We start from the raw sequence: 115343 nt of genomic DNA on the forward strand, positions 1-115343 counted from the left end.
CTGTATTTTGAAGATAGATACGACAAAAGCGGCGGCATTACAAGGGGTAAAATCAATTTTAACCGGTATGGATTTAAAAGAGTTGTATGGCCCACTGATTTTAGATCGCCCTGCTTTGGCACGTGATGTGGTGCGGTATGCCGGCGAACCGGTAGCTCTTGTGGTTGCACAAGAGGAATCCATCGCGGTGCGTGCGGTTGGGTTGATCGAAGTGGAATATGAACCTCTTCCGGTTCTGTTAACGCCTTCTGAATCCCTATCGTATGGTGCGGTTCGCATTCACGAAAAAGTAACCGCCTATAAAAAAATGATGACAGATATTTATCCTGAGGAAAAAAGCAACATTGTTAGCCGTTATCAGATTCGAAAGGGAAACACACAAGAGGCTTTAAAGAAATGTGATTTTTTTATTGAAAAACATTTTTATTTGCCTCCTTCCGATCACCTTGCAATGGAAGTGCGTACAGCGCGTGCCGAAATCAGCTCAGACGGCAGAGTACAAATCATAACGTCTTCTCAATCACCTTATGCAGTGCGTCAGCAAATATCAGATGTATTTATGATACCGGCTGGCCAAATACAGGTGAATGTTCCGTTTATAGGAGGCGGTTTTGGAGGGAAGTCTGCCGTTATGCTGGAAATACTAGCATTTTTGGCGTCGAGAAGTGTGGGTGGAAAAGCGGTTCGCCTGATCCTGACACGAGAACAGGATATGAAATCTGCCCCCAGCAGAATCGGGTTAGAGGCAGATATTAAATTGGGTGCGGACAAAAATGGAATGCTCCAGGCAGCTCAAATGATTTTCCGGCTGGACTGCGGCGCATATGCCGATATCTCACCGTATATGACAAAAGCAATCGCAGCAGACTGCACAGGCCCTTATCAGATTGAAAATGTGTTATGTGATTCACTGTGTGTGTATACCAATCATACCTATGCAACTGCTTACCGAAGTTTTGCGCACGAATCCTGCACCTTTTGTATAGAGCGGGCCATTGATCTGTTGGCAAAGCAGTGCAAAAAGGATCCGCTTGAATTTCGGCTTCTCAATGCTATTCATGCAGGCAATTTTACCCCTACTCAGGTACGATGCAATGAAAGTTTAATCGGGGATTTAAAGAAATGTTTGGAGCGAGCCAAACAACTCTCTTCATGGGATTCTGCCAATAACACTCTAATCAAGCAAAACGTTGTGAAAGCAAAGGGGATCGCCTGTTTTTGGAAGACTGAAAATCCCCCCACCGATGCGGTTTCTGGAGTTACTATCACGTTTAATTCAGATGGAAGTGTCAATTTGGTTACCGGGGTTGTTGAAATGGGGTCTAATTCTCAGACCCATTTGGCTCAGATTCTTGCAGAAAAGCTATGTATTCCCTGCGAACAGGTACATGTGGTGCTGCCGGTTGACACCCGTGTTGCCCCGGAACACTGGAAAACAGTAGCAAGCCTGACGGAATATATGGCTGGGAAAGCAGTTTTGCGAGCTGCCGAGGATTTATTGCAGCAACTTCGAAGCAATGGGTCACAGGCATTTGGCTGCCCGGTCTCAGATGTTGGGGTCTCTAACGGGCGTGTTTATGTCATTCAGAATCCGGAACGCTTTATTGAGTTTAAAGATATTGCGCAAGGGTATCAGGCACCCGACGGAACGTCGATTGGGGAGCCGGTACTGGCGAGCAAAGGGACGATGCTTAAGGGCCTTAGCATGCTTGACCCCAAAACAGGGAAAGGAAAAACCGGGCCTGCGTGGACACTTGGTGCTCAGGTGGTTGAAGTGGAAGCAGATATCAAGAACTTTAGCTATCGTATTTTATCTGCGTTAACCGTAATGGATGTTGGAAAGGTGATCAATCCGGAATCGATGCGTTCTATGGTGGCAGGCGGAATGGCAATGGGAATGAGCATGGCAAGCCGGGAATCCGTTTCTTATGACAACCAAGGGGTGCCGCAGGCGCCGAATCTGCGCACTTATAAGCTGATGCATATTGGGCAGGAGCCGGATTATCGGGTGGACTTTGTAGAAACACCTCAGATTGATTCTCCCTATGGAATGCGCAGCTATTCAGAACATGGAATCATTGGTATTCCGGCCGCACTTGGAAACGCACTGTCCAATGCTTTTGGGATAGAAAATATAACTTTGCCGCTGACCCCGGAAACGATATGGCAAGCGTCACTGGAGGAAAAATTGTGATTCCCTTTGATTTTATCTATTGTTGCCCCAATACGATTCGTGAGGCTGCAGATGCAGTTCAGCGATATCAGCAAGAAAAGAAGCAGGCCATTTACTATTCCGGTGGATCCGAAATTATTACGATGTGCAGAGCAGGGAGCATTCATCCTGATGTTATTATAGATATCAAAAAAATTCCCGAGTGTACGGTCTTAGAAAAAAGCGATCGCTTTTTGAATATCGGGGCGGCCTGTACTTTGAATCAAATCAAAGAATCAAAGCTTTTTCCTTTGCTGGGGCTTGCCTGCGGCCGTATTGCAGATCACACCAACCAATGCCGAATCACATTGGGAGGAAACTTGTGTGGAACGATAATCTATCGTGAAACTAGCCTGCCGCTGTTGCTGTCTGACGCTGAGGTTACTGTGAACGGACCCAAAGGAGTGCGAAGGGTTCTTTTTCAAAACATTTTTGACGGCAGAGTACGGCTAAAGGAAGGGGAATGGGTGGTGCAAATCCATATTCCTCTATGGGCCTTACAGGCACGTCACGCTCATATTAAAAAGACTACTCAGGAAAAAATTGATTATCCTTTGATTAATGTTACTGCGATTTGGAAGGATGACGTTCTTCGCACTGCGTTCTCGGGAGTTTGCTCTCGGCCTTTTCGCAGCAGCCAGATAGAAAAGGTGCTAAATGATCACAGGCTCATACCCGAAATGCGAGCGGAAAAAGCAGTCGGATTTTTGCCGGAGCCCGCTTATTCTGATGTAGAAGGTTCGGGCGGGTACCGGGCTTTTGTGCTAAGGAACACATTATGTGAGTTGTTGGAGGCATGGCAGAATGACAGAGTTTAAAGGAAAAACAATTATATCCCTCAATGTAAACGGCGACGTCTATGATGTAATGGTAAGGCCTTCCGATGTTTTGCTGGATGTATTAAGAGAACAGCTGGGGCTCACCAGCGCAAAGGCCGGGTGCAAAAACGGTGACTGTGGTGCCTGCACCGTAATGATTGACGGCTGGCCCGCGAAGTCCTGCCTTGTGTTGGCGGTAGAAGCGCAGAATCGAAAAATACTAACTGTGGAAGGGCTTGGGGGCAAAGCAGCCGTACAAAAAGCCTTTGTGGAAGCAAATGCATTTCAGTGTGGATATTGTACCTCTGGTTTTTTAATGGTATGCCATGCGTTGATTACTCAGCACCCCGTCATACCAGATGAAATTGTAATAGAAGAATGGCTGCAGTCCAACCTGTGCCGCTGTACCAGCTATCAGGAGATCAGAAAAGCAGTGCATTTCATTTATGATTCTTTGTAGCTTGCTGACTGTAGAACAGAAAAGAATATGATAGCTGTTTTATTCATCGCAGCAAGAGAAGTAAGCAACAGCAAAACACGATTTTCACTTACTACACTATCTTAATACAAGTTTGGGGATGTTTTAAGTATGGCAGTTCATGAGACCTTATTGAGTGTAACATATGCCTGGGCTATCGGGCTGGGTGTTGTAATAGGAACCATTGCGCGCGCGATTACCCTTGTAGTCGATTATCGACAGACTCCCACTTATCCCGATGGGCAGTTTATCCATCTGTTTGCCGGGTTTATCGCAGCGGCTCTGGGGGCTGTTGCTATCCCTGCACTGCTGGAAAAAGACTATGCGGCCTTTACCTTTCTGGCGTTGGCGGTACAACATTTTCGCGATATTCGTAAAATGGAGCAAGAGAGTTTAAATAACCTGGAAATTTCGGGATATGCACGCCGTGGAAATGCTTATATAGACGGAATTTCAAAAACTTATGAGGCGAGAAACTATATTTCTATGGTTTCCTCCATGATAACCTCGTCTATTATTTTATTGATGAACGGTATGCCGCGCATACTTTCTGTGATAACAGCTGTTGTGTTAGGAATGTTGTCGGTATTTTTACTCAAACGGTTTACCCGTGGAAAACGGGTAGGGGATATTTGTGTTGTTCAGCAAGGAAAAATTCAAATTGAGGGCTCTAACTTATTTGTGGATGATGTGTATGTGACCGGTGCGGCAGGCTCGCCTGTCGCGCGGGAACTACTGCTGAATCAAGGGCTGGCCGTTGTGCTCACACCCAAAAAAGAGCAATTTCGTGCAACATTGGAAAACGCCGGGCAGCGGCAGGCTATTTTGTATGAAGCAGCCAGTACTTTGGGGGTTAAATCGTATCAATATATCAAGCGAAGCGTGGAGCAGGACAAGATGGTGATCGCTTTGGTGCCTGTTGACCGGGATATTGGGCGTATGATTGCCGCCATACAAAATACGCCTGTATTAGAAAACAGCCGTAAAGTGCGCAGAATTATGTCGCGTTAGCAATTGGGAAAGGAATGTTGAAAATGACAAACGAACCGCAGATTCTGATGTATTTTACAAATCAGCCGAATCAAATTGTGGGTGGAGATCCTTTGTGTCTGCATATTGAGGATCCTGTTCAAAGAGAACAAATGATAATAGAAATTTCAAAATTGTTTGAGGCCGGTGTAGTTCATCTGTCAAATGGAGACGCAATGATAGTTACCGGTTTGTAAATCACAAATAAAACAGTAAGGCTACTATATCAGTCGTTATGATAATCATTTTAAAGGGCTCTATTTCACTTACAGTTTGCCGTTTGCAGATTACTTTTCGCAAAGGGTTGCGATGGCGAATATAGAATATATTTTTTGTTTGCAGGGAAACTATGATTGAGGTGAGTTAAAATGCCGAAACAAGATCACAAGAAAAATAGTTCTTCGGTCAATACACAAGAAAAACTAAAAAATGCCGTAAATTCTGTGCCCGGTGATAATCAAAATCAAAATCATAATGTGAAAAAAGAAGCGCTAGGCCCGAATACCAAAAGATAGGGGATTTTTATGAGTCATGATAACCAGCCGAAAAGCTCAAAAAACAAAAAGAAGGCAGACGGAAAATTCCATTCCAAGAATGTAAAACATGACCCGAGTGCCGAAAGTGCCCGGGCTGTTTTTGGCTTAAATAATTCAAATGCGGAAAACAAACAATGACCCCAAAGGAACTTTATTCAGAAATCCATGTTCATCTGATGCAGGACATCAAACCGTCATTGTATTTAAACCGGATATCTGCTGAACCGCTCTTTCAGAAATATCCGTTTGATATGCTTTATAAATTGAAAAGCACAGAACAGTCCCCTGAGCATCATCCCGAAGGGAATGTCTGGAACCACACGATGCTGGTCGTGGATGAGGCTGCACAGGTGAAATTAAAAAGTCGTAACCCGGCGGTGTTTTTGTGGGCGGCTTTTTTGCATGATATAGGCAAGCCTGTTACCACCCGGCACAGAAAAGGCAGAATTACAGCCTATGATCACGATAAGGTTGGCGCAGAACTGTCGAAACAGTTTTTACAGGAGTTTACACCGGATAGTCTTTTTATCCGTGAAGTATCGGAACTCATCCGCTACCATATGCAGATTCTGTTTGTGGTGAAAAATTTGCCGTTTGCCGATATAGAAGGAATGGCGCGCAATACCGAGATTCGCGAGGTTGCCCTGCTTGGCATTTGTGACCGATTAGGAAGAGGAAGTCCGGATCGCAACAGGGAACAGGATAATATCGAATTATTTCTTCAAAAATGCAATTCCGTTTTATCAGAAAACCATCCCTAATCGATACCGCGAAAAAAGGACAGGAAAAAAAGCCCCCAGCTATCAGCTATGGCTGGAGGCTTTTTCATGAGAATTACTTTTTGTTTTCACATTTCTGGTTTTAAAATTAAGGATAAAGAGAAATGGTGTAATATGGGGAAGTTCGCAGAGCAGTGTGAGGGCTATTATCATTTGAATATTAAAAAACAATAGGCAAATACTAGATGTTACTGCAAAAAAGAACAAGATTTGATAAGTCTATATGGTAAAATTTTTAGATAGGATGTGATGATATGACAACCAAAGAAATGGGGCAGCTCTTAAATTTATTTGAAGTTGGCGAAGCAACCGGGCACAATTTCCTTTTGTCTAAAAAAAGCCGTGTTGTTCACGAAGTCAGCGAAGAAAATATTCAGGAACTTCTCACGAAAAATTTGATTTCTACCATTCGAGAAGGAGAAGGGGCAGGACAAAACCAATATATGATTACCGAATTAGGTTTAAGAGTAAGAAATGGGCAGGCAGAGGTTTAACCCTCTGCCTGCTTTTTTATCGGAATATTCTAAAAAGAATTGTGCTCTGGGAAAAGCGAATAGCGATTAGCAATCGCGTAAAAACTCTGTTTTCTTGCCGCAGCAGGTTAAATCCAATTGATGCATCGCTCTGGTGCAGGCAATATATAAAAGACTTCGATCCAGCTGTGTCTGATAAAAATCATCAGAAACCCCCGGCACAATTACCTGATCGAATTCCAGGCCCTTCGACATGTGTACCGAAGTAATGATAATGCCTTCCTGAAATTCATTACTCGTGAAATCCAGTCGGTTCAGATCGGGATTTGCAGAATGAAGCTGCCCCCACAGCTGATTGGTTTGTTCCTGTGATTTACAGATAATCCCTAATGACGTGTGCTCGGATTTTCGGAACTGCTCGATTAAGTTCTGTATAAGCTCTGTTTCTTCGTGTGTGGTTTGGCATTCGGTTATCGTTGGCATTGTGCCATGGCGTTCAATGGGGATGATCTTTTTGTTTTCCAGAATCTTTTGTGCGAATTGCGAAATTTCAATGGTGGAACGATAGCTTTTACACAACTCCACGCAGTGACAGCCCTCAAAGTACGGTTCGATTTTCTCTGTAGAAGAGGAACTATAGGGATTAACACTTTGATAGCTATCCCCTAAAATGGTCATTTTGCAGGAGAACAGTTTAGATAATACCGCATATTGAATCGGGGTATAATCCTGCATTTCATCCACCAGCAAATGCTGAATGTCCTTATAATCCTCTTCTGTCCCTTCTAAATACAGTTTTACATAGAGAAAAGGGTAAACATCGCAAAACTCAAAGGTGTTTTTACCGGCCAAGCAGAAGAGATCTTCCCGGCCAATGTGACGGTAAAAATCCTGATACAGCAAAAGGGGGTTGGAAAATTGGAACATCTTCGCTACACCGCTTCGGATTTGGCGAGCCATAGTCGGCTCCATCTTTTTTATCGTGTTTCTTTTGTATGCGGAAATTAAATCATCTGCTATCTTTCGCAGCCGCTTTTGAATGGGCATTTTTTTGAGCCGGTGATAATGAAGAAGTAAGGTTCCTTTGGAAACAGAGAAGTTTTCGATGACCAAATCAGTCGGGACAAAAAAGTGACTGTCTGCATATTTCAAATAATCTTGCAGCTGTTCCACAAAGCTGTTGGTGGCCTTATATTGAATTCTGTGAATCTTTTCGGCATTGCTGTCATTTAATAAATCTTCAACCTGTTGCGCAAATGTTTGGCAGTGATATTTTTTCCCCAGCAAAGTGGCAGCAATCTCTTCAAAACTGGCCTCTGAAATGTTTTCTTCGCCCAATTCAGGCAAGACATTTGAAATATAATTGCTGAATACTTTGTTGGGGGAAAGAATCAGGATATTTCTGGAATTTAGGATTTTTTTATAACGATATAGTAAAAAGGCCACGCGGTGCAGTGCAATCGATGTTTTTCCGGAGCCCGCCGCCCCTTGGATAATCAGCACCTTTGCCGCTTCGTTCCGAATGATTTCGTTTTGCTCCCTTTGAATGGTGGCCACGATATTTTTCATTTTATCATCAGACGTTCGGCTTAACTCTTTTTGCAGAATATCGTCCCCGATATTCAGGGAACTTTCCAGCATATATTCCATTTCGCTGTTGCGAATTCGGTATTGCCGCTTTAAATGCAATGTGCCCTCAATTTTCCCGATGGGGGCGATATAAAAAGCAGATCCTGTTTCAAAGTCATAAAACATGCTGGAAATAGGCGCCCGCCAGTCAAAAATAATATTGCGTGAAGAAAGGGGATCTACGAAAGAGTGTACCCCAATATAAAAAACTTTTTGTTCTGTTTCTTGTGTTTTTTCAAAATCAATTCTGCCGAAATAAGGGGACTGAATCAATTTGTGAAGCTTTTCTCGTTCTCTGACCGCATCTTCGCCGAAAGAGACACTTTCATACACTGCGGTTCGATTGGCTGCTTTTTCCGCAGAATCCAGCTCGGCCAAATTCTCATGAATATACCGTTTGGTTTCTAATATCTCTTTTGAGTAATGGTCTATTTTCTGTTGGATTTGATCCAGAGCCAGACCAAGCTTTGTTTGTACTTCGCCTAAATATTCTCTTTCATCCGCTTCTTTTGGATTTAACATGATTCATCTCCTTGAGTTCTTTTAGAATACTATATAAGTATAAAGCAAATAAAAAAAATTACTAGACTTTTTCTTTTCCATATGTTATTATATTGCTCAAGTATTCCCCTAAAAAATTGCATATTTTTGACATTATTTGCCATTCTGATTTTTGGCTTTCTTACAGCGTTGTTCCAATGATTTTTCTTGGAAAAGCGTTGTTTTTTTATGTGGTTTTTTGGTGACAGACATGCAGATGCTCGTCGAATTTAAAATGCCCCCTGCTTTTTAAAGTAGGGGGCATTTTAAATAAAGCGCTCCCATGTGGAAAAACAGGAGAAAAGAAACTATTTTTTGCAAAATAGTTGAAATGCAGGGATCTGCCTTGCTATGTAACAAAAAGAATGTCTTCACAAAGGATTCGCGATTTTCCTATTTACAGTCGTTTGGAATACAGGAATGCAAAGGGGGATAAGCATCTGGTGCGGTTTGCTGCAAAACTTGCTTTGCTTTTATTGTTTTTATCAAACAGTTTATTCTTTATATTGAGTGAGCAGTTTTCTTTTACTTTGTCATACAACACAGGGTTTTACAATAATTATAAAAAAATAAAACAAATATAAATTAATTTATGAAATAAAACGATTTTCTAGCTTGTGTTTTAAAAACAATTGGTATATACTTAATGTGATTAAATGTTAATTGCTACATAAGCGGAGAAAGTTTGCAACAAAGGTGATTCAAGGGGATAAAATCGGTGAATTGACCTATCCGCATCACCTTGCAGGTTATGTGCAAAACGGTTGCCGGTTTTCTGCGGGAAAGGCGGGTGGTACATGGCAACAGTAAAGAATTCAGTCCTTCCAGCCAGAAAAGAGGTTTCCCAAAGCTAAGGACAGGGAACCGTTCTGCGGTGCAGCTGCCAATTGCCGCAGAGAGTAAAGTTGGAGTTTTAAAAAGCGGATGCGATATCGGGCCATACGGGCTAACTTCGAAAATACAGCGATTGAAAAAGGTGGTTCCAGGCAACAGCGCAGGCTTTCAAGAGAGAATGTGAAAGAAGATTACCTGCAATCGCACCAATTTAGGCTAAGCCGGTTCGTCAGATAGCCTGTGTTTATATGATTGCCACAGCCTCCTGCATGGGGGTTCTTTTTTTATGGCATTTTTTGTCCTATGCTGTCGAGCTGCCGCAGTGCCAGGGTTATGGTGTTCGGTGAAAAAACCGGATGCTTTGCCCAGAAGTATGCCGGTATGGTAATAAAATGTGAGAAGAGGATTGTTATGAAAAAAAGATGGCTTTCCCTGTTGATGATGTGTCTTTTGGTTTTTATGACAGCATGTTCCGGTTCTGGCCCCAACACGGAAAACGCCCAAAATTCTTCTGCAGCCAATGGTGGCTCTTCCCAAGACGGAATTGCCGTTTATGTGGGAACAAATCTGTTCAGCAGCAGTCTGGATCCGGTGAAAGGCGCCATGAGCTATGGATATTCCTTTACCAACTGCGCTTTGCTTCGAGTCAATCAAAATTCAGAATATGAAGGGGATATGGCAGAAAAATGGGGCATAAGCAGCGACTCTTTGATTTATACCTTTTCGCTGAAAAAGGGCGTTTTGTTTAGTGATGGATCAGAGTTGACTGCCAAAGACGTGGTTTTTACCTATGAAACCGTAAAGAAAAATCAGGCCGAAAACGAGAATGTGGATTTGACGAGGCTGAAATCGGTTCGGGCAGCGGATGAATATACCGTTGAATTTACATTGTCAGAGCCTTATTCTCCATTTTTAGATGCCGTGGCTTCTCTTGGAATTGTGCCCACCCATAGTTATGACAGCCAGGCCTTTGACCGGTATCCCGTGGGAACCGGCCCCTGGAAAGTGGTTCAGTATGACCCGAACCAACAGATTATTGTGGAACCCAATGAACATTATTATGAAGGTGTTCCATCTATTTCTAAGGTAACACTGGTCTATATGGATGACGAAGCGGCATTTGCCGCGGCGCGTTCCGGCCAGCTGGATGTGGTTATGGTGGGGGCAAATCATGCGTCTGAGTCGGTGAAAGGAATGCACGCTCAGTTGTTTGACACGATGGATATTCGGATGATTAGTCTGCCGGTTTTGACAGAACAGCAGAAAAAAGATGCGCAGGGCAAAGCGTGTCAGGTGGGCAATCATATAACAGCAGATGAGAGCGTGAGAAAAGCGCTGGCCATCGGCATTGACCGAAAACAAATCATTGAGAATGCCTTTAATGGAGTGGGAAAACCAGCCTATGGATTTACGGATAATTTAATTTGGGCCGAAACCAATGCTTATAAGGACAATCAGAAAGAAGAGGCAAAAGCCCTGTTGGAAAAAGCGGGCTGGAAGGCTACGAACGGCAACGGTGTTCGTGAAAAGAACGGAATAAAGTGTGAGTTTGACGTGTATGCCACAGGGGGGGATCAAGAGCGGTATCTTCTGGCGGCTGCGGTGGCCGAAGATGCGGCTCAGCTGGGCATTCAAATCAATGTAAAAACCGCCACATGGGATGAAGCGGCCAATCTTCAGAATTCCTCTGGAATTGTCTGGGGATGGGGGCAATACAGCCCGACAGTTCTTCAATCTATGTTTTCTTCCCGGCTATTCCTCAGCGGAGGATATGACAATGTGGTTGGCTATCAAAACAGCCAAGTGGATTCTTTGATTGACCAGGCGTTGTCTGCCAATAGCCAAGAAAAGGCCATCAAGGCATGGAAGCAGGCGCAGACCTTGGCAAACGAAGAGAATCCGTATCTTTATATTGCCAATATTGAACACTGTTATTTTGTCAGCGATTCTTTGGATGTATCGGTGAATACCCAGATTGCACACCCTCACGGGCACGGTGCGCCTGTCATCTGCAATATGAAGGATTGGACTTTAAAGGCTTAATAAATAACAATGACTCCAGAGGTAAAAAATGGTACGAGCAAAATACATTACCGAGGTAATCGGGCGAATGTTTTTGGTTTTATTTGCCGTAAGCATTCTGTCGTTTCTTTTGGTGACCCAATCCCCCATAGATCCTCTTGTTTCTTATGTGGGGGTGGAATCCACTTTGTCAGAAGCGGCAAAAGCGCAGATTGCCGAGTATTGGGGGCTCAATGCACCCTTGCCGCAGCGATATCTGACTTGGCTGACCAATGTGTTTCACGGCGACTTTGGTATGTCGATTACATACAAGCGGCCGGTGATTGAGGTCATTGGGGAGCGGTTTTCTTATTCCATTGTACTGATGGCTCTGGCTTGGTTTCTGTCCGGAATTTTGGGGTTTGTTCTTGGAATTCTTTCCGGAATCAAACAGGGGTCTTTGTTTGATAAGGTCACCAAAGTTCTCTGCCTGGGCTTGCAGTCTGCACCAAGCTTTTGGCTGGGGCTTTTGATTCTCAGCTTCTTTTCTGTTACTTTGGGGTGGTTTCCCATTGGGATGGCGGCTCCCGTTGGAAAGCTGGCTTCGCAGGTTACACTGGCAGATCGGGCTTATCATCTGGTTCTTCCCGTTTTCACATTGACCATTGTGAGCATCAGCAAAGTAACGCTTTATACCAGGCAAAAGCTGATTGAAATTATGGCAAGTGATTTTATTTTGTTTGCCCGAGCTAGGGGAGAAAGCACAAAACAGCTGGTTTTCCGCCATGCCATACGGAATATTGCACTGCCTGCCATTACCGTACAGTTTACTTCTTTCAGTGAATTATTTGGCGGCATGGCTTTGGCCGAAACGGTTTTTTCCTATCCGGGCATCGGCACAGCCACCACCGCCGCAGCGCTGAAAGGGGATGTGCCTTTGCTGTTGGGCATTGCACTGTTTAGCGCGCTGTTTGTGTTTGCGGGTAATCTGACCGCCAATCTTCTTTATGGAATATTGGATCCCAGAATAAAGGAGGGCGGTTATGTTGCGTGAAGCGTTTCCGGCAATCACTTTGGTTCCCCGGCGTTCTGGCTGGAATGTCAGGACAAAAGTGTTGGTATTCCTTTGTGTTGCGGCGGTTTATCTGCTGGGGGTTTTTCTTTGGGGGCTCATGCTGAACCCTGAGTTATATGCGGTGCGCTACGCCGATAAATTGATTGCGCCCAGCCTTGCCCATCCCTTCGGAACCGATTTTATGGGCCGTGACATGTTTTTTCGAACGATAAAGGGGCTGTCGAACAGTTTAATCATCGGTCTTTCTGCCGCGGCAGTCAGTTCGGTGATAGGGCTTGTGTTTGGTGTGGCCTCGGCTTTAATTGGCGGTAAACTGGATAAATTTATTTTGTGGTGTGTAGATTGCTGTATGGGTCTGCCGCATCTGGTATTGCTGATTTTTATTTCCTTTTTAATGGGGCGTGGGGCAAAGGGGGTTCTGGTGGGCATCGCTTTGACTCATTGGCCCGAGCTTACCCGGATGATTCGGGCAGAGGTGTTGCAGCTTCGCTCTTCCCAATTTGTACAGGCGGCTTATAAAATGGGGAAAACCAGATTCGAGGTGGCATGGGAGCATATGATTCCCCATGTGATGCCGGTCTATTTGGTTGGATTGGTGCTTTTGTTTCCCCATGCTATCATGCATGAAGCTTCCATTACCTTTTTGGGGTTCGGGTTGCCTGCGGAATCCCCGGCCATCGGTGTAATCCTTTCAGAAGCCATGCAGCATATTGCAACGGGAAAATGGTGGCTGGCTTTGTTCCCGGGGTTGATGCTTCTGTTGGCAGTGATTCTGTTTGATGTGATTGGGGAAAACCTGAAAAAGCTGATGAATCCCCAAAGCTGCAATGAATAAGGGGGCTGAAATGAAAAATAAAATAAATTCTGCCGTCTTACAGGTTAAGGGACTGCATATTTCCTTTGAAAGATATGGCAAGGGGCTTCGTAAAGTGAATTTGGATGTGATTCACTCCCTGAGTTTAGAGGTATTTTCAGGGGAAATACTGGCCGTGGTGGGTTCCAGCGGATCGGGAAAAAGCCTTTTGGCCCACGCGATTCTTGGAATTCTTCCTCGAAATGCACAGGTGGCGGGAACGATTTGCTATCAAGGACAAAAACTTACCCCGGAACTGCAAAAAAAATACCGGGGGACAGAAATGATGCTGATTCCGCAGTCGGTGGATTATCTGGATCCGCTGATGCGTGTAGGAAAGCAAGTTGTCGGTACCCGAGGGACCAAACAAAAACAGGAACAGGCTTTTTTGCGGTATGGGCTAAATGAGGAAACTGCAAAGAAGTATCCTTTTCAGCTTTCGGGAGGAATGGCACGCAGGGTGCTGATATCCACCGCAGTGGTTGGCAAGCCAAAGCTGATTGTGGCAGATGAGCCAACACCGGGATTAAACCCTGAAATAGCGGAGGAAACTTTTAAACATTTTCGGGAATTTGCTAATGCGGGTGCCGGTGTTTTGCTGATTACCCACGACATCGGTCTGGCTTTGCAGGCGGCTGACCGCATTGCCGTTCTTTATGCGGGAACTGTGGTAGAAACTGCACCGGCCAAAGACTTTCAGGCGGGCAAACACGCTCTGCGGCATCCTTACAGCAAGGCTTTTTTGGATGCACTGCCGCAAAATGCATTTGCTCCCATTGCCGGAACCCAGCCCTATGCAGGGGATTTGCCCCCGGGCTGTCCGTTTGCCCCGCGCTGCCGGCTGCGCACACCAGACTGTGCAAGGCATATCCCCATGCGGAAAATAAGGGGCGGAGAGGTCAGGTGTATCCATGCAACTTGAGGCCCGCAATATTGGATTTCGTTATTCCGACCGATCCGGATGGGTTTTAAAAGATGTCAGTTTAAAAGTGAAGTCCGGCGAAAAATTGGCTTTGGTGGGGCCGTCCGGCTATGGAAAAAGTACGCTTTCTAAAATTTTAAGCGGATATCTTTTGCCGGATTTCGGGCAAGTGCTTTTGGATGGAAAACCGCTGCCTTCCAAAGGATATTGTCCGGTACAGCTGATTTATCAACATCCCGAACAGGCGGTGAATCCCCGGTGGAAGATGTCTAACATTTTAAAGGAATCCTGGCAGCCGGATGAAGCATTATTAAAGCAGATGGGCATTGAGCCGGAATGGATGCAGCGTCGGCCGTCAGAACTTTCCGGCGGGGAGCTTCAGCGGTTTTGTATCGCGCGTGTGCTTGGCCCTCAAACGAAATTCTTGATTTGTGACGAAATCAGCACCATGCTGGATGTGATTACACAGGCGCAGATTTGGCAGCTGCTTCTTCGGGTGGCAACAGAAAATCATCTCGGCCTGATTGTGGTCACCCATAACCGCGCTTTGGCGGATAAAGTCTGTGACAGAATCGTAGAATTGCCTGCCATCAATGGCGGGGATACTTTTAACAATCGTTCTGAGTTTGATAGGGCCGATAGAAAGAAGGTGCTTTGGTGAGTGTCGGGTAGTACATAAAAACACACTGCACCATCAAGCGGTGGGAACCGCTTTCTTCCATTGACAATACGGCGGGGCTCAAAAGGGAACCGTCGGGTAAGTTTTATTAAAAGGGGGTAATATTGTGGAAAAGTTCAAGGTGCTGGAAATCAAAGAGAGCGTTTTTGCGGACAACAACCGTCAGGCGGATTTACTTCGAGAGGAACTAAAACAAAAACAGATTTTTTTGCTGAATCTGATGTCTTCCCCCGGGGCGGGAAAAACCACCACGCTGACCAAAACCATTGCAAAGCTGCAAGAGGAGCTGCGTATCGGCATTATGGAAGCCGATATTGATTCTGATGTGGACGCCAGAACAATTTCAGAAACCGGCGCAAAAGTCATTCAATTACATACCGGCGGCATGTGCCATTTGGATGCCGAAATGACCCGGCAAGGGCTGGAGGGGCTGGAAGCAGACGAACTGGATCTGGTGATTTTAGAAAATGTGGGGAATTTGGTTTGCCCTGCAGAATTCGATACCGGTGCCGCTAAAAACGCCATGATTTTAAGTGTGCCGGAAGGCGATGACAAACCCCTGAAATATCCGTTGATGTTTTCTGTGGCAGATGTGCTGCTGATTAATAAAATTGACACGCTAGAGTTGTTTGATTTTGATATTAAGGCATGCACCGAAAGAGCCAGAAAAATCAACCCGAAGATTAAGGTTATTCCCATTTCGGCCAAAACCGGAGAGGGAATGGAGGAATGGGTCGACTGGCTGCGTTCGGCTGTGAGGGATGCTGTTCACTGATCATTTGCGGAAAGGAAGGGGTTTTGATGGCAGTCAAGCAAAAAGTGCTCGAATTTGCAAACAAGGTAAGCAATAAAAAGCCCGGCACCAAGGGTGCTTTTACAGAGAAGGATCCGGAATATAAGATTCTGGAACCCGTCATGACGGATGAAATGGCAGAGGTGGCTCTTTGCCTGGATTTTCGTGTTCCGAAAAGTGCGCGTGAGGTGGCTTCCCTCAGCAAAAAGCCGCTGGAACGCACCACAGAGCTTTTAATGGAATTGGCCGATGCAGGGGTCTGCTTTATCAATCACAAGGATGGCGAAGACAAGTTTTGGTATGACACTTGGGTTCCCGGTATCATGGAAATGATGGCCAACAATCTGGAAAATGTGCGAAAACATCCGCAGATTGCCGAAGCGTTTGAAGAGTATGGCCGGGTGCGCGGTGCCAAAACTGCCGGGATGCTGCCGGTGGGGGTGGGGCTGATGCGTGTCATTCCCATCGAGAGCGCTATCGATGGGGAATCGCGCAAGGCCTCTTATGAAGAGGTTTCGAAATACCTGAATGAGAACACGGTGTTTTCCGTGTCCGATTGTGCCTGCCGCACGGTAAGAGAGAGTATGGGCGAGGGCTGCGGACATTTAAAGGAAGATATGTGCATCCAAATGGGGCATGCCGCCGAATATTATATTCGCACCGGGCGGGGGCGTCAGATTTCCCGGGAAGAAGCCTTTGAAATTATTCACAGGGCCGAAGAAAACGGCCTGATGCATCAAATCCCCAATCTGGATGGTTCTGGGAAAACCCATGCCATCTGTAACTGCTGCGGCTGTTCCTGCCTGTCGCTGCGAACTGCCGAGATGTTTTTAAATGCAGACATGGTGCGCTCTAACTACGTGTCCGTAGTAGATAAAGACAAATGTGTGGCCTGCGGCGAGTGCGTGGAAAACTGCCCGGTAAACGCTTTGCGGCTGGGCCAGAAATTGTGTTCCACAAAGTCGGTGGTGGAGGATATCACCACAACCGTTACCCCCCGCGATACCGAATGGACTGAGGATAAATGGAATCCGGATTATCGTATTAACCGCAAAAACGTGGTCGATACCGGAACCAGCCCTTGCAAGACCCAGTGCCCGGCTCATATTGGCATTCAGGGTTATATTAAACTGGCATCCCAAGGGCGGTATACCGATGCGCTGGAACTGATTAAGAAAAACAATCCCTTCCCGGCTGTATGCGGTCGCATTTGCCCCCGAAGCTGTGAATCGGCCTGTACCAGGGGTGATATTGACGAGCCTATTGCCATTGATGAAATCAAAAAGTTTATTGCCGAGCAGGATCTGAAGACAGAACACCGCTATATTCCAAAACGCCGCCATGAATACGGGAAGAAAATCGCTGTGGTGGGGGCTGGGCCTTCCGGTCTTTCCTGTGCGTATTACCTTGCGATTGACGGCTATCGGGTAACGGTCTTTGAAAAAGAAAAGGTGCCCGGGGGCATGCTATCGTTGGGAATCCCTGCTTTCCGTTTGGAAAAGGATGTCATTCGTGCCGAGATTGATATTCTGCGGGAAATGGGGGGTGAAATCCAAACCGGTATAGAGGTGGGAAAAGATGTGACTCTTGATGACCTGAGGGCACAGGGCTTTGAAGCCTTTTATTTGGCCATTGGCGCACAGGCCGGGCGAAAGCTGGGCATAGAGGGGGAAGAAGCCTCTGATGTGCTGGTGGGTGTAGACTTTTTGCGCCGCATTAATTTGGGAGAAACTCTTCAGCTGAAAGGCAATGTGGTGGTAATCGGGGGCGGCAATGTGGCCATTGATGTGGCGCGCGCCGCTACCCGCGTAAACAACGGCGGGCAAGTGAATATGTATTGTTTGGAAAGCCGTGCCGAAATGCCCGCGCTGGAGGAAGAAGTAGAAGAAGCGGAAGAGGAAGGAATCGTGATTCATAACTCTTGGGGACCAAAACGGATTGTGGTGGAAAACGGAAAAGTTACCGGGGTGGAATTCCAAAAATGCCTTTCCGTATTTGATGAAAATCGGCGGTTTGCCCCCCAATATGATGAGGCGAATACGATTGTTGTTCCGGCCGATTCTATTTTACTGAGCATTGGGCAAAGTATTGATTGGGGTACGATTTTAAAAGGCAGCAAATTGGAGCTGAATCCCAACCGCACCGCAAAGGCAAATGCGGTTACCCTGCAAACCGATGAACCTGATCTGTTTGTGGGCGGCGACGCTTATACCGGCCCCAGATTCGCCATTGACGCCATTGCCCACGGCAAGGAAGCGGCGATTTCTATTCATCGCTTTGTACATCCCGGTCAGGATATGCTGATTGGGCGGGATCGCCGGGAATACCGCGCCTTGGACAAAGCCAGCCTGATCATTGACGGATACGACACCATGCCGCGGCAAAGACCAGCGCATTTAAAAGCAGCGGATGGAAGAAAACAGTTTCGGGATTTGCGTTCTACCTTTACCGAAGAACAGATGCAGCGCGAAACAGAACGCTGTTTGGGCTGTGGCGCCACTATTGTGGATCAGTATCTTTGTGTGGGATGCGGCCAGTGTACCACGAAATGCAAGTTTGATGCCATTCATTTGGAACGCCGGTATGACGGGCAAGGAGTTTCTTATGAAAACATGAAGCCCGTGGTTATTAAACATGTATTAAAGAGAAAAGTGCGTATTACGGCCAAAAAAATTAAAGGGACGTTTTCTTCAAAAGCAGCTCGTTAAAGCGGGGGTATATGGTGTACGGCATGCCCTTGGGGACGAAAGAAGGTGTTGGTTTGCATGAACTGGGGATTATGTATCATGTGGTCAATCAGGTAGAAAAAATAGCCCGGCAGAACCGACTGACGGAAATTGAGGCACTGGTGCTGCAAATCGGGGAACTTTCGTCGGTTGTGCCGCAATTTATCCGTGCCTGTTATCCGGCAGCAGCGGACGGAACTTTATTGCAAAAAGCCTTGCTGGAAATTGAAATTCTTCCTGCAAACGCGCTGTGCCGCGGCTGCGGAAAGATTTATCATCTTCCCCTTGGCAACAGAAAATGTCCGCATTGCGAGAACCCGGATTATGAGCTGCTTTGCGGAAGAGAATTTAATATCAAAGAAATCCGTGCCCGTTGAATTGAGCAAAGTCTCTGTGTTTCGCTGGCCCGGCTCTTATCCACACTGGATAAGAGCCGGTTTTTTGTGGTGAAAAGCGGCACAATAATAGTATTATGGTGATAGATTGTTCTTACAAATGGCAAAGACTTGCTTGAGTTTTTCCAGATATTTGATTATAATAAAATCAAAGGGAAAAGCATTTTGTGAAGGCAGGGGAACGTTCACGCCGAAGCATGGAAATTCTCTGTGTTTCATGATTCCCTGAAGAATTCCGAAAGTGGCAGAATAGTTACATTGCAATAAGATGGGGGAATTTTATGGATGAGAAATTTATTACGTTTACCATTGGCAAACAAAAGAACATTGCATTAATCGCCCACGACGGAAAAAAGCAGGAATTAATTCAGTGGTGTGCTCAAAATCAAGAGATTCTGCAAGGTCACTTTTTATGTGGAACCGGAACAACGGCCAGACTGGTAGCAGAAAAAACCGGACTTCCGGTAAAAGGCTACAACAGCGGCCCGTTGGGCGGCGATCAGCAGATCGGTGCGAAAATTGTAGAAGGCAATATCAATTTTGTGATTTTTTTCTCGGATCCTTTAGAAGCTCAGCCGCATGATCCGGATGTTAAAGCTTTGCTGCGCATTGCCCAGGTTTATGATATTCCAATCGCCAACAACAAAGCCACTGCTGACTTTCTGATCCATTCCACTTTGATGAATCAGGAGTATAACCACAAGGTAATTAATTTTAAGCAGAAAATCATTGATCGCGCCAATGACAAAAGTGAACTGATTCAATAGGAAGCAGGTGAATCGTTATGATTACAATAAAAATTTTGATTGACAGTGTGGAAAAAGTGAAAAAACTGACTTCGATTCTTTCCAAAGAAGATGTGGACTGTGAAGTGGTGGAAGGGGTTCATATTATTGATGCCAAATCGATTATGGGGCTTTTCAGCATTGATTTAGCAGGCCCGGTTCAATTAAACATTCATTCTGACGACCAATCGATTTTGGACAACCTGAAAGAATTTATTGTAGAATAAGTCTGTTGTGTGAGTCTTTCTAAGATGAAGGTGTCCATTCATTGTGGAATAAAAAGGCGAGCAAACGCATTGCAAAAACCCTGTGTTGAATTTCAACACAGGGTTTTTGCAGGGCAGACGCACCCAATTGCCCTTTTCTTTATAATAATAAAAGGATAAACATGTAAAAACAGACAGTTGAAACAAGACTATGAAGCGAAAAGAAAACTCCTTGGGGCAAAGCCCGGGGCGTTTGTGCGGTTCCATTCGAATAAAGTCTCTTTTTTATCGTGGGTATCCTTTTGTTTTTATTGACAGGCGATCTGGAATAGCCTATGATTAAATACAGCTTTTTCTTTTTTAAAATGCAGTAAAAAAATAAATTTGCTGCGTAATAATGGCCAATTTGAATCAATACTATACAGTAGGGCGAAAGCTCTGCTTTTTTCAACCATATTCCGGAGAAACCGGCGTTTGTAAGTGGTGAAAACAGGGGGTTATATCATGCAGTTAAAAGAGTTATTGCAAGGCCTGGAATATTCCTGTTCCGGTGATCTGCAGGTGACAGTGGCGGATTTAATTTATGATTCCAGAAAAATAAAACCCGGCTGTGCCTTTGTTTGTCTGCGCGGAGCACAGGCGGATGGGCACCGGTATGCCCGGCAGGCGGTGCAGGACGGAGCCTGCGCCATCATCGCAGAAGAATCGATAGAGCTTTCAGAGCAAATCCCCGTGGTGATTGTGCCGGATACCCGGTACGCTTTGGCAGTGATGTCCGCCGCATATTTTGGACACCCGGCTCAGCGGATGAAAATCATCGGGGTAACCGGAACAAAAGGGAAAACCACCACTTCTTATATGATTCGTGCGATTTTGGAGAAGGCCGGGCTGAAAACCGGGCTGATCGGAACCATCGGCGCGGTGATTGGGGATCAGGTGGTTCCAACTGAAAACACAACGCCGGAATCTTATGAAGTTCAGTATTTTATGAAAAAGATGGCGGAGGAAGGGTGCCGCTGCGTTGTTATGGAAGCCTCTTCCATCGGCCTGAAAGGATGCCGAACAGCCGGATTCACTTTTGATATTGGCTTGTTTACGAACTTTTCACCAGATCATATCGGCGGGGATGAGCATGCCTCTTTAGAAGAATACATGGAGTGCAAAAGCATGTTGTTCCGCCAGTGTCGCCTTGGAATTGTAAATATTGACGATGAGAATTGGGAAGGCGTTTTAAAAGGGCACACCTGTGAGTTAGAAACCTTTGGCTTTTCCGACACGGCTCAGCTGCGGGCAGAAAACGAAAACCTTGTGTCTCGTCCGGGCTATTTGGGTGCCCGCTTTGATGTGCGCGGCCTGATGGATTTTTCGGCCACTGTGGATATTCCCGGTAAGTTCAGCGCATATAACGCTTTGGCTGCCATTGCGGTGTGCCGTCATTTCCCGGTCAGTAAGGAGCAAATTCAGCAAGGGCTTAGTTCTGTTACGGTAAAAGGCCGTGTGGAACCGGTTCCCGTTCCGGGTGAATATACGCTGCTGATTGATTATGCTCACAATGCAGTTAGCATGGAAAATATTCTGGAAACCCTTCAGGAATATCAGCCGACGCGCCTGATTTGTATGTTTGGGGCGGGTGGCAACCGCGCCAAATCCCGCCGGTATGAGATGGGCGAGGTGTGCGGCCGCTTGGCGGATCTTTCGGTCATTACGGCTGATAACTCCCGCTTTGAAGATGTGATGGATATCATTGAAGATATTAAAGTCGGCATGGCCAAGACCGATGGCGAATATGTGGTGATTCCCGATCGCCGGGAAGCCATTCGTTATTGTCTTGTGAATGCTCAAAAGGGCGATATTGTGGTGTTGGCTGGAAAAGGACACGAGGATTATCAAGAAATTAAGGGAGTGAAATACCCCTTTGATGAGCGTGTTGTGATAGCGGAACTGCTGGAAGAAATCAAGAAAGCGTGATAACATGAAAATGCTGGTCAGGGAAATCGCACAGGCATGCGGGGGCACGCTTTTGTGTGGGGATGAAAATCAGGAAATTACCTTTGTGACCACAGACAGCCGCCAGGCGGGGCCCGGTGCACTGTTTGTTCCCATCGTCGGCGAAAACGTAAATGCTCACCGCTTTCTGGATGCTGTTTCTGCCGCCGGAGCAACGGCTGTTTTGACTCAGGAGCATGCAAAGAAAGAGGACTCTTGCGCGTGGATTGCTGTTTCGGATACCCGGGCAGCGCTTCAGGCAATCGCTTCTGCTTACCGCAGCCGGTTTTCCATTCCCCTTGTGGGGGTAACCGGGAGCGTCGGCAAGACCACCACCAAAGAAATGTTGGCCTTGGCTTTGTCCGCAGAGCGCAATGTGATGAAAACCGAAGGGAATTTTAACAGCCAGCTGGGCGTGCCGCTGACTTTGTTTCGGCTGGAGCCAGAGCATCAGGCGGCAATCATCGAAATGGGTATGAGTGAATTCGGTGAAATGGCCCGCTTGGCCAAAACAGCCCGTCCCACCTGTGCGGTGATGACCAATATTGGCATTTCTCATATTGAAAATCTGGGAACCCAGGAAAATATCTGTTCTGAAAAGCTTCATATTACCGATTCGTTCACAAAGGATTCGGTTCTTTTTCTGAATGGGGACGATCCGATTCTGGCCGGTCTGCGGGGAAAGCTGCCTTATTCCGTGATTTATTTTGGAACCGGTGACTGGTGTGATTTTCGGGCGGAGCACATCAGTTTTGAAGACGGTTCCACCTGTTTTACAGCGGTGTTTGGGCAGTCTCGGCTTTCGGTGTCGCTTCCGGTTCCGGGAACACATAATGTTCTCAATGCGCTGGCTTCGCTGGCGGTGGCTCAGCATTTGGGTGTATCACCCCAAAAGGCAGCCGAGGCACTGCAAACCTATCAGCCTCCGGCGATGCGGCAGCAGATTCATACATCCCATGGCATTACGATTATTGATGACTCTTATAATGCCAGCCCGGATTCCATGCGCAGCAGTATCAATATTTTAATGGATTTAAAGGGGAAAGGTTCCGGTCGTGCGGTGGCGGTATTGGCCGATATGCTGGAACTGGGGGAGCATTCCCGTCAGGCTCATTTTGAAACCGGTGTGTATGCGGCAGCCCATGGGGTGGATGCCCTGTTTGTCATTGGACAACAGGCGCGAGAAATCCGCTGGGGTGCGTTGTCTGCAGAAAGCCACCTGCCTGTTTTTTCCTTTTGCAATAATCAAAAAGCGTTGGAAACGCTGCTGGAGTATTTAAAACCGGACGATGTTGTGGTAATTAAAGGCTCTCGGGGAATGAAAACGGATGAAATTGTTCGTGGCCTGTTGGAACGGTAAGTTTGTTTCCCGAAAAGAAAAAAGAACGCAAAGCATTGCTTTGCGTTCTTTTTTACGAAAATTTAACATTTTAAAGGTCTGAAATATTTATTGCACAAATCGTATTCCTCGTTTCTACAAGGATTACAAAATATACTTGGTATATTTATAAATAATAGATAGAAATAAAATAAAAAACTTTTTTCTGTTTTCTGCCCTTTGACGAAATACTGGGCAAACTAAATAAAAAGTTCGAGAATTGATCTGGGTTCTATTTGACAATTATTTCTAGGTTTACTATAATTACAGTAACAACTTTGCGGTAGAATGAAAGTTGTTACTGGCGTTTTGGATTGTTTTTTTCAGAAAATACTCAAAATTTGATAGAAAAGAGGGATGAGGAGAGATGCCAAAGGTTGAAATTAAAAATCTATATAAAATATTTGGTGCTACCCCCAAAAAGATGATTCCGCTCTTGCAGCAGGGTGAAAACAAGGAATCTGTTTTAAAAAAAAGCAAGCATCATGTTGGTGTAAATAATGCTTCTTTTTCAGTAGAGGAAGGCGAGATCTTTGTCGTCATGGGCCTTTCTGGAAGCGGAAAATCCACTTTGATTCGTTGCTTGAACCGGCTGATCGAGCCAACAGACGGGCAGGTATTAATTGATGGACAAGATATCGCGGCATATGATGCAGAACGCTTAAGAGAAGTTCGCAGAAAGAAAATTGCCATGGTGTTTCAAAATTTTGCTCTTCTGCCTCATCGCACCGTGGCTGACAATGTGGCTTTCGGTTTAGAGATTCAAAAGGTGGACGAACAAGAGCGCCGGGCAAAAGCGCTTGAAATGCTTGAAGTTGTGGGTCTGAAAGGCTATGAGAATGCATATCCTTCTCAGCTTTCTGGCGGTATGCAGCAAAGAGTAGGGTTGGCGCGGGCTTTGGCAACATCTCCTGACGTTTTGCTGATGGACGAGGCCTTCAGTGCGCTGGATCCCCTGATTCGCAAGGGAATGCAGAATGAGCTGATCAGTCTGCAAAGAAAATTAAAGAAAACTATTATTTTTATTACCCATGATTTGGATGAGGCTTTGAAGCTGGGGGATCGCATTGCGATTATGAAAGACGGCGTCATTGTGCAAATCGGCACGCCGGAAGAAATTTTAAGCAAGCCGGCTGACGATTATGTGAAGGAATTTGTGCAGGGCGTGAATCGCAGCAAGGTAATGACGGCCAGCTCTATTATGAGCGACGCAGACACGGTTACCACAGTAACCGGCGGCGCCAGAGTTGCGGTGCGTCAGATGAAAGAAGCGGCAATTTCCAGCCTTTTTGTCACGAATAAGCAGGGGGAACTTTTGGGCATTGTTACTATTGATGATGCGACCCGGCTGATTCGCGAAGGAAAAGAGGATTTGGCCGAGATTTTGGATCGGGGCATCTGCACCGTTAATCCAGATACTTTAATTGAAGAAATAGCTCCCCTGTTTTTGAACACCCGGTACCCTGTGGCAGTTACCGATGAGGATAACAAACTTTTGGGTATTATATTTAAGGTGTCGGTTCTGGCGGGCATTGTAGGGGAGGGCAACGCGGATGTATAGATTACCGATTGGCGATTATGTGGAACGTGCGATTGACTGGCTTACCGTCAATTTAGCTCCCTTCTTTAATGGGATTAAAGAAGGACTTTCCGGGATTATCGGCGGATTTGAATTTGTATTTAATGGAATTCCTTTTTACATTATGATTGCGCTGTTTGCGCTTTTGGCCTGGCGTGTTGCCGGCCGGGGAACAGGAATCTTTACCATAGTGGGACTTTTGCTGATTGTTTCTATGAATTTGTGGACACAGACAATGGAAACTTTGGCTTTGGTGGTCACTTCCACTTTCATTGCATTGTTATTGGGGCTTCCCCTTGGCATTTGGATGTCGCGCAGCGACAAGGCCAACAATGCTATCCGGCCTGTTTTAGACTTTATGCAGACCATGCCGGCTTTTGTTTATTTGATTCCTGCGGTATACTTTTTTGATTTGGGAGAAGTTCCGGGAGCGGTGGCAACCGTTATCTTTGCGATGCCTCCTGTGGTGCGCCTGACCAGCCTGGGAATTCGTCAGGTTCCCTTGGATGTGGTCGAAGCATCCAGAGCCTTCGGTTCCACTTCTGGCCAGCTGCTGTGGAAAGTGCAGATTCCCATGGCAATGCCCACTATTTTAGCCGGGCTGAACCAAACGATTCTGCTTTCCTTGTCTATGGTGGTTATCTCAGCCATGATCGGTGCCGGCGGGCTGGGCAATGTGGTTCTGCAAGGGATTACGCAGATGAAGATGGGCCAGGGATTTGAAGGCGGCCTTGCCGTTGTCATTTTGGCTATGGTGATTGACCGTATCACTCAAAGTTTGGGGAAAGGAAATCGGAAGAGTTTATTCTCTATTCTTTTTAAGAAGGGAAGGACCGAATAATGATACGATTTCAAGGGAAAGTCAAAAAAGCATTGGCTCTCGGCCTTAGCTTGGTGATGATAACCGGGGCGATGGGCGGCTGTGGCCAGCCGCAAAACGAAAAGGTTAAAACTGTAAAACTGGGGTATGTGAACTGGGCAGAAGGAATTGCCATGACAAATCTGGCGGCCGCAGTGCTGCAAGATGACATGGGTTACCGTGTGGAAACCGCCATGGTAGATGTTGCCCCGCTGTTCACCTCGCTGGTTGCTGGGAACACAGATGCATTTATGGACGTGTGGCTTCCGGTAACTCATGAGGACTATATGAATAAATATGGCGATCAGTTAGAAGATTTGGGCGTCAATTATGAAAATGCGATGATTGGCCTTACCGTTCCCGCTTATGTACCTATTAACAGCGTAGAAGAACTGAAAGATAACAAAGAAATGTTCAACGGTGAAATTGTCGGCATTGATTCCGGAGCAGTGGTCATGAGGGAGACAGAACGGTTGATTTCGGAATACGATCTGGATTATAAGCTTCTGTCAGGCAGCGGCCCCACCATGACGGCGGCATTGAAAAAAGCCATTGATGCAAAGGAACCGATTGTGGTGCTGGGTTGGAAGCCCCATTGGAAATTTTCTCGTTGGGATTTAAAAGTGTTAGAAGATCCAAAGAATATTTATGGAACCTCAGAGAATATTCACACCATGGCAAGAAAAGGGTTTTCAAACGATATGCCGGATGTAGCGGCATTTTTGACAAACTTTAAACTGGATGAGCAGCAGTTGGGGAGTTTGATGGACGCCATTGAAAATGGCAGCGATCCCTTGGAAGCAGCCCGAAAGTGGAGCAAAGACAATGCAGAGCTGGTGAAAAGCTGGCTTCCAAATGCAGAAATAGAAAACACGAAGAAAACGGAGGACAAACCATGAAGAGAATATTAGCGCTGGGACTAAGTGTGTTGCTCTTGGCAGGGGCAATGGCTGGCTGCGGCCAGACCGGAAAAGGCTCAAAAACCGTAAAACTGGGGTATGTGAACTGGGCAGAGGGAATTGCCATGACGAATCTGGCAGCCGCTGTGATGGAAGATGAAATGGGTTACAAAGTGGAATTGACCATGGCAGACGTAGCCCCGGTGTTCACCTCGGTAGCCAGCGGGAATACCGATGCATTTATGGATGCCTGGCTTCCCATTACTCATGAAGATTATATGAATAAATATGGAGATAAACTGGACGATTTGGGAATCAATTATGATAACGCACGGCTTGGGCTGGCGGTTCCCAGTTATGTTCCGGTAAACAGTGTTGAAGAACTTAACGCGAACAAAAACTTGTTCAACGGTGAAATCATCGGCATTGATTCCGGAGCGGGACTGATGCGGGTAACAGAACAGGCTATTTCGGAATACGGTTTGGATTATAAGCTTTTGCCGGGTAGCGGCCCCACCATGACAGCTGCCTTGCAGAAAGCCATTAACGCCAACGAGCCGATTGTGGTAACCGCTTGGAAACCCCACTGGAAATTCTCCCGTTGGGATTTAAAGATGCTGGAAGATCCGAAAGAAATCTTCGGTGCAGCAGAGGACATTCATACCGTGGCCAGAAAAGGTCTTGCTGAGGATATGCCGGACGTGGCGGAATTCCTGACCAATTTTAGAATGGATGAGCAGGAGCTTGGCAGCCTGATGGATGCCATTGAAAATGATGGCGGCGAGCCGTTGGATGTGGCCAGAAAATGGGCCAAAGACAACGCAGAGCTGGTGCAGAACTGGCTGCCGGAAAAAGCGGAATCATAAAATCGAAACATGTATTAAAAAAGGCTCTTCGCATTGGCGAAGGGCCTTTTTAATAGAATAATATTCATCAATAAAAGGATATAACGGCATCTGCCGAAAAATTGCTCTTACAGGAATAAGTCCCGTTCTCCGGCTTCCATGCGGGCGATATTGGTGCGCACCACACGCTGTACCCGGGGGTTTTCAATTTTCTCAATCTCAGATTCCAGCAGCTTGCGGCCCATTTCCAAAAGCTCTGGATCTCCATAATCCAGCATGTATTCCAAAAGAGTCATCAAAGCATTGGGGGTGCACACATATTGAATGGCGCCGCTTTTTGCCAGCTGCATAAAACGGTCGCCGGTGCGCCCCTGACGGTAACAGGCGGTGCAGTAGCTGGGGATATAGCCGTTTCCAATCAGCGTCTTAATCACTTCCAGCGGCCGGCGTTCGTCCGAAAGCTGGAACTGGCCCGATACCGCAGCCTGGGGTGCTTCGTCCTCTTCTTTATAGCCGCCGATTTCGGTGTTGGAGCCGGCACTGATTTGAGAGACACCGTAACGGAGCACCTCATCCCGCATTTGTGCGGATTCGCGGGTGGACATAATGATGCCGGTATAGGGAACCGCAATCCTTAGAATTGCCACCAGATGTTTAAAGGTGTCGTCGTCCACCAAATGAGGGAAATCCTTCAGGGTCATGCCTTCTGCCTGCTTTAAGCGGGGCATCGAGATGGTGTGGAAGCCCACGCCGAATTTTTCTTCCAGATGAGCATTGTGCATCATCAGACCCAGCACTTCATATTTGGCGTCATACAGACCAAACAGAACGCCGGCGCCCACATCCTCAATCCCGGCCTCCATGGCACGGTCAAAGGAACCCAAGTGATATTGGTAATCGCCTTTGCGACAGTTGGGGTGCATCCGGTCATAAGTGGGTTTATGATAGGTTTCTTGAAACAGAATGTAAGTGCCGATGCCCTTTTCGTGCAGCATACGGTATTCTTCCACTGTGGTGGCCGCTATGTTTACATTGACCCGGCGAATACTGCCGTTGTCCAGCTTGGTTTCATAGATGGCATCCAGTGCTTCTAAAATATAGTTGATATCGCAGTTGACGGGATCTTCCCCGGCTTCCAGTGCCAGACGCTTGTGCCCCATACGCTCTAATACCCGGACTTCCTGCTGAATTTCTTCTCGGGTCAGGCGGCGGCGCTTCATTTGGTTGCACCGCTGAAAGCCGCAGTATACGCAGCTGTTTACGCAGTAGTTGGACACATAAAGAGGCGCAAACAAGACAATTCGGTTTCCGTAAATTTTTCGTTTGATTTCACCGGCTACACGATAAATACGATCCAGCAGTTCCGGTTCCGTTACATGCAGCAGCAAAGCAATGTCCAGATAGCTCAGCTGTTTGCCCTCTTCGGCACGGCGTACGGCTTCTTCTTTTTCAGCAGTGCTGCTGGCAGATGCCTGCGCCAACAGGTCCTCAATCAGCTTGTGATCAATTTGCATAAGACACTCTCCTATCCTTATGGTCCCCCCGGTCCACCGTTAAGGTGTATCCGGTCCGTTCAACACGGCCCTGGATGCAGAAACGGCATTCTGCCGCTTCGTCGCCGGTACAGATCTTATTGTCATAAAGCAAGTATTTTTTTCTTACATCCACCGGGGAAAGGTTTGGCATTACCACGTTTGCCCCGGCTTTCAGTACTTTTTCGCGGCCCAGAGGATCCAGTGTTCCCACTGCGGTGGTGGCGGGCAGCAAAACCGCCGGCAGCATAACCCGCAGCATTGCCACCATCAAAATCGTTTGCTCCAGCGTGCCGGCAGAGTAGCTGCCAAAAGGCGTATCCTTTTGGGGGATAAAAGGGCCGATGCCCACCATGTGGGGTTGCAGTTCTTTTAAGAACAACAGATCATCCGCAAGACATTCCGGGGTCTGAAAAGGGGAACCCACCATAAAGCCCGCCCCAACTTGATAGCCGATTTCCCGCAGATCCCAAAGACATCGCCGGCGATTGTCCCAGAGCATCTCTTTTGGGTGCAGCTGGCGGTAATGAATGTCGTTAGCGGTTTCGTGGCGCAGCAAATAACGCTCTGCCCCGGCATCATACAGCCGCTGATACGATTCCCGGCTTCGTTCCCCCAAAGACAGCGTAATGGCGCAGTCCGGGAAAGCGGTGCGAATGGAATGGACAATGCGCTCTAATCGGTCATCGGTAAAATAGGGATCCTCTCCGCCTTGAAGCACAAAGGTGCGGTATCCCAGCTGCCACCCCAACTGACAGCATTCCAGAATCTGCTCTTGGATCAGGCGGTAGCGCTCCGCATTGTGATTATCTTTGCGGATGCCGCAGTAATAACAGTTGTTTTTGCAGTAGTTGGTGAATTCAATCAGGCCCCGGGTGTACACATCGCGGCCGTAACTGAGAAGGCGCAGGCGGTTGGATTCTTCAATCAATTCCTGCCGCTCTGTGCCGCCGTTTTTCCGGATGAAGTCTGCCAGTTCCTCTCGGGTCATTCGATTTAGATCACGCATGGCAAAATTCCTCCTGTTTTTGGATTTCCGGTATCGGCTGCAACACTCGATCTAAAATTCCGGTGACATAGGCGATCAGCACGCCATAATTGACAATGGGCACCTGACAGTTTTGCGCCTGCTCAATGCGGTGCAGCATTTCGGTTCGGTTGATCATACAGGCACCGCAATGCACCACCAGTGCATATTCGCGCAGATCTTTGGTATAGGTCAGGCCGGAACAGAATTCAAATTCCAACTGTTTGCCGGTTTTTTCCCGAAGCCACCGGGGAATTTTCACCTTCCCGATGTCGTCCTCTTGCCGGTGGTGGGTGCAGGCTTCCGCAATTAAAATGCGGTCATTGTCCTTGAGGCGGGCAATGGCACGGGCTCCTGCTGCCAGTTCCTGCAAATCTCCTTTGGCCCGGGCAAACAGAATGGAAAAAGAGGTAAGCGGAATGGCCGAGGGCAGCAGATTTGCCACTTCTTTAAATACCTGAGAATCCGTAATGACCAAAGCGGGTGGGTGAGCCAAAGCTGCCAATGCTTGGGGAATTTCTTTTGGCTGCACCACCAGCGCGGGGGCTCCCAATTCCAATAAAGCGCGCAAAACCTGTTGCTGGGGCAAAATCAAACGCCCTTTGGGTGCAGAAGCATCAATGGGGGTAACCAGCAGTACCACGTCACCGGGCATCACCAGACCGTCCAGAAGTCCCGGAGCCTTTGCTCCCGGTTTTGCATGGGACAAGTTTTCGATGAGCTGTAACATTCCCTGCCCGATTTGGGCAGAAACCGCCACGGCGTTTTGCGGGGGCGGTGCGCTGCCGGGCAAATCGGTTTTGTTCCAGACCAAAATGACCGGAAGCCCGCGTTGGCGCAATTGCTCTAAAAAGGATTCTTCCGATTTGTCCAGTCCGGTTCCGGCGTCTGCCACATAAAGGACGATATCGGTTCGGCCCAGAACTTCTAAGGATTTTTCCTTTCGCAAATCGCCCAAATCCCCGGTGTCATCTAGGCCGGCCGTGTCAATCAGCACACAAGGGCCAAGGGGAAACAGTTCCATGCTTTTGTAAACGGGATCTGTGGTTGTTCCCTTTTGATCGGACACAATCGCTGTGTTTTGCCCGGTCAAAGCGTTAATCAGGCTGGATTTCCCGGCGTTGCGCTTTCCAAACAGGGCGATGTGGGTGCGAACTCCTCTGGGGCTAAGCTCCATTCAGGAAACCTCCTTTTTGGAAATAGAAGTTTTGACGGTCACATAATTTAACCTGCCCAGCTTTCCGGTCAGGCTGTTGATTTCATCGGTGGTGCTGACAACCACTAAGGACACAACGGCCATGTTTTCTTCTGGCATCGGAATTCCCATGCGGCCTTTGACGATTCCCTGAAAGGAGGAAATCACCTGATTGAATTCCTTCTGACACAAGTTGGGCTGTTCTAAAATGGCGCTGATAACGGCAACTCGGTTCATTTAAAAATCCTCCTGTAAATAAAAAAAGCCTTTCCAAATTCGGAAAGGCTCTGATTGCAGAAAAAGGCATAATACAACCGGCGGCAAACCGAAGAATCGGGTGAGCCGCATGTTTCCTTTCAGATCAGCAATGCTTTTCCGTCAGATAAAAATAGAATGCTTGCAGACGCACTTTCGCAAAGAATAATCTCTGTGAAAATGAAAGTCTGTGGCTTCATTATAAAGGGAAACAGAAACCTTGTCAACCGCTTCACAATCCCGGTTTCGCATGAAAAATGGCGCTGATTCCGGCAAATGATTTTTACTGGCTCGTTTGTTGCAAAGCACCTTCATTTTATCTTTAAACTTTAAAAAATGTTTTTCAAAAACACTTGTGATTTTCGATTAAAAGGGATCAAAACAGCACGAAATTGATATACTGAATGTATTTTTATAGTTAAGGATACTGTTTGTTTATTTATTTTTGATCAATTGCAATGGTTTGTTTGCGTATTCTTTGATACCGTGTTTGATGAAGTGTCTGCCAAATTCTTGAAATGCTGAGAAAGCACTGAAAACACCCGGCACAAATGTTGCAAAATTCCTCTAGAAAAAGAACGGAAAAGTTTACCCGAGTATGATTTCTTAAAAGCCCAAAGTGGTGAGAAACGGAATTGGGGGTATAAGAAAAAACGGGTAAATAGAACTCGAAACAAAATTAGTCTGAAAAGATAGCGCGCGTTTTGCTTACTGTTTTGTGAAAAGGTTAATTGCATGCAATTTTCACGAATCTATCTTTCATATTATTTTTAGGAATTCCAGTGAAAACATTGACAGTTACGAAATGAACAAATAAAATAAATGAAAAAGGAGGAATACTCATGGAAAAGATAAGGATTGCAATTGTAGGGTACGGCAATATTGGAAAATATGCACTGGAAGCTGTTTTGGCGGCTGAAGATATGGAACTTGCAGGTGTTGTTCGCAGAAATGCCAGCAACGAAATGCCCAAAGAACTCGGCGGAATCACGGTCACAGAAGATATTACAAAGCTGGGAAAGGTGGATGTTGCCTTGCTTTGCACACCCACACGCAGCGTACAGGAATATGCAGAAAAATACCTGGCATTGGGTATCAATACAGTTGACAGCTTTGATATTCATACATCCATTGTAGATTTAAGAAAAACTCTGGATCAAAAAGCAAAAGAAGCTGGACGAGTTTCGGTTCTTTCTGCCGGGTGGGACCCGGGAAGTGACTCGGTAGTGCGCACCTTGATGCAGGCTTGCGCCCCCAAAGGGATTACCTACACCAATTTTGGCCCCGGCATGAGCATGGGCCACACTGTGGCAGCCAAGGCGGTTAAGGGGGTAAAAGGCGCTTTGTCCATGACTATCCCGCTGGGAACCGGTGTTCACAGAAGAATGGTGTATGTGGAATTGGAAGAGGGAGCCAGCATTGACACGGTGAGCAAGGCAATCAAAAGTGATGATTATTTTGCCCACGATGAAACTCATGTGATTCAGGTTCCGGATATCAAAGCCGTAATTGACCGCGGCCATGGCGTTCATATGATTCGCAAGGGTGTTTCCGGCACAACAGATAATCAGATTTTTGAGTACAATATGACCATTAACAATCCGGCGCTGACTTCTCAGGTGATGGTGGCATGTGCCAGAGCATCCATGAAGCAGCAGCCCGGCGCTTATACCATGATCGAGATTCCGGTGATCGACTTGCTGCCCGGCAGCCGTGAATCCCTGATTGCTGCGTTGGTATAATTTGATTTTTTGCCAAGTTTAAAATTTAGACGGATGCCTTTTTGTATGGAGAAAGAAAGGAGATTGCCTGTGGGTAATGTCCTTTCTTTTTTTTATTCAAAAAATCTTGTGCCATAAAACTGGTAACAAATCTTGCTAGCAGTCTTTCTTTTCTTTGCAAAATGCACATCTCTTTTTGCTAAAATAAAAAAAGAACAGCAAAGATTCCCATAATTATGCAAAAGAAGCCTTGATGGAAGGAAAGATGTTATGTTATACTAACAAAAACACAAAGTTAGTTATAACTAACTTTTGCGGCGTGTTTATGAAACAAAACGAAATCTGAGGGAAATGGGTTGAGAGGAATTAAAAAATATGTGGGTATTGAATGAGGAGAATAAAACCCCGCTTTATGCCCAATTGTATCGGCAGATTAAAGCGGATATTTTAAGCGGGAAGCTGAAACCCGGAACAAAACTGAAATCCAGCCGGGCGGTATCGGCGGAATTTCGCATCAGCAGAAATACGGTGGAGCTGGCCTATAACCAGCTGTTTGCAGAGGGCTTTATTATCAGCCAGCCGCGAAAAGGTTATTATGTGGATGCACAGAATATTCACCCGTTTTTACAGTGTGAAGCGGTAAGTCCTCAGCAGGAATTAAAGGTGTCTGAACCTGAAATTCTTTATGATTTTCAGCGAGGCAGACTTCTTTTGTCTGATCTTCCCTGCAGCCGGTGGCAAAGGCTGCTGAATCGGTGTTTTCAGGATAATAAAGAAGCTCTTGCTTTGAAAAAATCAGTTTTTGGCGAACTGGGGCTTCGGACAGAAATTCAAAAACAGCTTCATAATTACCGGAATGTAACGTGCAAGGTAGAGCAGATTGTTGTGACCACGGGAACACAGTTTTGCCTGGATTTGATCTGCCGGCTTTTACATTCCATTCATACAGGGGCAGAGATTGCCATGGAAGAACCGGGCGACGATCAGTCTCGAATTACACTGCAAAACCATGGTTTTTTCCCTTATCCGATGGGGGTGGATTCTCAGGGGGCGATGGCCAAATCTTTGACGGGAACCAATGTAACGGCGGCTTATGTAACCCCGTCGCATCAATTCCCCACCGGGACTGTGATGTCGTTGTCCCGGCGAAATGAATTCGCCCAATGGGCTGTTCGCAAAAATACATTTTTAATTGAAGACGATCACAACTGCCACTTTCAACATGGCCACAAGCCGCTGCCGTCCATTCAGTCCCTTTGCCCGGATCGGGTTTTTTACATCGGCGGATTTTCTGATATCTTGTTTCCTTGTGTGAATGTTTCTTATCTGGTAGTGCCCGAGCCTTTGCTGGACACACTGCACCAGTGGATCGATCACCATGCACCCTTTGTGCCTTTTCTCACGCAAAAACCATTGGAGCTGTTTTTAAAAGAAGGGTACTGGGAAAGTCATTTGAGAAAAATGCGGAAAATTCAAACAGCCAAATGTGAAAGTCTGTTGAGCGCGTTAAAAAATAAATTTGGGGACAGTATCTCCATTTCCGGTTTTCAGTCCGGGTTGCATCTGCTGATTCAGGCCAGGTGGCCGGCTTCTGAAGAGGAACTGATTCATCAGGCCCGGCTAGCCGGTGTGGGGGTGTATCCCACTTCACAATATTGGTTTTATCCCGTGAAATATGAGTATGGAACAGTGCTTTTAAATTATGGGGGAATTCCGCTGGAAGAGATTTCTGTTGCGGTGGATTTGCTTTATCAGGCTTGGCGCGGGGACAAAAGCAGATAGAGAAAAAACTGGCTCTATAAAACCGTTTCAGGCTGGTTCTTGTGCCCTTGGCTTCGGCTCCTTAAAATGTTTTTATGGGCGGGTGCGTTTCTTTGCCCAAATACATTCTAAGGGATTGGTCGTGATGCGATTATCATTGGCGCCAATGGGCGAATTGTTGCAAGTGAAAGCAATTTGGCTGGATGAATCTGCACAAGAGGGGCTGGAACAAGCCGGCATTACAGTGGATAGTAAGGTTTATATTGTACACAAAACTTACGGTGACGCCCTGATTCTAGGGGTGGGGGAACGCCGAGTTGCCGTTGGTGAGGAACTGGCCCGAAAAATTATTGTGGAATCCGATTCTTCGACGCAGGACTGCTGCCAAATGTCTTTTGGAATTACTTTGAGAAAGCGGTTTGGCCTTTTTTAGAATTTTTAGGGGCAGGAAGGAAGAAACTGGAACCATAGAGAATTTTGAAACTGGCTCTTGCGCTTGAAGTTAGAAATGACTAACATAAATGTGTTGTACAGTAGTGCCCAAAGGGCAAATGACTTTGGGCTTGGTTATCTATGGAGAAAGGAGGGAATGAAGGTGCGTAAAATATTTGCTGCCCTTGCGCTGACGCTGGCTTTGTTCAGTACGATCTCTATTCCTGCATTTGCCGCCTCTTATGAAACATGGAATCAGATTGTGGATGAGATGGAAGTGATTGCGGACGAGTCCTACGAAATTTATTTGTCAGGGGATGCACAAGCCGCAAAAAATAAAGTGGACGAGGCATACTTCGGCTACTATGAAAAGCTGGGATTTGAAAAAACGGTAATGGCATACATCTCCGGAAACCGTGCGGCTACGGTGGAATACCAGTTTAGCTATGTGAAGAAGGCGATGACGTCCCAAAGCCCCAAAGAAGAAGTTCGTGCCTCTTTGGATGAGCTTGTAAAGCTGCTCAGGGAGGATGCAAACCAGCTTGATGGCAAAGAAGAAAGCGCCGTTGGCGTATTTCTGGCTTCGCTCCTTATCATAACCAGAGAAGGCTTTGAGGCGATTATCATTGTGGGTGCGATTATTGCCTATCTGGTGAAAAGCGGGAATCAGGATAAAACCCGTGCGGTTTATTGGGGGTCTCTGATAGCTCTTGGCGCCAGCGTTATCATGGCGTTTATTCTGAACAGCCTTACGGCTGCCAGTGGCGCAAACCAAGAGATTATTGAAGGTGTCACTATGCTGATTGCTGTGGTAGTTCTGTTTTATGTCAGCAACTGGATGGTATCAAAAGCGGAGGTGGAAGCCTGGACGGGCTACATAGAGGGAAAAGTGCAGAGCTCTTTAACAAAGGGCAGTGTGTTTTCTTTGGCCTTTGCGGCGTTTTTGGCAGTATTCCGTGAAGGTGCTGAAACAATTTTGTTCTATCAGGCACTTTTGGCGGGCACCCAAACCTATTTCAATATGGTTTGGCTGGGCCTTGGAATCGGCTGCGCCTTGTTGGTTGTCATCTATTTGGTCATTCGCTTCATGAGCATTAAACTGCCGCTGAAGCCGTTCTTCCTTGGCACCAGCATTTTGCTGTTTGTCATGTCCATTTCCTTTGTGGGTTCCGGTATCAAAGAGCTTCAGGAAGGCAACATGATTGGCGTTACGCCGGTATCGGGAATTGCCTCAATTGATATTCTGGGGATTTATCCCACCATGGAAACACTGATTCCGCAGGCTATTTTGCTTCTGCTGACCATCGCCACATTTGTGATTCAGATTCGCAAGTGGCGCTTGGCGCGGGCTGTGGCCGCTGCAAACGGATCCGACCATCTGCCAAAAGCGGATTAAGAATCCGAATGATTGGGGTTAACCGCCGTAATTGTGGTTTTTATTTACGGTGTAAAACAATGATTTATATTACAGGAGGTTTTTATCAATGAAACTCAAAAGAACATCTGTCTTTCTTCTTGCCATGGCAATGGCGCTGTCGGTAGGCTTTACCGGCTGCTCTTCCAATACCACCGAAACCGCTTCTGACAAGCCCGCTGAAACCAGCGAAAGCGCAGATGGCGGTGCAGTAGGCCCCGGCGGCGTGGCCGGCTTTGAAGAGTTCCCCATCGGTGACGATATCGAGCTCGGGCCGCTGAACGTAGCCGGTGTGTACTTCCAGCCTGTAGACATGGAGCCTGCCGGCGGCAGCTTGCCTGCAGCTGAGTCGGACATGCATCTGGAAGCAGACATTTCTGCTCTGCAGAATGACTTGGGCTATGGCGTGGGTAACTTTGTTCCTTATTTGACTGTAAAGTATCAGTTGGTAAAAGAGGACGGCTCCATTATTGAAGGAAACTTCATGCCCATGAGTGCCAGCGACGGCCCTCACTACGGCGCTAACGTCAAGTTTGGCGAGGCTGGTACTTACAAGGTGCGTTTCATCATTGAAAACCCCGAAGCACAGGGCTACCTGCTGCACGTGGATCAGGAAACAGGCGTTCCCGGCAAGTTCTGGAGCGAGCCTCTGGTAGCAGAGTGGGACTTTGATTATGTTCCCAGAGTATGGTAATTCGATAATACATTAATCTTTTACTGGTAAGATACGCGTCATGACCGAATCGCGCGCAGGCGCGGTTATGGTTCATGACGCGATCTGTCCGTTTTTGGGGAGGTGTTAACACAGTGCTGAAATACCTCGTACAGGTAATACAAAATTCCCTTACCACCGGTATTCTTGTGGCGTTGCTGTTTGCTCTGGCACGCTTGGATGGCAGACAAAGGGTTCAGAAATGGCTCTTGGGGGGATTTGCGGCAGGAATTGTTTCCGCTTTGATTTTATCGGCTTTCAAGCATATGACGGTGCTGATTAATCGGGAATATTGGAACATTGGCATTTTATCTGTGGCAGTGGTATCCGGAATCTTGTTTTTTGTGTTTTCTTGGGGGATGCTGCAAAAAAAGCAGCCCCGGCTTCAGGAAAAAATCTCAGCCGGTGTTTATGCGGTTCTGGCAGCTTCGCTTTTGCTTTACTGCCTGCCGGATCTTTTTTTGTATCCCACAGAGTTTGCAGGGGTAGGGGAAAGTGCGCTCAGCACCGATTTTTTATTTAAGATGATAGGATACCTGGGCGGCCTTCTGGTTGTGGTGCTGTCCGGGCTGGCGCTTTATCAGGCGGGAAGCGGATTAACTCTTCGTCTGGTGCGCATATTGGTAACCGCCGGTCTGGCGCTGAATATGCTCAATCAAATTGCAGCTATTGTGCAGCCCCTTTTGGCGCGGCGGATCATTCCCATGAAAAAATGGCTTTTTGAACTGATTAAGCCGATTATCAACTATAACCGGTACTTTTTGTATGCTCTGATGATTTTGACGCTTTTGATCCCGGTGATTTTGTGGGTGAAAAGCCTGCGCCCGAAAGAGACCTTTTCCAACCCGGCACAGCACCGGAAAATCCGATCTGCGGCACGCAGGCAGCGGCGCTGGTGTGCGGTGGTATTGACAGGATATCTTCTTTCGGTGCTCAGTTTAACCGTGGTCAAAGCCTATTCTGAAAAAGAAGTAATTTTGTCCCCGGCAGAGCCAATGAATATTGTGGGGAGCGATATTGTCATTCCCTTGGGAAATATCAACGACGGCCATTTGCACCGTTTTGAATACACGGCTTCTGACGGGACAGAGGTTCGATTTATTGTCATTAAAAAAAGTTCCGCCGCTTACGGCGTGGGGCTGGATGCCTGTGATATCTGCGGGCCCACGGGGTACTATGAGCGGGACGACGAGGTAATCTGCAAGCTTTGCGATGTTGTCATGAATGTTTCCACCATTGGGTTTAAGGGCGGCTGCAATCCGGTTCCCTTGGCTTATACCATCAGCGACGGCAACATGGTAATAAAGGTGCAGAGTCTGGAAGACGAAAAAAAAAGGTTCGCGTGAGGAGGTGACCCTGTGTTCTGGAGAATGGTAAAAGGTGCGCTGTTTCGTCAAAAAGGAAAAATGATGATGATAGCGTTTACAATTGCTTTGGGCGCTTCCCTAGCCACAGCTATGCTGAATGTAATGCTAGATGTGGGGGATAAGGTGAATCAGGAACTGAAAACCTATGGCGCGAATATTAACGTGATGCCAAAGGGCGCTTCTTTGCTGGACGATTTGTACGGTGTGGAAGAAGGCTCCGGCGTGTCGGATCAATACCTTCAGGAATCGGAGCTTGGCAATATCAAAACCATCTTTTGGGCGTTTAATATTGTGGATTTTACTCCGTATCTGGATACGAAAGTAAAACTGGATTCCCACAGCAGCGAAGTGAAGCTGGTGGGCACCTGGTTTGATCATCATATGGATCTTCCCACGGGGGAATCCCTGAATACGGGCATGAAAAATATGAAAAGCTGGTGGGATGTTTCCGGCCAGTGGCTGACCGATCAGGAAGAGGATTCTGCCATGGTGGGCAGCTTGGTGGCAGGAAGAAACCAGATTCAGGTAGGGGACACCATAACCATCGCATCCGGCGGGCAGTCAAAACAGCTGAAAGTCAAAGGCGTTTTTGATGCCGGCAGCGATGAGGACGAACGAATTTATGTGCCTTTGCATGTGGCGCAGAAATTAGCAGGAAGAACCGGGCTTGTCAGCAGTGTGGAGGTCAGCGCCCTGACAACACCGGATAACGAACTTTCCCGCCGGGCAGCGCAGAACCCCAAAAGCCTTTCCATTAAGGAATGGGAAACCTGGTACTGCACCGCTTATGTGAGTGCAATTTGCTATCAAATCGGGGAAGTAATTACGGATTCGGTGGCAAAGCCCATCCGTCAGGTGGCGGAATCGGAAGGTGCCATTCTGGAAAAAACACAGCTTTTAATGCTGCTTATCACTATTTTAAGCCTGATCGGTTCGGCTTTGGGAATTTCCAACTTGGTAACGGCCAGCGTAATGGAACGAAGCTGTGAAATCGGTTTGCTCAAAGCGGTGGGGGCCCATAATTCCCCGGTATCCCGGCTGGTGCTCACCGAAATTTTGATTACCGCCATCATTGGCGGTGTGGCCGGGTATTTTGCCGGACTTGGATTTGCCCAGATTATTGGGCATTCGGTGTTTGGTTCGGCCATTGAAATCAAACCGATGGTGATTCCACTGGTGGCCCTTTTGGTGGCCCTTGTAACATTGGCAGGAAGTATTCCGTCTATCCGGCTGCTTTTATCGCTGCGCCCGGCGGAAGTCCTGCATGGCAGGTGATTCCATGAAAAAACAATCGATGTATTTTAAGATGATAGTCAGCTCGCTTATTCGCCGGCGCTCCAGAATGCTGGTGGCGCTTTTGGCGGTGGCGATCGGTGCCACGATTCTTTCGGGCCTTGTCACCATTTATTACGACATTCCCCGGCAGATGGGACAGGAATTCCGTTCCTATGGCGCCAACCTGATTTTGGTGCCTTCCGGTGAGGAAGGGAATTTCGGAGAAGCCTCGGTTCAAAAGGCACTGGAATTTATCCCAAAAGAGGATGCAGTGGGAATTGCCCCTTACCGTTATGAAACGGTGAAGATCAACGAGCAGCCCTTTTTGGCAGCCGGCACGGATATTGCACAGGTGCAAAAGACAAGCCCCTACTGGTTTGTTTCCGGCCAATGGCCCGAAAGCAAAGGCACGGTGCTGATTGGCCAGCAGGTGGCCGATTTAATTCGCTTGTCCCCGGGGGACGCCTTTACCATTGCAGGAACAGATTCCACCGGAAAAATATTCAAACAGGACTTTACCGTGTCCGGCATTGTGCAAACCGGGGGTTCGGAAGAAGAATTCCTTTTTATGGATCTTTCGGATCTGGAAGGGATGATGGGCAACAGCGGTAAGCTGGACGTGGTGGAATGCAGCATTTCTGCGCCGCAGCAATCCCTTCAAAACATTGTCAGTCAGATCAGTGACAATGTGGATGAGGTAACCCCCCGTTTGGTAAAACGTGTTACAGAGTCTGAGGGAACGGTTCTGACAAAGCTTCAGGCTTTGGTCTATCTGGTTACGGCGGTGGTGCTTCTGCTGACCATGATTTGTGTTGCGACCACCATGATGGCGGTTGTGGCAGAACGGCGCAAAGAGATCGGGCTGAAAAAGGCGCTGGGTGCTCCCAACAAAAGTATTATACTGGAGTTTTTAGGAGAAGGACTGTTTTTGGGCGGATTGGGTGGAATTTTGGGTGCTGTGCTGGGCTTTGCGTTTGCACAGACGGTTAGTATGAATGTGTTCAGCCGTTCCATTTCGTTCCAGCCCCTTTTGGTGCCGGCTACGCTGGCGGTTTCTATTGTGATTACCGGCCTGGCGTGCCTGATTCCCGTCCGAAGCGCAACCGAAGTGGATCCAGCCATTGTGCTGCGCGGCGAATAAAGGAGGAAGAGCATCTTGAATTTATTAGAGCTTCAGGATATTTCAAAAATCTATGGTAATGTAAAGGCTTTGCAGAATGTAAATTTAACGGTTTCTCAGGGGGAATGGCTGGCCATTATGGGGCCTTCCGGCTCCGGAAAAACCACCATGATGAATATTATCGGGTGCATGGATAAGCCCTCCAACGGATCCGTGATTCTGGACGGCGTGAATATTTCCAAAGAAAGCGCGAAAAGCCTGACCAATATCCGGCGCGATAAAATCGGCCTGATTTTTCAGCAGTTTCACCTGATCAATTATCTGACTGCGCTTGAGAATGTTATGGTGGCTCAGTACTATCACAGCATGCCCGATGAAAAAGAAGCCATGCAGGCTTTGGAACGGGTGGGGCTGGGCGGCCGGGCAAAACATTTGCCCAGCCAGCTTTCGGGTGGTGAGCAGCAAAGGGTGTGCATTGCCCGGGCGCTTATTAATTACCCGATGCTGATTTTGGCGGACGAGCCCACCGGAAATTTGGATGAAACCAACGAGAAAATCGTAATGGATATTTTTCAGCAGCTTCATAAAGAAGGCAGTACCATTGTTGTGGTAACCCATGATGCCGAAGTGGCCGAAGAGGCACAGCGCACCGTGGTGCTAGAACATGGGAAAATTGCCCGAATTATTGAAAATGAGAAATGGAACGAGAGGAATGCCTTATGAACAGAAAGATTGCGACGGTAGCTTTTTCTTTGGCATTCGCGTCTATGCTGTTGTCGGCGTGCGGGGAAGGCACCGGTGCAGCCGCATATAAGGACGGAACCTATATTGGAAAAAGCTCTGAAGATGACCGGGGAGCATACGGAGAGGCTACCATCACCATTCAAAACAGTCAGATTACCGATTGCCAGTTTGTCACATGGCAAAAGGACGGTTCCAAAAAGGATGAGAATTACGGAAAAGTAAACGGAGCCATTTCCAATCCGGACTATTATGAGATGGCCCAGCTGGCCGTAAAAGCCATGGAAGAATATGCGCAAAAGCTGGTCGAAGTTCAGAATCTGGAGGGCGTAGATGTGATATCCGGCGCGACGATTTCTCACGATCAGTTTCAGGAAGCGGTGAGAAACGCTTTGGAAGAAGCGCAGAAGTAGGCGATTTTCAAGGGTATGGGGAACCGCTATGAAACAGAAAAAGCCACAGGATCAGACCAAAAGTCTTTTACAGGATGCTCAAAATCCTTCCATGGAGGAACAAGAAGAAAAAATCTTTTTTTCCATGGGAACCATTATGGGGTTCCTTTTGCATGGCCCCCATGCCCGAGAGACCCTAAAAGCCGCCGAAGCCATTACGGTGAAGCTGGATTCTCTTTTATCCCGGAAAAAGGCAGACAGTGAAATTTCTTTGCTGAACCGCTCCCCGGGTCAATGGATTCGGGTGCAGAAGGATACCGATATGGTGCTGCGGGAAGCGCTGCGGTATGCAGAGCAAACCGGCGGCCGGTATGAGCCCTGTGTCGGCTCGCTGGTAGATTTGTGGGAGTCTGCCCGGCAGGGGAAAAAACTTCCCGGCAAAGAGGCGATTACCCAAGCTTTGGCCTGCTGTGATTATCGCAGCCTTCAAAGGGACAGAAGGGGCCGTTACCGGCTGCAAAAAGGAGCCGGCATTGATTTGGGTGGAATCGGGAAGGGCTATGCTGCCGATCGAGTGGCGGCATTGTGCCGAAAACAGGGTGTTTCTTCTGCTTTGTTTTCATTCGGAAGCTCTTCCATTGCGGCGGTGGGAACCAAGCCCGACGGTTCCCCTTGGCGGGTGGGCTTAAAAACAGCTGATTCGGAACAGATTCGGTTATTTGGAGTCGTCCGTTTAAAAAATCAATTCTTGTCCACTTCGGGGGATTATGAGAAAAGTTTTCAAATAGACGGGCACAGATATCATCATATTTTAGAAACGTCCACCGGGTATCCGACGGATAATGGATTGCGCTCGGTGACCGTGATTGCGGAAAGCGGAGCAATGAGCGAAGCATATTCCACCGCGTTATTTGTCATGGGTCTGGAAAAAGCCCTGAACTTTTACAAATGCCAAGGCGGATTTGAAGCAATTTTTTTTACATCGGATCAAAGAATCGTTTGCACGCCGGGGGCGCGTGAACTATTTGAACGAAAAGAAGGCTCTTTTTCTTCTCAGGATACGCAAAGAGAAGGGTTCAGGAGGTAATGAATATGAAAAACAGAAAAATAGCCGGCCTTGCAGTGGCCCTTTTGGGACTGCTGATTTTCCTTGTGCCGGTTGCGATATTCCCGCCTTGCACGGCGCTGATTGAAACAGCATCGGGCGGCACAACACCGATGAAATGCCATTGGACGGGGCAGGCAGAAATCGGAATCGGAATTTTAATTCTTTGCGGCGGTGTATTGCTTACCGTATTTCAGTCGCAGCTGATTCAAATCGGGATTAGCATGATGACCGCTTTGACCGGTGTTTTAAGCCTTTTGGTTCCCACCGTGTTGATCGGCGGCTGCAAAATGGAAACCATGCCTTGCCGGGCAGCTACTTTCCCTGCATTGATTGTGTTAAGCCTGCTGGTAATTGCCGTTTGTGCAGCAAATGTTGTTGCGCTGTGGCGGAGCAACCTGAAATCAAAGGAGTAAAGACATGAACAGGAAACCGTTAACCACTGTAAATATTTCGCTTCATACCCTGAAGCGAAAGCCTTTTCGGACAGCCGGGCTGATTTTGCTTGTGGCTATGTTTTCCTTTACGCTTTTTGGTGGGACAGTGCTGTCCAAAAGCCTGGAAAAAGGAATGAACAGTTTGTCCCAAAGAATGGGAGCCGATATTTTGTCGGTGCCTTATGGATATGAAGCGGATCTGCAAAGCGCATTGCTGCGGGGAGAACCCAGCACCTTTTACTTTGACGCCGGGGTAACCCAAAAGGTGGCCGGTGTGGAAGGCGTGGAAAAGGTATCCCCCCAGCTGTACATTGCAACGCTCAGTGCTTCTTGCTGCTCTTATCCCATTCAGCTCATCGGTTTTGATCCGGAAACGGATTTTGTGATTCAGCCGTGGGTGGCCGGATCTTTGGATCATTTGCTGGCGGATGGAGAGATTGTGGTGGGTAACAGTCTGGAAGGGGAAGTCGGGCAAAAGCTGAAATTCTTTGACAATTCCTTTCGGGTTGTGGGCCGTCTGGAAAAAACCGGTATGGGGTTTGATACTTCCGTATTCATGAATCTGAATACCGCCAAACAGGTGGCAAAGGATTCTGAACGGCTTCAGGCACATCCGGTGGCGGAAAATGCTGACTTGATTTCTTCTGTTATGGTAAAAGTGAAGAATGGATATGACGGGAAAACCGTTGCTAACAATATCCTTCAAACCTATGCCAAAGACGGGGTACATGTAGTAGTAGCCAAAAACATGATCAGTGAGATTTCTGGCAGCCTGAGCGGCCTGACGGCTTATCTCTATATTTTGGCGGGCATCTTGTGGATTTTGGCAGTAGGCGTGCTTCTCATTGTGTTTTCTGTCACCTTGAACGCACGGAAAAAGGAATTCAGTATTTTTCGGGTTTTGGGTGCACCCAGAAGCAAACTGGTGGGCCTGATCCTTTGGGAATCTTCGTTTATCAGCCTGTTTGGTGCGTTGGCCGGAATCATAGCGGCTTCCCTTGTGGTGTTCCCTTTCCACACCTATATCGGTTCGCTGACCGGCTTGCCCTATCTACAGCTGTCCTTTGGGTCAATCCTGTTCACCGCAGCAGTCAGCTTCCTAATCTCCTTTGTGGTTGGCCCGATCGCTTCAGCGTATTTTGCAATCAAAGTCAGCCGGAGTGAGATTTATACTGCGATAAAGGAGAATGAATGATGCTGTTGGAAATAAAAGGGCTAACGAAACAGTATAAGCTCGGGGAAGCGCTGTTTTCTGCGGTGGAACAAGTGGATTTGTCCATCGACAAGGGTGACTTTATCAGTATCATCGGGCGTTCCGGCAGCGGAAAAAGCACGTTTCTGAATATGCTTGCCGGACTGCTGAATCCGACTGCCGGCAGTGTAGAACTGGACGGCATGGATATTTACTCTTTAAAAGAACAGGAGATTTCACGGCTGCGCAATACCCGGCTGGGGTATATTCCCCAAGGCTCTTGCGCTCTTTCCAGCCTGACAGTGTTTGATAACGTAAGGCTGCCGTTTTTTCTTTCCAAACGGCAGGGGGATTCTGCGGGCAGGGCGGCATATCTTCTGGAGCAGGTGGGCATCTCTCATTTAGCCGAGCAGTTTCCCTCTCAGCTTTCAGGTGGAGAGCTGCGCCGTGTTTTAATCGCCAGGGCACTGATGAATGAACCGGATCTGCTCATTGCGGATGAACCCACTTCGGATTTGGATGTGGAAACCACCCGGGAAATCATGGAGCTTTTTGGGCGGATTCATCAGAGCGGCACAGCAATTTTGCTGGTGACCCATGAACTGGATACGTTGGAATTCGGCAATCGAGTGCTGACCATGGCGTCCGGGCGGTTGACGCAGGGGGTGCACATTTCTTCCGTAAACACTTCGCAAATAAATTCTGTTCCCAAAAATCAATAGAACCTAAAGCTTTCGGTGCTGTATTGGTACAGCGCCGAAAGTTTTTTAAAATAACGAGAAAGATAAGGTTCCAAATGATTGGATACAGTAAAGATTAAATAAAATATAAAAATGATTGCTGCAGATAAATGGATAAAAAGCAAAGTCATCATGAAACAGAAAGCGGCTGTGCCTTCCGGCAGCGGACTTGCCCAACGGAAATATACTCTGAACCGGAATCTGCGGCTTCTTTAGCGAAAAATAATCAGATATGGGACACCACACCAGCCGTACAGAGCAACCATAAAATTGTATTTATAACTGCGAAATATAACAATAAGTCGCTGTATGGGATGAATCAACTGCTTAATTATTATCCTGAACAATTCATGCAGTCCGCAGAATGATAAGGCGGTTGCCCTTTGATGAAAGGGAAGCATATACAGACCGGTGTTACTATGATATAATCTAAGTTAGCTAAATCTAACCACGCTGTCTTCATAGAGGTGCCGTATGTACATACAGAACAATTCATCAAACTTTACACAAAGGGAAATCGCTGCCGCGCTTCAAATATGGAACCGGGCGGCTGTTTCCCTTTTGGATATTCGACACAATTTAATTTCCCCAGAAGAAGCATTGCACGGCTATCGACTGCCTGCCAGTGCTTTTGTTTATACCAGCGGCGGCAAAGCAGAGGTTCTTTTAAACGATACTGCATACAATGCGGAACGTTTTGGCCTGTTCCACAGCGCCAAGGGAACAGAATTAAGCATTGAGCCCCGTTGCGACTGGCTGGAATATTACATGGTTCTGTACAAAGCCGTAGAACCACCTTTTCGCAGGGGCGAGTATCTTCGATGGATGGAGCAGGTCAATCCATTCCGACAACAATACGGCTTTGCGCCAAAGAATCCAATCTTTTTTTCAGAAGAACTGCGAAAAATGTACGAGAAATGGAAAGGCCCCACACCTCTTACTATTTTTTATGGCAAAGCAGTATTTTACCGCTTTGTGTATGAGATTTATGAGGAACTGGAGCAGGGCCATATCCACGTTTTTGAGCCGGATGTGATTGCTATGGCTCAAAAGTATTTCAATGAGCATTATAGCGAAGCCGTTTCTATTCAGAATATGTGTGACGTTTTGGGAATCAGCTACAGTCACTTTCATCGGAGCTTTAAACAGCAAACGGGGAAAAGTCCACAAGAATATTTAATACAAACTCGCTTAGCTGCAGCGCAGGAATTGTTAAAAAACAAAGGGTCTACCATTCGAGAGGTGGCCGGATACTGTGGTTTTCAAGACGAGCGGAATTTTCAGCGCCTGTTTTTGAAACACACCGGACTATCCCCCCATGCCTACAGAGAGAATACACCGCTTTGTGTGAGAGGTGAAACCGTGGGCAAGTTGATTCCTTTTCTTTATAATGAGGAGAGTCGAGTTAGTCCTGACGAACTCAAAGAAAAAGGAGCAACTTTTATGTTTAAACCAACACGAAGCAAAGCGGTGGTTGCGGCGGCACTGTCGCTTATGCTGCTGATGTCCGCTTGCGGAACACCCCCCGCAAGCAGTACGGATTCTGCAACAGCAGTAACTGGCCAAGTAACAGAATCGGCAGAAGAAGGAACGAGGACAATCAGCACGGTTATGGGTGATGTAGAGGTTCCGGTCAATCCAAAACGGATTGCGGTTTGGGTATATGAACAGGAACTGTATTCTCTGGGGGTAACTCCGGTGTCGGTTTCTCCCGGCCATTATGAGGATATGTGGCCCGACATCAAAACTTTCAGCTATGCACCCGAAAAAGAGGAACTATTAGCTCTGGAGCCGGATTTGCTTATTACCTATGATGACGCATCTTTCTTTGAAAATTACCAGAGCATTGCGCCGGTTATTTGCATACCGCTATCTACACCCGCGGAAGAAACGCTGAGTTTTATCGGGGATCTGCTCAATATGTCCGACCAGGCAAATGCGTTGATTCAAACGTTTAACAAACAGGTGGATCAATCGAAAGCCACGATTGATGCACTGGGTGCATCCGGTAAGACGGCTGTCCTGATTGAACCGCTTGGAGGAGATATCTGGATCTATGACAACGCATATGGCAGGGGCGGTGCTATCCTTTATGATTATTTGGGATTCAAAATCCCGAAGATCATCAGCGATCGCTTGGGAGATCAGCATTTTCTGAAAATATCATTAGAAGTGCTCCCGCAATATTGTGACGCAGACTATGTTGTTGTAGTAACAGGAGATTCCTATCATGACCTGAAAGAACGGGAAATATGGAAATCGATGCCTGCTGTTAAAAACAACCATGTCATTGAATATGACCCGTCGCAATACGACGGCAGAGGGTTGGACAAAAAAACACTGAACTTTTTTACAGACTGGCTGGTAAACAACTCGGAATCACATTGACCAGATCATTTTAATGGTTGTGCGTATGTAAGGCAAGAAAAGAAGCTGCACATCGTCATATATACAATGCCCTTTTGTGTGTGATATAATTAAAGTTAGCTAAAGTTAACTGCTGTATTTACCATAGAGGTGCCTGTATGTATATCGATAAAAACAAATCTTATTTTACACAAAGGGAAATCGCCGCCGCGCTCCAAATATGGAACCGGGCGGCTGTTTCCCTTTTGGATATTCGCCACAATTTAATCTCGCCAGAAGAAGCGTTGCACGGTTACCGACTGCCCGCCAGTGCTTTTCTTTATACCAGCGGCGGCAAAGCAGAGGTTCTTTTAAACGATACCGCATACAATGCGGAACGTTTTGGTCTGTTTCATGGCGGCAAGGGAACGGAATTAAGCATTCAGCCCCGTTGCGATTGGCTGGAATACTATATGGTTCTGTATAAGGCTGTGGAGCCATCGACACACAAAAAGGCGTATGCCAACCTGCTTGAAGTCACCAATCCATTCAGGCAGCAATACGGTTTTATGCCGGATAACCCGGTTTTTTTGTCCGAGCTTCTTCGGAAAATGCACGAAAAATGGATAGGGCCTACACCCTTAAATTTATTTTATGGGAAAACTGCATTTTATCAGCTGGTCTATGAAATTTATGAAGAACTGGATAAGGGGCACATCCCCGTTTTTCAACCGGATATTGTAGCAATGGTACAGCGCTTTATGGATGATTCTTATGCGCAGAATATCAGCATTCAGGAAGTGGCAAACGTTTTCAGCGTGAGTTACAGCCATTTGCACCGGATTTTTTCCCGCAAAGTGGGCAAATCTCCGCAGGAGTATCTGATGGAAACACGTTTGAATGCCTGCAAATCTCATCTGGCGAAAGGCAAGCTGTCGATGCGTGAGATTGCCAAAGGCACGGGCTTTTCCGATGAATATCATTTTAACCGTATGTTTGTGCGTCATGTAGGAATCACACCAGGCGAATACAGAAAGAAAATGACAATGGATATGAGAGATTCTGCTATTGGTAACCTGGTTCCTTTTCCGTATAATGAAGAGAGTCAAGTTAGTCTTGGCGAACTCAAAGGAAAAGGAGCAACTTACATGTTGAAAGAGATACGAAGCAAAGCGGTGGCGGCCGCGGCGCTTTCTCTGATGCTGCTGATGAGCGCATGCAGCACGGCACCCGCCAATACTGGCGGTGTGGATTCTGCGCCGACTTCAGCGGTAGCATCACAAATATCAGAGACGGAACAAGGCACAAGGATTGTACATACCGTTATGGGCGATGTAGCAGTGCCCGTAAAGCCTGAAAGTATTGCATCGTTCGGTATGCCGGGCGATCTGGTCGCAATTGGGGTGATACCCGTATGTGGTGACAGTGAAGCCCGGTTATTTGACGGACTTTTGTCTTCGGATCAATATGTTTATACGGCAATGAAAGATTATGAAGCAATCATGGAGTGCGAGCCCGACTTAATCATTTTGGCCAATGCGCCAGAGAAGGAAATATACGATAAGCTTTCAGCAATCGCACCCACGGTTGTTGTAAATTCAAATTCCCTCAGCACAAGGGAGCGCATTGAGTTTACCGGCGATCTTGTTGGGCAGACCGTGGCAGCCAAAGATGCCATGAATCAATTTGAAAAGAAGGCAGAAGCTTGCCGCAAAAAATTAGAAGATGCAGGGATCCGTGGCAAAACCGTGACAGTAATGGAAGGAAACTATTTGTTTGGGGACAAATATGGCCGCGGTGCGGATATTGTATATAACTATCTTGGTCTTTCTGCCCCTGAAAAGCTGCAAGCGGTATTTTCCAGCGGTAAGCTGGCTTTCGAAGTATCGATGGAGGTAATGGAACAATATTGCGGGGACTATATCATTCGCTCTGTTTGGGATGGTTCTGAAAATCTTGATGAAAATGCTGTCTGGAACAGCATTCCGGCTGTCAAGCAAGGTTACGTAATCGAAGTTGACTTTACCGATTATTTTGCAAGAGACCTTTATACTTCCACGAAACAGCTGGAGGATCTAACTCAGGCTTTTCTTGCTTTGAAGTAGCTGTACTTGCAGTCAAAGTGATTTAGAATTTGGTGAAACATTTTTCGCTTTCCTTTTCTGTACAAGCCATATAAAATATGTTATTATACGATTAGAAAAGACTAACACGCGAAGCTTGGCATAAAGGGGTGCACAGTATGCATACATTAAGCGGAGAAAAAAATGTTTTTCACCGCGAGACTATCGCCGACGCCATCCGTATCTGGAATGACGCGGCGATTTCTCTTTTTGATATCCGCCACAATTTAATCTCACCTGAAAAAGCTTTGCACAGTTACCGTCTTCCTGCCAGTGCTTTTCTTTATACCAGCGGCGGCAAAGCAGAAATTATGCTGAATGACACTTCCTTTGCTGTGGATCGCTTCGGTCTGTTCCATGGTGGAAAAGGCAAGCTGTTTCCGTATAATAAGCGATGATAGTTAGCAAAGACAAACCAAAAGAGGAACCATCCAAAAGAATGAATTTATCATGGAAAGGATCTATACATATGCAAAACCCTCCCGCAAAGCAGCCAAAGCGCGGCGTTGCCCGCTTTACGCTGTACATGCTGGCAGGGGTTGGGCTTCGGGTTCTGATGTCGGCGGCATCGATCAGCTTTGGCGCCGCCGTTTCATATTGGGAGCGAAGTTGGTTCCACTACTAAGCAAAAAAGCCGCGTCAAGCTGTGCCTGCACTATCATAAAAACACCTACTCCAAAAAGCAAAAAAGACGATTCTTTTCGGCATGAGAAACCAAAAAGAATCGTCTTATTTTTATCGCTTTCTTTAGAACCGCTCTACGCCGTCACGGGTTACACGAGCATAGATTAAAGGAATGTTGTCGGGAGTTTCCTCTCGAATGGTTACAGCGCTGTTAAACAGACTTTCGGCCTGTGCACAGCGTACAGCATCCGAAGTATAGAACGTGGCGAGACTCTCGCCTTTTTTCACCCGATCGCCCACCTTTTTCTGAAGGATGATTCCGGCGCTGTAATCAATTGGATCTTCTTTCTTTTCACGTCCGGCGCCAAGCTCAACAGAAGCAATTCCGCACTTTTCTGTGTCAATGGCGTAAAAATAACCGTCCTGCTGGGCATATACTTCATGGCACACCTTGGCCTGCTGGAACTTCGTGTGGTCTTCCAGAACCGAGATATCGCCTTCCTGTGCTGCAACCATCTCTTTCAGCTTTTCAAAGCCCTGGCCATTTTCAATTTGCTCCATTGCCGTCTTCTTGCATTCGTCAATGCTTCCTTTGCCCGCCAGATACAGCATATTCGCTGACAGCTCGATGCAGATTTCGGTCAGGTCGGCCGGGCCATGCCCTTTTAGTGTATCGCACACTTCACAAATTTCCAGTGTATTGCCGATGGCATTGCCAAGCGGGCGATTCATATCGGTAATCAGCGCAACCGTCCGGCGGCCCACATGCTCCCCGATTGAAACCATAGCCTCGGCAAGGCGAATGGAATCATCCACTGTTTTCATAAATGCGCCGCTGCCTGCCTTCACGTCCAACAGAATACAATCGGAACCGGCCGCGATTTTTTTACTCATCACGCTGGAGGCAATCAGCGGAATGCTGTCTACCGTAGCGGTCACATCACGCAAAGCATACAGCTTTTTGTCTGCGGGCACAAGGTTGCCCGACTGCCCAATGACACTGACGCCAACTTTGCGGACAATGTCAAAGAACTTTTCCCGGCTGAAGGAAGTCTGAATTCCGGGAATAGACTCCATTTTATCGATGGTTCCCCCGGTATGCCCCAGGCCGCGCCCGCTCATCTTTGCCACCGGAACGCCAAGCGACGCCACAATGGAAGAAATAATCAGCGTGGTTTTATCCCCAACGCCGCCGGTGCTGTGCTTATCCACCTTAATTCCGGGAATGGAAGAAAGATCGACCATATCGCCCGAATTTGCCATACCCATGGTAAGCGTGGCGGTTTCTTTTTCGCTCATGCCTTTAAAATAAATCGCCATCAAAAGTGCAGATGCCTGATAATCCGGAATCTGGCCTTCCACATAATTTCGAATAAAAAACTCAATTTCTTCTTTGGTCAGTTCTCCGCCGTCACGTTTCTTTTCAATAATATCATACATTCTCACTCTGGGTCACCCTTTTCCAATTGTGTCATTTATCAAGATCTTTGCCGCTAAATCCCAGCGGAAGCAACTCTTTCAGCGTATAAACTTTCCATTCTTCCGAATTCTTAGCTAACAGAATCCGAAATGTTTCCGGATCGCAAAATTCCATCATCACCTGCCGGCACACCCCGCAGGGCGCGCAGTAATCGCTGATGGACTTTTCGTGTTTCCCGCCCACAATCGCAATGGCGGCAAAATTCTTTTCCCCTTCGCTGACTGCTTTAAAAAAGGCCGTGCGCTCCGCACAGTTGCTGGGGGTATAGGCCGCATTTTCAATATTGCCGCCTTTATAGATCTTTCCGTCAGATGTCAGAAGAGCTGCCCCCACACTAAAACCGGAATAGGGCACATAAGCTGTTTCACGCGCCTCAATTGCCGCACAAACTAGCTCTTGATCACTGACTGCCATTTCTTTCGCCATGACAGAGCACTCCTTTCCTGATGAGAGAAAGGACGAACCGCAACCCGCCCTTTCCTCTTTACTGATTATTTCCCGCTTTTTTCCTGATCTTTCAAAATCTGAATAATCCGGCTTGTTCCCAATCGGGAGGCACCAAGAGAAAGGAATTTTTCTGCATCATCCAGGCTGGTGATTCCGCCGGAAGCTTTGATTTTCACATGGGGTCCCACATGCTTTGCAAACAGCGCAATATCCTCAAAGGTTGCGCCTCCCGTAGAAAATCCGGTGGAAGTTTTGATAAAATCCGCACCGGAACGTGTGACAGACTCACACATCCGGATTTTTTCCTCTTCGGTCAAAAGGCAGGTTTCAACGATTACTTTTAGGATGTGCCCATCGCAGGCCTTTTTGATCTGCTCGATTTCATCGGTCACCTTGTCATAAAGCCCATCTTTTACCCAGCCAATGTTGATCACCATATCAATTTCATCGGCGCCGTTGTTCACGGCATCCTGCGTTTCAAATACCTTAACCGCTGTGGTGGAATATCCGTTTGGGAAACCGATGACTGTGCAAACACGCATGGCGTCGCCCACATATTCCTTAGCCTGTTTTACATAAGAAGCCGGAATACAAACAGATGCTGTGCCATACTGCATGGCATCGTCGCAAATTTCTTTGATCTGTGCCCAGGTAGCCGGCTGTTTGAGTAAAGTATGGTCTACCGCACCAACAATTTTATCCAGTTCCATGATTTTTCCTCCCATCAACGTTGTCCTTTTTCATAGGGTAATCCGTCTGCCTTGGGGGCAACGGAACGTCCGACAAACAGGATCAGCACAATAATCGTTAATACATAGGGCAGCATGGCAAGAATCTGACTCGGAATGGTCACGCCGCTGTCGCTGCCGCCCAATACAACCGTAAGGGCTTGTGCAAGGCCGAACAGCATGCAGGCTCCGTATGCGCCAAAGGGAGTCCATTTGCCAAAGATCACCGCCGCCAGTGCAATAAAGCCCTGACCGCTGATTGCTGTTTGATTAAATTGAGAAATAATGGCCAGCGTCATGGATGCACCGCCGAAACCTGCCAGCATTCCGGAAATCAGAACGCAGGTATAGCGCGTGCGGCTGACGTTAATTCCAAGTGTATCCGCCGCCGCCGGATATTCCCCGACTGAACGGATGCGAAGGCCCCATTTGGTTTTATACAGCACGAACCAGATGATCACGGTAGCAATGAAAGCAAGAAGAACCGTGATATCTACATTCAGACTTTCTGCCGGTGTTCCATGCAGTCCGTCTTTGCCAAACAGCTTGGGTAAAGTGGCCACAGGCGGGGTCATTGCCGCATTGTCAAACAACAGGCGGCAGAAGAACAGCGCAAAGCCGGGCCCCAAAAGATTGATGGCAATACCCGAAATGGTCTGATCCGCATTGAAGGTGACAGAAGCAATGGCATGCAGCAAGGCAATGGCTGCACCGGCAGCACCGGCAGCCAAAAATCCCAGCCAGGGGTTCCCGGTAAAGTAGCTTACCGCTGCCGCCGAAAGAGCACCGATGGTCATCATGCCTTCAATTCCGATGTTGATGACGCCGGCGCGTTCTGAAATGACACCGCCCAAGGCACCGAAAACCAAAGGGGTAGAGTACATCATTGTAATTCCAACTAAAAGTAAAAAATCATTTAGCATGTTCGGTACCCCTCTTTCCCAATCTGTCCGCCAAAACCGGAACGATCCGGGTCAAGGCCACAAAGAATACAATCGTACCGATCATGATGTTAATAATTTCGGTCGGTGCACCAACTTCCTGCTGAACGCTTTGCCCGCCATATAGCAGCCCGCCGAACAGAAGCCCGGCAAACACGCAGCCCACTGGGGAAGAACCGGCAATCAGTGCCACAGAAAGACCGTTAAAACCGTTGTTTTCGAAAGCAGCCAGCGTTGAAATGCTGTGCGGTGACATTCCCGTAATGGTAAGCGCGCCGGCCAAACCGGAAAGCGCGCCGGCAATCAGCATGGAATGCATAATGTTCCCGCTGACATCGATGCCGGAAAATTCTGCGGCATCACGGTTAAACCCTACCGCACGCAGCTGATAGCCCTTTTGGGAACGATAGAGCAGAATCCAAATAATAGCCACCATGGCAATCGCCACAAGGATGCCAAAATTTACGTCGGTACGCACCAACATATCATACAGCCACTTGTGGGATTTTAAAGTCTCTATTCCTTCCGGAGAGGTCTTCCACTGGGGCAGCAGCATGGTATAGCTGGACGGGTTTACCGGCAAAGTGCTGGTGGAATTTGGCTGATGGTATGACGGTGTGTTTACAATAAAATTGCAAAGGTACAGGCCAATCCAGTTCAGCATAATACTGGTGATAACCTCGTGAATTCCATACTTGGCCTTCAAAAAACCTACGGCCCAGCCGAAAATGGCACCGCCCAGTACGCCGGCCAGCACAACAATCGGAACTTGAAGAACCGGCGGAAAATCCAATTTCACGCCCACAAGAACCGAAAACACTGTGCCCGCAATATACTGGCCTTCAGCACCGATATTAAACAGGCCGGTCTTATAGGCAAACGCCACAGAAAGACCTGTCAGGATAATCGGCGTTGCTTTAATGATGACATTTGAAATGTATTTTGGCTTGGAAAAAATTCCGTTAAACAGCGCACCAAACGCCTCAATGGGATTATAACCTGCCAAAACAAGGATAATCGCCGCTACCAAAAAGCCAAACAGCACGGCAATCAGCGTGGAGGTGATTGGTTTTTTCAGTATTTTAACCAGCGTTTTCATTCCGCTTTCCTCCCGCCATTAATAGTCCGATTTGATTTTCGTCTGCTTCATCCTGTGTGAACGTGCCGGAAATTGCTCCGTCATAAATCACATTGATGGTGTCGGCCACATTCATAATTTCATCGAGCTCCAAAGAAATCAGCAGAATTGCCTTGTTCTTGTCACGTTCCTGAACCAGCATTTTGTGTACATATTCAATTGCACCCACATCAAGGCCGCGTGTGGGCTGCACTGCTATCAGCAGATCCGGATCGTGAGAAATCTCTCTGGCGATAATTACCTTTTGCTGGTTGCCGCCCGAAAGACCGCGCGCCGCCTGTGTTTCACACCCGGCAGGCCGGATATCGTAATCTTCCACCAACTTCTTAGCGAAGGACTTCATTTTATCCAGATCCAGCATACCGCGCCGGCTGAATTCGCTGCTGCGATGCTTGACCAAAATTGAGTTTTCTGCCACTGTAAACGGAAGCACCAAACCGCGGCGCTGCCGATCTTCGTGAATGGTAGAAATTTTATGTTCAATAACGTTACGCGGCGTCGTATTCTGAATTTCGATTCCATTGATTTTGATGGTGCCGCTTTCCACGCGGGTCAGGCAGGTGATGGCCTCCACCAATTCTTTCTGGCCGTTTCCGTCAACGCCGGCAATTCCGACAATCTCCCCTTTGCGTACGCACAGCGAAAGGTTCTTCACCGCTTCCAGTCCACGGTCGTCTTTCACAGTCAGATTCTCAATTTCAAAAACCACCTCGCCGGGCTGTGCGAGGTTCTTGTCAACCACAAGCTTTACTTTGTGGCCCACCATTTTGGTGGCAAGTTCTTCTTCGCTGACATCCGAAACCGGAAAGGTGTCGATGTACTGGCCCCGGCGAATAATGGTACAGACGTCGGATGACGATTTAATTTCTTTCAATTTATGTGTGATGATGATAATGGTTTTGCCGCTGGCGGCCAGGCCGCGCATAATTTCAATCAGCTCTGTGATTTCCTGCGGGGTCAGCACGGCGGTGGGTTCATCCAAAATCAGAATATCCGCGCCGCGGTACAGCGCCTTTAATATTTCAACGCGCTGCTGCATGCCAACAGAAATATCTTCAATTTTTGCATCAGGATCCACCTCAAGGCCATATTCCTTTACGATCTTGACGACGTCCTCACGCGCTTTTTTCATATCTAGAACGCCGAATTTTCCCGTTACTTCTTTGCCGAGAATGATATTCTGCGTTACTGTAAAATTGTCAACCAGCATAAAGTGCTGGTGAACCATACCGATGCCGTGTGCAATTGCATCGTTGGGGGTTTTAATCGCGCACTTTTCTCCGTTTAAATAAATCTCACCGCTATCTGCCTGATACAGGCCATAAAGCACATTCATCAAGGTGCTTTTTCCGGCGCCGTTCTCGCCTAAAATGGCGTGAATTGATCCCTTTTTGACTTCCAGTTTCACCTGATCCAGGGCACAAAAGGAGCCAAATGTTTTGGTAATCTCATGCATCTGTACCGCGTATTCCGGACTGATTTCCATAGCAAATCTCTCCTAATCTTCCGTTTCTTTTTTACAGAAAGGGGCGCCCCGAAGGACGCCCCCTCCGCAAAAAAGTGTCAGATACAAAAAATTACTTCAGGGCTTTCACAAACTCATCGTACTGCTCCTGGCTGGCAGGAGGAACAATTTTGTTGTCTTTGATCTGCTGCTGCAAATCGATGGCTGCTTTATAGGTTTCTTCACCCATCAGCTTGTGCTCTGCAGGGATGCCGGCAGCATCTTCCGAAACACCAAGGCTGATTGTGGTTCCGCCGGTCTTTTTGCCATCCATAATCTCTTTGGAAACTTCTTCTGTTGCCTTGTTCACCAGCTTGAGAGCAGAGGTCAGAACATATTCAGGTGCAAGGTAAGCCTGATCTCTATCCACGCCGATTGCAAATTTCTTTGCTTCTTTTGCCGCTTCAATTACGCCGGTTCCAACGTTGCCCGCTGCGTGGAATACGATATCGCATCCGCCAGAGAACATTTTGGAAGCAATGGCCTTGCCCTTAGCGGAATCGCCGAAGCTTTCGGCATACTGAGCAACCACTTCAATGTTTTTGTTCAGCTCTTTTGCGCCGTAAGCAACGCCTGCTTTGTACCCGAATTCAAACTGATCGATAACGCCGCTCTTGATGCCGCCCACATAACCAACCTTGTCGGTTTTGGTGGTTTTCGCAGCAATATAGCCCACCAAGAAAGAGGGCTCTTGTGCACGGAAAACAACCGCAGTCACGTTAGCCGGGGTTTCGTTCTCATAAGCATTGTCAACAATGGCAAACTGAACGTCGGGATTCGCCTTCGCAGCGTTTTCAATGGCATTGCCCATGGCAAATCCAATCCCCCAAACCAAGTCGCTTCCGCTGTCTACCGCTTTATCCAGGTTCGTGGCATAGTCGGATTCCTGCTTGGATTCAGAATAGCTGACATCTGCACCGGTGTCTTCTTTGAGTTTCTGCAGGCCTTCCCAAGACGACTGGTTAAAGGACTGATCGTTTACGCCGCCGGTATCTGTAACCATAGATACCTTAAAGGATGTTTGGGCGGCAGCAGACGATTCCCCGGCTGCGGCGGCGCTGGATGTGTCCTTTCCTCCGCCAGAGCATGCCGTGGCAGAAACTGCCATGGCGGCTGCAAGTAAAAGTGCAACGATCTTTTTCATACATTTTCCTCCTAAAAATAATGTTGATATGTGATATCACCGTGAGTGATATTCTTAAATTGGCAAAGTAAATCATGCAGCGCCCTGCATCACCCTTTGCTGATTCTGCTTTCATCGTGTTTCCCCCAAAAACTATGAAAGCGGTTTCAAATGCCGCCTTTCACTCAAGCGAGTGAAAGGGCAATCTCCATCATTTGTGTAAAACCGATTTGGCGTTCTTCTGCCGAAAGCGATTCCCCTGCAAGCGGACGGTCAGAGATCGTCAGCAGGCAAAGCGCATTCTTTCCTGCCCGTGCAGCGTTCATATAAAGGGCCGCGGCTTCCATTTCAACTGCCATAACCCCCATCTTTTTCCAAGCGGGAAGCGAATCTTCACGTTCGTCATAAAAAGTATCGCTGGAAAGAATGTTTCCCACCTTCATGGGGATTCCCAATTCTTCGGCAGCCTTTACGGCGCGGCTCAAAAGGCCGTAATCTGCAATCGGTGCAAATGTACCGGGCAAATTGTACTGCTCCACATAACTGGAATTGGTGCAGGCACCCATTCCGGCCACCACGTCACGCAGATTCACGTTGTCGGTAATTCCGCCGGCCGAGCCGATGCGGATAATGTTATCCACACCGTAAAAGTGGAACAGCTCGTATGTATAAATTCCAACAGAGGGCATTCCCATGCCCCCGCCCATCACCGAAACAGGCTTACCCCGGTAAGTGCCGGTAAAACCGAGCATATTGCGAACGGTGTTAAAACAGGTGACATTCTCAAGATACGTTTCCGCAATGAATTTAGCGCGGAGAGGATCGCCCGGCATTAAAACCGTTTTGGCGATCTCTCCTGCCTTCGCGGCATTATGGGGCGTTGGTATGTTTGACATATTCTTTTACCTCCCGTTATTATCGTAAAATTTCTTTCAGGCGAGAAGTGCCTGTAATGCGCTTTTCTACTCCGAAATAGTCCAGAATCGTGGCTCCAATATCAGCAAAGGTGGGTTTCGTTCCCAAATTTGCGCCCGCCTTCACTTGTTTGCCGGTAATGACCCACGGAACATATTCTCTGGAATGGTCAGTGGACGGTGTGGCCGGGTCACAGCCATGATCCGCGGTAATCATCAGCAGATCTTCATCGCGCAGGCCGTTCATAATTTCCGGCAGCTTTTCATCAAAATAAGCCAGTGCTTTTGCGTAACCATCCACGTCATTGCGGTGGCCGTACAGCATATCAAAATCCACCAGATTGATAAAGCACAGGCCGTTAAAGTCCTTTTGAAGATACTCGAGAGTGCGCTCGATTCCATCGGCATTGTTTTTGGTGCTGACGGTTTCGGTGACTCCCTTGCCCACAAAAATATCGTTAATCTTGCCCACGGCAAGGACATCCAGATTCTGTTCTTTGAGCTGATCCAGCATGGTGACATGCGGTGGTACCAGAGAAAAATCGTGGCGGTTCGAGGTACGGGTGAAATTCGGATCCTCCCCGATAAACGGGCGAGCGATGACCCGGCCGACGCCGTGTTCTCCCTGCAGCATTTCCCGGGCGATTTTGCAGTAACGGTACAATTCCTCCAGCGGAACCACCGATTCGTGCGCGGCAATCTGGAACACGCTGTCTGCGGAAGTATAAACAATCAGCGCACCGGTTTCCACATGCTCTTTTCCATAATCACGAATCACATCAGTTCCGGAATAAGGCCTGTTGCAAAGCACACGGCGGCCTGTCTTTTCTTCAAACTCCCGAATCACTTCGGCAGGAAAACCGTTGGGATAGGTGGGGAGGGGCTTCGGAGAATAAATTCCCGAAATTTCCCAATGGCCGATTGTGGTATCTTTGCCTTTAGACGCTTCCTGAAGACGGGCAAAAGCGCCCTGCGGAGCTTCTTCTTTCGGCCAGCAGTCCACTCCGTCAATATTAAAAAGACCCAGTTTTTTCATATTGGGCATATTAAAATATTCGCTGGTTGCGCAAGCGGCCAGTGTATTGCTGCCTTCGTCGCCGTATTCCGCCGCATCCGGCTCTTCACCGATGCCGCAGCTGTCCAAAACAATCAAAAAGACTCGTTTATTCATAATTAGACTCCTTCTTTCCGTTTTGTTGTCTCCCGGATTTTCACAGAAACCGGCAGAACGTTGTCCCGTTGTTGAATCGTGCCATACTCTGTCTGTTCCAAAATCAGCTGAACACACAGCCGGCCGATCTCTTCAATTGGCTGAGCCACTGTTGTCAGCGTGGGAATCATCAAACGGCTCAGGCCAACATCGTCGTAGCCCACAATCATCACATCATCCGGAACCCTGCGCTTTTGCTCATAAATTACTTTATACAGGGCAAATGCCACCAGATCGGTGGAAGCAAGCACCCCATCAGCATCGGGATACCGCCGAAATAACTCCCGTGCGCTTTCCACACCTTCGTCATAGCTATATCTGCTGTTTACAAAACGCGGCTCAATCTGATGCCGACGGCAGGCATCCACATAACCCAAATATCGCTGCTTGCTGCTGCAATACTGCTGCGGCCCGCGCATCAGAACAATCTTTTTGCAGCCGCATTCAATCAGATGTTCTGTCGCAATCCGGCCGCCGGTGTAATTATCGGACTGAACAGAAGCTGTGCAGTGGGTTCCCGCGTTTTTATCCATCACCACAACCGGAATGGGACAATGGCGGATTTCTTCATCCAAATTTTCATTGTTTGCCGTGATAATGATGCCGTCTGCATTCATTCCCATCAGCATTTTAATATAGGCCGCCTCTTTTTCCGGATTTTCATCGGAATTACACAAAATCATTTTATAGCCATTGCGAAAGGCTTCGTCTTCAATGGCCCGCCCGACTTCGCTGAGGAAAATATTTAAAATACTTGGCACGATATAACCAATTAGACGCGAAGATTTTTTGTAAAGAGAGCGTGCAATTTCATTTGGATTAAATCCTGTTTTGTGGATTGCTTCTTCCACCCGCCTTGTTTTTTCTTCGCTCACTTTAGCCGTACCATTAATCACGCGTGAAACCGTTGCACTGGAAACGCCGGCCATGCGCGCAATGTCACTGATATGAACCAAAATGATCACCAAAACCTTCCATCGTTGTTAAAGCAAATTGGCTTTACTGGGTGTCATCAAACTTGAAACCGGTTTCATCCAAAGTTCATTTTGCTATCATTATAAACGAATAAAACCAGTTCGTAAATTATTTTATGAAATTATGATAAAATTTTTAATTGCAAAAAGTGTATTTTGTCAAAATGTGCACTTCTTCGCGCTTTTTCTACCATTCTATTTCGTTTAAAAGAATGTAGTTTGGCCGGTAATTTAGAAAAACAGCTTCCGGCACAGGACAAAACTGTGCCGGAACGCGTTATTTTATTTTACCACAATATTGCAAAACCCAACGGAATAGGCTAAGTCCGCCAACTGCTTCATCCTCTCTGCAGAAGGGGAAGAAAACGATGCGAAAGGACCTTTCACCCCAAACGCACGAAACGAAATCAGAACCAGCCGGGTGCTTGCAGCCAAAGGGCCAAGCAGCTGTGCAACACCGCGTATCGCATCTTCGGCATCCACGTGGCCCTCCACATTCACGATGCGCACTTCCTCCAATTTTCCGCAAGAGGAAAGGAATATCAAATTATCACGGACAGCGGCGTTGTTTCCTCCTGTCAGCGCATGAAACACCTGCGGTGACCAGGCTTTTACATCCAGCATCACACCGTCACAAACGTTCATCAGCTCGGGATATTTGGAAAACCGGATGGTGCCATTGCTGTCACACAGGCAAGTAAGGCCTTTTTCTTTGACCAGCGTGAACAGTTCCGTTAGAAACTGCGGATACAATCCGCACTCACCACCGGAAACGGTAATTCCGCGAATAAACGGGATGTTCTTTTCCACTTCTTTCATCACAGCGGGAGCATCCATCCAATGAATTTTCGGTGAAGCGTAATAGGGACACACCTGAATGCAGGTATTGCAGGAAACACACTTGGTTTCGTCCCACACCACTGTTTCGCCTTGTTTGGAAAGAGCCCCCTCTGGACAGTGCTCCACACAGATGCCGCATCCGTTGCACAGATTCTGTGTTTCGGGATTATGGCAATAGCCGCACGCAATGTTGCATTTTTGCAAAAAAACAGAGGTGCGGCTGCCGGGTCCATCCACTGTGCTGATGGGAATAATTTGGTTCACCGGCACCGTGGTCATGCCATTCGAACCTTTCTTTCTGCCAGATGGTTTTTGTCATAATTGGGGGCGCCCAGCTGGGTTGTATTCTGTAAAACAGCTTCATGTTTGCGGTATTTTTCCATTTCGCTGCGCTTAACCAAAAATCCGGTGATTCGGATCAAATCGGTGTCGGCGGAATAAAAACTCATATACTGCACCCCAACAGAGAATGCACCTTTTACCACATCCAGCAGCGCCGCCGGGTTCTGATTCACATTGCTGGCAATGGGGAAAATATCGCCCACACCCGTGGGGAAATAGTGGTGGAAACGAGAGCTGTGCCTTAAATGTTCGGCAAAGGATACCGGTTCGTCACCGATGGGAATCCGCACACCAGAGGTAATTCCCTGGTCGCTGTCCAGTCCCACCTGAGCATGCAGCAAGAACTTATCACCGGCAATGGGGGAGTAAAGAGCCTTATACCCAGGGGTAAGCTCTGCAACTTTATCCATGATTCGAACGCCCAAGTCATCGGCTTCGGAATCTTGCCCATACTTTTTGCCGGATTCTTTCATCAGTGTATTTACACACTCTGCAAGGCCGGTCACGCCGAACATTCCCACAAAGCGATCTTTAGAAATCAGTCCTTCCTTAACCAGGAAGTTAGACTCAAAGAAACCTGATTTTTCCACAATAAAACGGATGCGCTCATTCATATAATCCGCAATCAGGCCAAGACATTCGGGCAGCAGTTCATTGAGGAACTGCTCTTCGCTGGCGGCTTCCTTTACCAGCTCAGTCAGCGTCACACGGGTAAGGGTAAATGCACCGCCGCCAATCGGAAGAATATTATAGCAGCTTGCCACGCCGTAGCGATCGCCAAAAGGCGCACAGTTGGCCTTTGCATTGCAGATGGCCGGGTTAGAAGATTCCAACGAACACTGAATTGCCTGCTCCATAAAGGAATCGGGGGTAATGTCCGGGTCATATTTCATCGTCAAGTTGGGAACGGTATTTTTCAGTTCCTTTACCACCTTTAAAATCAGGCGGCCCGCACGGGTTTCTTCCGGCCCGATATTGGCATGACAAAACGAGTCGGTAATGGTGCGATCCAAATAAGTCAGGAACAAACGCAGTTTTTCGCAAATTTCCTCATCCGTAAGGCCATCTACAAACGGCTCCATCATTTTATCAAGGCTGCCCAAATATACCGGGAAATTGGTGATGGACGGAACATGACGATACAAAATCATCAAAGAGAAAATCAGTTCATCCAGCGTTTTGGGAGGGGTCAGCTTGAGGAATTCACTGCCCTGCTGCACAAATTTTTCATAATCGGGCAAAATATAGCGCGGGCGATAAGGTGCGCCCCCTTCAAACAAATCGTTAATAGCATTGGTTTCAAAAAAATGCTTTGTGCGCGGTGGAATGTTCAGTACGTCCAAAGAATTCTCTGCACATTTTGCCAGACCCATCACCTTCTGTTCGTGGGTCAGTTCACGGGATGTTAGGGTTTTATAGGTGTTATCCAGATCGATCATGACAAATTCTCCTTTCCGATCCTCTAAGGCTGTTCTGCAAAGAGGGTACTAGGCAGCTTTTCCAGACTGCCCGATTCCAAAATTCATTTTAATAAAAAAGATTCCATCTCTTTTTTCAAGGCTTCATATTGAGCGGCCGTAATTTGTAACTTTCCGTTTTTGACACTCACGAGCCGTTTTTCAGCCAGTCGTGTCACAGCCCGGTTTATGGTGCGCACACTGTTGCCGGTTGTTTCGGCAATTTCCAGCCTTGTGCAAGAAAGCCGAATCGCTTCGGGCTGTTCCCCGCCCTTTTCATAAGCGCGGATTAAAAATTGAACCACTTTTCCGTTTGCATCCAAAAAGTGCAGGCTGCGTTCATTTGCCGTCTGACTCAACAGACTGTTTAGAATCCAGCGCACATGCAGAAAAAACAGTTCCGGATCGCAATGCATCCAAAGAAGATATGCGTCGGCAGAAAAAGAGATCAAACGGCATGGTGTAACCGCGCGGACTTCGGCAATATAATGCGGCATTCCGCCCAGCGCTTCATATTCCCCGAAAAATTCCGGCGCTTCGGCTTCTGTGAGGGTGTGGCGTGCAATGCGGGTTTGATTTGTGACAACGGACACACGGCCCTTTATCAGGTAGTAAACCATGTGGCTCGGGTCGTCCTCGTGTATCAAACTTTCGCCTGCCGAAAGGGTAATGGGATACACCGGGACATCCGCAGGAAATTTCGCCATCATTTTCCGCAGCTCCTTGCGAAATGGTTCGGTTTCCGTTTCTAAATATTCACCGATTTTCACCGTTTACCCTCCCTTCTGATTTTATTTTATATCAATTAAAGCGAAAAGGAAAAGGACATATGTCCTTTTTTCTGAAATATAGCATGTTTTCCATGCAAAATCTAAAAAATTGTGGAAAACAACGAATATTATGTTTGTTTTTTCCGCTTTTCTATTTTCCTCTTGACAGATTTCAAGTTGGTTGCTAAACTATGGGTGTAAATTGATAAGCACAAGATTACTGTTATAAACATTTGATTAGATGTGAGGTGAGAAAATGATTACAGAGCGAGAACGCCAGATTCTTCGGTGGATTGAAGAAAACCCCACCATTTCACAACAAGAGCTGGCAGACAAGGCAGGAATCTCACGTTCTTCCGTGGCGGTGCACATCTCGAACCTGATGAAAAAGGGAAGAATTCTGGGGAAAAGTTATATTTTGCAAAAAGCCCCCTATGTGGTTGTTATCGGCGGCGCCAACATTGACATTGCAGGAAAACCTTTTGCCCCTTTGGTGGGGCGGGACTCAAATCCAGGCCTGGTAACCCTTTCACCCGGTGGAGTAGGGCGAAACATTGCCCAAAACCTTGCCATGCTGGAGGAAGAGGTCAAATTCATTACCGCGCTGGGGGAAGACGCCTATGCGTCGGAACTGGTCAGCAGCTGCCGGAGTGCGGGAATTGATATTACCGAAACGCTGACTGTGCCGGGCGGTTCCACTTCTACCTATGTTTTCATCACCAACGAACATGGAGACATGGAGCTTGCTATTTCTGACATGCAGATCTATGACAAAATCACACCGCAATATCTGGAAAAGCGTGCAGACCTCATCAGCAATGCGGCTGTGTGTGTGATTGACACGAATCTGACCGCAGAAACCATCCGCTATCTGGCCGAAACATTTCACGTTCCGCTGTTCTGTGACCCGGTGTCCACAGCAAAAGCAGGGAAGCTTTCCGGTCTTTTGGGAAGATTTCACACCCTAAAGCCGAATCTTTTAGAAGCTGAATTGCTAAGCGGAATTAAAATTAAGGATCAAAACTCACTGGAACAAGCGGCTCAGGCTCTGCTGGATGCCGGTTTAACACAGGTTTTTCTTTCCATGGGAAAGAACGGCGTTTACTGCGTCAATCAACAAGAAAGAGCAACGGTTCCCCCTTATGCCAGTGAACTGGTCAACACAACAGGCGCCGGAGACAGCATGATGGCTGCGATTGTGTGGGGCTGGCTTCAGAAATTCTCACTGGAAGACTGTGCCCGCGCCGGAATGGCGGCCGCATCTATTTGTATCGAAAGCCCTGGCACCATCAGTCCGCAAATGAGCTGTGAAAACGTGCTCCAGAAAATGAATGCAGAAACAAACTGCTTGCGCAAAGGATAAGCCGAAGCAAAAGCAACCGTCGAAAGGAGTTTCACAATGAATCAGCTGAAACAATATCTCGAAATTTCTCCCGCAGTACAAGAAGCACTGGCGGCAAACAAACCGGTAGTGGCGCTGGAATCCACCATCATCTCTCACGGTATGCCGTATCCCAAAAATGTGGAGACCGCCCTGAAAGTGGAGCAGATTATCCGTGATAACGGCGCTGTTCCGGCAACCATCGCCATCATCGGCGGAAAGCTGCGCGCCGGACTGTCGAAAGACGAAATAGACTATCTTGGACAAAAGGGTCTGAGCGTCACAAAAGCAAGCCGCAGAGATCTGCCGGTCCTTGCCGCCCGCGGTGAGGATGGCGCCACCACAGTTGCTGCCACGATGATTATTGCTAATCTAGCCGGAATTTCCGTATTTGCAACCGGAGGCATCGGCGGAGTTCACCGCGGTGCAGAAACAACCATGGATATTTCCGCGGATTTGGAAGAGCTTTCCGTAACCCCGGTTATGGTGGTCTGCGCCGGCGCAAAATCCATTCTGGACCTTGGCCTTACATTGGAATATCTGGAGACAAAGGGTGTTTCGGTTCTGGGTTATCAGACCGAGGAACTTCCCGCTTTCTATACCCGCAAGAGCGGATTTAAAGTGGACTACCGCGTGGACACTCCGGCAGAACTGGCCGGCATTTTCCATGCAAAAGAAAACCTGAACCTAAAGGGCGGGCTGCTTGTCACCAATCCCATCCCCGAAGAATTCGCAATGGATTCGGATTACATTTCCAAATCCATTGAAGAAGCCTGCAAAGAAGCAGAAAAACTGGGAGTCAAGGGCAAAGATACCACCCCGTTCCTTCTGGATAAAATTCAGAAAATTACCGATGGCAAAAGTCTTGACGCCAACATCCATCTGGTGTACAACAATGCCGTGCTGGGGGCAAAGGTTGCCGGTGAACTGAGCAAATTAAAGTAGTCTTCTTTACTATGCCCGCAAAAAGGTCACAGAATGTCTGTGATTTACAGGAATCTTGAATCATAAAACAGTCGCCAAAATCAGTCTTTGGTCAAACAAAATTGAATCCGTGATTGTCTTGCAACACCCCCGCCCAACGTTTTGTATTCCGTTGGGCGGGGGTGTTATCTTTTTCTATATAAAGCCGTTTCTTTCTGTTATCATTAAAAAGGCCATAAAAAACATATTTTTTAAATTACAGCATGGAATCATCACAAAGGGTGGTATCCTTTCTTTTTTCAGGTATAATAAATAGCATGATATTTAAGAAGGAAGGGATCAAGTGACGAATTCAAACAGAGTCCCCAATGGTTTGGAAAAAGAAAAAAGTCCGTATCTTTTGCAGCATGCATATAATCCGGTGAATTGGTATCCCTGGGGCAAAGAAGCTTTTGAAAAAGCACAGAAAGAGCAAAAACCGGTCTTTTTGTCGATCGGTTATTCCACTTGTCATTGGTGCCATGTGATGGCTCATGAATCCTTTGAGGATCCAGAAGTGGCTGCGCTTTTAAATGAATATTTCATCAGTATTAAGGTAGACCGGGAAGAACGCCCGGATGTGGATGCGGTGTATATGGCGGTGTGCCAGGCTATGACCGGTTCGGGCGGCTGGCCTATGACAATTTTGATGACGGCCGATCAAAAACCCTTTTGGGCGGGAACCTATTTGCCCAAAACTGGAACAATGCAGATGATTGGGCTGATGGATCTGCTGGGGGCAATCATCCAGCAATGGAAGACAGACCGAGAAAAGCTTTTGTCAGCGGGGGATCAGGTGGCCGGATTTTTAAAGGAATCCCGTGAACCGGAAGCGTATGAAGGCAGCGGAAAGGATTTGCTGCAAAGAGGAGTAGAGCAATTTCGCCGCATCTATGATATTCGGTGGGGCGGGTTTGGAAGAGCACCGAAGTTCCCATCAGCACATAATTTATTGTTCCTGCTGCGTTATTCTATTTTGGAAAAAGATTCTGACCTTCAGGAAATGGTGGAGCACACGCTCACTCAAATGTACCGCGGCGGTATGTTTGATCATGTGGGGGGCGGTTTTTCCCGGTATTCTACCGATGAAAAATGGTTGGTGCCCCATTTTGAAAAGATGCTTTATGATAATGCCCTCTTGGCCGACGCCTATTTAGAGGCGTTTCGCATTACCCAAAAGCCGCTGTATCGGCGTGTGGCAGAGCAGGTATTGGATTATGTTCTGCGTGAACTGACCGATGAAAAGGGTGGGTTTTACTGTGGTCAGGATGCTGACAGTGACGGTGTAGAAGGAAAGTTTTATGTGTTCACTCCCCAGGAATTAGAAACAGTATTGGGAGCGAAGGACAGCGAAGAATTTTGCCGGTGGTTTGGAATTACAGAAGCGGGCAACTTTGAAGGGAAGAACATTCCGAATCTCATCCAAAATCAGCAATATGGGGAAGAAAATCAACACATATTACGGTTGTGTGAAAAACTTCGCGATTATCGAATCGAGCGCACCCATCTGCACAAGGACGATAAGGTGCTGGCTTCTTGGAATTCCCTGATGATTGCTTCTTTTGCAAAAGCGGCACGAATTTTGAACCGGCCGGATTATGGACAGGCAGCAAGAAAAGCGCAAAGATTTATTGCGGACAGCATGACAAATTCTGATGGCCGCCTTTTGCTTCGCTGGCGGGAAGAGGAAGCTGCCCATGCCGGACAGCTGGATGATTATGCTTTTTACGCACTGGCTTTGCTGGAACTGTACCAAACAAATTATGAGGAAAAAGATCTGGCACTGGCTTTGCAGACAGCGCGGCATATGATGGATTGGTTTTGGGATGACGAAAACAATGGTTTCTATTTATATGCCAAAGACAGCGAACAGCTGATCAGCCGCCCAAAAGAGGTGTTTGACGGTGCAATGCCCTCCGGCAATGCGGTTGCTGCCTTGGTTTTGCAGCGGTTATTTCATCTGACCGGAGAAATTGTTTGGAAACAGGCTGCCGAAAAACAGCTGCAGTTTTTAAGTGCGGCAATGCAGGAGTATCCGGCTGGACACAGCGTTTCTCTTCGCGCTTTAATGGAGGAAGTATATCCATCTCGTCAGTTGGTTTGTGTCACAGGGGACAAGCAAATCCCAAGTGAAATAAGGGGAATTGATGCCTTTCATTTCAGCATATTGGTAAAAACCAAGTCCAATCAGCAGGAACTGGGGCGTCTGGCTCCCTTTGTTCAGGAATATCCGATTCCGGAAACCAATCAGGTGCGTTACTATCTGTGCCAAAACGGCGCGTGCCTGCCCCCGGTGGACAGTATAGATGAATTAAAAAAGCTGCTGCAATCATAGGGGTTTCTATTATTTTGAAGTTTCCGTTAAATTTTCATTTGAATGTATGCAGAAAAAAGGAGGGCATGGTATGCTTCGGTTTTCTAAAAAAATGCTTTTGGTTTATACGGCCATTTGCTTTCTAGTGCTGTTAAACGGTTGTCATATGAAAGAAAGTCAATCTTCCTCTCAGCCAAAGAATTCAGTTTTTTCTGCAAGTGAAGTCAGGGTGTTCCGATACAGCGAAACGCCTTCCGTTCAGCTTGAGGGGAACAGCGAAGATGCAAAGGAAATTACAGGATTGGTAGAGCAGCTGTTAGAAACCAACACCAAAGCACCCGGGTTTGTTTCTTTGGCCGTATCAGAAGAAACCATAAAATCCTATCAACAGTCCGATGTTTGTGTGGAACTGATTCTGGACAGGGAGTATGAATATGCGATTTATGGTGCTAACGATTCCAGAAGTGTTAACCTGAAAAAGTGCATGATTGCTATCAACCAAAAGATGCTGTTTTACAGCGAAGGAAGCGATTATTTGAGTGGCCCGCTGGTTTTGTCCGATACAACCGATTTATCGAATAAAATTAAACAGCTTTCCTAACCCAAAGGAAAAGCATTCGTCTGTAATTTTTAATGGATGAAGTCAAAAAGCTTGCCGCTAATCAGCGGCAAGCTTTTTGTTTTCTATGATAAGAATACCCGTAGTTTTGGAAAGCTTCGATGAGTTACTCCATGTTCTTATATCTTATTGTTTTTCAACCAATAAAAAAGACAAAAGCCGATTTTTGCGGAAAGAAAGGTGAATGTTCCGGGGGAACAAGCACTCAGATTATTCTAACAGCATATTCTAGATATGGGATAAGCTTAGATTAAGAGAAAGGGGAACATGAGAAGCATGGCAGCAAATCAGAATATGCAAAATATGCCCAACATGTCAAGCATGCCTAATATGCCGAGCATGTCGAACACGTCAAACATGCCAAGCATGTCGAATACGTCAAACACGCCAAGCATGTCGAACACGTCAAACACGCCAAGCATGTCGAACACGTCAAATATGCCAAGTATGTCCAACACGTCAAACATGCCAAACATGTCGAACACGTCAAGCATGTCGAACACGTCAAACATGCCAAGCATGTCGAATACGTCAAACACGCCAAGCATGCCAAACACGTCAAACATGCCAAGTATGTCGAACACGTCAAATACGTCAAACATGCCGAGCATGTCGAACACGCAGAACATGCCAAGCATGTCGAACATGTCAAGCATGTCGAACACGTCAAACACGCAAAACATGCCAAGCATGTCGAACATGTCGAACGTGTCAAATATGCAAAACATGCAAAACTGCGAAATGACAATCGCGGTTCCGCCGTTACCCGCACAAACGGTGGTCGCTATGGCGTATGTACCATTTCAACAATTCGGCACCACTTATTCAGCGGAAAAAGGATTTAATCAGGGGACCATTTTCCCAGATTTAGATAAGCCCTTTACCGGGAAACGAGGTGTGCTGAAATGAGCGAACAGGAAAAATTACTGCGTCAGATCAACTCTTACCGATTTATGGCTTGGGAACTGCATATTTTTTTAGATACTCACCCCAATGACTGTGAAGCCGCGAAAAAAATTGCCGAAACCCGAACCAAGATAGACGAACTGGTAAGGAAATATGAAGACGCTTATGGACCTATGGGAGAAACCAGCAATCAAACCAGCCGCTGGGCATGGGTTAGCGGCCCCTGGCCATGGGAAATCGAAGAGGAGGCTGACAACTGATGTGGGTCTATGAAAAACGACTGCAATACCCAGTGAAGATCAAAAACCCTAATCCGGCATTGGCCAAAATCATTATCACTCAATACGGAGGGCCTGACGGAGAATTGGGAGCCTCTTTGCGTTACTTGAGCCAACGGTTTACCATGCCCTATCCCGAGCTAAAAGCGATATTGACAGATATAGGAACCGAGGAGCTGGGCCATTTAGAGATGGTTGGAACCATTGTGTACCAACTGACGCGGAACCTGACGCCGGAACAGCTGAAAGAGGCTGGGTTCGATGCGTATTTTGTGGATCATACCACGGGCATTTATCCGGTTGACGCCAGCGGCGTCCCGTTTTCCGCTTCCACTTTTGCGGTTAAGGGAGATCCGATTACCGATTTGCACGAAGATTTAGCAGCAGAACAAAAAGCACGCACTACCTATGATAATATTCTCAGATTCTGCGATGATCCGGATGTGATTGATCCCATCCGTTTTCTTCGGCAGCGCGAAGTGGTTCACTATCAGCGTTTCGGCGAAACAAACCATACAAAAGGAAACATACCTTTGAGCGGACGAAAAATCTGGCGGAAGCTCCTGCTATTATTCGCCAGATGTGCTATAATATAAAATAGAAATGCAAACGAAAAGGAGCAATTCATGCTATTATCCGCAGAAAAAATTTCAAAAAATTATGGGATGAAGCAACTGTTGCAGGATGTTTCGCTGTATCTAAATGAAGGAAATCGAGTTGGCATCATCGGAATCAACGGTACGGGCAAAAGCACTCTGCTGAAAATTCTTGCTGGTGTGGAGCCGCCGGATCAAGGCTCTATTGCAACCAACCCCAATATACAGTTGTCTTATCTTCCGCAAAACCCGCCCATCCAAGATGACTATACCGTTTTGGAACAGGTTTTTGCAGAGTTCCCCGCGCAGTTTCGCGATTTGAAAGAATACGAAGCAAAGTCGATGCTGACACGCCTGGGAATTACCGATTATGAAGCAAAAATGGGGACGCTGTCAGGCGGGCAGCGCAAACGGGTGGCCCTTGCTACCGCACTGATTCACCCGGCTGATATTCTGATTTTGGATGAGCCCACCAACCATCTGGACAGTGACATGGTTTCTTGGCTGGAGCAGCACTTGCGCCGGTTTAGCGGCGGCCTTATCATGGTGACCCATGACCGGTATTTTCTGGAGCGGGTGGTAACCCATATCGTTGAGTTATCTCACAGCAAGCTCTATACTTATGAGGCAAATTACTCTAAATATCTGGAACTCAAGAGTCAGCGAGAAGAGATGATGGTGGCCAGCGAACGCAAGCGTCAGGCCGTTCTGCGCAGGGAATACCAGTGGATCATACGGGGCGCCAAAGCGCGCAGCACGAAGAGCCGCAGCCGGATTGACCGCTATGAGGCGCTCAAGGCTCAAACCACGCAGGAAGAAGACGACACAGTTCAAATCTCTAATTTATCCAGCCGTTTGGGGAAAAAGATCATCGAGCTTTCCGGGGTTACGAAATCCTTTGATGACCGCACACTCATTCGGGATTTTTCTTATCTTTTGGAACGGGAGGACCGCATTGGAATCGTTGGCAGAAATGGTGTGGGAAAGTCCACTTTGCTCAATTTGATTGCAGGCAAGTTTTTGCCGGATGCCGGAACAATTGAGGTGGGCGCTACTGTTCAAATCGGCTATTTTTCACAGGAATCCCGGGAATTGGATCCGAATCAAAGGGTATTTGATTTTATCTGTGACATTTCGAATGAAGTCAAAACGTCTGAAGGAACTTTTTCTGCCTCTCAGATGCTGGAGCGGTTTTTGTTTTCTTCTGATTTGCAGTATTCTTTAATTGGAAGGTTAAGCGGCGGCGAACGCCGGCGCCTTTATCTGCTAAGCATTTTGATGCAGGCCCCCAATGTTTTGTTGTTGGACGAACCCACCAACGATTTGGATATTGAAACGCTGACGATTTTAGAGGAATATCTCGAATCTTTTGCCGGCCCGGTAATAGCGGTATCTCATGACCGTTATTTTCTGGACAAGGTGGCCAGCGATATTTTTGAGATCAATGAAAACGGCACGATTCTAAGATATTCAGGGAACTACAGTGACTATGAAGAAAATCGAAAAATAGAACAGCAGCAGGCTGCCCCAAAAAAGGAAGCCTCTGCGCAAAAGGGAGCACCGAAAAAGCCACAGAAGCTAAAGTTCTCTTTTAAAGAGCAGCGAGAGTATGAAACCATAGACGATGATATTGCCGCACTGGAAGAAAAAATTGCAGAGTGCGGGAGCGAAATCGTCAAAGCCGCCAGCGATTATGTTCAGCTGCAAACACTGATGGAACAAAAGGCAGATTTGGAAGTGGAACTGGATGACAAAACAGAGCGATGGGTTTATCTGAATGAGTTAGCAGAAAAAATCCGTTTGCAGAAATAATCAGAATCCGGTTCGAACTGTTTGGGTGGGGGATTTTAGTGAAAGCGGAGAATACCACACAATATTATGCCTATATGCTGCGCTGTGCCGACGGCACCATCTACAGCGGCTACACCACGGATCCAAACCGCCGCACGGCTCTGCACAACAAAGGGAAGGGCGCAAAATATACGCGCTCCCGCCTGCCGGTGGAACTGGTTTTTGTAGAACGCTGCGCAACAAAAAGGGAAGCGCTTCAGCGGGAAGCAGCCCTAAAAAGATTGAGCCGCGGCGAGAAATTATCTCTTATTGAGCAGGGCAATGGTTCCTTTTAGCGTTTGAAAGAGCTTCTTGCAGAATGAATAAAATTCACTTTTCACCTTGATACGTTTTAAAAACAAAGAAAAAAGCACCCCGATTGTAACGTAACATTTACAATCGGGGTGCTTTTTCATATGACAATGCATTTTGTACCGGATAGGAGGTAACATGATGCAAATTTGGAATGTAGTTTTTTTGATTCTTGCTTAGAGCGGGAGCACCGTTTTGCCAAATTCATTGTTGACCACATTGGCCATTGCGGTGTAAATGGCGCTCAGTCCGCAGAAAATTCCCACCCAGCCGGCCATCAATTTAATTGGGGCACTGCCGGTAAAGTCACCGATGGACAACAGGAAAAACAAAATGGCAAGAGATAAAAAGACAACCCGTGATGCAACATTGTGCTTTAATGTGCCGATAAACATAAAGGTTGTGAAAATACCCCACAGCAGCAGATAGAACCCCATAGAAATTTCGTCGGCAGCGGTGCTGTGAAATGGGTTGATCCAAATGAAAATAAGCGACCACCAAAACAAGCCATAAGCTGTGAATGCGGTAGCGCCAAAGGTGTTTTTGCATTGGAACTCCATAATGCCGGCGATAATCTGTGCCAATCCGCCCAGTGCGAATCCCATTGCGATGACTACAACGGAAAGCGGAATAATTTCTGCATTATGCAAATTGAGCAATACAGTCGTCATTCCAAATCCCAGCAGTCCCAAAGGCCCCGGATTCGCGTGTTTGATTTCTTTTTTTGTTGTTTCTAGTTCCACAATGATTCCCCTTCAACATGATTTGTCTGTATCACCATAAAGAATCGGAGCACTTTTCCCTGAGCAGGTTCCGTGTGCTGATTCATTATGCTTTATAAAAAGAGCAAGAGCACGATTTAACACCTTCATAAAAACGCATCGCGCAGATGTTCCCAATCACTTGTGGAACACAATAGGGTGTTTTTGTATTGCCGCAGGCTATCGACAAAAAAGCTGTTTTTCCTGGCTTTTCCGGCAAACGTCCTTCCATTATATCGTCCGAAAATGTTCTTGTAAAGGGATTATGATACTTTTCTTGCTTTGTCTGTTTTTTCCAATGGTTTCCCCGTAATAGTTAAAAAAATAGCAATTGTGGAAGATGAAGACTAAGAGAATCATGGCTTCAACCACAGGCGATAAAAACTGGTTCTTGTGAAAGATCTTTGGTACTTTGCAAGTGTTTGAGGAACATGAAACAAGCGAAAAATGATGGGAGCATTTGTTTCCGGGTGAGTGTGGAGCTTCCCCAAATTAAAATCGGGTGATTTAGAAACGGTTTCTTTTCAAAAGAAAGTGAAAGGAACGGGGCATTGCTGACCGGCGAAAGGGAACAGGTTGTTTGTGGCAGACAGCGATTCCGAACAGCTTATTTGGAATTAAAAACAAAAAAAGAGAGCATAATACTCTCTTTTGACTGCAAATATTAATCCAACGGGGCATAAAAGAATGTGGTGTTATCCACGATTTGACACCATTTTTGATGTTCCAATACATGAATAATATCGCTTCGCTTTACGCCTTTTCCCATTGCCTTGGTGATATCGGTAATGCGGATCAGTTGATTTGCATTCTGTTGAAAAACAACCAATAGCCGATCCCTAAGATCATCTGTATTTGGGGTTGTTTTTGCTTTGGCCGGTTTGGTGCCGCTCAAACATTCCGGGTGTTTTTTAAGATAGAGAACATAAAGTGCTTTGATACGGCTCAGCAGTGCGGGAGAAATACCGGTAAGCTCCGGCAGTTCTTCAAATCGGCAGTTTACCAGGTCTTTCATCTGTTTATAGCTATGAAGCTCGCAATAGCGAAGAAACGGGGAATAGCTATCGCTGTAATAAATTTGTGTAATTTCGTCCATGGAGTCAGCCCTTTCCTGTTTTATGACACGAGAAATAATTATACTCGGAATTTCAGGCAGATACAAGGCTTAATATTTCAAATGAGGCAATCACAAAGGAATTGTTTTTTATATGAATTCCGAATAGAACAGGACTTTAGCCTGAATCAGGCGGTTTTAAAGCGTTAGTCGGCGTCGGATATCATGGTGAATAGAAAAAATATGTATCAAGATATAAAATAAAAAGTTTAGTAAGATAAAACAAAATCAGCGCTTATTGGTTTATCTTCAAGAAAAATCGCACGGCGCGGATTTTTGCCCTTGTCTTTTTCTTTTCGCCTTTATCTTCTTTTACAGTGCTGCAACTTTGTGGTAAAATGAATTTAACATTCAGCTTTAATGAAGGAGTTTCAGATGGAAAGCATTGTAAGCATACTCGCAAGAGAACTGAACAAGCGAGAAGAGCACGTTAAAAATGTGATAGACCTGATCGATGAAGGAAATACCATTCCCTTTATCGCACGTTACCGGAAAGAAATGCATGGAACGATGGACGACACCGTGCTTCGTGACTTGGCGGACAGGCTTACCTATCTGCGAAATCTGGAAGCTCGCCGTGAAGAGGTAAAAAAAGCGATTGAAGCACAGGAAAAGCTGACCGAAGAGCTTACAGCCCAAATCGATGCTGCCCAAACACTGGCAGAAGTCGAAGACCTTTATCGTCCCTATAAGCAAAAACGCCGCACCCGCGCGACCATTGCCAAAGAAAAAGGGCTGGAGCCGCTGGCGATGACGCTTTTGGAGCAGCGCAGGGATTTGCCCGATATCAAAAAGCTGGCCGAAGATTATGTGGATGCTGAAAAAGGAGTCGAGAATGCCGAGGATGCACTTGCTGGTGCATCGGACATTGTGGCAGAAATTGTGGCGGATAGCGCCGAGATCCGCCGCCTTTTGCGAGATCTGATTCTGAAAAAGGGAATTTTAACAGCCAGTGCCGAAAAAGAAGAAGATTCGGTATACAGTCTGTATTACCAGTTTCAGCAGCCGATTTCCCGGCTTCAAGGGCACCAGATTCTGGCCATAAACCGGGGCGAGAAGGAAGGATACCTGAAGGTTTCAGTCGAGATAGAACGGCAATTGGCTTTGGGATTGATTTGGAATAGAACGAGAAAACCTGGCTCCAGCGCATCAGAGTTCATTCAGAATGCGGCGGAAGACGGATATGACCGCCTGTTGTTCCCGTCTATGGAACGGGAGGTGCGCACTGCCTTGACAGAAACGGCGTCTGATGGAGCCATACACAATTTTGCTATTAACTTAAAGCCTCTTTTGATGCAGCCGCCGGTTAAGGGCCACGTGACGATGGGTCTTGACCCGGGGTATCGAAATGGATGCAAGGTTGCTGTGGTGGACGGCACAGGTAAGGCATTGGATACCGCTGTGGTGTATCCCACCTATGGGGAACGCCAGAAAAATGAGGCCATCGCCGCTTTGGAAAAGCTGATTCACAAACACAAAGTCGAGCACATTGCCATTGGAAACGGTACGGCTTCGCGGGAGACAGAGCAAATGACCTGTGAGCTAATTGCCCGCACGCCGGGCGTTAGCTATATGATTGTCAACGAGGCGGGGGCGTCGGTCTATTCCGCATCTAAGCTGGCAGCAGAGGAATTTCCGCAGTACGATGTTAATTTGCGGTCTGCCATATCCATTGCGCGCAGGATGCAAGATCCGCTGGCGGAGCTTGTTAAGATTGACCCGAAGGCCATCGGTGTAGGGCAGTACCAGCATGATATGCCGCAAAAAAGGCTGGATGAAACACTGTCTGGTGTGGTTGAGGACTGTGTTAACGCGGTGGGGGTCGATTTAAACACCGCTTCGCCTTCTTTGCTGCAGCAGGTTTCCGGATTAAGCAGCAGAACGGCAAAAAACATTGTGGTTTATCGGGAAGAAAACGGAACATTCACGTCGCGCAGGCAACTGTTAAAAGTGCCCAAGCTGGGCCCCAAGGCATATGAGCAATGTGCCGGATTTTTGCGTGTGTCTGAAAGCAAGTCTGTGCTGGATAATACGGGTGTGCATCCTGAAAGCTATGCGGCCGCAGAAAAACTGATTTCACTGTGCAGATATACACTGCGGGATGTGGCCGACGGAACGCTTCAGGAGCTGCCGGAGCGAGTGAAAAACTATGGCGAAGCCAAAATAGCAGAAGAGTGTGCAGTGGGCGTCCCGACACTCCGGGACATTGTAAAAGAGCTTTTGAAGCCCGGCCGTGATCCGCGTGACGAGCTGCCGCCTGCTTTGCTGCGCACAGATATTCTGGATATGAAAGATTTGGCAGCGGGGATGGTGTTGACCGGAACCGTGCGAAATGTGATTGACTTTGGTGCATTTGTCGATATCGGCGTGCATCAGGACGGATTGGTGCATATTTCAGAGATTGCAGACAAATTTATCCGCCACCCCTCTGAAATGGTATCTGTGGGGGACATCGTTCAGGTGGTTGTTTTGGATGTGGACACGAAGAAAAAACGCATCTCTCTTTCTATGAAGCAGGTCAAAGACGCTCAAAAATAATGGTAAACTTTGTTTGCGGAGCGATTCTCTAACCAGAACTCATGTGGTGTTTTTTCAGCGAATGAATGGAAAGGAAAAATACCACGCCGGAGCTAAAAATGGAAATAGTATTTTGCAAGGCTTTGCTCAATTTTGGAATCAAAATATTGATGTTGTATCGCCTTGGAATATGAGAATCGCCATCAAAGAGCACAAATCATTGGAATCCGTTTGTGTGGGGAAGGCAAAGAACCTTCCCTGTGAAAGCCAGCGCTTATTAGGCGCTGGCTTTTTTGTCTTTTGGGGGCTTATGCGAACCACTGGCTTTCAGGGTGGTTTCGGATTGATAGCCTGATTGGTTATTTTACGTCATCCTTTTTTGGGCGGCAGTTGAGAAAACTTTTTTATCTAAGCCATTTTACCGTGCTTTGTTTGTCCAAAATGGATTTTTGGATGCTGTCATTGTCATAGTGAAATTTGCCCCATTAGGGATAGCCGAAAAAATCCTGCCAAAGCGTTTCAGATGCCCATATCCGGACATACATTTTCGGACAGCCATTTGTCATAGAGTGGTAGTAACAAGGGGGGCTGGTACTCCATGACAAACGGACCAACGTATGAAGAGACTGTGCAGCAGGTGACCTGCGGAGAAAAAATTGTTACTATTCGAAATTGGACACCGGTTTTCACAGCCCAGGAGCGTGAAAAAGTAAAATCAGATATTAACCGAACCCTTTATGAAGTCTTTTCAAAAATAGAGTGACATTGACGGAATACACAAAAACCGCAGAACCATTTATGGGCAACTGCCGATTTTGATTTTTCAGAGAGGGGAGGGAAGGTGTTATGATTGCGATTTATGCCCGACAATCGGTTGACCGGGACGATAGTATCTCCGTAGAAAGTCAAATTGAGGCATGCCGCTATGAAGCGAGGGGAGAAGTCTTTGTTGCGTATATTGACAAAGGCTACAGCGGGAAAAATACCCTTAGGCCGCGCTTTCAAGAACTGATTGCAGACATTAAACGAGGAGAAATCGCAAAGGTGATTGTTTATCGGCTGGATCGTATCAGCCGTTCCATTCTGGATTTTTCGTCCATGATGGCCTTGTTTGATGAATATAAAGTGGAGTTTGTTTCTTCCACCGAAAAGTTTGACACTTCCACTTCCATGGGGCGTGCCATGCTCAATATCTGTATGGTGTTTGCCCAGTTGGAGCGCGAAACCATTCAGCAGCGTGTGACGGATGCTTACTATTCCCGCAGCGAAAAAGGCTTTTATATGGGGGGCCGTGTTCCCTATGGATTCCGCTTGGCAGAATGCACTCTTCACGAGAAGAAAACAAAAGCTTATGTCATTTGGGAAGAAGAAGCAGAGCAGATTCGGCTAATGTATCAACTTTATTCCGAGCCGAACACCTCTTACGGCGATATTGTGACTTACTTTCAGGAACATGGGATTACCTATCGCGGGAAGCCGTGGCAAAGAACCAGAATGGCTGATTATTTAAAAAATCCGATTTATGTTCAGGCCGATTTGGATGTGTATGAATTTTTTCAGCAGCAGGGCGCGGTGATTGAATCCCCGCCAGAAGACTTCATCGGGGTGAATGGGTGTTACTATTATAAAGGAAAAGATGCCGATAACCGCAAGCAGTCTGATTTTCGGGAGAACCGACTGGTGCTTGCGCCCCACAAAGGAATTATTCCCGCCGATTTGTGGCTGAAATGCCGCATGAAATGCCGCAAAAACAAACAGGTTCAGCCCGGGCGCAAAGTGGTGAACACTTGGCTGGCGGGCTTGATAAAGTGCGGAAATTGTCACTATGCCCTGACAGTGAAAAAGTACAGCACAAGGCGTTCCCGCTATCTGCTTTGCAGTCAGAAAATGAACGCCAAGGCATGCAAAGGGGCCGGAACCATTTATGCAGACGAGTTTGAAACTATGATTTTCGATCAAATGGTTCAAAAACTGCGGGAGTTTCCGGTGCTGGTCAAAGAAAAAGAAGCGGTTTCCGAAAATCCGGAAGCTGCGGCGCTGCGGATTGAACGGAATCAAATCAAACAGGAAATGGAGTCTTTGCTGGATAAAGTCGCTATGGCCAACGATATATTGATGGCTCTTTTAAATCAGCGCATTGAGAAACTGGTGGCCAGACAGGCTCAGATCGACAGGGAGCTAACTCGCTGTTTGGTTCACCGGGTCAATCAGGAAGGATTAAAAAAGATTACGAACTATTTGAATCGATGGGAAACCATATCTCTGGATGAAAAACGAAAGGTTGCCAGAAGCCTGATTGCGGTGATTTATGCAACCAGCGATCAGGTAGAAATCTATTGGAACATATAATGTTTTTTTATTTCGGCTGAAAAAGGTTGCCCCTTTGTACGTTTTGGGGAAGGTCTGCGTATTACCACCGATCATTTGGATAGCAGAAACTTTTATGCATTTAACCCTTCATTTGATAAAAAGCCCCAATAACTTGAATCACCGAAAAAATTTCATAGCGGATTTTAAAAGCCCGTCGCAAAGCAGGATTTTGCAACGGGCCTTGTTTATGAGGTAATCGTCAATTGCTTTTAGAAACTAAGAGCCGGAAGGACCTGTGTTTTTGGTGATAGAATATCCACTGCAGAGAATGCAATTAGGGGATAAGGCGCTCGCTGGGCAGTATTTATAAAACATCAAAAAAGGGTCTGCTGCTTGTGTGAATCAAGCAGCAGACCCTTTTAGCTGTTTTTTCGGTTTTTCTGGGAGCATTGCGATTTGGAAAAATAATAACCAAACCAATCATTCATTGTGGTTATTGGTTTTCTTGAGAATGGGGTTCTGCCGGTGGCTGTGCTTCCGGCTGCGGGGGTTCCGGTTCAGCAACCGGCTGCTGCTGCCCATAAGGCCGATAGGAAACGGGCACAGATGGCTGCGTGACCGACTGCAAGTTACCATATCCGTATGCGGCAGGCGCTTTACCATAAAAAGTGGGTTTGCATTTGCAGGTGTAAATCACCTGAGTATTGCACAGCAGATCGTGCAAAGCCCTTTTGGTGTCGCTGCCCCCAATCATCAGATATCCGATGAACAAAAGGGAAGAAAGATACCGGCCGATGGTTTCTCGATAGAGAACGTTAAAAAGGGTTAACTTGTCGCCATCAGTGGAAATTACCCGCAGATTCATCAGGCGTTTGCCCACCGTGGCCCCTGTGGTATAAGTCATGAAAATAAAATAGGTTGACATGGCCAGATACAAGAAAATATGGTATGGGCTGAATTGGAACAGAACAGGCCTTAAAAACCAATTGTCTGGGTTTTGCATCTGCATAAACCAGAATGGCAGGCGCACTGCCAAGCACAGTATGGTTCCAATCAGCAGCAAATCGATGAGATACGCCGCCAAGCGGACAAAAAAGCCGCCCGGTGTGGGGGTGTTATTCTCCAATGGCTGCATAATACATCGGCACCCCGCTCTCTTTAATTTCCATTAGATCGGCCAGCTTTTCGGCATCGCTGCGGTTATATTGCTTTGCCAGTGAGAAAAGGGAGGCAAAGGGAGAAGCGGAAGAAGAGGGGGTATAGAATTCCACGGACTCTTCCAGAGTTTCTTCCAATTGATTTTGTGCTTCTTCATAACCGGAAATTCCGTCTATCAGGTTATTTTGCAATGCCTGCTTTGCGGTGTAAATGCGTCCGTCTGCCAAAGGCCGAACCTTTTCTGCACTCATCTTGCGGCCTTTCGCCACGATATTCACGAAGTTTTCATAAGGTTCATCCACAAGAGATTGAAAAATCTTTGCCTGTTCCTCTGTCATGTCAACACCGCCGTTGCCCATGGATTTGTTTTTTCCGCTGGTGAAAAGAACACTCTTTACGCCAACTTTATCCATTAATTCTTTATAGTTGGTCAGGGAAATGATGACACCGATAGAGCCGGTCCAGGTTTGGCTGTTGGCAATCACTTTATCTGAAGCCATCGAGATGTAATACCCTCCGGATGCTGCCATGTTTGCCATATAGGTCCAAACCGGGCGCTGGGTGTTTTCTTTGTATTTCAGCAAGCGCTGATACAGCTCTTCGCTTTCATAAACACCGCCGCCGGGAGAATTTACATACAGAAGAATTCCTTTGTTGTTGGAATCGTCTTCCAGGCTGTCTATCAATTTTAAGGTTTTGCTGTGGTTATATCCTTCTTCCGGCAAAAGGGAGGAGGAAGAAGAGGAAGCCTGAATGGTGCCTTCGACCGGAATCACGCCCACAAACGGATCTGTGGGAAAGTTCACCGAAGGGTCTTCCATGGAACTGAGCAGCTTATTAAAATAGCCGCCTTGCTGTGACTGGCCGGCAAAGCTTTGAATCAGCATGCTGGAACCATACACAAAAACGAATACGACTGCTGCCGCTATCAATCCTACAATTTGTTTTTTATTCATGTAATGTCCACCTTTTTGAAAGAGATATTTCTTTCCTTTTCTAGTTTAACCGAATAAATCAATCATATCGATGTTACCCCTTGTTTGTCAAGCAAAGAACCTTTGTATGCTTTTTCACATGGGATACTTGGTAATATTATACCGGAAGAAAACGGAAACCGGGTCTGCTTTGCGGAATAAAGCAGGAATATTGTCCCGGGTAATATTTTTTCTTTTCTCTCAATGGTACAACCGCTGCGCACTCCGGACAGAATCAGCGCCTTTTCGGTGCTGTAATTGGCCGTTTGGCAAGAAAATCAGATAGGGTCTGGGTTATTTTCACTTTTTCCTGTGAATTACGACAATTCTCCGTATCAGGTTATATTTCGTCCCACTTGATTAATATATATGACTAATGCTTCGGCAGGTGAAGGCGAAAGCCTTAAAATCAGAGCGGGAGTTGATTAGTTTTGGAATGGCAAAGCCTTTCTAGAGAAGAGTGTATCCGGCAGTTAAAGACAGACCCCAAACGGGGCCTTACCACACAGCAGGTAATGGAACGACAGGAACGGCACGGAAAGAATGAACTGGAGGAAGGGCGGCATCCAAGCCTTGCGTCCAAGTTTCTGGCGCAATTCAAAGATTTTATGGTTATCATCCTGCTGATCGCGGCAGCTGTTTCGTTTATGACCTCTATGTTTCAGAATGACAGCGATTACATAGATTCTATTATTATTCTGATGATCGTGATTGTCAACGCCGTGATTGGGGTTGCGCAGGAGAGTCGCGCCGAAAAGGCCATAGACGCTTTGAAAAAGCTGTCTTCGCCTGAAACAGTGGTAATGCGTGACGGCAAACGGGTGAAGGTTGCTTCGGCCGATATTGTGCCCGGCGATCTGGTCTTTTTATCCGAAGGCGATTTTGTCCCGGCAGATCTGCGTATTTTAGAAGCGCATAATTTAAGGGCAGAAGAATCTGCGCTGACCGGAGAATCCCTTCCGGTAGAAAAAGCGGCGGATATGGTCTGTGGCGAGAGAACCGCCCTGGGTGACAGAAAGAATATGCTGTATTCCGGCAGCAGTGTCGCAGCCGGCCGTGGCGTGGGAGTTGTTGTGGCCACCGCAATGGAAACACAGGTGGGGAAAATCGCCCACATGATTCATTCGGAAGAAGCGCCTCAAACCCCCTTGCAAAAAAGGCTGGCCCACACAGGCAAAGTGTTGGGCATCGGCGCACTGGCCATTTGTGCAATTATCTTTTGCATGGGCTTGATTCAGCGCGTGGCACCGCTGGATATGTTTATGATCTCGATCAGTCTGGCAGTAGCGGCCATTCCGGAGGGACTTCCGGCAGTGGTCACCATTGTGCTGGCTATGGGAGTTCGCCGTATGGCCAATTGCCGGGCAATTGTGCGCCGGATGCCTGCCGTGGAAACACTGGGCAGCGCCAGCGTTATTTGCTCTGACAAAACAGGCACTTTGACACAGAATAAAATGACAGTGGTAGAAGTGGCCGGCTATGACGGCGTTCTGCCCAAAGAGAATCCCCAGGCAAAACGAATTCTGGAACTGGCAGCTTTGTGCAACAACTGTGTGATGTCCGGCGGCAAGGTGCAGGGGGATCCCACAGAAGCAGCGCTTTTGACCGCATCCCCCACCCCGAAAGATCAGCTGGAGCGACGGATGCCCCGTGTTCGGGAAATCCCCTTCCAGTCCACTCGAAAGATGATGACCACGGTGCACCGGATTGGCAACCAGCAATACCGTATTATTACCAAAGGTGCGCCTGATATCTTGATGGAGCGGTGCAGCACCTGCCAGGGCGGGGACTTCAGTGCACCCATGAACCAGAACATCCGGCGGGAACTGCAGCGGCGCAATGAGAAAATGGCGTCACGTGCTCTGCGGGTTTTGGGTGTGGCATACCGAGATGTAACCGAGCTTCCGCCCGAAAGCGAATGGGAAAAAGATTTGGTGTTCTGCGGCTTTATCGGCATGATCGACCCGCCTCGCCCCGAAGCGGAACGGGCCGTCGGCCTGTGCAAAAAGGCCGGCATCCGTGCCGTTATGATTACCGGGGATCACGTGGCTACGGCGGTTGCCATTGCCAAAAAGCTGGGAATTATGGGCGCAGAGGACAAAGCACTGACCGGTCAGGAGCTGGATCAGCTGGATCAGCGCGACTTAGAGCGCAATATTTATCAGTATTCCGTGTTTGCCCGCGTTTCACCGGAGCATAAGGTTCGAATCGTGAAAGCATATCAAAAGCGGGGCGAGGTTGTCGCCATGACAGGTGACGGTGTAAACGATGCTCCGGCTCTGAAAGCAGCGGATATCGGCTGCGCCATGGGAATTTCCGGCACAGATGTGGCCAAGGGAGCAGCCGACATGGTGCTGACCGATGACAATTTTGCCACGATTGTGGAGGCGGTTCGGGAAGGCCGTGGCATCTATGCCAATATCCGCAAAACAATCCATTTCCTGATTTCTTGCAATATCGGCGAAATTTTGACAGTATTCTTGTCTTTTCTGCTTCATTTACCATTGCCGCTTGTGGCCATTCAGCTGCTGTGGATCAACCTTGTAACTGACTCTTTGCCCGCATTGGCGCTGGGTGTAGAGCCAATTGAGGACGACGTGATGGAACAACCCCCTCATCGGCAAAATGAGAGTATTTTCGCGGGGGGAATGGGATACAATATTTTAGTAGAAGGGTGTTTAATTGGCGCTTTGGCACTGTTAGCCTACAGTATCGGCAGGGCATTTTTCGACATCGATCCCTCTTATCCGATCATCGGCCGCACCATGGCGTTTGCCACCCTTAGCCTTTCTCAAATTGTACATAGTCACAACATGCGCTCCTCACATTCGTTATTCAAAATTGGGATTTTCAGCAATCCCCAGCTTATCCTTGCCTCTGTTATCTGCGTCATTATGCAGGTATCAGTAATTGCAGTGGAGCCAATTGCCCAAGTTTTCAAAACGTCTGTTCTAAATTTAGGCCAATGGCTGGCGGTCGCTCTGATTTCCATGGTTCCTTTTGTCATTGTGGAGGTGGAGAAAGCCTTTTTTAGTTCTACATCTAGGAAAAGTGGAGAGAAAAGGCGAAATATCTTGCGGAAAAACTAAGTTCTCGTTACGACTAAGGAAAGTGATATTGAAAAATTGCCCAAAATCTCGTATGATAAATTTAACATTTCAGTGAATTAAATTCACAGAGAGGAGGGAGGCCGTTCATGGTTGAAAACGTAGGAACAATTATTTTATCCCGGCAGCAACGAATTTTGGAGTATTACGTTTTTGGAAGTGAAGCAGAAGGGTTTGGCATCAAAATAGTCCAGCGCGGTTCCATCTGTTTGCAGGCAGAATGTGAGAACGTGGCCCAAAGCAGAGATCAGGCGGTGGCTTTGGCGAAAAAATTGGCCAGAGGCACGGTTTGTCCGGGTCATTTATGTAATATTTTAGATGATGGTGACATTTGCTGTTGAACGGTTCCTTTGATTGACAATCCGGTGAAAGATGGGGTATACTGTAGTTAATTACAAATAATGACAATGATTGTCAATTATCAAAGGAGTGTTAAAGTATGGCAAAATATGTATGTGACGCTTGCGGATATGTGTATGACCCTGCGGTGGGGGATCCCGATAATGGAATCGCGCCCGGCACCGCCTTTGCAGACCTTCCCGAGGATTGGACTTGTCCAGAATGTGGGGCAGGAAAGGATCTTTTCAGTCCCCAATAAGGGCAAATTTACGCCCAGTTAGCGGGAAAGAAGGTTTAGTCTATGGCAACCAAAAAATTGTCGGAAAATATTTATTCGGTCGGGGTGTTGAACCCGGGCTTGCGTGTGTTTGATATCATTATGGAGTCTCCTTATGGTACCAGCTATAACGCATATCTAATTACCGGCAAGAAAAATGTGTTGATCGACACGGTTCATTTGGAGTTTTTTGAGGAGTATCTTGAAAATATTCAAGCTATTGTCAACATCTCTGAAATTGACTATTTAATCATGAACCACACCGAACCGGATCATTCCGGAAGTATTGCAAAATTGCTGGAGCTGAATCCCAAAATCGAGATTTTCTGCACAATGGCGGCGAAAAAGTATATTACTGCCATTGCGAATCAGGAGTTTCGGTTCCATGTGGTAAAATCGGGAGAAATCTTGGATTTGGGCGACCGGTCGCTGCAATTTATTGTGGCGCCCCTTTTGCACTGGCCGGATTCTATGTTTACCTGGGACGAAACCAGCGGTTGTGTTTTTACCTGTGACTTTTTGGGAACGCATTTTTGCGAGCCCACTTTGCTTGATACCAATTTACATTACCGGGATAAGTACCTTGAACAGGTGCGCCATTACTATGAATGCATTTTTGGTCCTTTTAAGCCCTATGTGCTCAGCGGGCTGGATAAAATAAAGGATCTGCCGATAAAAATGGTGTGCCCCAGCCACGGCCCTTGCCTGGTTAGCGGTATTCAGGAACTTCAGAATCTATACCGGGAATGGAGTACGCCTGAGGAGTGCAAACGCAAAAAAATTGCGATTCTATATGCTTCGGCTTACGGATGCACCACACAGCTGGCGCAAGCCGCTTATGAGGAGCTTTCTGCTGACTCCGATGTGGATGTCAGCATGATAGACATTGTGTTTGCCCCCTTTGACGAGACTGTGGCAGCAGCCAATGAGGCAGATGCTTTGCTGATTGGGTCCTGCACCATCAATCGTGACGCACCCAAAATTGTGTGGGATGTGCTTTCCAGCATCGATGCTATCAATGCCCGTTCCAAGCCGGCGGGTGCTTTTGGCGCCTATGGCTGGAGTGGTGAGGCCGTGCCGATGATGCGCTCTCGTTTAGAGCATTTGAAGTACAGCTTTGTTGGGGAAGGAATTCGATCCAACTTTACGCCTACTCAGGAAGACTTGGCGAAGATGAAGGAATATGCACGCAGCATGGCAGAGCAGATTTCTAAATAACACAGAGTAAAGTAATAAAAACCTCTTGTTCTTTTCAGCCTTACAGGGGAAAGGAACAAGGGGTTTTTCTGGTTTTCTTAGATAGATGGCCAACCGATGGCAGTGCTTTTTTAATACACAAAGAATTTCTTTCCATAAGATAAGTTCTGCTGTCTTTACGGAACATTTGGCGCCTTTGAAACACCCGACGCCAAGGGCAAAGCAGGGTTGTATTGGCCTTTTTTCAGTAAAATTCAAAGAAACAGGAAGCAGAATGCTCTGCTTCCTGTTTCTTTTTATTGTCCGTATTTTCAATGAAACGACTGCTTAATAAGCCAATGCGATTTGCAGGTTGTTGTCCGATGTAGCTGCCACTGTTGACGCTGAGGGAACTGTTTCGGTGGAAGAAACGAATTTTTTGGTCCATCCGTTTTCTTCTATTAGTTTTCGGGTGTTAGTATACCTTTTATCCAGTGAAAAACCGTTGGCAAAAAAGGTTACTTTGCCGGAATAGTTGCCAATTGCTTTTTGCAAGGGGCTTCCCTCGGGAACCACAGCAGGGCGAGTTCGGAATGTCAGCCAAACAATATCATTGGGCTCGTCATTTTCTTCTGAGGGCTGTGCCTGAATTGCGCTGTGCATCGCATAAGAAATCTGTTCCTCATCTTTTTTTAATGTATCAATCAGTTCCTGCATTTTCTGGCGATCCGGAACCAATATTTGTTCTTCCTGCTCGGGCAGGGAAATCGCAATCGATTCCACGAATTCCGGAGTTAAATAATAAAGGGGATTGCCAGAAATACGGTATTCCGCAGTAGACATAATGGTATTCACTGTCTGCTGAAACTTTTTGTTTTCTGCTTCATTCAAATGATTCATCAAAAAGTTAGAGGAGTAAACGCGCTTTATCGTTGTTCCGTTTTTCAAGTGATAAATCAGCGTCATATCCGTATATTCATCCTGAATTTCATAGGGATACTTAGCCGAGCGAATAACATTTATGATTTCTGAATGACAATTGAGAACTTTTTTAATGTTTTCAGGTTCCTCTAATTTCTGGGGAATCTGTGCGATTTCTTTACGGCCTTGTTCATCCATAACCGCGAATCCGTTGACTTGATGTCCATAGGTGTAACCCAGATTTGCTTCCACATAGCTGACGTCTTCTTCTTTGGGTATCCGGGTGTCATAACCAAAGGCTCCGGTTACGCATATGCCGTAAAAAGCCACAAAAGCAAGAAGGAAAATGCCGTAATAAGCAAAGCTCTTTTTAAGGCCTTTAAATCCACGTCCATATACGGCTTCGGCCACAATGTGGGCAATGAGGGAACCGGCAGCCAACCCCACAAAGAAACTGGAATTGGTAGAAAGAGCAGAGAGGAAGATCTGTGCGCAAACCAGCCCGGCGGCCGTTGTTGCGACAAAGCGAATTAGAATTTTGGGGATGGGGAAGGCCGCATTGCTTTCTGCACATTCGCTTTTTCGATTGCGATATAAATACAAAGAAGCAACAACCATAATTACACAGAAAATTAGCCACCAGGCCAGAAATACGGGGGATGTCTCCGGTGTGCCGATGCTCATTTGTGCAATGGGGATATAGGCGGCGCAGAAAGGCGCCAGAGCGCTGATATAGAAGGCTGTGAAATTGGGCTCAAAGGTCATGCCGGGGATAATCATGCCGGCGGTTACCATCACAAGAATGATCATCAAAGGATAAGTGATGTTGAGCACCACAGTGGAAATCACCATGTCAAAGGTGGTTCCGCTGCATACTGCCAGCACGGTGCAGAACAGGAAGGCTGCCAGTGACATGAGCACAATCCACCCCAGGGAATAGATCATGTAAGGCAAATAATGAGCTATATTTATTTGATAAAAGACACCGATTAATCCGGTTATTGCAAAATTCAGAACCAGCGGAATAACGATTACGGTCAGTCCGGCCAGCATCCGGGCAGACAGTAAAGCAGTGCGGCTGACAGGCAGCGCGTGAAACAAATCGACACTGCGTTTTTGATGCATATAGCTATACATTAAAACAGGCAGTATGAGTGCCAAAAGTAAGGATAAAGATACGGTTAAAAAGGGAAGCGCCACTTGCAGCACATTGAAAAAGCGGTCGTTTAAATCCACAATATAATCGTTCTGCAAGCTCATGCGCTGGCCGTGATTCAGCGCCAGAATTTCAATCAGGGGAAGCGCCACAAAATGGAGGCCGCAGAATAATACAATCAGGCTCCAGCGGTTTTTGAGTTCCCAAAGAAAAGTCTGTTTAAATTCTTTACGGAAATTATTTGAGGATGTTTTCGATGTCATAACCCGCCACCTCCATTTCACTGATAAATACTTCTTCCAATGTCAAAGGAAGAAGCTCGATAAATACCGGATTTAATGCGTTCAACCGGTTTAAAATTTCTTCTTTGCCGCCGCGAATGACCAGATTCATCAGCGAACCGCGGGTTTCGGTTTTAATGATGTCCAAACCCGCAAAGGCTTCTGGCTCAGGAAGGGGCTTAAAGATCGCTTGCACCCGGTGGATTCCCAGTTTCAGGGCATCCAGCTCCTGCTCAAATACCACGCCGCCTTTGTGCATCAAGCCCACGTGATCGCACAGGTCTTCCAGTTCGCGCAAGTTATGACTGGCAATTACCACACTCATTCCGCGCTCAGACACGTCACTGGACAAAAGCTTTTTCAAAAGCTGGCGCATCACCGGATCCAGACCGTCGAAAATTTCGTCCAGCAGCAGGTAATCCGGCTGTGCGGCCAATGCGTTGATCAGTGCTGCCTGACGCTGCATTCCCTTACTCATATTAATGATTTTTGCTTTTCGATCCAGCGGGAACAAAGAGCAAAGTTCCTGATATCGCTGTTGGCTCCAATTGGAATACGTTTTCGAATAAAAATCAGCCATATCTTCCATAGTAGCCTGAGGAAAAAAATAAGGGTAATCAGGAATAAAGAAAATCTTGCTTTTAACAGCGCTGTTTTCAAAGGGCGTCTGCCCGTCTACCAAAACATCGCCTCCATCCGCTTTGTAGATGCCGGCCAGGCTGCGAAGAAGCGTGGATTTCCCCGCGCCGTTGCTGCCCACCAGTCCAAATACAGATCCGCCGCCGATGGTAAAGGTGATTCCGTCCAGGGCTACCTTGTTCCCGAACTTTTTCACCAATGATGTTACGTCAATCATTGTGCCGCACTCCTCCCGCTAAAATAATTTTCTACCTGCTCCATCATTTCCGGTTTGGTTACTCCACTGTCGGCCGCATGGCCGATTGCCTCCGCTAATTTTTCCAGCGAGATTATTTTTTGCTGGGATAAAGCGGAAATATCTGGTGAGATATAAGAACCTTTCCCCGGAACAGAATAAATAATTCCATTTAGCTCCAATAATTGATACGCTTTTTGCACGGTGTTTGGATTTATTCCCAAATCCTGCGCCAAAGCGCGAACGGATGGGAGCTGTTCGTTGGGTTCCAGACCGCCGAGTGCAGCCATTTTGGTAATGGATTTGTAAAGCTGCTCATAAATGGGAAGCCTGCTTTTGTAATCCAGAGAGAACATCCGGTTCACCTCACTGTTCCTAGTGTATTATTTTGTTTAGTACAGTTTGAATATAACACTCGCGCTTACAGATGTCAATAAGCGCGAGTGTATTTTCTAATTACAATATTGTAAATTTTGGATATAATTACGGTTGTTTTTCGGTGTGTGGCTGATTATTTGGTGTTTCAGCAGGTTCGGGGGGCACCGGAGCAATCGGCTTTTTCGTGGGCTTTGCCACCGCCGGTTCCGGTTCAAATAACGTGGGCAAGCTACCGGAACGAGACAGAACCTGATACAGCACAAACAGTAAAGTCATATAAATCAGCGTGCTGATTTTGCCGGCGATGAGTGCAAAATAAATGGCTGCCAACATGCATAGGGGATGAATGTTAATAGAAGCCGAAACAATTTTGGGTTCGATGACCTGCCGGATGGTCGAGATTAACAGCCAGCTGATAATTAAAGCGGCCGCAGTGAAATAATCCCCATGAACCAGATAGACCACAGCCATCGGCACATAAACCGTACCGGGGCCCAAAACGGGCAGAATATCAGCAAAGCCTGCGATAATACTGAGAACCAGCGGATAGGGGACGTCCAAAATAAAGAACACCACCAGTGTTTCTAAAAAGGTAATCAGATAAATCAGCATATAAGAGCAGAACAGTTTGCCGCTCATGGCCAGGCTGTGGCGAGATGCGGAACGAATGTTAATTACCGTGTTCTGAGACAGAAACGATGCTACATGGCGTTTGATAACCGGCATATCCTTTGAAAAAAAGTAAGTGGAAAACACCATGACAATGAACATAGTAAAGATTGCAGGAAGAGAAGTCAGAATTTTTAAAACGGTGTTCAAAACAGAGGTAACGACTCCTGCACCTGTTTGCACGAATTTAATCAGCTGTTCCTGATTCTGGCGGATAAACTCAGAATCAATATTGATGCGGTTGATGTAGCCACCCATCTGATTCAACAGGTCATTAAGCGGCTCGGCGATTTTGGCCGTGTCGAAAGAAGACAGCTTGACCACCAAAGTGGTAATCTCGGTAATCAGCCAGTAGCCCAACAGGAACACAATGCCGAATAAGAGGAAAAAGGACAAAAGGGTGACGCAAACAGAAGCCAGCCCCGGACGAAATTTCAGCTTGTTCCTTAGCAGACGAATTACAGGCTGCACCAGCAGCGCTAACAGGAACCCTGCCACAAAGGGAAAGGTAAACCGCAAGGTAAACGTAAACAGATAAAAGCAGATGGTGTACCCGATAAAAAATAGAAACAGTGGTTTTAATCGGGTCATTTGCAGCTTGTCAAACAGGAGAAGCCCCCCTTTTTTTGATATTTTTTCGCCGCGCAAAAGCAAAATTTTTTGCCTTTGCGGCAGATAAATCTCATAGTATTTCGCATATCAGTTAAAAATAACAGAATAAAAATAGAATGTGTTTTGCAGTGCCGCCGCTCTCTTGTGGCAGCACGAGCTATGGTTTACTGTTCTTTCAGCCACCCAAAGCTTAGTTTTTCCTGTGGCGTTATTATACCTTAAAAAAAGACATGCGTCAAAACGGATCTTGTCAAATCCAGTAAATAAACCGTAAATTTTTTATTACTATTTTAAGAATGTATTTGGTTCAAAATAGGAATGTCCTGTTGAAAGGAAACACTTTTGTTTCTATACCGGCAAGAAAGAGAAAAAATTTGGTGCAAGGTGGGGCGAGAGGCCGCTAAAAGGTTCTGATTTGTGACATAAGTGGAAACGAAATTCTTTAAATAAGTACAGAATGTAAATACTGCGGCTTTAATCTTGACAAAGATTTTGCCGCTCTATATTATTGTATACAGAGAAGAAAACGCTTTTTGTGTTATCGCGATAGAAAAGAGGAGATCGGGATTGTTGGAAAGAATCAGAAGAGCGATGTATGGGAGGTATGGCGGAGATCAACTGATGATCGGCAGCTTGGTTGTTTACATGCTGTTGGCGGCGATTGCCCGGATGACTCAGTTTTTTCCGTTGATGATACTGGCCTATGCGGTGTTTGTGTGGAGTATGTTTCGAATCTTTTCTCGGGATATTTCGCGCAGGTATCAGGAAAATCAATTGTTCCTGAAGTATTGGAACCGGGTTCCCGCGTGGTTTCGTACCAAGAAGAAATCTTTGCAGGATCATAAAATTTACCGCTATTACAAATGTCCTAATTGCACCACGCGTTTGCGTGTGCCGAAAGGACGCGGGAAAATTGAAATCACTTGCCCAATATGTAAGGTACCATTTATTCGAAAGTCATAAAAATATATCAAAAAAGAGCGGCAGGATGATCCTGCCGCTCTTTTCTATCGAAATTTTAATCAATGATTTTATTGTAATACTCTTCTACCTTATCCCAATCTACCACATGGAAGAATGCTTCCACATAATCGGGGCGCAGGTTTTTGTATTTGAGGTAATACGCATGCTCCCATACGTCAATTCCCAGAATCGGCCGCCATTCGCCTTTGGTTTCCATAATGGGGTTATCCTGATTGGCGCTGGAAGAAACCATTACATCGCCGTTGGCATTGGCAGAAAGCCACGCCCAGCCGGAACCGAACTGCCCTAATGCAGCAGCAGACAGTTTTTCTTTTAAAACTTCAAAGCTGCCAAAGGTGCGGTCAATCGCTGCAGCCAGTTTGCCTTCGGGAGCATTTTTTCCTTTGGGAGAAAGGGTATCGAAATACAGGTTATGGTTATAGAACCCGCCGCCATTGTTACGAAGCGCATTGCGCTGTGCATTGTCTTCAATCTTGTCCAGCTGTGCAAAAATCTCTTCTGCAGATTTGCCGGAAAGCTCTGGCAGCTTCTCCACTGCGGCATTGAAATTTTTGGTATAGGTTGCGTGGTGTTTGCTGTAATGAGTCACCATAGTCACTTCATCAATATAAGGCTCCAGTGCATTGAATTCATAAGAAAGTTTTACTTGCTCGAACATAAAAACACTCCCTTTCAGATTTTGTTAGTCTATTATAACTTTGTTTTAACAAAAATGCAGCAACTAATTGTGATGTTTTTGTCCTTTTCAGGTTATGTTACATTCAAAAGTGCCGCTGCAGTCTATAAAATGGCCAAAACCATTTTACGGGTTGATTGAGTTTGATACGATTGCAACAGACAGATGCTTTTTGCGGGGTTTTCGTAGTATAAGGTTGATACCACATAACAGCAAAGCCGTGTTTGCGGTGTAGCCCTTTCGTGCAAAAAGCACGAGTTATGGCTTTCGGTTCACTCAGGCATCAAAAACTTTTCGTTTCATTATGCCGTGAGGTTATTATACCATGTTTGTGAAATACTACACCTTTCTTGTGAAAAAGCAGCGATCCCTATTGTAATCTTTGGATTTTTACGGATTGTCAGCATGATTCGTTTCTATGCTGTAAATAAATAATAGCATATTTTTTCCAAGAAATCAAGAGTTAAAAGATAATGATTATTATTTTTATGTTTAAAATTTACGATTTTCAGTTATCTTGCAGATTTTACTTTGCCATGATACAATACTCATCATTAAATCAGGAAGGTTGGTCTTTGCGGTATGGAAAAGAAGAATATGCTGGTGTTGTTCGGTTCCCCGCACCCAAAGGGAGCTACAGCTCAAGTTCTGGAAGCGTTTTTGCAGGAAGTTGACCGGCAGGCCGTTCGGGTTGTAAGCTTTGACGCCTATCGGGGGAATTACCATCCCTGCATTGCCTGTGGCTACTGTCAGACCAAAGAGGCCTGTGTTTTTTCGGATTTGGACGAGTTTGACCAGGAGCTTCGGGCAGCGGATTACCTGGTAATGGCGGCGCCGGTGTATCATTTGAGTTTTCCTGCACCATTTAAAGCGGTGATGGATCGCTGGCAAAGGTATTTTGAGGCCCGGTTTGCCATGGGAATCCGCCCCCCCATTGAAAAGCCGAAAACAGCGGTATTCCTGACGGCTTATGGTTCCCGGGATGCGCAGGGGGTGCAGGTGATGACCCGTCAGCTGGAATTGGCCTTTACCATTATGAACACCCGGTTGCAGCATGTGGTTGCCTGGCCGGACACAGATCATGCCCCGAATGGCAAGGCCCCGGCAGAGATCCTTAGTCAGGCACGCCAGGCAGCGCTTGCTATGACTGGTGAAATATGATAGAATAAGCTATCTAATAGCTTATTTTATGGGAGGCTAATTCATATGTCAGGCCATTCAAAATGGAGTACCATTAAACGTAAGAAAGAAAAAATAGATGGTGCCAGAGCCAAGATCTTTACTAAAATCGGGCGAGAGCTGGCGGTTGCGGTGAAAGAAGGCGGAGGGCCGGACCCCAAGTCCAACGCCAAGCTGAAAGACTGCATTGCCAAGGCAAAAGCGGCTAATGTTCCTAACGATAACATTGAGCGCATTATTAAAAAAGCGGCAGGAGAAGGCGACGGCTCCAAATACGAAAGCATTGTTTATGAAGGCTATGGCCCCAACGGAGTGGCGGTTATTGTGGAAGCGTTGACCGACAACCGGAATCGTACGGCAGGGGATGTGCGCCATTATTTTGACAAATTTGGCGGAAACTTAGGGACTTCCGGGTGTGTTTCTTTCCTGTTTTCTGAAAAGGGTGTTCTGGTGATTGAGCGGGAAGGCTTGTCTGAAGATACGGTAATGGGCGATTGCCTGGAAGCCGGGGCGTCTGATTTTCAGGCGGACGAAGATGTATTTGAAATCTATACCGAACCGGACGATTTCAGTGCTGTTTTGTCTGATTTAGAAGCAAAAGGCTATGAGTTCGTTTCAGCGGAAGTAGAGATGGTTCCCACCACCTATACCGCACTCAATGACCCGGACTCCGTCTTAAAGATGCAGCGCCTGCTGGATCATCTGGAAGATAACGACGACATTCAGAACGTATGGCATAACTGGGAAAATGCAGAGGATGCTGAATAAATTCAGTGTTTATGCGGGTTACAGGTGTTTTACAGTAAGGGGTTTTAGATGAGTGGTGTAAAACATCATTGAGTTGTGATATACAACGGAACTGTATTGCTACATACAAACATTGCGGTTCATCTGTATTTAAATGAAATCCTCAATGGTGCTAAGCTCCCCAACAAGCATTTTCACGGCTCTCCCGGGGCTGTGAAAATATGCTTTTTGCTTGCCGTTTAACCGCTTGCATCGTTTCCTGAAACATTCATCTTGAAAGACAAATTTCTTTATGCTATAATAATATTTGGGAAAGAAGTTCTCCCACGGCTATGCCGAAACCGCTTACAAAGCTGATGACTTCTGCTATGAGCAGAAGCATCGGCTTTTTTATTTTTTGGAGGGATGTATTATGAACATTTGGCATGAGATGAATCCGGCGCGGGTTTCCGCCTCGCACTTTGACGCAGTGGTGGAAATACCACGCGGCAGTAAGTCGAAATATGAGCTTGATAAGGAAACGGGATTTTTAAGGCTAGACCGTGTTTTATACACGTCTACACATTATCCCGCCAACTATGGCTTTATTCCCCGAACATTGGCGGAAGACAATGATCCGCTGGATGTTCTCGTTTTGAGCGATGAAACTTTTACGCCTTTGTCGATTATCCCCTGTTACCCCATCGGTGTTATCAGAATGATCGATGGAAATCAACGGGACGAAAAAATCATAGCTGTTGCGCAGGGGGACCCAAACTATAACGGCTATCAATCGATTCAGGATTTGCCGCAGCACATCTTCAACGAGATGTCGCACTTCTTTTCCGTTTACAAACAGCTTGAAGGGAAGCAGAGCATCGTGGAAAGCCTTGGAGACGCGGAGGAAGCCCGTACTGTCATCGAGGCTGCCATAACACTATACAGAAAAACTTTTGATAAGGAGTGAGCGCATGATTTATTCAGCAGAAGTAGAAAATATGTGTCCGGTTGCCCAGGGTGCATATCATGGCCCGGCCCCGATACCCCAAGAGGGCAAATGGGTGCAGGCCAAGGAAATCAAGGACATATCTGGTTTGACGCATGGTGTCGGCTGGTGTGCACCGCAACAGGGTGCCTGTAAACTGACCCTGAATGTTAAGGATGGCATGATTGAAGAAACTTTGATAGAAACAATCGGCTGTACCGGCATGACCCATTCCGCTGCAATGGCCTCTGAGATTCTGCCGGGCAAAACAATTCTGGAGGCCCTAAACACCGATTTGGTTTGTGATGCCATCAACGTTGCTATGCGTGAACTGTTTTTGCAGATTGTTTACGGACGCAGCCAAACAGCTTTTTCAGAGGAAGGATTGCCCATCGGCGCAAGCCTTGAGGACTTGGGAAAAGGAATGAGAAGCCAAATCGGTACAATGTTCAGCACAAAGGCCAAGGGAGCCCGCTATCTTGAGTTGACCGAGGGCTATATTAACCGGATCGCTTTGGATGAAGAGGATGAGATCATCGGGTATGAGTTTATCGGTTTAGGAAAGATGATGGACTTTATTAAAAAAGGCGAAGACGCAAACACTGCGCTGGAAAAGGCAAAGGGCACATATGGCCGCTTCTCTGAAGCCGCAAAATACATTGACCCGCGCCACGAATAAGGAGGGATAGATATGGCATTGTTTGAAAGCTATGAGCGCCGCATCAATAAAATCAACGGCGTATTGAACGAATATGGTATTGCTACCATCGAGGAGGCCAAAGACATCTGTAATCAAGCCGGTGTTTCTCCTTACGACATTGTGAAATCTGTCCAACCGATTGCTTTTGAAAACGCTGGCTGGGCTTATACTGCGGGAGCAGCTATCGCTATTAAAAAGGGTGTCAATTCGGCGGCGGATGCAGCGGAGGCTATCGGCATCGGGCTCCAGAGCTTTTGCATCCCCGGCAGCGTAGCCGATGACCGCAAGGTTGGGATAGGACATGGAAATCTGGGAGCAATGCTGCTGCGTGATGAAACAAAGTGTTTTGCCTTTCTTGCCGGGCACGAAAGTTTTGCAGCCGCCGAAGGTGCTATCGGTATCGTGAAAAATGCAAACAAGGCCCGCAAAGAGCCGCTTCGTGTTATCCTCAACGGGCTTGGTAAAGATGCGGCGCAGATTATTTCCCGCATCAATGGCTTTACTTATGTACAGACGCAATTCGATTATGCCACCGGCAAGATCGATATTTTGCGTGAGCATGCCTATTCAAAGGGGGAACGGGCGCTGGTGCGCTGCTACGGTGCGGACGATGTACGCGAGGGTGTAGCCATTATGCATCTGGAAGGTGTGGACGTATCGATTACCGGCAATTCTACAAACCCCACCCGCTTTCAACACCCCGTAGCCGGAACCTATAAAAAAGAGTGTATCGAGCAGGGTAAGAAATATTTTTCCGTGGCCTCTGGCGGCGGCACGGGCCGCACGCTGCACCCGGACAACATGGCGGCAGGCCCTGCATCTTACGGTATGACCGACACTATGGGGCGCATGCATTCAGACGCGCAGTTTGCAGGTTCCAGTTCCGTTCCGGCACACGTTGAAATGATGGGCTTTCTTGGCATGGGCAACAATCCCATGGTCGGGGCAACCGTCGCCGTGGCAGTAGCCGTTGCAGAAGCGCTAAAGAATGGAACATCTTTGTAAACGGTTGATTGGTTGACACGGGTGGAATGCTTAAAACGGTTTGTCGCTCTCGGTTCGGCTTGTCCAAGATGGTTTATGACCTTGGACAATAAGGAATACAATACGCTGGATTTTTATTGAATTGTGATATTCAAACAGAAAAAGCTGTATTATCTGATAACGCATCAGATAATACAGCTTTTTTGATTTTTGGCTACAGATTGAAAGGATGAAAACAGCAGCCGAGCATTCCGTATGTGAGCAGTCCCATAAATTGTGAATGGGCATGAGCTGTTTTTTACCACATATGAAATCTGAATATCAGAAAGAATTTCGATGCTGGATAATCTCTTCTGTAAGAGCAGGAACCACTTCAAACAGATCGCCCACAATGCAATAATCGGAATATTGAAAAATACTGGCATTGGGATCCGTATTAATGGCCACAATGGTGCCGGAGCCCAACATCCCGGTTAGATGCTGAATGGCTCCTGAGATGCCGCAGGCAATATAAAGTTTTGGGGAAACAATATGGCCGGTTTGCCCCACCTGATGAATGCCGGAGATCCATCCCCGGTCAACAGCAGTGCGGGAAGCCCCCACTGCTCCGCCCAAAGCGGCGGCTAATTCTTTTAGCGGGGCGAACCCATCCGGCCCGCCAACGCCTTTGCCGCCGGATACAATAATATCCGCATTTTCTAAATCGATTCCATCCTCAGTCAGTTTTTGCATCAGCTCCAGTACGCGAACGCGGGCAGAGCCGCTTTGAGTGGGAGTGAAACGGCTGATTGAAGCGGGAAAAGTATTTTCTAAGCGTTGTTTCTTCTTCCATATACCGGGTCGAATTGTCCCGATTTGCGGGCGAAGAACCGGGCAGGTGATGTCACACATGCAGTTTTCACCCGGAATCGGGCGGGTCCAAACCAGGCAGTCAGTCTTCTCATCTAAGACAAAGCCGGAACAGTTGGAAACAAAACCGGTGTTGAGCCGGGCGGCGGATTGAGAAAGCCATTCCTGAACATCATCGCAGGCCGCGGCCAGAATCGCCCAGGGACGTTCCTGTTCTGCCAGATCTGCCAAAGCTTTGGACGGATCAGGGGGATTAAAATCCGCCAACAACAGCCGATCTGCACCATAGGCCCCCGCCGTGTTAGCCGCTTGTTCCGCATCACCGGAAAAAGCCACGGCAGTTAAAGTGGCTTTCAGCGAATCTGCTATGGTTCGGCAAGGATTGAGCAAAGCAAGAGAAGCTTCACTGAATCCTTCGGTTTTTCCCGGTTCCATTAAAACCCAAATCTCTTTTTTCATTTGATCATATCCTCATATCACACCGGCCGTGCTCAAAAGCTGGTATAGTTTTTGAGCAGATGCTTTCCCTTCTTTTTCTCGAATCATCAATCCGCCTGCCTTTTGAGCTTCAAAGCATTTGGTTTGCATCGTCAGAGCGGGAACGGGAAGAATCGGCATTTCGAGGGTGGGAATGATAGCTTGGCTGGCCGTGATACTGCTTTTTACAGTAGGGAGCCTGGGGCTCCAAACCGGCTTGGTAAAGGCGGCAACACAGGGCAGCTCTGCTTCTACGATTCGAATGCCTTGCCATGTTTTCTGTTTGATCCGCAAAGTTTTGTCGGCAGATTCTGCTTCCAGGCTATGGCACACCACGGGCAGATGTAACAACTGGGCCAATTGGGGGGCCACTTGGGCAGACTGGCTGTCAGTGGATTGCTGCCCGCAAAAAATCAGATCGACTGTTCCCAATTTTGCCTCCAGCATTTGAATCGCCTGAGCCAACAGGCGGCTCACCGACAAAGGATCTAAAAAATCCGGATTCGGCACCACAGCAAGAAAAGCCTCGTCAGCGGCAATGGCCAAAGCTTGGCGCAAAGCCTCGTCTTCTTGAGTTCGGCCTAAAGACAAGGCGGTAATGTGTATGTCTGGATTTTTGTCTCGCAGGCGTGCGGCTGCTTCCAGAGCATAGCTGTCAAAAGAGTTAAGGTGAACCGAAGGGGCGTCGGCGGAAGAACTGGAAAATTCCGGCCGCTTTGCGCCCAAATCAGTTACTTGTTTTACACAGACGAGAATATTTAGGGTTCGTCCGTCGTGTCGCATAAGGCAGACTCCTCATCTTCTATCCGACCAATTCGGCACAGAGCCTTCATTAAAATCTCTTTTTCTTCCGGTGTGAAGTCTTGCAAAATTTCAATATTTAGTTCTTCTACTGTTTTCAGCACGTTGTCTTTGATGGCTTGTGCCTCTGGCAAAGCTACCACCTGAATGCTTCGGCGATTATTGGGATCCACCACCCGGTCAATAAGTCCCCGGCGCTGCATTCGATCCAGAACACCGGAAACCGTAGAGTTTTCTAACCGAAGATAGCGGGCAATTTCTTTGGGGGTGGTCGGGCCGTTTTCCCACAAACAGTTCAGAACTCCATACTGTCCCGGCGTAATCCCATAAGGAGACAGGCGGGTAAAAAAGTTTTGAAATACTTCGTGCTGCGATATGGTCAATAAATAATTAATACAGTTGCTAAACTTCATGGTAACTACATGTCCTCCTGTTTTCAGGCGGTTTCTCTAAAAATACCACATCGGAACATGTCCGAAAAGGATTCAAAGTCCGCTCAAAATAAAAAACAAAGCTGTCCAAAAAGACGGTTTCATTGAAACCAGTATACCGTTTTACAGGCACTATTTCAACTTGTTTTGTCATAATATTCCGGAATCCAAAAAAATAGTAAGAAAGGGAGAAAAACGGTTTTTTAGACAGCTAAAAAACAATATTTCCGGCATTTTTCAATGCCGGAAATAAAAGACGATGATAACAGGAGATACCGAAATGGAAATATGGACAGTTCTGATGTTAGCGGAAAATCTGGCCGCTGATCACCAAACGCTGAATCTCGTTGGTACCTTCATAAATCTGAGTGATTTTTGCGTCGCGCATCATGCGCTCCACTTCATATTCACGCATATAGCCGTTACCGCCCAGCATCTGAACTGCTTCGGTGGTAACTTCCATGGCAACATCGGTGGCGGTCATTTTTGCCATCGCAGCATCCACAGAGAAGCGTCCGCCTTCATCGTGAACCAAAGCAGCCCGATAAACCAGCAGTCTTGCGGCTTCAATTTTGGTGTAAAGCTCCGCCATCTTAAAGGCCAAATACTGTTGTTTGTTCAGGCTCTTGCCAAACTGCTCGCGCTCCATCATGTATTTGCGTGCGATTTCAAAAGCGCCTTCGGCAATTCCCAAACCTTGAGCTGCGACACCAATACGTCCGCAATCCAGAGTTTTCATGGCCAGTTTAAAGCCTTCGCCGGGTTGTGCCAGCATATATTCGGCCGGTACACGGACATTGTCCAGCACAATATCAGAAACCTGTGCAGAGCGAATGCCCATCTTGTTTTCAATATGTCCAATAGAAACACCGGGGGTGCTGCGCGGTACTGCAAAACAGGTCATGCTTTTGGTTCCGATTGAGGGATCGGTCAAGCAGTAAATAACATAGTAGTCAGCCAGCGGGCCGTTGGTGTTAAAGCATTTGGCGCCGTTAATAATGTAGCTGTCGCCGTCTTTTGTGGCGATGGTTGTTTGCCCCGCGGCATCAGAGCCTGCGCTGTGTTCGGTCAGGCCGAACCCGCCTAAGTGCTTCCCGGAAAGAACCGGCTCCATAAACTTTTTCTTAATGTTTTCCGGTGCGGAGGAATTAAAAATGGTGCCGCAATAGAGCGAGGTGGCTACCGAGAAGGAAATACCCAAAGAAGCGTCTATCTTAGAAATTTCTTCCACAGCAAGGGCATATTCCAAATAGCCCATGCCCTGGCCGCCAAGTGCTTCGGGATAGGGCAAGCCAATGAATCCCAAACTGCCCATTTTATTGAACAGGCTTACATCGTATGTCGATGTTTCATCCCGTTCAATCGCACCCGGTTTTACATTTTTCTCTGCAAATTCTCGGGCAAGAGTTTGAATGCGCTTTTGTTGATCGTTAAGTGTAAGGTTCATAATCTTACTTCCTTTCTATCCTTTCTGGATCGACCAAATAGTTCCTCATGCAAATACTTCGGGATAAGAACTGTTTACACTGCAAACTTAACATAAATATTGCCCGGTGTCAATGGATTTTTTGAAAAATCAAACAAAATCAAAATTGAAAAACTTGAAATTTTGTGGCTGCTATGGTTTCAATGGCAGTCACAAATTTTTTAAATTCAATCTGTGCTTGTGTTTTCAGCGACAGACTTCGTGTTTTTCTTGATTTTTATTTGCATTACGAAATATTCTACATAAAAATTGTTCTTGACACAAGTAAATAAATAAGCCATAATAAATCCGAAAGAGAAATGTGTTGTGCATATCATCTACAATTATTTTTTATTTAAGGAGGTTTTTGTTGTGAGTAACCTGAGTTTGGAAATCGAAAAGGGGATTGCGTTGTTAACCATTAATCGTCCAAAGGCACTGAATGCACTTAACAGTGAGACTTTGGGTGAGTTAAACGCTTGCTTGGCTGAAATCGAAAAACGTGAAGATGTCAGAGTTGTGATTCTCACAGGTTCTGGTGAGAAGTCTTTTGTTGCCGGTGCCGATATTTCTGAAATGGTTAACGCGACGCCCTTAGAGGGAAGTGCTATGGGGCTTTTGGCAAAAGAAGCATTCAGCCGTTTGGAAGAAATGCCCCAGGTTACCATTGCTGCTGTGAACGGCTATGCTTTGGGCGGAGGCTGCGAAATCGCAATGGCTTGTGACATTCGCATTGCTGCCGAAAACGCCAAGTTTGCCCAACCTGAATGCGGACTGGGTATTTTGCCCGGCTTTGGCGGCACTCAGCGTCTTGCTCGTTTGGTGGGAAAAGGCCGCGCCAAAGAACTTATTTTTACATGCGATATGATTGATGCGCAGGAAGCTTATCGCATTGGCCTTGCCAATAAGGTAGTTCCTCAGGCTGAGCTGATGGATTACTGCAAAGCAATGGCCGGCCGCATCCTAAATAATGCTCCTTTGGGAATCTCCCTAGCAAAACAGGCAATCAACACCGGCTATGATACCGATTTAAACAGCGGACTGAAACTCGAAGCCAATCTTTTTGGTTTGTCTTTCTCCACCGCTGATAAAAAGGAAGGCATGACCGCATTTTTGGAAAAAAGAAAAGAAAAACACTTTATCGGAAAATAAACAGCAAACACACATAGCAACTTGACAAGTAAATATTGGGACATTCCGAAACAACTGGTTTCGGAATGTCTGTTTCTTATCGGAGTATGAACAGGGAGGGAACATATCATGAAGCCTATTATCACTGCGGCTTGTGCCGCCGGCTGGGTACAGGATGGGGACACGATTACCACCAGCGGCTTTGTTGCCAGCGTCATGCCTGAAGCGTTGACCCGTGCTCTGGAAAAAAGATTTTTAGAGACCGGTTCACCCAAAAATCTTACTCTTTTTTATGCTGCCGCTCAAGGAAACCGAGACGGAAGCGGAGCCGACCACTTTGCCCATGAGGGAATGATAAAGCGGGTGATTGGCGGGCACTGGAACATGGTGCCGCGGCTGGGGGAAATGGTTTTGGCAAACAAAATCGAAGGGTATAACTTCCCGCAGGGCACTCTGTCTCAGTTATACCGCGATATTGCCGGCCACCGCATTGGCACCATTACCCATGTGGGACTCAATACTTTTGTGGATCCCCGCCTGGAGGGCGGAAAGCTAAATGACAAAACCAAAGAAGACTTGGTTCAGGTGGTAGAAATTTTAGGGCAAGAAAAGCTTCTGTACAAGGCCATGCCGCTGCAAATTGGGTTTATCCGCGGAACCTATGCGGATGAAAACGGTAACGTAACAATGGATCATGAAGTGGCAACCATTGAGGCCACTTCAATTGCACAGGCCGTTCACAACAGCGGCGGTAAAGTGATTGTTCAGGTGAAACGAGTCATAGAAAATGGAACTTTAGACCCTAAGATGGTTAAGATCCCTGGAATTTATGTGGATGCTCTTGTAGTTTCTGAGGATCCCACCGATCACGAACAGTGCGTGGGCTGCGATTACGACGGTTCCATGTGTGGCGAATACCGGGTGCCTTTGAACAGCCTGAATTACCCTTCTATGAGCGCCAAGAAAATCATTGGCCGCCGGGCCGCAATGGAGCTGGTTCCCAACTCTGTGGTGAATTTGGGGATCGGTATTCCGGAATATATTTCTATGGTGGCAAGTGAAGAAGGAATCGGCGACTATATGACTTTGACTGTAGAATCGGGCCCTGTAGGCGGCATACCGCAGGGAGGGGCCAGGTTTGGCGGCTCCGTAAACCCCGAAGCAATTTTAGATCAGCCCTATCAGTTCGATTTTTATGATGGGGGAGGCGTGGATTGTGCTTTTCTGGGGTTGGCGCAAGCAGACCGCTGCGGCAATATCAATGTTTCAAAATTTGGCCCCCGAATTGCCGGCTGCGGTGGTTTTATCAACATTACTCAAAATGCTAAAAAGGTATTTTTCTGCGGCACCTTCACCGCTGATGGGCTGAAAACCCATGTGGAAAACGGCAAGCTGATTATCGATCAGGAAGGCCGGTCAAAGAAATTTATCGATCAGGTAGAACAAATTACTTTTTCTGGAACATACGCACAGCGGGTGAATCAGCCCGTTATGTACATTACGGAACGCGCTGTGTTTGAACTTCGCTCGGATGGCGTTTATCTGACAGAGGTTGCCCCTGGAATTGATCTGCATACCCAAATCATTGACCTAATGGGCTTTGAGCCCAAAATAGACCATAGATTAATGGATACCCGTATTTTTTCAGACAGTCTTATGGGGTTGAAATAACCTTTGTTTAAGGCCGCCATCTTCCATTTTTCAGCCCCGCGGCCTTTTTCCCTTTTGGTCGTTTCAGCTCTCGCAAAAATCTGCCTGAAAGAGAATTTGCGAGGAGGGTGAATATGTTCTTAAAATTCATTTTAGCGTTGATGCCGATTTTGTGGCTTGTGGTTTCTTTATGTTACATAAAAATGCCTGCTTATAAGGCTTGCCCTGTTGCTTTGCTTATTGCGATTGTGTTGGCGCTTTTGTATTGGAAAACGCCGGGAATGGAAGTGTTTACTGCCGGACTTGAGGGCGCTGTTATGGCTCTTTGGCCCATTGCTCTTGTGATTATTGCCGCTATTTTTACTTATAATTTGACGGTGAAAACCGGGGCGATGAACAAAATTCAAAACATGCTGACGTCGGTTTCAAATGACAAGCGGGTTTTGGTGCTGATTATTGCTTGGGCTTTTGGCGGATTTATGGAAGGCATGGCCGGTTTTGGCACCGCAGTTGCCATCCCTGCCAGCATTCTGTGCGGCTTGGGGTTTAACCCCATTTTTGCAACGGTTATCTGTTTAATTTCAAATGCTACTCCCACCGCGTTTGGCTCCATCGGAATTCCCACTGTTACCATCGCCTCGGTTACGGGATTCGACCCCATTTCTGTGGCCACAACTGTTTCTTTGCAGCTGTTTTTGATGGTGATTTTTACCCCGATGTTGTTGGTGACGATTGCGGGCGGCGGGTTGAAAAGCCTGAAAAGCAGCTGGCATATCGCACTGGTTTCCGGTCTTGGTTTTGCGGTGGTTCAACTAATAACCTCTCGTTTTATCGGGGCGGAATTACCGGCGGTGACCGGTTCTGTAGCCAGCATGCTGCTGACCATTTTAGCGGCAAAAATTTTCTGTAAGAATACACCGGAAGAATATAAGATTGCTCCCCAAAGTGATTCAGAGCTTTCGGCTCAAGAGCATATTGGCTTTCGGGAAGCGGCCGTCGCCTGGTCTCCGTTTCTCTTAATCTTTGTCTTTCTGATTACCGTTTCCAAGCTGGTGCCGCCCATCTATAATCTGTTGGCTTCGGTAAAAACCAGCGTGGTAATTTATTCCGGCGAAGGAGCTGCCCCTTACACATTCTCTTGGCTGACGACACCCGGTGTGTTGATTCTAATTGCCGCAGTGCTTGGCGGTTTGCTGCAAAAAGCCAGTGTGTCTGAAATGCTTGAGGTGATGGGGCAGACCCTAAAGCAGATGCTGAAAACCATCATTACTTTGGTAACCATTTTGGCAGCGGCAAAAATTATGGGTTATAGCGGCATGACCCGTGACATTGCAGCCTTTTTGGTGGCGGTTACCGGCACAGCGTATCCGTTTTTTGCACCTCTTATCGGTTCGATTGGAACCTTTGTCACCGGAAGTGCTACTTCTTCCAGTGTGCTGTTCGGCAAATTGCAGGCAGAGGCTGCCAGCGTCATTGGGATTGAGGAAATCTGGCTGGTCGCAGCCAATATTATGGGTGCTACTGCCGGAAAGATTATTTCTCCCCAAAATATCTCTGTTGCGCTTGCTGCTACCGGAAACAGCGGCAAGGAAAGCGAGATTCTTCGTATTACCTTAAAATATTATGTGCTTTACATTGTTCTGTTTGGGCTCATTGCTTATTTTGGACGCGGGTTACTGATGTTCCTATAAGTAAAAAAGCACGGTAATTGGGCCGGCGCCTTTGTTCATTCAGACTTGATTTTATAAAAACAAGCTGGGAATTTGCTCCCGATGAAATCATAGCAGTAGGAAAGGAATGTAACGTATGAACCAATTTAGCAAAGTCACCCCTGAGTTAATCGAACAGTTCAGGCAAATCGCTCCAGGGCGTGTTTCCGTGAACGGAGATATCAACGATGACTTTACCCACGACGAAATGCCCATTTACGGAAAGGCTGCTCCGGAAGTGGTCATTGAAGCAACAACGACCGAAGAAGTGGCAGCCGTTATGAAGCTGTGTTTTGAAAACAGTATTCCCGTCACTCCCCGGGGCGCCGGAACCGGCCTGGCCGGCGGTTCGGTTCCCATCTGCGGCGGCGTGGTGCTCTCCACCACCAAGATGAATCAAATTTTGGGCTATGACAAAGAAAACCTGAATGTGCGCGTACAGTCGGGTGTGCTGCTCAATGATTTGGCCGAAGATGTCGCAAAGCAAGGGCTGCTTTATCCGCCGGATCCGGGTGAGAAGTTTGCCACGTTGGGCGGCAATGTGGCAACCAATGCCGGGGGAATGCGCGCAGTTAAATACGGAACCACCCGTGATTATGTTCGCGCTATGACCGTAGTTTTGCCCACCGGTGAAATTGTTCATCTGGGCGCCAGTGTATCGAAGAGCAGCAGCGGTTACAGTTTGCTGCACCTGATGATCGGTTCCGAAGGAACACTGGGGATCATTACCGAGCTGACCCTGAAACTGATTCCTCAGCCCAAAGAGGTGGTCAGCCTGATTGTTCTGTTTGAGAATCTGGAAGAATGCATTGCTGCCGTTCCCAAAATGATGCTGGCACATTTGCAGCCCCAGGCTTTGGAATTTATGGAGCGGGAAATCGTGATTTCGTCTGAAGAGTATTTGGGCAAAAGCGTGTTCCCACAAGAGTTTGAGGGCAGTCAGGTCAACGCTTACCTGTTGATTACCTTTGACGGGGAAAATGCAGACCAGCTGGATGAAATCATTGAAAAAGCGTCAGAGGTAGTTTTGGAAGCCGGAGCACTGGATGTGCTGGTAGCAGATACCCCCGCCTTGAAAAAAGACGCATGGGCTGCCCGCAGCTCATTTTTGGAAGCCATTGAGTCCCAGACTGATTTGCTGGATGAATGCGATGTGGTTGTTCCGACCAGCAAAATTGCCGAGTATTTGACCTATATCAAATCCATTACCCCAGATTATAACTTCCAGGTGAAAAGCTTTGGCCATGCCGGTGACGGCAACCTTCATATTTACACTTGCTCAAATGATATGAAGATAGAGGAATTTAAGGCACAGGTAGCCGACTTTATGAATAAAGCATATGCCAAGGCGACCGAATTTGGCGGACTTATTTCTGGTGAACACGGAATTGGTCACGGAAAGCAAGCTTATTTGGAAGAAATGGCCGGCCCGGTTAACATGAGGCTGATGAAACAGATGAAGACTGTTTTTGATCCCAAAAATATTTTAAACCCGGGCAAGGTTTGTTACAGACTGTAATCCAAACAAAAGAAAAGAGTGGAGGAGTCAATTATGGCATACATCATTTCAGATGAAGGAAGAGAATTACTGGACGCAGTTAAGGAATTCTGCGACAACGAAGTGAAAGAACAATGTAAGGAATTTGATAAAAGCGGCGAATGGCCCAAAGAAATGTATGACAAAGCCATTGAAATGCAGCTGCACATGCTTGAGGTACCGGAAGAATACGGCGGCATCGGATTGGACCGTGTGTCGGTGGCTGCTTTAATCGAACAGATGGCCATTGCTGACGCAGGCTTTGCTACCACTATCTCTGCCAGCGGATTGGGAATGAAACCGGTTTTGATCGGCGGAACCGAAGAACAGAAAAAACGTGCCTGTCAGTTGATTGTAGACGGCGGTTTTGCCGCATTCTGCCTGACAGAGCCCGGCGCCGGATCTGACGCATCTGCCGGAAAAACCACAGCCGTTCGTGACGGTGACAGCTACATTTTAAACGGACGCAAATGCTTTATCACCAACGGCGCTGTTTCTTCGTTTTATTGTGTTACCGCAATGACCGATAAATCTGCCGGCACTAAGGGAATCTCTATGTTCCTGGTTGAGAAAGATACGCCCGGTCTTTCCACCGGACATGAAGAAGACAAAATGGGAATCCGTACCTCAAACACTTGCGACGTTGTTTTGGAAGATTGCCGCATCCCCGCATCCAACTTAATTGGTGCCGAAGGCAAGGGCTTTTCCATCGCTATGAAAACGCTGGATCAGGCTCGCGCGTGGATGGGCTGCATTGCCACCGGTATTGCACAGCGCGGTATGGAAGAAGCCATTGCATATGGAAAAGAGCGTATTCAGTTCGGCAAACCGGTTTTGAAAAACCAGGCGCTGCAATTTAAAATTGCCGATATGGCCATCAAGATTGAAACTGCCCGCCAGATGGTGGCCCACGCCCTTATCCTGATGGATTTGAACCAGCCCTACAGCAAAGAATCGGCAATTGCAAAATGTTATGCCTCTGATATTGCGATGGAGGTGGCTTCGGAAGCTATTCAAGTGTTTGGCGGCTATGGTTACAGCCGTGAATATCCGGTGGAGAAACTGCTGCGGGATGCAAAAATCTTCCAGATCTTTGAAGGAACCAATGAAATTCAGCGTATAGTGGTTGCCAACAATACAATCGGACGCATTTGATTGTGTTTGGCAAACCCACTGATTCTAATTTGTGCAAGGAGAAGCAAAACTCATGGAAATTTTGGTATGTATCAAACAAGTGCCGGACGATTCTGCGGAAATCCGCCTGGCTCCCGACGGAACCCCAAAACTGGATGGAGTAGCTCAGGTGGTCAATGCCTTTGATACTTATGCCCTTGAAATGGCCACCCGTCTAAAAGAAGCGGTGGGCGGTGAAATCACCGTGGTCAGCATCGGAAAAGAAAGTGCCCGGGATGCGCTGAAAAACTGTCTGGCAGTTGGTGCGTCGCATGCTTATCTTTTAACCGATCCCGCATTTGAAGGTTCTGACAGTCTGGGAAAAGCCAGAATTATAGCCGGTGCAAAAGCAAAGCTGGAAGAAACATCCGGAAAACCGTTCGATGTGATTTTCTGCGGGCTTGAGGCCACTGACAAAGCAACCGGACAGACCGGTGTGCAGCTTGCCGAAATGCTTTGTCTGCCTTTGATTACCAACCTGACGGATATTTCTTATGCAGATGGCGTTGTGACTGCCAAGCAGGAAACAGATTTTGGCTACAACCTGATTGATGCTGCCGCACCTTGCGTTGTGACGGTGAACACCCCGGCCTATACTCCACGCTATCCCACCATCAAAAGCAAGCTGGCCGCCAAAAAAATGCCGATTGATCCTCTTTCTTTGGAAGAGATTGCTCTGGCAAAAGACAGTGTTGGCGCAGAGGCTGCCCGTACCCGTACGGTGCGCTTTGTGGAACCAGCCCAAAAGGTAGCCGGTATCAAAATTCAGGAAGAGACCTGTGAGGATTCTGCCCGAAAGGCAGTTGCCATGATGGTCGAAGCAAAAGCACTATAAGGGAGTTCTGTGACATGGAATATAATCAAACCAAAACTGTATTGGCATATGTAGAAACAGCCGGGGGAAAACCGGTAAACGTTGGGCTGGAGCTGTTAAGTCCGGCCAAAGCCATTGCTGGGCAGCTGGGCGGAACCGTAACCGCCGTGCTCATTGGCAGCGGACTGGATGCCGCAGCACAGCGGGTCGCGGTATCTGGCGCAGATCGGGTAATTGCAGTCGACAGCCCGGAATATTCTTCTTTTGCGATGGATGAATACACCTTCGTGCTTCAGCAGCTGCTGCAAGAAGAACAGCCTGCCGTTTTTCTGGCGGGAAATACGCCGCAGGGCAAAAGTCTGGCTCCGCGCCTTGCGGCCCGGTTTAACAGCGGCTGCATTTCAGATGCGGTTACCGTTCACACCGAATCCGGCAGTCTTACCTGGGTAACCCCCCGGTTTGGCGGTACGGTGCTGGCGGAAGAGTGCATAGAAAATTCCCCGCTGCAAATTTGCACCATCCGCACCGGTGCGTTTCAAAAGCAGGAACCGGCTCAGAATGCCTGTTCGATTGAAACGAAAAAGATATCCGTTCCCAAAGAATCCGTAAAAACACAGATTCGTCAGGCCGTTCAGGAATTAAGCGAAGCGGTGAATCTGGAGGATGCCGAGGTCATTGTCGCCGGGGGACGCGGCATGGGCAATGCCGAAAACTTTAAGCTGGTGGAAGAACTGGCTGAGTTGTTGGGCGGTGTGGTCGGTGCGACCCGCCCGGCAATTGAAGAAGGGTGGATCTCCAGAGCACACCAGGTGGGGCAGTCCGGCAAGATTGTTGCGCCCCGGCTTTATATTGCCTGCGGTGTTTCGGGAGCCACACAGCATGTTTCGGGCATGACTGGCTCGGATTTTGTAGTTGCCATTAATAAGGACGAAGATGCCGCCATTTTTGATGTGGCCAATGTGGGCATCATTGGGGATGCGGTCAAGGTGATTCCTGCTATGATGGAAGAAATCCGTAAAATCAAAGCCGAAGGCTAATTGTTTTGCAAATACCGTTTGTTGTTCATAAATCGCTCCATTCTCCATAATTAAAACAGGCACGGGAAGCAAATATAGTTTGCTTCCCGTGCCTGTTTTAGTTAATGTTTTTTTTCGAAAAAATCAAAATTTCATGCGCTTTGTTAAGTTAAGAGCAGAAAATTCATTGGAATTCAAGAAATTCAAGGTGTTTTAATACAAAAATACCTTTTGCAATCAGGCGAATTTTTAAACACTTCTGACAAGTAAAATACGAAACTGTTCCCAGAAATATCTTAAAAACTAGCCAAACTGAGATTGGATTGTCCACAGAAAAGGCAGAACCGCACCTTGTGTTTTTCTGGTTTTGTCAAAGCACTTTTGCGGAAGGTACCCCAAGGCCCTGTTCTAATCTGTTTTGGATTACAGCGTCAGCATGCGGTACAACATGCCGCCATAGCGATGTTCCAGCTCTGCCAAATCTTTTTGATCATAAATTTTACAGATGGGGTTGCTTTGCAAAGCTTTTAGATAATGGCCGGAGGCCTGAATCAAAGATTCATGCAGCACAGTATAAAAAAGTGGGCCTTTTCCGGTCTGATAGGCCGTTGGATTTTTTAAAAAAAGCTTTTTGGGGTTCATGTATACTGAAAAATTAGCACAAAAATCAGCAGGAAGAGAATCATCATCCAAAACAATGAAGCGGATTCCCGGATTATTTTGGACTTGCTCTTTCACATGATTGATATGTTCCAGCCGTTCAGAGGGGGACATTTGATAGGGAATATCGGCAAACAATAATTCACCGGATTCCAGATAACGTAGGACAGAGGATTTTAACAGAATAAAATCGATGTGACTTTTTTGAAAAACTTCCTCCCAGGTAATAAAAAGCCTGCGAATGATTTTAGAAAGTGAGTTGTTTGGCTGGTCTTGCGGCGTAGCCTGCAGCAGGCTTTCACAGGCACACTCTGGAAGAAGAAATTCAAATCCATAGGGACAGAAAAACTGATACTGATCCCGGCTGTAAAAATCAGTTCGATATCCGTCGCGGTTCATATCTTCTGACTGAGCAGGCGCAAGCAGCAATGGACACTCTTTTAAGCGAATTTTCGCCGTTTCACACAAATATGTAGCATTGGGGCCAACCTCTAATACCAAAAGGGCGTCCAGTTCATTTCGTTTATTCAGGGATGCCATAAGCGCCCCGCCGCCTTGCGCCGCCAAAATTCCTTCCCGTTCCAGCCCGGTTCCGTCATACAAGGTGACAAACAAGGTGGGGTAGCGGTTTAAAAAATCATAAAGGGCGCGCAAGTTGCCCTGTGGATCCCGCTGGAATCGTTCCATATTCAGTGCGGTGTGAAAATGGAGTTCCCCTTCTGCGGTCAGCTGATCCAACACAGAGAAATCCCGGCTTTCCAATAAGGTAAGCAGGTCTATGGTACAGAACACCTCGCCGCCTGTTGCCAATCGCTGGGTAGCCAGGTTCCTAAGACATCGCAGTATCTCGTGGCGCTGGGTCAAAAGGTCTAATTTCGAAGATGAGGCAGGTGTCTTGGGGCGGACAGAAGACTCGTATGCTTTTGACAGAAGGGTACAGAGATGCTGTTCCACAGTAAGTCCGGAAACATCGGTGGGGAAAGCGGCGAAAAAGTCGCTTTCGCGTTTATCCTGCCGAATACTGGTTGAAAAATAGCGAACCAAAGCTTTGTTCACTACACTGGCTGTTTTCGGTGCAGGAAGAAGATCCTTATTGCACCACTTGCTTACATAAGAGACGTCATACCCAACTTCATCGGCAACTGCGTACAGTTTACTTCCCGTAAAATCAATGAATTGTCGAAGCAGTGTTCCATAGGTGGTCATTGTCATACCTCCCAATTTAATCCTTGATAAGCATACCATAAATATGCAACATTTTCAAATAGTGAACGAGATAGACTTTATTTGAATCAAAAAATTCCAATTTCAATGCAATATCATTCCAAAAAGGTCTATTGCATTTCATTTCTTCTCACAGAAATTGATGCTACAATATACACAAATTTATTAAACAATTACCAGAAAGGGTGAGCATTTTGAAACCAATGCGCATGCACCATGTTGGGGTTGTACTGCCCACAGTTGAGCAAGCGGAGCATTTGATTGATTTATTTGGGCTGGAAGTGGATTATCGGGGATACGTCAAAAGCTATCATGCCGATTTGATTTTTACCAAGTATGGCCCGATGCTGGAAAGCCCCATCGAATTCATTATTCCCCATGAAGGTGTTCTGACCAAATTTAATAACGGCAAGGGGGGCATTGCTCACATCGCTTTTGAAGTAGAAGATGTGGAAGCCTGCAGCCGAGAACTCGTTGAAAAGGGCATGGAAATGCTGGAGCCGGAAGCAGTGGAAGGCACTTCAGACATTATGGTGAATTTTCTGCGTCCCCGGTATTCGGAAGGGATTCTCTTTGAATTGGTGCAGACGGTAGCACCCGTTGACCGAAGCAGCAATAAATAAGGTTTTTTATTCTGGAAAAGGAGGTACGCCGCAATGATGTATACCATGGGAATCGACATTGGTTCCTCTTCTTCCAAGGCGGTTATTCTGAAGGATGGCACGGATATTGTCGCTGCCACAACAGTTCAGGCCGGCACCGGAAGCAGCGGCCCCAAACGGCTTCTGGAACAGATTCAAACAATCAGCGGGCTGGATTCGGATGATATGTCTTTTATTCTTTCCACCGGATATGGCCGCGCTGCGCTGGCAATTGCGGATAAGCAAATGAGCGAAATTTCCTGCCATGCCAAGGGGGTCTTTTTCCAGAATCCCAAGGCACGGACTATCATCGATATCGGCGGTCAGGATGTTAAGGCAATTTCTTTGGATCACCAAGGGAACATTCGTCAGTTTTACATGAACGACAAGTGTGCGGCGGGAACCGGCCGTTTTTTAGAAGTCATGTCCCGTGTGCTTGAAGTGGAACTGGATCAAATGTCAGATTACCATTTCCGCTCCCAAAATCCGGCCTCGGTGAGCAGTACCTGTACGGTGTTTGCCGAATCGGAGGTTATTTCTCTTTTGGCACAAGGCACACCAAAAGAAGAGATCATCGCCGGCGTTCACATCAGCGTGGCAGCCAAAGCCTGTGCCTTGGCCCAGCGCGTGGGCGTTCACAGCGAGGTAGTCATGTGCGGTGGGGTGGCGCTGAACAGCGGCGTTGCCGACGCGATTCAAAAGGAACTGGGTGAGCGGCTGATTGTAGCACGGGAGCCGCAGCTTACCGGTGCGCTGGGAGCCGCCCGGCTGGCCTATGAAGAAGCAAAACGAAAGGGGAAAACAGCATGAGTGAAAAAGCAATCAGCCAAATGGCTGCAAAAGAAATGCTGGCCTATTATCAGGCTAAGCTGGATGAGGAGGCCCGAGAGGCCAAAGCCAAAGGCAAATTGGTCTGTTGGTCCGCCTCAGTGGCTCCGCCGGAAATGTGCGTAGCCATGGATGTTGCTATGGTATATCCAGAGACACACGCCGCCGGAATCGGTGCGCGCAAAGGCTCTT

The 115343-nt window shown here is 47.0% G+C and carries 109 protein-coding genes, 1 pseudogene and 1 riboswitch (1 of these 111 running past the window's edge); of the genes and pseudogenes, 77 read left to right on the forward strand and 33 right to left on the reverse strand.

What is annotated here, in order from left to right; genetic code table 11:
* The 9 genes from C1A02_RS11290 to C1A02_RS11320 form a co-directional block, all read left to right on the forward strand.
* A partial coding sequence (locus C1A02_RS11290) for a xanthine dehydrogenase family protein molybdopterin-binding subunit (protein WP_101698343.1) occupies nucleotides 1–2194 on the forward strand: 2194 nt, incomplete at its 5' end.
* Nucleotides 2191–3030, forward strand: a complete 840-nt coding sequence (locus tag C1A02_RS11295; protein ID WP_101698344.1) for an FAD binding domain-containing protein — start codon at nucleotides 2191–2193, stop codon at nucleotides 3028–3030. The genes C1A02_RS11290 and C1A02_RS11295, both read left to right, overlap by 4 nt.
* Nucleotides 3017–3490, forward strand: a complete 474-nt coding sequence (locus C1A02_RS11300; RefSeq protein WP_101698345.1) for a (2Fe-2S)-binding protein — start codon at nucleotides 3017–3019, stop codon at nucleotides 3488–3490. Before C1A02_RS11295 ends, C1A02_RS11300 begins: the two co-directional genes overlap by 14 nt.
* Before the next feature lie 129 nt (nucleotides 3491–3619).
* Entirely contained in the window at nucleotides 3620–4519 is a 900-nt protein-coding gene (locus tag C1A02_RS11305; RefSeq protein WP_101698346.1) for a YIEGIA domain-containing protein, read from the forward strand.
* A gap of 23 nt (nucleotides 4520–4542) precedes the next feature.
* Nucleotides 4543–4734, forward strand: coding sequence for a capping complex subunit for YIEGIA (locus C1A02_RS11310; protein WP_101698347.1), 192 nt, complete (start codon nucleotides 4543–4545; stop codon nucleotides 4732–4734).
* Between the two features lie 171 nt (nucleotides 4735–4905).
* Complete coding sequence (locus C1A02_RS13540; RefSeq protein ID WP_164997198.1) at nucleotides 4906–5052, forward strand: hypothetical protein; 147 nt, start codon at nucleotides 4906–4908, stop codon at nucleotides 5050–5052.
* Nucleotides 5053–5061: 9 nt separating this feature from the next.
* The gene (locus C1A02_RS13870) at nucleotides 5062–5211 is read left to right on the forward strand and encodes a CPC_1213 family protein (RefSeq protein ID WP_279385507.1); all 150 of its coding nucleotides are present in this window, start codon (nucleotides 5062–5064) and stop codon (nucleotides 5209–5211) included.
* Complete coding sequence (locus C1A02_RS11315) at nucleotides 5208–5834, forward strand: HDIG domain-containing metalloprotein (RefSeq protein WP_101698348.1); 627 nt, start codon at nucleotides 5208–5210, stop codon at nucleotides 5832–5834. The genes C1A02_RS13870 and C1A02_RS11315 overlap by 4 nt, the downstream gene beginning before the upstream one ends.
* A gap of 272 nt (nucleotides 5835–6106) precedes the next feature.
* A complete protein-coding gene (locus C1A02_RS11320) occupies nucleotides 6107–6346 on the forward strand; it encodes a hypothetical protein (RefSeq protein ID WP_101698349.1) in 240 nt (79 codons plus the stop codon).
* 66 nt (nucleotides 6347–6412) lie between these two features.
* Here C1A02_RS11320 and C1A02_RS11325 read toward each other — a convergent pair whose 3' ends face one another.
* Nucleotides 6413–8476, reverse strand: coding sequence for a HelD family protein (locus C1A02_RS11325; RefSeq protein ID WP_101698350.1), 2064 nt, complete (start codon nucleotides 8474–8476; stop codon nucleotides 6413–6415).
* Between the two features lie 1263 nt (nucleotides 8477–9739).
* Here C1A02_RS11325 and C1A02_RS11335 point away from each other — a divergent pair.
* From C1A02_RS11335 to C1A02_RS11410, 16 genes are all read left to right on the forward strand, one after another.
* Entirely contained in the window at nucleotides 9740–11371 is a 1632-nt protein-coding gene (locus C1A02_RS11335; protein WP_101698601.1) for an ABC transporter substrate-binding protein, read from the forward strand.
* Between the two features lie 28 nt (nucleotides 11372–11399).
* The gene (locus C1A02_RS11340; protein ID WP_101698352.1) at nucleotides 11400–12383 is read left to right on the forward strand and encodes an ABC transporter permease; all 984 of its coding nucleotides are present in this window, start codon (nucleotides 11400–11402) and stop codon (nucleotides 12381–12383) included.
* A complete protein-coding gene (locus C1A02_RS11345) occupies nucleotides 12373–13239 on the forward strand; it encodes an ABC transporter permease (protein ID WP_101698353.1) in 867 nt (288 codons plus the stop codon). Before C1A02_RS11340 ends, C1A02_RS11345 begins: the two co-directional genes overlap by 11 nt.
* Nucleotides 13240–13249: 10 nt before the next feature.
* Complete coding sequence (locus C1A02_RS11350) at nucleotides 13250–14179, forward strand: ABC transporter ATP-binding protein (protein WP_101698354.1); 930 nt, start codon at nucleotides 13250–13252, stop codon at nucleotides 14177–14179.
* Nucleotides 14169–14840, forward strand: a complete 672-nt coding sequence (locus tag C1A02_RS11355; protein WP_101698355.1) for an ABC transporter ATP-binding protein — start codon at nucleotides 14169–14171, stop codon at nucleotides 14838–14840. The genes C1A02_RS11350 and C1A02_RS11355 overlap by 11 nt, the downstream gene beginning before the upstream one ends.
* A 124-nt stretch (nucleotides 14841–14964) precedes the next feature.
* Nucleotides 14965–15633, forward strand: a complete 669-nt coding sequence (hypB, locus tag C1A02_RS11360) for a hydrogenase nickel incorporation protein HypB (protein WP_101698356.1) — start codon at nucleotides 14965–14967, stop codon at nucleotides 15631–15633.
* 26 nt (nucleotides 15634–15659) lie between these two features.
* Nucleotides 15660–18359 (forward strand): FAD-dependent oxidoreductase, encoded by a 2700-nt coding sequence (locus C1A02_RS11365; RefSeq protein WP_101698357.1) that lies wholly within the window; start codon nucleotides 15660–15662, stop codon nucleotides 18357–18359.
* A 53-nt stretch (nucleotides 18360–18412) separates the two neighbouring features.
* On the forward strand, nucleotides 18413–18754 hold the full coding sequence (locus C1A02_RS11370) for a hydrogenase maturation nickel metallochaperone HypA (protein ID WP_101698602.1): 342 nt from the start codon (nucleotides 18413–18415) through the stop codon (nucleotides 18752–18754).
* Between the two features lie 299 nt (nucleotides 18755–19053).
* Nucleotides 19054–19539 (forward strand): methylglyoxal synthase, encoded by a 486-nt coding sequence (locus C1A02_RS11375; protein WP_101698358.1) that lies wholly within the window; start codon nucleotides 19054–19056, stop codon nucleotides 19537–19539.
* A 17-nt stretch (nucleotides 19540–19556) separates the two neighbouring features.
* Nucleotides 19557–19784, forward strand: a complete 228-nt coding sequence (locus C1A02_RS11380; protein ID WP_101698359.1) for a PTS sugar transporter — start codon at nucleotides 19557–19559, stop codon at nucleotides 19782–19784.
* Nucleotides 19785–20267: 483 nt separating this feature from the next.
* Nucleotides 20268–21731: a UDP-N-acetylmuramoyl-L-alanyl-D-glutamate--2,6-diaminopimelate ligase gene (locus tag C1A02_RS11385; protein ID WP_101698360.1), complete on the forward strand. Its 1464-nt coding sequence runs from the start codon at nucleotides 20268–20270 to the stop codon at nucleotides 21729–21731.
* Nucleotides 21732–21735: 4 nt separating this feature from the next.
* Nucleotides 21736–23109: a UDP-N-acetylmuramoyl-tripeptide--D-alanyl-D-alanine ligase gene (locus tag C1A02_RS11390; RefSeq protein WP_101698361.1), complete on the forward strand. Its 1374-nt coding sequence runs from the start codon at nucleotides 21736–21738 to the stop codon at nucleotides 23107–23109.
* A gap of 385 nt (nucleotides 23110–23494) precedes the next feature.
* Nucleotides 23495–24688, forward strand: a complete 1194-nt coding sequence (locus C1A02_RS11395) for a quaternary amine ABC transporter ATP-binding protein (protein WP_101698362.1) — start codon at nucleotides 23495–23497, stop codon at nucleotides 24686–24688.
* Nucleotides 24681–25547 (forward strand): ABC transporter permease, encoded by an 867-nt coding sequence (locus C1A02_RS11400; RefSeq protein ID WP_101698363.1) that lies wholly within the window; start codon nucleotides 24681–24683, stop codon nucleotides 25545–25547. Before C1A02_RS11395 ends, C1A02_RS11400 begins: the two co-directional genes overlap by 8 nt.
* On the forward strand, nucleotides 25547–26464 hold the full coding sequence (locus C1A02_RS11405; RefSeq protein ID WP_101698364.1) for a glycine betaine ABC transporter substrate-binding protein: 918 nt from the start codon (nucleotides 25547–25549) through the stop codon (nucleotides 26462–26464). The genes C1A02_RS11400 and C1A02_RS11405 overlap by 1 nt, the downstream gene beginning before the upstream one ends.
* Nucleotides 26461–27330 carry a glycine betaine ABC transporter substrate-binding protein gene (locus C1A02_RS11410; RefSeq protein WP_101698365.1) on the forward strand — a complete coding sequence of 290 codons (870 nt, stop codon included), beginning with the start codon at nucleotides 26461–26463 and terminating at the stop codon, nucleotides 27328–27330. Before C1A02_RS11405 ends, C1A02_RS11410 begins: the two co-directional genes overlap by 4 nt.
* Before the next feature lie 107 nt (nucleotides 27331–27437).
* Here the strand turns inward: C1A02_RS11410 and hydG are convergent, their stop codons facing one another.
* The 4 genes from hydG to C1A02_RS11430 are packed head-to-tail and all read right to left on the reverse strand — an operon-like array spanning nucleotide 27438 to nucleotide 31300.
* Nucleotides 27438–28823, reverse strand: coding sequence for a [FeFe] hydrogenase H-cluster radical SAM maturase HydG (gene hydG / locus C1A02_RS11415; protein ID WP_101698366.1), 1386 nt, complete (start codon nucleotides 28821–28823; stop codon nucleotides 27438–27440).
* Nucleotides 28813–29850, reverse strand: coding sequence for a [FeFe] hydrogenase H-cluster radical SAM maturase HydE (gene hydE, locus C1A02_RS11420; protein WP_101698367.1), 1038 nt, complete (start codon nucleotides 29848–29850; stop codon nucleotides 28813–28815). The genes hydG and hydE overlap by 11 nt, the downstream gene beginning before the upstream one ends.
* Nucleotides 29843–31045: a [FeFe] hydrogenase H-cluster maturation GTPase HydF gene (hydF, locus tag C1A02_RS11425; RefSeq protein ID WP_101698368.1), complete on the reverse strand. Its 1203-nt coding sequence runs from the start codon at nucleotides 31043–31045 to the stop codon at nucleotides 29843–29845. Before hydF ends, hydE begins: the two co-directional genes overlap by 8 nt.
* The gene (locus C1A02_RS11430; protein ID WP_101698369.1) at nucleotides 31046–31300 is read right to left on the reverse strand and encodes a TM1266 family iron-only hydrogenase system putative regulator; all 255 of its coding nucleotides are present in this window, start codon (nucleotides 31298–31300) and stop codon (nucleotides 31046–31048) included.
* Between the two features lie 860 nt (nucleotides 31301–32160).
* On the opposite strand from C1A02_RS11430, the gene C1A02_RS11440 reads away from it, so the two are divergent.
* The 18 genes from C1A02_RS11440 (at nucleotide 32161) to C1A02_RS13550 (ending at nucleotide 50821) form a co-directional block, all read left to right on the forward strand.
* Nucleotides 32161–33060: a diaminopimelate dehydrogenase gene (locus C1A02_RS11440; protein ID WP_101698371.1), complete on the forward strand. Its 900-nt coding sequence runs from the start codon at nucleotides 32161–32163 to the stop codon at nucleotides 33058–33060.
* A 354-nt stretch (nucleotides 33061–33414) separates the two neighbouring features.
* On the forward strand, nucleotides 33415–34821 hold the full coding sequence (pdxR, locus tag C1A02_RS11445; protein WP_101698372.1) for a MocR-like pyridoxine biosynthesis transcription factor PdxR: 1407 nt from the start codon (nucleotides 33415–33417) through the stop codon (nucleotides 34819–34821).
* Between the two features lie 124 nt (nucleotides 34822–34945).
* Nucleotides 34946–35233 (forward strand): FeoA family protein, encoded by a 288-nt coding sequence (locus C1A02_RS13545; protein ID WP_164997199.1) that lies wholly within the window; start codon nucleotides 34946–34948, stop codon nucleotides 35231–35233.
* A gap of 162 nt (nucleotides 35234–35395) precedes the next feature.
* Nucleotides 35396–36628, forward strand: a complete 1233-nt coding sequence (locus tag C1A02_RS11455) for an FTR1 family iron permease (RefSeq protein WP_207204905.1) — start codon at nucleotides 35396–35398, stop codon at nucleotides 36626–36628.
* An 88-nt stretch (nucleotides 36629–36716) separates the two neighbouring features.
* Nucleotides 36717–37340 carry an iron transporter gene (locus tag C1A02_RS11460; RefSeq protein ID WP_101698375.1) on the forward strand — a complete coding sequence of 208 codons (624 nt, stop codon included), beginning with the start codon at nucleotides 36717–36719 and terminating at the stop codon, nucleotides 37338–37340.
* Between the two features lie 113 nt (nucleotides 37341–37453).
* A complete protein-coding gene (locus C1A02_RS11465) occupies nucleotides 37454–38704 on the forward strand; it encodes a DUF2318 domain-containing protein (RefSeq protein ID WP_101698376.1) in 1251 nt (416 codons plus the stop codon).
* A 12-nt stretch (nucleotides 38705–38716) separates the two neighbouring features.
* A complete protein-coding gene (locus C1A02_RS11470) occupies nucleotides 38717–40000 on the forward strand; it encodes an ABC transporter permease (RefSeq protein WP_101698377.1) in 1284 nt (427 codons plus the stop codon).
* A 4-nt stretch (nucleotides 40001–40004) separates the two neighbouring features.
* Nucleotides 40005–41141, forward strand: a complete 1137-nt coding sequence (locus C1A02_RS11475) for an ABC transporter permease (RefSeq protein ID WP_101698603.1) — start codon at nucleotides 40005–40007, stop codon at nucleotides 41139–41141.
* Between the two features lie 15 nt (nucleotides 41142–41156).
* Entirely contained in the window at nucleotides 41157–41843 is a 687-nt protein-coding gene (locus C1A02_RS11480) for an ABC transporter ATP-binding protein (RefSeq protein ID WP_101698378.1), read from the forward strand.
* Nucleotides 41840–42274, forward strand: coding sequence for an FMN-binding protein (locus tag C1A02_RS11485; protein WP_101698379.1), 435 nt, complete (start codon nucleotides 41840–41842; stop codon nucleotides 42272–42274). Before C1A02_RS11480 ends, C1A02_RS11485 begins: the two co-directional genes overlap by 4 nt.
* A 28-nt stretch (nucleotides 42275–42302) precedes the next feature.
* A complete protein-coding gene (locus C1A02_RS11490) occupies nucleotides 42303–43340 on the forward strand; it encodes an FAD:protein FMN transferase (protein WP_101698380.1) in 1038 nt (345 codons plus the stop codon).
* Nucleotides 43341–43345: 5 nt separating this feature from the next.
* Entirely contained in the window at nucleotides 43346–43774 is a 429-nt protein-coding gene (locus C1A02_RS11495) for a DUF4418 family protein (RefSeq protein ID WP_164997201.1), read from the forward strand.
* Between the two features lie 4 nt (nucleotides 43775–43778).
* Nucleotides 43779–44990 (forward strand): ABC transporter permease, encoded by a 1212-nt coding sequence (locus C1A02_RS11500; RefSeq protein ID WP_101698382.1) that lies wholly within the window; start codon nucleotides 43779–43781, stop codon nucleotides 44988–44990.
* On the forward strand, nucleotides 44987–45709 hold the full coding sequence (locus C1A02_RS11505) for an ABC transporter ATP-binding protein (protein ID WP_243577999.1): 723 nt from the start codon (nucleotides 44987–44989) through the stop codon (nucleotides 45707–45709). The genes C1A02_RS11500 and C1A02_RS11505 overlap by 4 nt, the downstream gene beginning before the upstream one ends.
* A 492-nt stretch (nucleotides 45710–46201) precedes the next feature.
* Nucleotides 46202–48115, forward strand: coding sequence for an AraC family transcriptional regulator (locus C1A02_RS11510; RefSeq protein WP_101698384.1), 1914 nt, complete (start codon nucleotides 46202–46204; stop codon nucleotides 48113–48115).
* Between the two features lie 137 nt (nucleotides 48116–48252).
* Nucleotides 48253–50178 (forward strand): AraC family transcriptional regulator, encoded by a 1926-nt coding sequence (locus C1A02_RS11515; RefSeq protein WP_101698385.1) that lies wholly within the window; start codon nucleotides 48253–48255, stop codon nucleotides 50176–50178.
* A 137-nt stretch (nucleotides 50179–50315) separates the two neighbouring features.
* A complete protein-coding gene (locus C1A02_RS11520) occupies nucleotides 50316–50594 on the forward strand; it encodes a hypothetical protein (RefSeq protein ID WP_101698386.1) in 279 nt (92 codons plus the stop codon).
* A gap of 71 nt (nucleotides 50595–50665) precedes the next feature.
* Nucleotides 50666–50821, forward strand: coding sequence for a hypothetical protein (locus C1A02_RS13550; RefSeq protein WP_164997202.1), 156 nt, complete (start codon nucleotides 50666–50668; stop codon nucleotides 50819–50821).
* A 122-nt stretch (nucleotides 50822–50943) separates the two neighbouring features.
* On the opposite strand, the gene C1A02_RS11525 is transcribed toward C1A02_RS13550, so the two are convergent.
* The 13 genes from C1A02_RS11525 to C1A02_RS11585 all read right to left on the reverse strand — a co-directional run bounded on the left by C1A02_RS11525 (nucleotide 50944) and on the right by C1A02_RS11585 (nucleotide 64688).
* Entirely contained in the window at nucleotides 50944–52260 is a 1317-nt protein-coding gene (locus C1A02_RS11525) for a pyrimidine-nucleoside phosphorylase (protein WP_101698387.1), read from the reverse strand.
* 31 nt (nucleotides 52261–52291) lie between these two features.
* Nucleotides 52292–52726: a cytidine deaminase gene (locus C1A02_RS11530; protein ID WP_101698388.1), complete on the reverse strand. Its 435-nt coding sequence runs from the start codon at nucleotides 52724–52726 to the stop codon at nucleotides 52292–52294.
* 65 nt (nucleotides 52727–52791) lie between these two features.
* On the reverse strand, nucleotides 52792–53457 hold the full coding sequence (gene deoC, locus C1A02_RS11535) for a deoxyribose-phosphate aldolase (RefSeq protein ID WP_101698389.1): 666 nt from the start codon (nucleotides 53455–53457) through the stop codon (nucleotides 52792–52794).
* A gap of 14 nt (nucleotides 53458–53471) precedes the next feature.
* Nucleotides 53472–54398, reverse strand: a complete 927-nt coding sequence (locus tag C1A02_RS11540; RefSeq protein WP_101698390.1) for an ABC transporter permease — start codon at nucleotides 54396–54398, stop codon at nucleotides 53472–53474.
* Entirely contained in the window at nucleotides 54388–55515 is a 1128-nt protein-coding gene (locus C1A02_RS11545; protein ID WP_101698391.1) for an ABC transporter permease, read from the reverse strand. The genes C1A02_RS11540 and C1A02_RS11545 overlap by 11 nt, the downstream gene beginning before the upstream one ends.
* Complete coding sequence (locus C1A02_RS11550) at nucleotides 55499–57040, reverse strand: ABC transporter ATP-binding protein (protein WP_101698392.1); 1542 nt, start codon at nucleotides 57038–57040, stop codon at nucleotides 55499–55501. Before C1A02_RS11550 ends, C1A02_RS11545 begins: the two co-directional genes overlap by 17 nt.
* A gap of 91 nt (nucleotides 57041–57131) precedes the next feature.
* Entirely contained in the window at nucleotides 57132–58202 is a 1071-nt protein-coding gene (locus tag C1A02_RS11555; protein WP_101698393.1) for a BMP family ABC transporter substrate-binding protein, read from the reverse strand.
* A gap of 164 nt (nucleotides 58203–58366) precedes the next feature.
* Nucleotides 58367–59077 carry a purine-nucleoside phosphorylase gene (gene deoD / locus C1A02_RS11560; protein WP_101698394.1) on the reverse strand — a complete coding sequence of 237 codons (711 nt, stop codon included), beginning with the start codon at nucleotides 59075–59077 and terminating at the stop codon, nucleotides 58367–58369.
* A 19-nt stretch (nucleotides 59078–59096) separates the two neighbouring features.
* Entirely contained in the window at nucleotides 59097–60266 is a 1170-nt protein-coding gene (locus tag C1A02_RS11565) for a phosphopentomutase (protein ID WP_101698395.1), read from the reverse strand.
* Nucleotides 60267–60268: 2 nt separating this feature from the next.
* Complete coding sequence (locus tag C1A02_RS11570; protein WP_101698396.1) at nucleotides 60269–61270, reverse strand: LacI family DNA-binding transcriptional regulator; 1002 nt, start codon at nucleotides 61268–61270, stop codon at nucleotides 60269–60271.
* Nucleotides 61271–61561: 291 nt separating this feature from the next.
* On the reverse strand, nucleotides 61562–62398 hold the full coding sequence (locus C1A02_RS11575) for a YjjW family glycine radical enzyme activase (RefSeq protein ID WP_101698397.1): 837 nt from the start codon (nucleotides 62396–62398) through the stop codon (nucleotides 61562–61564).
* Nucleotides 62395–63900 (reverse strand): YjjI family glycine radical enzyme, encoded by a 1506-nt coding sequence (locus C1A02_RS11580; protein ID WP_101698398.1) that lies wholly within the window; start codon nucleotides 63898–63900, stop codon nucleotides 62395–62397. Before C1A02_RS11580 ends, C1A02_RS11575 begins: the two co-directional genes overlap by 4 nt.
* Nucleotides 63901–63983: 83 nt before the next feature.
* Nucleotides 63984–64688: a Crp/Fnr family transcriptional regulator gene (locus C1A02_RS11585; protein WP_243578000.1), complete on the reverse strand. Its 705-nt coding sequence runs from the start codon at nucleotides 64686–64688 to the stop codon at nucleotides 63984–63986.
* A 256-nt stretch (nucleotides 64689–64944) separates the two neighbouring features.
* Here C1A02_RS11585 and C1A02_RS11590 point away from each other — a divergent pair, with 256 nt between their 5' ends.
* From C1A02_RS11590 to C1A02_RS11605, 4 genes are all read left to right on the forward strand, one after another.
* Nucleotides 64945–66051, forward strand: coding sequence for a PfkB family carbohydrate kinase (locus tag C1A02_RS11590; protein WP_101698399.1), 1107 nt, complete (start codon nucleotides 64945–64947; stop codon nucleotides 66049–66051).
* A 36-nt stretch (nucleotides 66052–66087) separates the two neighbouring features.
* Entirely contained in the window at nucleotides 66088–67014 is a 927-nt protein-coding gene (locus tag C1A02_RS11595) for a pseudouridine-5'-phosphate glycosidase (RefSeq protein WP_101698400.1), read from the forward strand.
* A gap of 322 nt (nucleotides 67015–67336) precedes the next feature.
* Nucleotides 67337–69367, forward strand: a complete 2031-nt coding sequence (locus C1A02_RS11600) for a thioredoxin domain-containing protein (RefSeq protein WP_101698401.1) — start codon at nucleotides 67337–67339, stop codon at nucleotides 69365–69367.
* Nucleotides 69368–69437: 70 nt separating this feature from the next.
* A complete protein-coding gene (locus C1A02_RS11605) occupies nucleotides 69438–69947 on the forward strand; it encodes a hypothetical protein (protein WP_101698402.1) in 510 nt (169 codons plus the stop codon).
* Nucleotides 69948–70252: 305 nt separating this feature from the next.
* Here C1A02_RS11605 and C1A02_RS11610 read toward each other — a convergent pair whose 3' ends face one another.
* Complete coding sequence (locus tag C1A02_RS11610; protein WP_129588165.1) at nucleotides 70253–70639, reverse strand: hypothetical protein; 387 nt, start codon at nucleotides 70637–70639, stop codon at nucleotides 70253–70255.
* Nucleotides 70640–70664: 25 nt separating this feature from the next.
* Here C1A02_RS11610 and C1A02_RS13760 point away from each other — a divergent pair, with 25 nt between their 5' ends.
* The 5 genes from C1A02_RS13760 to C1A02_RS11635 all read left to right on the forward strand — a co-directional run bounded on the left by C1A02_RS13760 (nucleotide 70665) and on the right by C1A02_RS11635 (nucleotide 73871).
* On the forward strand, nucleotides 70665–70874 hold the full coding sequence (locus C1A02_RS13760; protein WP_243578001.1) for a spore coat associated protein CotJA: 210 nt from the start codon (nucleotides 70665–70667) through the stop codon (nucleotides 70872–70874).
* Nucleotides 70871–71131, forward strand: a complete 261-nt coding sequence (locus C1A02_RS11620; protein WP_101698405.1) for a spore coat protein CotJB — start codon at nucleotides 70871–70873, stop codon at nucleotides 71129–71131. Before C1A02_RS13760 ends, C1A02_RS11620 begins: the two co-directional genes overlap by 4 nt.
* Nucleotides 71131–71745: a manganese catalase family protein gene (locus C1A02_RS11625; protein WP_243578002.1), complete on the forward strand. Its 615-nt coding sequence runs from the start codon at nucleotides 71131–71133 to the stop codon at nucleotides 71743–71745. The genes C1A02_RS11620 and C1A02_RS11625 overlap by 1 nt, the downstream gene beginning before the upstream one ends.
* A 30-nt stretch (nucleotides 71746–71775) precedes the next feature.
* Nucleotides 71776–73557, forward strand: a complete 1782-nt coding sequence (locus C1A02_RS11630; RefSeq protein ID WP_101698406.1) for an ABC-F family ATP-binding cassette domain-containing protein — start codon at nucleotides 71776–71778, stop codon at nucleotides 73555–73557.
* A gap of 74 nt (nucleotides 73558–73631) precedes the next feature.
* Nucleotides 73632–73871 carry a GIY-YIG nuclease family protein gene (locus C1A02_RS11635; RefSeq protein ID WP_164997219.1) on the forward strand — a complete coding sequence of 80 codons (240 nt, stop codon included), beginning with the start codon at nucleotides 73632–73634 and terminating at the stop codon, nucleotides 73869–73871.
* A gap of 192 nt (nucleotides 73872–74063) precedes the next feature.
* Here the strand turns inward: C1A02_RS11635 and C1A02_RS11640 are convergent, their stop codons facing one another.
* Together C1A02_RS11640 and C1A02_RS11645 are read right to left on the reverse strand one after the other, a co-directional pair.
* The gene (locus C1A02_RS11640) at nucleotides 74064–74630 is read right to left on the reverse strand and encodes an acetate uptake transporter (protein WP_243578003.1); all 567 of its coding nucleotides are present in this window, start codon (nucleotides 74628–74630) and stop codon (nucleotides 74064–74066) included.
* Between the two features lie 682 nt (nucleotides 74631–75312).
* On the reverse strand, nucleotides 75313–75744 hold the full coding sequence (locus C1A02_RS11645; protein ID WP_101698408.1) for a hypothetical protein: 432 nt from the start codon (nucleotides 75742–75744) through the stop codon (nucleotides 75313–75315).
* A 393-nt stretch (nucleotides 75745–76137) separates the two neighbouring features.
* Here C1A02_RS11645 and C1A02_RS11650 point away from each other — a divergent pair, with 393 nt between their 5' ends.
* The 5 genes and pseudogenes from C1A02_RS11650 to C1A02_RS13765 all read left to right on the forward strand — a co-directional run.
* Nucleotides 76138–78300, forward strand: coding sequence for a Tex family protein (locus tag C1A02_RS11650; RefSeq protein ID WP_101698409.1), 2163 nt, complete (start codon nucleotides 76138–76140; stop codon nucleotides 78298–78300).
* Between the two features lie 61 nt (nucleotides 78301–78361).
* Entirely contained in the window at nucleotides 78362–78634 is a 273-nt protein-coding gene (locus C1A02_RS11655) for a hypothetical protein (RefSeq protein ID WP_101698410.1), read from the forward strand.
* Between the two features lie 243 nt (nucleotides 78635–78877).
* The gene (locus tag C1A02_RS13555) at nucleotides 78878–79042 is read left to right on the forward strand and encodes a hypothetical protein (protein WP_164997203.1); all 165 of its coding nucleotides are present in this window, start codon (nucleotides 78878–78880) and stop codon (nucleotides 79040–79042) included.
* Between the two features lie 83 nt (nucleotides 79043–79125).
* Nucleotides 79126–80628 (forward strand): recombinase family protein, encoded by a 1503-nt coding sequence (locus tag C1A02_RS11660; RefSeq protein ID WP_101698411.1) that lies wholly within the window; start codon nucleotides 79126–79128, stop codon nucleotides 80626–80628.
* 33 nt (nucleotides 80629–80661) lie between these two features.
* Nucleotides 80662–80760: pseudogene (locus C1A02_RS13765) on the forward strand (manganese catalase family protein); the annotation flags it as partial.
* Nucleotides 80761–81082: 322 nt separating this feature from the next.
* On the opposite strand, the gene C1A02_RS11670 reads toward C1A02_RS13765, so the two are convergent.
* Together C1A02_RS11670 and sppA are read right to left on the reverse strand one after the other, a co-directional pair.
* On the reverse strand, nucleotides 81083–81724 hold the full coding sequence (locus tag C1A02_RS11670) for an RDD family protein (RefSeq protein ID WP_101698412.1): 642 nt from the start codon (nucleotides 81722–81724) through the stop codon (nucleotides 81083–81085).
* Nucleotides 81705–82703: a signal peptide peptidase SppA gene (sppA, locus tag C1A02_RS11675; RefSeq protein WP_101698413.1), complete on the reverse strand. Its 999-nt coding sequence runs from the start codon at nucleotides 82701–82703 to the stop codon at nucleotides 81705–81707. The genes C1A02_RS11670 and sppA overlap by 20 nt, the downstream gene beginning before the upstream one ends.
* Before the next feature lie 449 nt (nucleotides 82704–83152).
* Here sppA and C1A02_RS11680 point away from each other — a divergent pair, with 449 nt between their 5' ends.
* From C1A02_RS11680 to C1A02_RS11695, 4 genes are all read left to right on the forward strand, one after another.
* Complete coding sequence (locus tag C1A02_RS11680) at nucleotides 83153–85810, forward strand: calcium-translocating P-type ATPase, PMCA-type (protein WP_101698414.1); 2658 nt, start codon at nucleotides 83153–83155, stop codon at nucleotides 85808–85810.
* Between the two features lie 107 nt (nucleotides 85811–85917).
* On the forward strand, nucleotides 85918–86169 hold the full coding sequence (locus C1A02_RS11685) for a DUF6514 family protein (protein ID WP_101698415.1): 252 nt from the start codon (nucleotides 85918–85920) through the stop codon (nucleotides 86167–86169).
* Nucleotides 86170–86267: 98 nt separating this feature from the next.
* Nucleotides 86268–86426 carry a rubredoxin gene (gene rd / locus C1A02_RS11690; RefSeq protein ID WP_101698416.1) on the forward strand — a complete coding sequence of 53 codons (159 nt, stop codon included), beginning with the start codon at nucleotides 86268–86270 and terminating at the stop codon, nucleotides 86424–86426.
* Between the two features lie 42 nt (nucleotides 86427–86468).
* Nucleotides 86469–87662, forward strand: a complete 1194-nt coding sequence (locus C1A02_RS11695; protein WP_101698417.1) for an FprA family A-type flavoprotein — start codon at nucleotides 86469–86471, stop codon at nucleotides 87660–87662.
* Between the two features lie 306 nt (nucleotides 87663–87968).
* Here the strand turns inward: C1A02_RS11695 and C1A02_RS11700 are convergent, their stop codons facing one another.
* From C1A02_RS11700 to ytvI, 4 genes are all read right to left on the reverse strand, one after another.
* Nucleotides 87969–89960: an ABC transporter permease gene (locus tag C1A02_RS11700; RefSeq protein WP_101698418.1), complete on the reverse strand. Its 1992-nt coding sequence runs from the start codon at nucleotides 89958–89960 to the stop codon at nucleotides 87969–87971.
* Complete coding sequence (locus C1A02_RS11705) at nucleotides 89935–90834, reverse strand: ABC transporter ATP-binding protein (protein ID WP_101698419.1); 900 nt, start codon at nucleotides 90832–90834, stop codon at nucleotides 89935–89937. The genes C1A02_RS11700 and C1A02_RS11705 overlap by 26 nt, the downstream gene beginning before the upstream one ends.
* Nucleotides 90831–91208, reverse strand: coding sequence for a GntR family transcriptional regulator (locus C1A02_RS11710; RefSeq protein ID WP_101698420.1), 378 nt, complete (start codon nucleotides 91206–91208; stop codon nucleotides 90831–90833). The genes C1A02_RS11705 and C1A02_RS11710 overlap by 4 nt, the downstream gene beginning before the upstream one ends.
* A gap of 127 nt (nucleotides 91209–91335) precedes the next feature.
* Nucleotides 91336–92490: a sporulation integral membrane protein YtvI gene (ytvI, locus tag C1A02_RS11715; RefSeq protein WP_243578004.1), complete on the reverse strand. Its 1155-nt coding sequence runs from the start codon at nucleotides 92488–92490 to the stop codon at nucleotides 91336–91338.
* Between the two features lie 591 nt (nucleotides 92491–93081).
* Between ytvI and C1A02_RS11720 the strand changes: the two genes are divergently transcribed.
* Nucleotides 93082–93474 (forward strand): hypothetical protein, encoded by a 393-nt coding sequence (locus C1A02_RS11720; RefSeq protein ID WP_243578005.1) that lies wholly within the window; start codon nucleotides 93082–93084, stop codon nucleotides 93472–93474.
* A 55-nt stretch (nucleotides 93475–93529) separates the two neighbouring features.
* Here C1A02_RS11720 and C1A02_RS11725 read toward each other — a convergent pair whose 3' ends face one another.
* A complete protein-coding gene (locus C1A02_RS11725) occupies nucleotides 93530–94153 on the reverse strand; it encodes a superoxide dismutase (RefSeq protein ID WP_101698421.1) in 624 nt (207 codons plus the stop codon).
* 600 nt (nucleotides 94154–94753) lie between these two features.
* Here C1A02_RS11725 and C1A02_RS11730 point away from each other — a divergent pair.
* The 5 genes from C1A02_RS11730 (at nucleotide 94754) to C1A02_RS11750 (ending at nucleotide 98766) form a co-directional block, all read left to right on the forward strand.
* A complete protein-coding gene (locus C1A02_RS11730) occupies nucleotides 94754–95332 on the forward strand; it encodes a flavodoxin family protein (protein ID WP_101698422.1) in 579 nt (192 codons plus the stop codon).
* A gap of 45 nt (nucleotides 95333–95377) precedes the next feature.
* Nucleotides 95378–96118: a YebC/PmpR family DNA-binding transcriptional regulator gene (locus C1A02_RS11735; RefSeq protein WP_101698423.1), complete on the forward strand. Its 741-nt coding sequence runs from the start codon at nucleotides 95378–95380 to the stop codon at nucleotides 96116–96118.
* 279 nt (nucleotides 96119–96397) lie between these two features.
* A riboswitch (Fluoride riboswitch) is annotated at nucleotides 96398–96470 on the forward strand.
* A gap of 39 nt (nucleotides 96471–96509) precedes the next feature.
* Entirely contained in the window at nucleotides 96510–97043 is a 534-nt protein-coding gene (locus C1A02_RS11740) for an inorganic diphosphatase (protein ID WP_101698424.1), read from the forward strand.
* Nucleotides 97044–97047: 4 nt separating this feature from the next.
* Nucleotides 97048–97740: an iron-sulfur cluster assembly scaffold protein gene (locus C1A02_RS11745; RefSeq protein ID WP_101698425.1), complete on the forward strand. Its 693-nt coding sequence runs from the start codon at nucleotides 97048–97050 to the stop codon at nucleotides 97738–97740.
* 12 nt (nucleotides 97741–97752) lie between these two features.
* Nucleotides 97753–98766, forward strand: a complete 1014-nt coding sequence (locus tag C1A02_RS11750; RefSeq protein WP_101698426.1) for a GGGtGRT protein — start codon at nucleotides 97753–97755, stop codon at nucleotides 98764–98766.
* Nucleotides 98767–99066: 300 nt separating this feature from the next.
* On the opposite strand, the gene C1A02_RS13875 is transcribed toward C1A02_RS11750, so the two are convergent.
* The 4 genes from C1A02_RS13875 to C1A02_RS11770 form a co-directional block, all read right to left on the reverse strand.
* Complete coding sequence (locus tag C1A02_RS13875) at nucleotides 99067–100053, reverse strand: electron transfer flavoprotein subunit alpha/FixB family protein (RefSeq protein WP_101698427.1); 987 nt, start codon at nucleotides 100051–100053, stop codon at nucleotides 99067–99069.
* A gap of 12 nt (nucleotides 100054–100065) precedes the next feature.
* Nucleotides 100066–100854 carry an electron transfer flavoprotein subunit beta/FixA family protein gene (locus C1A02_RS11760; RefSeq protein WP_101698428.1) on the reverse strand — a complete coding sequence of 263 codons (789 nt, stop codon included), beginning with the start codon at nucleotides 100852–100854 and terminating at the stop codon, nucleotides 100066–100068.
* Complete coding sequence (locus C1A02_RS11765; RefSeq protein WP_101698429.1) at nucleotides 100830–101285, reverse strand: MarR family winged helix-turn-helix transcriptional regulator; 456 nt, start codon at nucleotides 101283–101285, stop codon at nucleotides 100830–100832. Before C1A02_RS11765 ends, C1A02_RS11760 begins: the two co-directional genes overlap by 25 nt.
* Before the next feature lie 322 nt (nucleotides 101286–101607).
* Complete coding sequence (locus C1A02_RS11770; protein ID WP_101698430.1) at nucleotides 101608–102750, reverse strand: acyl-CoA dehydrogenase family protein; 1143 nt, start codon at nucleotides 102748–102750, stop codon at nucleotides 101608–101610.
* Nucleotides 102751–103140: 390 nt separating this feature from the next.
* On the opposite strand from C1A02_RS11770, the gene C1A02_RS11775 reads away from it, so the two are divergent.
* From C1A02_RS11775 to C1A02_RS11805, 7 genes are all read left to right on the forward strand, one after another.
* Nucleotides 103141–103920 carry an enoyl-CoA hydratase-related protein gene (locus C1A02_RS11775; protein ID WP_101698431.1) on the forward strand — a complete coding sequence of 260 codons (780 nt, stop codon included), beginning with the start codon at nucleotides 103141–103143 and terminating at the stop codon, nucleotides 103918–103920.
* Between the two features lie 108 nt (nucleotides 103921–104028).
* Nucleotides 104029–105570, forward strand: coding sequence for an acyl CoA:acetate/3-ketoacid CoA transferase (locus C1A02_RS11780; protein ID WP_101698432.1), 1542 nt, complete (start codon nucleotides 104029–104031; stop codon nucleotides 105568–105570).
* A 113-nt stretch (nucleotides 105571–105683) separates the two neighbouring features.
* Nucleotides 105684–107240: an L-lactate permease gene (locus C1A02_RS11785; RefSeq protein WP_101698433.1), complete on the forward strand. Its 1557-nt coding sequence runs from the start codon at nucleotides 105684–105686 to the stop codon at nucleotides 107238–107240.
* Nucleotides 107241–107355: 115 nt separating this feature from the next.
* A complete protein-coding gene (locus tag C1A02_RS11790; RefSeq protein WP_101698434.1) occupies nucleotides 107356–108777 on the forward strand; it encodes a D-lactate dehydrogenase in 1422 nt (473 codons plus the stop codon).
* 33 nt (nucleotides 108778–108810) lie between these two features.
* Nucleotides 108811–109950 (forward strand): acyl-CoA dehydrogenase family protein, encoded by a 1140-nt coding sequence (locus C1A02_RS11795; protein ID WP_101698435.1) that lies wholly within the window; start codon nucleotides 108811–108813, stop codon nucleotides 109948–109950.
* A 52-nt stretch (nucleotides 109951–110002) separates the two neighbouring features.
* Complete coding sequence (locus C1A02_RS11800) at nucleotides 110003–110803, forward strand: electron transfer flavoprotein subunit beta/FixA family protein (protein WP_101698436.1); 801 nt, start codon at nucleotides 110003–110005, stop codon at nucleotides 110801–110803.
* Between the two features lie 14 nt (nucleotides 110804–110817).
* Nucleotides 110818–111819 carry an electron transfer flavoprotein subunit alpha/FixB family protein gene (locus tag C1A02_RS11805; protein ID WP_101698437.1) on the forward strand — a complete coding sequence of 334 codons (1002 nt, stop codon included), beginning with the start codon at nucleotides 110818–110820 and terminating at the stop codon, nucleotides 111817–111819.
* A 402-nt stretch (nucleotides 111820–112221) separates the two neighbouring features.
* On the opposite strand, the gene C1A02_RS11810 is transcribed toward C1A02_RS11805, so the two are convergent.
* A complete protein-coding gene (locus tag C1A02_RS11810; RefSeq protein WP_101698438.1) occupies nucleotides 112222–113664 on the reverse strand; it encodes a hypothetical protein in 1443 nt (480 codons plus the stop codon).
* A gap of 221 nt (nucleotides 113665–113885) precedes the next feature.
* Between C1A02_RS11810 and C1A02_RS11815 the strand changes: the two genes are divergently transcribed.
* The 3 genes in view from C1A02_RS11815 to C1A02_RS11825 are tightly spaced (at most 36 nt apart) and all read left to right on the forward strand, a layout consistent with a single transcriptional unit that may run on beyond the window.
* Nucleotides 113886–114305 (forward strand): VOC family protein, encoded by a 420-nt coding sequence (locus tag C1A02_RS11815; protein ID WP_370737805.1) that lies wholly within the window; start codon nucleotides 113886–113888, stop codon nucleotides 114303–114305.
* Nucleotides 114306–114341: 36 nt separating this feature from the next.
* On the forward strand, nucleotides 114342–115133 hold the full coding sequence (locus C1A02_RS11820) for an acyl-CoA dehydratase activase (protein ID WP_101698608.1): 792 nt from the start codon (nucleotides 114342–114344) through the stop codon (nucleotides 115131–115133).
* A protein-coding gene (locus C1A02_RS11825) for a 2-hydroxyacyl-CoA dehydratase subunit D (protein WP_101698440.1) crosses the window boundary here: on the forward strand, nucleotides 115130–115343 show its 5' portion. Its footprint extends 1067 nt past the window's final position; 214 of the gene's 1281 nt are visible here — the first part of the coding sequence; its start codon is at nucleotides 115130–115132; its stop codon lies off the right edge, out of view. Before C1A02_RS11820 ends, C1A02_RS11825 begins: the two co-directional genes overlap by 4 nt.

It is taken from the genome of Clostridium minihomine, from assembly GCF_900240385.1.
In the GTDB taxonomy this organism is placed as follows: Bacteria; Bacillota; Clostridia; order Oscillospirales; family Acutalibacteraceae; genus Faecalispora; species Faecalispora minihomine.

Excerpts from the sequence above, each read along its gene's own strand:
- C1A02_RS11345 (WP_101698353.1), top strand. The coding sequence starts at position 12,373 with ATGTTGCGTGAAGCGTTTCCGGCAATCACTTTGGTTCCCCGGCGTTCT.
- C1A02_RS11410 (WP_101698365.1), top strand. The coding sequence starts at position 26,461 with ATGAAGAGAATATTAGCGCTGGGACTAAGTGTGTTGCTCTTGGCAGGG.
- C1A02_RS13870 (WP_279385507.1), top strand. The coding sequence starts at position 5,062 with ATGAGTCATGATAACCAGCCGAAAAGCTCAAAAAACAAAAAGAAGGCA.
- C1A02_RS11350 (WP_101698354.1), top strand. The coding sequence starts at position 13,250 with ATGAAAAATAAAATAAATTCTGCCGTCTTACAGGTTAAGGGACTGCAT.
- C1A02_RS11705 (WP_101698419.1), bottom strand. The coding sequence starts at position 90,834 with ATGATTGACGTAACATCATTGGTGAAAAAGTTCGGGAACAAGGTAGCC.
- deoD (WP_101698394.1), bottom strand. The coding sequence starts at position 59,077 with ATGTCAAACATACCAACGCCCCATAATGCCGCGAAGGCAGGAGAGATC.
- C1A02_RS11800 (WP_101698436.1), top strand. The coding sequence starts at position 110,003 with ATGGAAATTTTGGTATGTATCAAACAAGTGCCGGACGATTCTGCGGAA.
- C1A02_RS11395 (WP_101698362.1), top strand. The coding sequence starts at position 23,495 with ATGCCAAAGGTTGAAATTAAAAATCTATATAAAATATTTGGTGCTACC.
- C1A02_RS11335 (WP_101698601.1), top strand. The coding sequence starts at position 9,740 with ATGAAAAAAAGATGGCTTTCCCTGTTGATGATGTGTCTTTTGGTTTTT.
- C1A02_RS11340 (WP_101698352.1), top strand. The coding sequence starts at position 11,400 with ATGGTACGAGCAAAATACATTACCGAGGTAATCGGGCGAATGTTTTTG.
- C1A02_RS11650 (WP_101698409.1), top strand. The coding sequence starts at position 76,138 with ATGGAAAGCATTGTAAGCATACTCGCAAGAGAACTGAACAAGCGAGAA.
- C1A02_RS11545 (WP_101698391.1), bottom strand. The coding sequence starts at position 55,515 with ATGAAAACGCTGGTTAAAATACTGAAAAAACCAATCACCTCCACGCTG.
- C1A02_RS11355 (WP_101698355.1), top strand. The coding sequence starts at position 14,169 with ATGCAACTTGAGGCCCGCAATATTGGATTTCGTTATTCCGACCGATCC.
- C1A02_RS11440 (WP_101698371.1), top strand. The coding sequence starts at position 32,161 with ATGGAAAAGATAAGGATTGCAATTGTAGGGTACGGCAATATTGGAAAA.
- C1A02_RS11790 (WP_101698434.1), top strand. The coding sequence starts at position 107,356 with ATGAACCAATTTAGCAAAGTCACCCCTGAGTTAATCGAACAGTTCAGG.
- C1A02_RS11685 (WP_101698415.1), top strand. The coding sequence starts at position 85,918 with ATGGTTGAAAACGTAGGAACAATTATTTTATCCCGGCAGCAACGAATT.
- C1A02_RS11325 (WP_101698350.1), bottom strand. The coding sequence starts at position 8,476 with ATGTTAAATCCAAAAGAAGCGGATGAAAGAGAATATTTAGGCGAAGTA.
- C1A02_RS11575 (WP_101698397.1), bottom strand. The coding sequence starts at position 62,398 with ATGACCACGGTGCCGGTGAACCAAATTATTCCCATCAGCACAGTGGAT.
- C1A02_RS11550 (WP_101698392.1), bottom strand. The coding sequence starts at position 57,040 with ATGGAAATCAGTCCGGAATACGCGGTACAGATGCATGAGATTACCAAA.
- C1A02_RS11375 (WP_101698358.1), top strand. The coding sequence starts at position 19,054 with ATGGATGAGAAATTTATTACGTTTACCATTGGCAAACAAAAGAACATT.
- C1A02_RS11310 (WP_101698347.1), top strand. The coding sequence starts at position 4,543 with ATGACAAACGAACCGCAGATTCTGATGTATTTTACAAATCAGCCGAAT.
- C1A02_RS13540 (WP_164997198.1), top strand. The coding sequence starts at position 4,906 with ATGCCGAAACAAGATCACAAGAAAAATAGTTCTTCGGTCAATACACAA.
- C1A02_RS11635 (WP_164997219.1), top strand. The coding sequence starts at position 73,632 with ATGCTGCGCTGTGCCGACGGCACCATCTACAGCGGCTACACCACGGAT.
- pdxR (WP_101698372.1), top strand. The coding sequence starts at position 33,415 with ATGTGGGTATTGAATGAGGAGAATAAAACCCCGCTTTATGCCCAATTG.
- C1A02_RS11460 (WP_101698375.1), top strand. The coding sequence starts at position 36,717 with ATGAAACTCAAAAGAACATCTGTCTTTCTTCTTGCCATGGCAATGGCG.
- C1A02_RS11475 (WP_101698603.1), top strand. The coding sequence starts at position 40,005 with ATGAAAAAACAATCGATGTATTTTAAGATGATAGTCAGCTCGCTTATT.
- C1A02_RS11805 (WP_101698437.1), top strand. The coding sequence starts at position 110,818 with ATGGAATATAATCAAACCAAAACTGTATTGGCATATGTAGAAACAGCC.
- C1A02_RS11315 (WP_101698348.1), top strand. The coding sequence starts at position 5,208 with ATGACCCCAAAGGAACTTTATTCAGAAATCCATGTTCATCTGATGCAG.
- C1A02_RS11660 (WP_101698411.1), top strand. The coding sequence starts at position 79,126 with ATGATTGCGATTTATGCCCGACAATCGGTTGACCGGGACGATAGTATC.
- C1A02_RS11725 (WP_101698421.1), bottom strand. The coding sequence starts at position 94,153 with ATGTTCGAGCAAGTAAAACTTTCTTATGAATTCAATGCACTGGAGCCT.
- C1A02_RS11785 (WP_101698433.1), top strand. The coding sequence starts at position 105,684 with ATGTTCTTAAAATTCATTTTAGCGTTGATGCCGATTTTGTGGCTTGTG.
- hydG (WP_101698366.1), bottom strand. The coding sequence starts at position 28,823 with ATGCAAATTGATCACAAGCTGATTGAGGACCTGTTGGCGCAGGCATCT.
- C1A02_RS11700 (WP_101698418.1), bottom strand. The coding sequence starts at position 89,960 with ATGACATCGAAAACATCCTCAAATAATTTCCGTAAAGAATTTAAACAG.
- C1A02_RS11730 (WP_101698422.1), top strand. The coding sequence starts at position 94,754 with ATGGAAAAGAAGAATATGCTGGTGTTGTTCGGTTCCCCGCACCCAAAG.
- C1A02_RS11770 (WP_101698430.1), bottom strand. The coding sequence starts at position 102,750 with ATGAACCTTACACTTAACGATCAACAAAAGCGCATTCAAACTCTTGCC.
- C1A02_RS11745 (WP_101698425.1), top strand. The coding sequence starts at position 97,048 with ATGATTTATTCAGCAGAAGTAGAAAATATGTGTCCGGTTGCCCAGGGT.
- C1A02_RS13555 (WP_164997203.1), top strand. The coding sequence starts at position 78,878 with ATGACAAACGGACCAACGTATGAAGAGACTGTGCAGCAGGTGACCTGC.
- C1A02_RS11555 (WP_101698393.1), bottom strand. The coding sequence starts at position 58,202 with ATGAAAAAGATCGTTGCACTTTTACTTGCAGCCGCCATGGCAGTTTCT.
- C1A02_RS11495 (WP_164997201.1), top strand. The coding sequence starts at position 43,346 with ATGAAAAACAGAAAAATAGCCGGCCTTGCAGTGGCCCTTTTGGGACTG.
- sppA (WP_101698413.1), bottom strand. The coding sequence starts at position 82,703 with ATGAATAAAAAACAAATTGTAGGATTGATAGCGGCAGCAGTCGTATTC.
- C1A02_RS11500 (WP_101698382.1), top strand. The coding sequence starts at position 43,779 with ATGAACAGGAAACCGTTAACCACTGTAAATATTTCGCTTCATACCCTG.
- C1A02_RS11510 (WP_101698384.1), top strand. The coding sequence starts at position 46,202 with ATGTACATACAGAACAATTCATCAAACTTTACACAAAGGGAAATCGCT.
- C1A02_RS11430 (WP_101698369.1), bottom strand. The coding sequence starts at position 31,300 with ATGAACCGAGTTGCCGTTATCAGCGCCATTTTAGAACAGCCCAACTTG.
- C1A02_RS11530 (WP_101698388.1), bottom strand. The coding sequence starts at position 52,726 with ATGGCGAAAGAAATGGCAGTCAGTGATCAAGAGCTAGTTTGTGCGGCA.
- C1A02_RS11815 (WP_370737805.1), top strand. The coding sequence starts at position 113,886 with ATGCGCATGCACCATGTTGGGGTTGTACTGCCCACAGTTGAGCAAGCG.
- C1A02_RS11710 (WP_101698420.1), bottom strand. The coding sequence starts at position 91,208 with ATGTTCTCTCTGGATTACAAAAGCAGGCTTCCCATTTATGAGCAGCTT.
- C1A02_RS11505 (WP_243577999.1), top strand. The coding sequence starts at position 44,987 with ATGATGCTGTTGGAAATAAAAGGGCTAACGAAACAGTATAAGCTCGGG.
- C1A02_RS11400 (WP_101698363.1), top strand. The coding sequence starts at position 24,681 with ATGTATAGATTACCGATTGGCGATTATGTGGAACGTGCGATTGACTGG.
- C1A02_RS11760 (WP_101698428.1), bottom strand. The coding sequence starts at position 100,854 with ATGCGACACGACGGACGAACCCTAAATATTCTCGTCTGTGTAAAACAA.
- C1A02_RS11695 (WP_101698417.1), top strand. The coding sequence starts at position 86,469 with ATGGCAACCAAAAAATTGTCGGAAAATATTTATTCGGTCGGGGTGTTG.
- C1A02_RS11380 (WP_101698359.1), top strand. The coding sequence starts at position 19,557 with ATGATTACAATAAAAATTTTGATTGACAGTGTGGAAAAAGTGAAAAAA.
- C1A02_RS11605 (WP_101698402.1), top strand. The coding sequence starts at position 69,438 with ATGCTTCGGTTTTCTAAAAAAATGCTTTTGGTTTATACGGCCATTTGC.
- ytvI (WP_243578004.1), bottom strand. The coding sequence starts at position 92,490 with ATGACCCGATTAAAACCACTGTTTCTATTTTTTATCGGGTACACCATC.
- C1A02_RS13875 (WP_101698427.1), bottom strand. The coding sequence starts at position 100,053 with ATGAAAAAAGAGATTTGGGTTTTAATGGAACCGGGAAAAACCGAAGGA.
- C1A02_RS11765 (WP_101698429.1), bottom strand. The coding sequence starts at position 101,285 with ATGAAGTTTAGCAACTGTATTAATTATTTATTGACCATATCGCAGCAC.
- C1A02_RS11820 (WP_101698608.1), top strand. The coding sequence starts at position 114,342 with ATGTATACCATGGGAATCGACATTGGTTCCTCTTCTTCCAAGGCGGTT.
- C1A02_RS11485 (WP_101698379.1), top strand. The coding sequence starts at position 41,840 with ATGAACAGAAAGATTGCGACGGTAGCTTTTTCTTTGGCATTCGCGTCT.
- C1A02_RS11795 (WP_101698435.1), top strand. The coding sequence starts at position 108,811 with ATGGCATACATCATTTCAGATGAAGGAAGAGAATTACTGGACGCAGTT.
- C1A02_RS11590 (WP_101698399.1), top strand. The coding sequence starts at position 64,945 with ATGATTACAGAGCGAGAACGCCAGATTCTTCGGTGGATTGAAGAAAAC.
- C1A02_RS11580 (WP_101698398.1), bottom strand. The coding sequence starts at position 63,900 with ATGATCGATCTGGATAACACCTATAAAACCCTAACATCCCGTGAACTG.
- C1A02_RS13550 (WP_164997202.1), top strand. The coding sequence starts at position 50,666 with ATGCAAAACCCTCCCGCAAAGCAGCCAAAGCGCGGCGTTGCCCGCTTT.
- hydE (WP_101698367.1), bottom strand. The coding sequence starts at position 29,850 with ATGCGTGATCTAAATCGAATGACCCGAGAGGAACTGGCAGACTTCATC.
- C1A02_RS11365 (WP_101698357.1), top strand. The coding sequence starts at position 15,660 with ATGGCAGTCAAGCAAAAAGTGCTCGAATTTGCAAACAAGGTAAGCAAT.
- C1A02_RS11595 (WP_101698400.1), top strand. The coding sequence starts at position 66,088 with ATGAATCAGCTGAAACAATATCTCGAAATTTCTCCCGCAGTACAAGAA.
- C1A02_RS11320 (WP_101698349.1), top strand. The coding sequence starts at position 6,107 with ATGACAACCAAAGAAATGGGGCAGCTCTTAAATTTATTTGAAGTTGGC.
- C1A02_RS11540 (WP_101698390.1), bottom strand. The coding sequence starts at position 54,398 with ATGCTAAATGATTTTTTACTTTTAGTTGGAATTACAATGATGTACTCT.
- C1A02_RS11520 (WP_101698386.1), top strand. The coding sequence starts at position 50,316 with ATGCATACATTAAGCGGAGAAAAAAATGTTTTTCACCGCGAGACTATC.
- C1A02_RS11750 (WP_101698426.1), top strand. The coding sequence starts at position 97,753 with ATGGCATTGTTTGAAAGCTATGAGCGCCGCATCAATAAAATCAACGGC.
- C1A02_RS11645 (WP_101698408.1), bottom strand. The coding sequence starts at position 75,744 with ATGGACGAAATTACACAAATTTATTACAGCGATAGCTATTCCCCGTTT.
- C1A02_RS11565 (WP_101698395.1), bottom strand. The coding sequence starts at position 60,266 with ATGAATAAACGAGTCTTTTTGATTGTTTTGGACAGCTGCGGCATCGGT.
- C1A02_RS11515 (WP_101698385.1), top strand. The coding sequence starts at position 48,253 with ATGTATATCGATAAAAACAAATCTTATTTTACACAAAGGGAAATCGCC.
- hydF (WP_101698368.1), bottom strand. The coding sequence starts at position 31,045 with ATGGAGCTTAGCCCCAGAGGAGTTCGCACCCACATCGCCCTGTTTGGA.
- C1A02_RS11390 (WP_101698361.1), top strand. The coding sequence starts at position 21,736 with ATGAAAATGCTGGTCAGGGAAATCGCACAGGCATGCGGGGGCACGCTT.
- C1A02_RS11490 (WP_101698380.1), top strand. The coding sequence starts at position 42,303 with ATGAAACAGAAAAAGCCACAGGATCAGACCAAAAGTCTTTTACAGGAT.
- C1A02_RS11300 (WP_101698345.1), top strand. The coding sequence starts at position 3,017 with ATGACAGAGTTTAAAGGAAAAACAATTATATCCCTCAATGTAAACGGC.
- C1A02_RS11655 (WP_101698410.1), top strand. The coding sequence starts at position 78,362 with ATGAATGGAAAGGAAAAATACCACGCCGGAGCTAAAAATGGAAATAGT.
- C1A02_RS11625 (WP_243578002.1), top strand. The coding sequence starts at position 71,131 with ATGTGGGTCTATGAAAAACGACTGCAATACCCAGTGAAGATCAAAAAC.
- C1A02_RS11305 (WP_101698346.1), top strand. The coding sequence starts at position 3,620 with ATGGCAGTTCATGAGACCTTATTGAGTGTAACATATGCCTGGGCTATC.
- C1A02_RS11740 (WP_101698424.1), top strand. The coding sequence starts at position 96,510 with ATGAACATTTGGCATGAGATGAATCCGGCGCGGGTTTCCGCCTCGCAC.
- rd (WP_101698416.1), top strand. The coding sequence starts at position 86,268 with ATGGCAAAATATGTATGTGACGCTTGCGGATATGTGTATGACCCTGCG.
- C1A02_RS13760 (WP_243578001.1), top strand. The coding sequence starts at position 70,665 with ATGTCGAACGTGTCAAATATGCAAAACATGCAAAACTGCGAAATGACA.
- C1A02_RS11385 (WP_101698360.1), top strand. The coding sequence starts at position 20,268 with ATGCAGTTAAAAGAGTTATTGCAAGGCCTGGAATATTCCTGTTCCGGT.
- C1A02_RS11780 (WP_101698432.1), top strand. The coding sequence starts at position 104,029 with ATGAAGCCTATTATCACTGCGGCTTGTGCCGCCGGCTGGGTACAGGAT.
- C1A02_RS11670 (WP_101698412.1), bottom strand. The coding sequence starts at position 81,724 with ATGCAGCCATTGGAGAATAACACCCCCACACCGGGCGGCTTTTTTGTC.
- deoC (WP_101698389.1), bottom strand. The coding sequence starts at position 53,457 with ATGGAACTGGATAAAATTGTTGGTGCGGTAGACCATACTTTACTCAAA.
- C1A02_RS11630 (WP_101698406.1), top strand. The coding sequence starts at position 71,776 with ATGCTATTATCCGCAGAAAAAATTTCAAAAAATTATGGGATGAAGCAA.
- C1A02_RS11620 (WP_101698405.1), top strand. The coding sequence starts at position 70,871 with ATGAGCGAACAGGAAAAATTACTGCGTCAGATCAACTCTTACCGATTT.
- C1A02_RS11405 (WP_101698364.1), top strand. The coding sequence starts at position 25,547 with ATGATACGATTTCAAGGGAAAGTCAAAAAAGCATTGGCTCTCGGCCTT.
- C1A02_RS11810 (WP_101698438.1), bottom strand. The coding sequence starts at position 113,664 with ATGACCACCTATGGAACACTGCTTCGACAATTCATTGATTTTACGGGA.
- C1A02_RS13545 (WP_164997199.1), top strand. The coding sequence starts at position 34,946 with ATGCGATTATCATTGGCGCCAATGGGCGAATTGTTGCAAGTGAAAGCA.
- C1A02_RS11735 (WP_101698423.1), top strand. The coding sequence starts at position 95,378 with ATGTCAGGCCATTCAAAATGGAGTACCATTAAACGTAAGAAAGAAAAA.
- C1A02_RS11525 (WP_101698387.1), bottom strand. The coding sequence starts at position 52,260 with ATGTATGATATTATTGAAAAGAAACGTGACGGCGGAGAACTGACCAAA.